The organism is Saccharopolyspora sp. NPDC045941 (genome assembly GCF_056431445.1).
Genome location: NZ_JBWKKU010000002.1, coordinates 56,355 through 169,089, shown reverse-complemented (window position 1 = coordinate 169,089; position 112,735 = coordinate 56,355). Strand labels below are relative to the sequence as shown.

The 112,735-nt window shown below is 71.0% G+C and carries 111 protein-coding genes (2 of these 111 only partly in view); 59 read left to right on the top strand and 52 right to left on the bottom strand.

What is annotated here, in order from left to right:
- A protein-coding gene (locus tag AC07FN_RS02600) for a magnesium transporter MgtE N-terminal domain-containing protein (protein ID WP_452614814.1) crosses the window boundary here: on the top strand, positions 1-379 show its 3' portion. The gene continues 920 nt to the left of window position 1, outside the view; 379 of the gene's 1,299 nt are visible here — the last part of the coding sequence; its start codon lies off the left edge, out of view; the stop codon is at positions 377-379.
- On the top strand, positions 379-906 hold the full coding sequence (locus AC07FN_RS02595) for a DUF1003 domain-containing protein (RefSeq protein ID WP_478394014.1): 528 nt from the start codon (positions 379-381) through the stop codon (positions 904-906). Before AC07FN_RS02600 ends, AC07FN_RS02595 begins: the two co-directional genes overlap by 1 nt.
- A gap of 344 nt (positions 907-1,250) precedes the next feature.
- Here AC07FN_RS02595 and AC07FN_RS02590 read toward each other — a convergent pair whose 3' ends face one another.
- Positions 1,251-1,685: an NUDIX hydrolase gene (locus AC07FN_RS02590; protein WP_478394013.1), complete on the bottom strand. Its 435-nt coding sequence runs from the start codon at positions 1,683-1,685 to the stop codon at positions 1,251-1,253.
- Complete coding sequence (locus AC07FN_RS02585) at positions 1,672-2,118, bottom strand: MarR family winged helix-turn-helix transcriptional regulator (protein WP_223839536.1); 447 nt, start codon at positions 2,116-2,118, stop codon at positions 1,672-1,674. Before AC07FN_RS02585 ends, AC07FN_RS02590 begins: the two co-directional genes overlap by 14 nt.
- 278 nt (positions 2,119-2,396) lie before the next feature.
- Between AC07FN_RS02585 and AC07FN_RS02580 the strand changes: the two genes are divergently transcribed.
- The gene (locus AC07FN_RS02580; protein WP_478394012.1) at positions 2,397-3,536 is read left to right on the top strand and encodes an Mrp/NBP35 family ATP-binding protein; all 1,140 of its coding nucleotides are present in this window, start codon (positions 2,397-2,399) and stop codon (positions 3,534-3,536) included.
- 182 nt (positions 3,537-3,718) lie between these two features.
- Here AC07FN_RS02580 and AC07FN_RS02575 read toward each other — a convergent pair whose 3' ends face one another.
- Positions 3,719-4,279, bottom strand: a complete 561-nt coding sequence (locus AC07FN_RS02575) for an O-methyltransferase (RefSeq protein WP_478394011.1) — start codon at positions 4,277-4,279, stop codon at positions 3,719-3,721.
- Between the two features lie 307 nt (positions 4,280-4,586).
- Between AC07FN_RS02575 and sigE the strand changes: the two genes are divergently transcribed.
- From sigE to tatB, 4 genes are all read left to right on the top strand, one after another.
- Positions 4,587-5,180 carry an RNA polymerase sigma factor SigE gene (sigE, locus tag AC07FN_RS02570; RefSeq protein ID WP_132483198.1) on the top strand — a complete coding sequence of 198 codons (594 nt, stop codon included), beginning with the start codon at positions 4,587-4,589 and terminating at the stop codon, positions 5,178-5,180.
- Between the two features lie 3 nt (positions 5,181-5,183).
- A complete protein-coding gene (locus tag AC07FN_RS02565; protein ID WP_478394010.1) occupies positions 5,184-5,888 on the top strand; it encodes a zf-HC2 domain-containing protein in 705 nt (234 codons plus the stop codon).
- A gap of 154 nt (positions 5,889-6,042) precedes the next feature.
- The gene (locus AC07FN_RS02560; protein ID WP_478394009.1) at positions 6,043-7,704 is read left to right on the top strand and encodes a S1C family serine protease; all 1,662 of its coding nucleotides are present in this window, start codon (positions 6,043-6,045) and stop codon (positions 7,702-7,704) included.
- A gap of 371 nt (positions 7,705-8,075) precedes the next feature.
- On the top strand, positions 8,076-8,471 hold the full coding sequence (gene tatB / locus AC07FN_RS02555; RefSeq protein WP_132483196.1) for a Sec-independent protein translocase protein TatB: 396 nt from the start codon (positions 8,076-8,078) through the stop codon (positions 8,469-8,471).
- Here the strand turns inward: tatB and AC07FN_RS02550 are convergent, their stop codons facing one another.
- Positions 8,472-9,668, bottom strand: a complete 1,197-nt coding sequence (locus AC07FN_RS02550) for an MFS transporter (RefSeq protein WP_478394008.1) — start codon at positions 9,666-9,668, stop codon at positions 8,472-8,474. It abuts the gene before it with no gap.
- Between the two features lie 63 nt (positions 9,669-9,731).
- On the opposite strand from AC07FN_RS02550, the gene AC07FN_RS02545 reads away from it, so the two are divergent.
- Positions 9,732-10,679, top strand: coding sequence for a LysR substrate-binding domain-containing protein (locus AC07FN_RS02545; RefSeq protein WP_478394007.1), 948 nt, complete (start codon positions 9,732-9,734; stop codon positions 10,677-10,679).
- A gap of 190 nt (positions 10,680-10,869) precedes the next feature.
- On the opposite strand, the gene AC07FN_RS02540 is transcribed toward AC07FN_RS02545, so the two are convergent.
- Both AC07FN_RS02540 and AC07FN_RS02535 read right to left on the bottom strand, forming a co-directional pair.
- The gene (locus tag AC07FN_RS02540; protein WP_478394006.1) at positions 10,870-12,450 is read right to left on the bottom strand and encodes a leucyl aminopeptidase; all 1,581 of its coding nucleotides are present in this window, start codon (positions 12,448-12,450) and stop codon (positions 10,870-10,872) included.
- A 317-nt stretch (positions 12,451-12,767) separates the two neighbouring features.
- Entirely contained in the window at positions 12,768-12,935 is a 168-nt protein-coding gene (locus tag AC07FN_RS02535; protein WP_009949794.1) for a DUF3117 domain-containing protein, read from the bottom strand.
- A gap of 382 nt (positions 12,936-13,317) precedes the next feature.
- Between AC07FN_RS02535 and AC07FN_RS02530 the strand changes: the two genes are divergently transcribed.
- Positions 13,318-14,106, top strand: coding sequence for an enoyl-CoA hydratase (locus AC07FN_RS02530; protein WP_452614804.1), 789 nt, complete (start codon positions 13,318-13,320; stop codon positions 14,104-14,106).
- A gap of 378 nt (positions 14,107-14,484) precedes the next feature.
- Here AC07FN_RS02530 and AC07FN_RS02525 read toward each other — a convergent pair whose 3' ends face one another.
- Genes AC07FN_RS02525 through AC07FN_RS02515 form a run of 3 tightly spaced genes read right to left on the bottom strand, consistent with a single transcriptional unit; the run spans position 14,485 to position 15,673 of the window.
- Entirely contained in the window at positions 14,485-14,943 is a 459-nt protein-coding gene (locus AC07FN_RS02525) for an SRPBCC family protein (RefSeq protein ID WP_478394005.1), read from the bottom strand.
- A gap of 3 nt (positions 14,944-14,946) precedes the next feature.
- Complete coding sequence (locus AC07FN_RS02520) at positions 14,947-15,297, bottom strand: DivIVA domain-containing protein (RefSeq protein WP_478394004.1); 351 nt, start codon at positions 15,295-15,297, stop codon at positions 14,947-14,949.
- Between the two features lie 43 nt (positions 15,298-15,340).
- On the bottom strand, positions 15,341-15,673 hold the full coding sequence (locus AC07FN_RS02515) for a PadR family transcriptional regulator (RefSeq protein WP_093273407.1): 333 nt from the start codon (positions 15,671-15,673) through the stop codon (positions 15,341-15,343).
- A 204-nt stretch (positions 15,674-15,877) separates the two neighbouring features.
- On the opposite strand from AC07FN_RS02515, the gene AC07FN_RS02510 reads away from it, so the two are divergent.
- Entirely contained in the window at positions 15,878-16,210 is a 333-nt protein-coding gene (locus AC07FN_RS02510; RefSeq protein WP_478394003.1) for a hypothetical protein, read from the top strand.
- A gap of 60 nt (positions 16,211-16,270) precedes the next feature.
- Here AC07FN_RS02510 and folP read toward each other — a convergent pair whose 3' ends face one another.
- The 3 genes from folP to AC07FN_RS02495 all read right to left on the bottom strand — a co-directional run bounded on the left by folP (position 16,271) and on the right by AC07FN_RS02495 (position 18,583).
- On the bottom strand, positions 16,271-17,110 hold the full coding sequence (gene folP, locus AC07FN_RS02505; protein WP_478394082.1) for a dihydropteroate synthase: 840 nt from the start codon (positions 17,108-17,110) through the stop codon (positions 16,271-16,273).
- 106 nt (positions 17,111-17,216) lie between these two features.
- Positions 17,217-17,801 (bottom strand): LOG family protein, encoded by a 585-nt coding sequence (locus AC07FN_RS02500; RefSeq protein WP_478394002.1) that lies wholly within the window; start codon positions 17,799-17,801, stop codon positions 17,217-17,219.
- Positions 17,798-18,583 carry an LOG family protein gene (locus tag AC07FN_RS02495; protein WP_358575061.1) on the bottom strand — a complete coding sequence of 262 codons (786 nt, stop codon included), beginning with the start codon at positions 18,581-18,583 and terminating at the stop codon, positions 17,798-17,800. Before AC07FN_RS02495 ends, AC07FN_RS02500 begins: the two co-directional genes overlap by 4 nt.
- Positions 18,584-18,818: 235 nt before the next feature.
- On the opposite strand from AC07FN_RS02495, the gene AC07FN_RS02490 reads away from it, so the two are divergent.
- Positions 18,819-19,796 carry a slipin family protein gene (locus AC07FN_RS02490; protein ID WP_478394001.1) on the top strand — a complete coding sequence of 326 codons (978 nt, stop codon included), beginning with the start codon at positions 18,819-18,821 and terminating at the stop codon, positions 19,794-19,796.
- A gap of 18 nt (positions 19,797-19,814) precedes the next feature.
- On the opposite strand, the gene dapE is transcribed toward AC07FN_RS02490, so the two are convergent.
- Complete coding sequence (gene dapE, locus AC07FN_RS02485) at positions 19,815-20,891, bottom strand: succinyl-diaminopimelate desuccinylase (protein ID WP_452614799.1); 1,077 nt, start codon at positions 20,889-20,891, stop codon at positions 19,815-19,817.
- 135 nt (positions 20,892-21,026) lie between these two features.
- Here dapE and AC07FN_RS02480 point away from each other — a divergent pair, with 135 nt between their 5' ends.
- The 7 genes from AC07FN_RS02480 (at position 21,027) to AC07FN_RS02450 (ending at position 27,251) form a co-directional block, all read left to right on the top strand.
- On the top strand, positions 21,027-21,332 hold the full coding sequence (locus AC07FN_RS02480; protein ID WP_478394000.1) for a hypothetical protein: 306 nt from the start codon (positions 21,027-21,029) through the stop codon (positions 21,330-21,332).
- An 8-nt stretch (positions 21,333-21,340) separates the two neighbouring features.
- Positions 21,341-23,116 (top strand): alpha/beta hydrolase, encoded by a 1,776-nt coding sequence (locus AC07FN_RS02475; protein ID WP_478393999.1) that lies wholly within the window; start codon positions 21,341-21,343, stop codon positions 23,114-23,116.
- Complete coding sequence (locus AC07FN_RS02470) at positions 23,113-23,643, top strand: LppA family lipoprotein (protein ID WP_478393998.1); 531 nt, start codon at positions 23,113-23,115, stop codon at positions 23,641-23,643. Before AC07FN_RS02475 ends, AC07FN_RS02470 begins: the two co-directional genes overlap by 4 nt.
- A gap of 94 nt (positions 23,644-23,737) precedes the next feature.
- Positions 23,738-24,637 (top strand): alpha/beta hydrolase, encoded by a 900-nt coding sequence (locus tag AC07FN_RS02465; protein ID WP_478393997.1) that lies wholly within the window; start codon positions 23,738-23,740, stop codon positions 24,635-24,637.
- Positions 24,638-24,674: 37 nt separating this feature from the next.
- Entirely contained in the window at positions 24,675-25,112 is a 438-nt protein-coding gene (locus tag AC07FN_RS02460; protein WP_478393996.1) for an LppA family lipoprotein, read from the top strand.
- 99 nt (positions 25,113-25,211) lie between these two features.
- Positions 25,212-26,198: a 2,3,4,5-tetrahydropyridine-2,6-dicarboxylate N-succinyltransferase gene (dapD, locus tag AC07FN_RS02455; RefSeq protein ID WP_478393995.1), complete on the top strand. Its 987-nt coding sequence runs from the start codon at positions 25,212-25,214 to the stop codon at positions 26,196-26,198.
- A 111-nt stretch (positions 26,199-26,309) separates the two neighbouring features.
- On the top strand, positions 26,310-27,251 hold the full coding sequence (locus tag AC07FN_RS02450; RefSeq protein ID WP_478393994.1) for a CHAD domain-containing protein: 942 nt from the start codon (positions 26,310-26,312) through the stop codon (positions 27,249-27,251).
- Between the two features lie 66 nt (positions 27,252-27,317).
- Here the strand turns inward: AC07FN_RS02450 and dapC are convergent, their stop codons facing one another.
- The 7 genes from dapC to typA all read right to left on the bottom strand — a co-directional run bounded on the left by dapC (position 27,318) and on the right by typA (position 35,234).
- On the bottom strand, positions 27,318-28,442 hold the full coding sequence (gene dapC, locus AC07FN_RS02445; protein ID WP_478393993.1) for a succinyldiaminopimelate transaminase: 1,125 nt from the start codon (positions 28,440-28,442) through the stop codon (positions 27,318-27,320).
- On the bottom strand, positions 28,439-28,759 hold the full coding sequence (fdxA, locus tag AC07FN_RS02440) for a ferredoxin (RefSeq protein ID WP_358490581.1): 321 nt from the start codon (positions 28,757-28,759) through the stop codon (positions 28,439-28,441). The genes dapC and fdxA overlap by 4 nt, the downstream gene beginning before the upstream one ends.
- 141 nt (positions 28,760-28,900) lie before the next feature.
- On the bottom strand, positions 28,901-29,659 hold the full coding sequence (locus AC07FN_RS02435; protein ID WP_478393992.1) for a hypothetical protein: 759 nt from the start codon (positions 29,657-29,659) through the stop codon (positions 28,901-28,903).
- Positions 29,652-30,020, bottom strand: coding sequence for a hypothetical protein (locus AC07FN_RS02430; protein ID WP_478393991.1), 369 nt, complete (start codon positions 30,018-30,020; stop codon positions 29,652-29,654). Before AC07FN_RS02430 ends, AC07FN_RS02435 begins: the two co-directional genes overlap by 8 nt.
- Positions 30,017-30,928 carry an N-acetyl-1-D-myo-inositol-2-amino-2-deoxy-alpha-D-glucopyranoside deacetylase gene (gene mshB / locus AC07FN_RS02425; protein ID WP_132483154.1) on the bottom strand — a complete coding sequence of 304 codons (912 nt, stop codon included), beginning with the start codon at positions 30,926-30,928 and terminating at the stop codon, positions 30,017-30,019. The genes AC07FN_RS02430 and mshB overlap by 4 nt, the downstream gene beginning before the upstream one ends.
- Positions 30,929-31,123: 195 nt before the next feature.
- Positions 31,124-32,878, bottom strand: a complete 1,755-nt coding sequence (locus tag AC07FN_RS02420) for an ABC transporter family substrate-binding protein (RefSeq protein ID WP_478393990.1) — start codon at positions 32,876-32,878, stop codon at positions 31,124-31,126.
- Between the two features lie 436 nt (positions 32,879-33,314).
- The gene (typA, locus tag AC07FN_RS02415) at positions 33,315-35,234 is read right to left on the bottom strand and encodes a translational GTPase TypA (protein WP_478393989.1); all 1,920 of its coding nucleotides are present in this window, start codon (positions 35,232-35,234) and stop codon (positions 33,315-33,317) included.
- Positions 35,235-35,512: 278 nt separating this feature from the next.
- Between typA and AC07FN_RS02410 the strand changes: the two genes are divergently transcribed.
- The gene (locus tag AC07FN_RS02410; protein WP_478393988.1) at positions 35,513-35,710 is read left to right on the top strand and encodes a hypothetical protein; all 198 of its coding nucleotides are present in this window, start codon (positions 35,513-35,515) and stop codon (positions 35,708-35,710) included.
- Positions 35,711-35,762: 52 nt separating this feature from the next.
- Here AC07FN_RS02410 and AC07FN_RS02405 read toward each other — a convergent pair whose 3' ends face one another.
- Positions 35,763-36,074, bottom strand: a complete 312-nt coding sequence (locus AC07FN_RS02405) for a YciI family protein (RefSeq protein WP_478393987.1) — start codon at positions 36,072-36,074, stop codon at positions 35,763-35,765.
- Between the two features lie 208 nt (positions 36,075-36,282).
- Between AC07FN_RS02405 and trpS the strand changes: the two genes are divergently transcribed.
- Entirely contained in the window at positions 36,283-37,248 is a 966-nt protein-coding gene (trpS, locus tag AC07FN_RS02400; protein WP_452614783.1) for a tryptophan--tRNA ligase, read from the top strand.
- Positions 37,249-37,369: 121 nt separating this feature from the next.
- A complete protein-coding gene (locus AC07FN_RS02395; protein WP_358303866.1) occupies positions 37,370-38,038 on the top strand; it encodes a Uma2 family endonuclease in 669 nt (222 codons plus the stop codon).
- Here the strand turns inward: AC07FN_RS02395 and AC07FN_RS02390 are convergent.
- From AC07FN_RS02390 to AC07FN_RS02380, 3 genes are all read right to left on the bottom strand, one after another.
- Entirely contained in the window at positions 38,035-38,883 is an 849-nt protein-coding gene (locus AC07FN_RS02390; RefSeq protein WP_478393986.1) for an NUDIX domain-containing protein, read from the bottom strand. The genes AC07FN_RS02395 and AC07FN_RS02390 overlap by 4 nt on opposite strands.
- Before the next feature lie 150 nt (positions 38,884-39,033).
- Positions 39,034-40,410, bottom strand: a complete 1,377-nt coding sequence (locus AC07FN_RS02385) for a sensor histidine kinase (protein WP_478393985.1) — start codon at positions 40,408-40,410, stop codon at positions 39,034-39,036.
- Positions 40,407-41,093 carry a response regulator transcription factor gene (locus AC07FN_RS02380; protein WP_478393984.1) on the bottom strand — a complete coding sequence of 229 codons (687 nt, stop codon included), beginning with the start codon at positions 41,091-41,093 and terminating at the stop codon, positions 40,407-40,409. The genes AC07FN_RS02385 and AC07FN_RS02380 overlap by 4 nt, the downstream gene beginning before the upstream one ends.
- A 686-nt stretch (positions 41,094-41,779) precedes the next feature.
- Here AC07FN_RS02380 and AC07FN_RS02375 point away from each other — a divergent pair.
- The 7 genes from AC07FN_RS02375 (at position 41,780) to AC07FN_RS02345 (ending at position 49,093) form a co-directional block, all read left to right on the top strand.
- On the top strand, positions 41,780-43,369 hold the full coding sequence (locus tag AC07FN_RS02375) for an ABC transporter substrate-binding protein (RefSeq protein ID WP_478393983.1): 1,590 nt from the start codon (positions 41,780-41,782) through the stop codon (positions 43,367-43,369).
- Between the two features lie 10 nt (positions 43,370-43,379).
- Positions 43,380-44,333: an ABC transporter permease gene (locus AC07FN_RS02370; protein ID WP_478393982.1), complete on the top strand. Its 954-nt coding sequence runs from the start codon at positions 43,380-43,382 to the stop codon at positions 44,331-44,333.
- Positions 44,330-45,232, top strand: coding sequence for an ABC transporter permease (locus tag AC07FN_RS02365; protein WP_478393981.1), 903 nt, complete (start codon positions 44,330-44,332; stop codon positions 45,230-45,232). Before AC07FN_RS02370 ends, AC07FN_RS02365 begins: the two co-directional genes overlap by 4 nt.
- Before the next feature lie 112 nt (positions 45,233-45,344).
- Positions 45,345-47,114: an ABC transporter ATP-binding protein gene (locus AC07FN_RS02360; RefSeq protein WP_478393980.1), complete on the top strand. Its 1,770-nt coding sequence runs from the start codon at positions 45,345-45,347 to the stop codon at positions 47,112-47,114.
- Positions 47,114-48,223 carry a serine hydrolase domain-containing protein gene (locus AC07FN_RS02355; protein ID WP_478393979.1) on the top strand — a complete coding sequence of 370 codons (1,110 nt, stop codon included), beginning with the start codon at positions 47,114-47,116 and terminating at the stop codon, positions 48,221-48,223. Before AC07FN_RS02360 ends, AC07FN_RS02355 begins: the two co-directional genes overlap by 1 nt.
- Positions 48,224-48,336: 113 nt before the next feature.
- Entirely contained in the window at positions 48,337-48,750 is a 414-nt protein-coding gene (locus AC07FN_RS02350; protein WP_478393978.1) for a GNAT family N-acetyltransferase, read from the top strand.
- Positions 48,751-48,796: 46 nt separating this feature from the next.
- The gene (locus AC07FN_RS02345) at positions 48,797-49,093 is read left to right on the top strand and encodes a 4a-hydroxytetrahydrobiopterin dehydratase (RefSeq protein WP_452614772.1); all 297 of its coding nucleotides are present in this window, start codon (positions 48,797-48,799) and stop codon (positions 49,091-49,093) included.
- A 5-nt stretch (positions 49,094-49,098) separates the two neighbouring features.
- Here the strand turns inward: AC07FN_RS02345 and AC07FN_RS02340 are convergent, their stop codons facing one another.
- Together AC07FN_RS02340 and AC07FN_RS02335 are read right to left on the bottom strand one after the other, a co-directional pair.
- Positions 49,099-50,058, bottom strand: coding sequence for an FAD-dependent oxidoreductase (locus tag AC07FN_RS02340; RefSeq protein ID WP_478393977.1), 960 nt, complete (start codon positions 50,056-50,058; stop codon positions 49,099-49,101).
- Positions 50,059-50,270: 212 nt separating this feature from the next.
- Positions 50,271-50,666 carry a winged helix-turn-helix transcriptional regulator gene (locus tag AC07FN_RS02335; protein WP_478393976.1) on the bottom strand — a complete coding sequence of 132 codons (396 nt, stop codon included), beginning with the start codon at positions 50,664-50,666 and terminating at the stop codon, positions 50,271-50,273.
- Positions 50,667-50,772: 106 nt separating this feature from the next.
- Here AC07FN_RS02335 and AC07FN_RS02330 point away from each other — a divergent pair, with 106 nt between their 5' ends.
- Positions 50,773-51,708 (top strand): NADP-dependent oxidoreductase, encoded by a 936-nt coding sequence (locus tag AC07FN_RS02330; RefSeq protein WP_478393975.1) that lies wholly within the window; start codon positions 50,773-50,775, stop codon positions 51,706-51,708.
- 259 nt (positions 51,709-51,967) lie between these two features.
- Here the strand turns inward: AC07FN_RS02330 and AC07FN_RS02325 are convergent, their stop codons facing one another.
- Both AC07FN_RS02325 and AC07FN_RS02320 read right to left on the bottom strand, forming a co-directional pair.
- Positions 51,968-52,717, bottom strand: coding sequence for an alpha/beta fold hydrolase (locus tag AC07FN_RS02325; protein WP_478393974.1), 750 nt, complete (start codon positions 52,715-52,717; stop codon positions 51,968-51,970).
- Positions 52,701-53,882, bottom strand: a complete 1,182-nt coding sequence (locus AC07FN_RS02320) for an MFS transporter (protein WP_478393973.1) — start codon at positions 53,880-53,882, stop codon at positions 52,701-52,703. The genes AC07FN_RS02325 and AC07FN_RS02320 overlap by 17 nt, the downstream gene beginning before the upstream one ends.
- A 59-nt stretch (positions 53,883-53,941) precedes the next feature.
- Between AC07FN_RS02320 and AC07FN_RS02315 the strand changes: the two genes are divergently transcribed.
- Both AC07FN_RS02315 and AC07FN_RS02310 read left to right on the top strand, forming a co-directional pair.
- Positions 53,942-54,292: a MerR family transcriptional regulator gene (locus AC07FN_RS02315; protein ID WP_478394081.1), complete on the top strand. Its 351-nt coding sequence runs from the start codon at positions 53,942-53,944 to the stop codon at positions 54,290-54,292.
- Between the two features lie 56 nt (positions 54,293-54,348).
- Complete coding sequence (locus AC07FN_RS02310) at positions 54,349-54,930, top strand: Uma2 family endonuclease (protein ID WP_478393972.1); 582 nt, start codon at positions 54,349-54,351, stop codon at positions 54,928-54,930.
- Positions 54,931-54,956: 26 nt separating this feature from the next.
- Here the strand turns inward: AC07FN_RS02310 and AC07FN_RS02305 are convergent, their stop codons facing one another.
- From AC07FN_RS02305 to AC07FN_RS02295, 3 genes are all read right to left on the bottom strand, one after another.
- Positions 54,957-55,169 (bottom strand): hypothetical protein, encoded by a 213-nt coding sequence (locus tag AC07FN_RS02305; RefSeq protein WP_478393971.1) that lies wholly within the window; start codon positions 55,167-55,169, stop codon positions 54,957-54,959.
- A gap of 16 nt (positions 55,170-55,185) precedes the next feature.
- Positions 55,186-56,265, bottom strand: a complete 1,080-nt coding sequence (ychF, locus tag AC07FN_RS02300; protein WP_478393970.1) for a redox-regulated ATPase YchF — start codon at positions 56,263-56,265, stop codon at positions 55,186-55,188.
- Between the two features lie 95 nt (positions 56,266-56,360).
- Positions 56,361-56,573 (bottom strand): hypothetical protein, encoded by a 213-nt coding sequence (locus AC07FN_RS02295; protein WP_478393969.1) that lies wholly within the window; start codon positions 56,571-56,573, stop codon positions 56,361-56,363.
- 151 nt (positions 56,574-56,724) lie between these two features.
- On the opposite strand from AC07FN_RS02295, the gene AC07FN_RS02290 reads away from it, so the two are divergent.
- From AC07FN_RS02290 to AC07FN_RS02270, 5 genes are read left to right on the top strand one after another with little or no spacing between them, the layout of a single operon-like run.
- Positions 56,725-57,651 (top strand): hypothetical protein, encoded by a 927-nt coding sequence (locus AC07FN_RS02290; protein WP_478393968.1) that lies wholly within the window; start codon positions 56,725-56,727, stop codon positions 57,649-57,651.
- Between the two features lie 7 nt (positions 57,652-57,658).
- A complete protein-coding gene (locus tag AC07FN_RS02285; RefSeq protein WP_478393967.1) occupies positions 57,659-58,858 on the top strand; it encodes a sensor histidine kinase in 1,200 nt (399 codons plus the stop codon).
- Positions 58,859-58,916: 58 nt separating this feature from the next.
- Positions 58,917-59,567, top strand: coding sequence for a response regulator (locus AC07FN_RS02280; protein WP_478393966.1), 651 nt, complete (start codon positions 58,917-58,919; stop codon positions 59,565-59,567).
- Between the two features lie 33 nt (positions 59,568-59,600).
- The gene (locus AC07FN_RS02275; protein WP_478393965.1) at positions 59,601-61,079 is read left to right on the top strand and encodes an AlkA N-terminal domain-containing protein; all 1,479 of its coding nucleotides are present in this window, start codon (positions 59,601-59,603) and stop codon (positions 61,077-61,079) included.
- 31 nt (positions 61,080-61,110) lie between these two features.
- Positions 61,111-61,608, top strand: a complete 498-nt coding sequence (locus tag AC07FN_RS02270; protein ID WP_478393964.1) for a methylated-DNA--[protein]-cysteine S-methyltransferase — start codon at positions 61,111-61,113, stop codon at positions 61,606-61,608.
- Between the two features lie 290 nt (positions 61,609-61,898).
- On the opposite strand, the gene AC07FN_RS02265 is transcribed toward AC07FN_RS02270, so the two are convergent.
- Together AC07FN_RS02265 and AC07FN_RS02260 are read right to left on the bottom strand one after the other, a co-directional pair.
- The gene (locus AC07FN_RS02265) at positions 61,899-64,850 is read right to left on the bottom strand and encodes an AAA family ATPase (RefSeq protein ID WP_478393963.1); all 2,952 of its coding nucleotides are present in this window, start codon (positions 64,848-64,850) and stop codon (positions 61,899-61,901) included.
- The gene (locus AC07FN_RS02260) at positions 64,847-66,031 is read right to left on the bottom strand and encodes an exonuclease SbcCD subunit D (protein ID WP_478393962.1); all 1,185 of its coding nucleotides are present in this window, start codon (positions 66,029-66,031) and stop codon (positions 64,847-64,849) included. Before AC07FN_RS02260 ends, AC07FN_RS02265 begins: the two co-directional genes overlap by 4 nt.
- Before the next feature lie 263 nt (positions 66,032-66,294).
- Here AC07FN_RS02260 and AC07FN_RS02255 point away from each other — a divergent pair, with 263 nt between their 5' ends.
- Complete coding sequence (locus AC07FN_RS02255) at positions 66,295-67,278, top strand: DNA recombination protein RmuC (protein ID WP_478393961.1); 984 nt, start codon at positions 66,295-66,297, stop codon at positions 67,276-67,278.
- A 289-nt stretch (positions 67,279-67,567) separates the two neighbouring features.
- Here the strand turns inward: AC07FN_RS02255 and AC07FN_RS02250 are convergent, their stop codons facing one another.
- The 3 genes from AC07FN_RS02250 to AC07FN_RS02240 all read right to left on the bottom strand — a co-directional run bounded on the left by AC07FN_RS02250 (position 67,568) and on the right by AC07FN_RS02240 (position 71,725).
- On the bottom strand, positions 67,568-68,506 hold the full coding sequence (locus AC07FN_RS02250; protein ID WP_478393960.1) for an alpha/beta hydrolase fold domain-containing protein: 939 nt from the start codon (positions 68,504-68,506) through the stop codon (positions 67,568-67,570).
- Between the two features lie 80 nt (positions 68,507-68,586).
- On the bottom strand, positions 68,587-70,086 hold the full coding sequence (locus tag AC07FN_RS02245; RefSeq protein ID WP_478393959.1) for an FGGY-family carbohydrate kinase: 1,500 nt from the start codon (positions 70,084-70,086) through the stop codon (positions 68,587-68,589).
- A gap of 223 nt (positions 70,087-70,309) precedes the next feature.
- Complete coding sequence (locus tag AC07FN_RS02240; protein ID WP_478393958.1) at positions 70,310-71,725, bottom strand: L-fucose/L-arabinose isomerase family protein; 1,416 nt, start codon at positions 71,723-71,725, stop codon at positions 70,310-70,312.
- A 237-nt stretch (positions 71,726-71,962) separates the two neighbouring features.
- Here AC07FN_RS02240 and AC07FN_RS02235 point away from each other — a divergent pair, with 237 nt between their 5' ends.
- Positions 71,963-72,958 carry a LacI family DNA-binding transcriptional regulator gene (locus tag AC07FN_RS02235; protein WP_478393957.1) on the top strand — a complete coding sequence of 332 codons (996 nt, stop codon included), beginning with the start codon at positions 71,963-71,965 and terminating at the stop codon, positions 72,956-72,958.
- Between the two features lie 64 nt (positions 72,959-73,022).
- On the opposite strand, the gene AC07FN_RS02230 is transcribed toward AC07FN_RS02235, so the two are convergent.
- From AC07FN_RS02230 to AC07FN_RS02215, 4 genes are all read right to left on the bottom strand, one after another.
- Positions 73,023-75,371, bottom strand: a complete 2,349-nt coding sequence (locus AC07FN_RS02230; protein WP_478393956.1) for a glycoside hydrolase family 172 protein — start codon at positions 75,369-75,371, stop codon at positions 73,023-73,025.
- A gap of 653 nt (positions 75,372-76,024) precedes the next feature.
- Positions 76,025-77,029, bottom strand: coding sequence for a substrate-binding domain-containing protein (locus AC07FN_RS02225; RefSeq protein ID WP_478393955.1), 1,005 nt, complete (start codon positions 77,027-77,029; stop codon positions 76,025-76,027).
- A gap of 24 nt (positions 77,030-77,053) precedes the next feature.
- Entirely contained in the window at positions 77,054-78,082 is a 1,029-nt protein-coding gene (locus AC07FN_RS02220; RefSeq protein WP_478393954.1) for an ABC transporter permease, read from the bottom strand.
- Entirely contained in the window at positions 78,079-79,671 is a 1,593-nt protein-coding gene (locus AC07FN_RS02215; RefSeq protein ID WP_478393953.1) for a sugar ABC transporter ATP-binding protein, read from the bottom strand. The genes AC07FN_RS02220 and AC07FN_RS02215 overlap by 4 nt, the downstream gene beginning before the upstream one ends.
- A 238-nt stretch (positions 79,672-79,909) precedes the next feature.
- Between AC07FN_RS02215 and AC07FN_RS02210 the strand changes: the two genes are divergently transcribed.
- Complete coding sequence (locus AC07FN_RS02210) at positions 79,910-80,785, top strand: DUF6542 domain-containing protein (RefSeq protein WP_478393952.1); 876 nt, start codon at positions 79,910-79,912, stop codon at positions 80,783-80,785.
- Positions 80,786-80,844: 59 nt separating this feature from the next.
- On the opposite strand, the gene AC07FN_RS02205 is transcribed toward AC07FN_RS02210, so the two are convergent.
- Positions 80,845-81,864 carry a 4-hydroxy-3-methylbut-2-enyl diphosphate reductase gene (locus tag AC07FN_RS02205; protein ID WP_358575133.1) on the bottom strand — a complete coding sequence of 340 codons (1,020 nt, stop codon included), beginning with the start codon at positions 81,862-81,864 and terminating at the stop codon, positions 80,845-80,847.
- Positions 81,865-82,147: 283 nt separating this feature from the next.
- On the opposite strand from AC07FN_RS02205, the gene AC07FN_RS02200 reads away from it, so the two are divergent.
- The 4 genes from AC07FN_RS02200 (at position 82,148) to AC07FN_RS02185 (ending at position 84,580) form a co-directional block, all read left to right on the top strand.
- Positions 82,148-82,594 (top strand): lipid droplet-associated protein, encoded by a 447-nt coding sequence (locus AC07FN_RS02200; RefSeq protein ID WP_478393951.1) that lies wholly within the window; start codon positions 82,148-82,150, stop codon positions 82,592-82,594.
- 74 nt (positions 82,595-82,668) lie between these two features.
- Positions 82,669-83,895, top strand: coding sequence for an exodeoxyribonuclease VII large subunit (gene xseA / locus AC07FN_RS02195; RefSeq protein WP_478394080.1), 1,227 nt, complete (start codon positions 82,669-82,671; stop codon positions 83,893-83,895).
- 14 nt (positions 83,896-83,909) lie between these two features.
- Positions 83,910-84,329 carry a hypothetical protein gene (locus tag AC07FN_RS02190; RefSeq protein WP_452614747.1) on the top strand — a complete coding sequence of 140 codons (420 nt, stop codon included), beginning with the start codon at positions 83,910-83,912 and terminating at the stop codon, positions 84,327-84,329.
- A 35-nt stretch (positions 84,330-84,364) separates the two neighbouring features.
- Positions 84,365-84,580 (top strand): exodeoxyribonuclease VII small subunit, encoded by a 216-nt coding sequence (locus AC07FN_RS02185; RefSeq protein ID WP_452614840.1) that lies wholly within the window; start codon positions 84,365-84,367, stop codon positions 84,578-84,580.
- Positions 84,581-84,901: 321 nt separating this feature from the next.
- Here AC07FN_RS02185 and AC07FN_RS02180 read toward each other — a convergent pair whose 3' ends face one another.
- Positions 84,902-85,495 carry a DUF4245 domain-containing protein gene (locus AC07FN_RS02180; protein WP_478393950.1) on the bottom strand — a complete coding sequence of 198 codons (594 nt, stop codon included), beginning with the start codon at positions 85,493-85,495 and terminating at the stop codon, positions 84,902-84,904.
- A gap of 179 nt (positions 85,496-85,674) precedes the next feature.
- Here AC07FN_RS02180 and glpX point away from each other — a divergent pair, with 179 nt between their 5' ends.
- On the top strand, positions 85,675-86,709 hold the full coding sequence (gene glpX, locus AC07FN_RS02175) for a class II fructose-bisphosphatase (RefSeq protein WP_478393949.1): 1,035 nt from the start codon (positions 85,675-85,677) through the stop codon (positions 86,707-86,709).
- A gap of 211 nt (positions 86,710-86,920) precedes the next feature.
- Positions 86,921-87,667: a S1 family peptidase gene (locus AC07FN_RS02170; RefSeq protein WP_478393948.1), complete on the top strand. Its 747-nt coding sequence runs from the start codon at positions 86,921-86,923 to the stop codon at positions 87,665-87,667.
- Between the two features lie 77 nt (positions 87,668-87,744).
- On the opposite strand, the gene AC07FN_RS02165 is transcribed toward AC07FN_RS02170, so the two are convergent.
- Positions 87,745-88,728 (bottom strand): NAD(P)/FAD-dependent oxidoreductase, encoded by a 984-nt coding sequence (locus AC07FN_RS02165; protein ID WP_478393947.1) that lies wholly within the window; start codon positions 88,726-88,728, stop codon positions 87,745-87,747.
- 197 nt (positions 88,729-88,925) lie between these two features.
- Between AC07FN_RS02165 and AC07FN_RS02160 the strand changes: the two genes are divergently transcribed.
- Both AC07FN_RS02160 and AC07FN_RS02155 read left to right on the top strand, forming a co-directional pair.
- Entirely contained in the window at positions 88,926-89,687 is a 762-nt protein-coding gene (locus tag AC07FN_RS02160) for a S1 family peptidase (RefSeq protein WP_478394079.1), read from the top strand.
- A 178-nt stretch (positions 89,688-89,865) separates the two neighbouring features.
- The gene (locus AC07FN_RS02155) at positions 89,866-91,260 is read left to right on the top strand and encodes a class II fumarate hydratase (protein ID WP_478393946.1); all 1,395 of its coding nucleotides are present in this window, start codon (positions 89,866-89,868) and stop codon (positions 91,258-91,260) included.
- A gap of 78 nt (positions 91,261-91,338) precedes the next feature.
- On the opposite strand, the gene AC07FN_RS02150 is transcribed toward AC07FN_RS02155, so the two are convergent.
- Entirely contained in the window at positions 91,339-91,509 is a 171-nt protein-coding gene (locus tag AC07FN_RS02150) for a DUF397 domain-containing protein (RefSeq protein ID WP_478394078.1), read from the bottom strand.
- A 71-nt stretch (positions 91,510-91,580) separates the two neighbouring features.
- Here AC07FN_RS02150 and AC07FN_RS02145 point away from each other — a divergent pair, with 71 nt between their 5' ends.
- From AC07FN_RS02145 to AC07FN_RS02130, 4 genes are all read left to right on the top strand, one after another.
- A complete protein-coding gene (locus AC07FN_RS02145; protein WP_478393945.1) occupies positions 91,581-93,095 on the top strand; it encodes an ATP-dependent DNA ligase in 1,515 nt (504 codons plus the stop codon).
- A gap of 12 nt (positions 93,096-93,107) precedes the next feature.
- The gene (locus tag AC07FN_RS02140) at positions 93,108-93,521 is read left to right on the top strand and encodes a DUF4288 domain-containing protein (RefSeq protein WP_132483071.1); all 414 of its coding nucleotides are present in this window, start codon (positions 93,108-93,110) and stop codon (positions 93,519-93,521) included.
- 159 nt (positions 93,522-93,680) lie between these two features.
- Positions 93,681-94,238, top strand: coding sequence for a hypothetical protein (locus AC07FN_RS02135; protein WP_478393944.1), 558 nt, complete (start codon positions 93,681-93,683; stop codon positions 94,236-94,238).
- A 298-nt stretch (positions 94,239-94,536) separates the two neighbouring features.
- Positions 94,537-95,976: a GuaB1 family IMP dehydrogenase-related protein gene (locus AC07FN_RS02130; protein ID WP_478393943.1), complete on the top strand. Its 1,440-nt coding sequence runs from the start codon at positions 94,537-94,539 to the stop codon at positions 95,974-95,976.
- A gap of 42 nt (positions 95,977-96,018) precedes the next feature.
- On the opposite strand, the gene AC07FN_RS02125 is transcribed toward AC07FN_RS02130, so the two are convergent.
- A complete protein-coding gene (locus AC07FN_RS02125) occupies positions 96,019-97,362 on the bottom strand; it encodes a PhoH family protein (protein ID WP_478394077.1) in 1,344 nt (447 codons plus the stop codon).
- 493 nt (positions 97,363-97,855) lie between these two features.
- Positions 97,856-99,070, bottom strand: a complete 1,215-nt coding sequence (locus AC07FN_RS02120) for a DUF885 domain-containing protein (RefSeq protein ID WP_478393942.1) — start codon at positions 99,068-99,070, stop codon at positions 97,856-97,858.
- Positions 99,071-99,329: 259 nt separating this feature from the next.
- Here AC07FN_RS02120 and AC07FN_RS02115 point away from each other — a divergent pair, with 259 nt between their 5' ends.
- Positions 99,330-99,575 carry a hypothetical protein gene (locus AC07FN_RS02115; protein WP_478393941.1) on the top strand — a complete coding sequence of 82 codons (246 nt, stop codon included), beginning with the start codon at positions 99,330-99,332 and terminating at the stop codon, positions 99,573-99,575.
- Positions 99,576-99,886: 311 nt separating this feature from the next.
- Positions 99,887-100,132 (top strand): hypothetical protein, encoded by a 246-nt coding sequence (locus AC07FN_RS02110; protein WP_478393940.1) that lies wholly within the window; start codon positions 99,887-99,889, stop codon positions 100,130-100,132.
- A gap of 64 nt (positions 100,133-100,196) precedes the next feature.
- Here the strand turns inward: AC07FN_RS02110 and AC07FN_RS02105 are convergent, their stop codons facing one another.
- Positions 100,197-100,973 carry an isoprenyl transferase gene (locus AC07FN_RS02105; RefSeq protein WP_478393939.1) on the bottom strand — a complete coding sequence of 259 codons (777 nt, stop codon included), beginning with the start codon at positions 100,971-100,973 and terminating at the stop codon, positions 100,197-100,199.
- Between the two features lie 176 nt (positions 100,974-101,149).
- On the opposite strand from AC07FN_RS02105, the gene trhA reads away from it, so the two are divergent.
- A complete protein-coding gene (gene trhA, locus AC07FN_RS02100) occupies positions 101,150-101,827 on the top strand; it encodes a PAQR family membrane homeostasis protein TrhA (RefSeq protein ID WP_452614734.1) in 678 nt (225 codons plus the stop codon).
- Positions 101,828-101,887: 60 nt separating this feature from the next.
- Here trhA and AC07FN_RS02095 read toward each other — a convergent pair whose 3' ends face one another.
- On the bottom strand, positions 101,888-102,481 hold the full coding sequence (locus tag AC07FN_RS02095) for a hypothetical protein (RefSeq protein ID WP_478392945.1): 594 nt from the start codon (positions 102,479-102,481) through the stop codon (positions 101,888-101,890).
- Positions 102,482-102,702: 221 nt separating this feature from the next.
- Positions 102,703-104,727 carry a thioredoxin domain-containing protein gene (locus AC07FN_RS02090; protein WP_478393938.1) on the bottom strand — a complete coding sequence of 675 codons (2,025 nt, stop codon included), beginning with the start codon at positions 104,725-104,727 and terminating at the stop codon, positions 102,703-102,705.
- Positions 104,728-105,004: 277 nt separating this feature from the next.
- On the opposite strand from AC07FN_RS02090, the gene AC07FN_RS02085 reads away from it, so the two are divergent.
- The 3 genes from AC07FN_RS02085 (at position 105,005) to eccCb (ending at position 109,454) form a co-directional block, all read left to right on the top strand.
- A complete protein-coding gene (locus AC07FN_RS02085; RefSeq protein WP_478393937.1) occupies positions 105,005-105,130 on the top strand; it encodes a hypothetical protein in 126 nt (41 codons plus the stop codon).
- 67 nt (positions 105,131-105,197) lie between these two features.
- Positions 105,198-106,583, top strand: a complete 1,386-nt coding sequence (gene xylB, locus AC07FN_RS02080) for a xylulokinase (RefSeq protein WP_478393936.1) — start codon at positions 105,198-105,200, stop codon at positions 106,581-106,583.
- Between the two features lie 303 nt (positions 106,584-106,886).
- Complete coding sequence (gene eccCb / locus AC07FN_RS02075) at positions 106,887-109,454, top strand: type VII secretion protein EccCb (RefSeq protein WP_478393935.1); 2,568 nt, start codon at positions 106,887-106,889, stop codon at positions 109,452-109,454.
- A 59-nt stretch (positions 109,455-109,513) separates the two neighbouring features.
- Here the strand turns inward: eccCb and AC07FN_RS02070 are convergent, their stop codons facing one another.
- A complete protein-coding gene (locus tag AC07FN_RS02070; RefSeq protein ID WP_478393934.1) occupies positions 109,514-109,849 on the bottom strand; it encodes a hypothetical protein in 336 nt (111 codons plus the stop codon).
- Entirely contained in the window at positions 109,846-110,727 is an 882-nt protein-coding gene (gene mca, locus AC07FN_RS02065; protein ID WP_452614729.1) for a mycothiol conjugate amidase Mca, read from the bottom strand. The genes AC07FN_RS02070 and mca overlap by 4 nt, the downstream gene beginning before the upstream one ends.
- 200 nt (positions 110,728-110,927) lie before the next feature.
- Here mca and AC07FN_RS02060 point away from each other — a divergent pair, with 200 nt between their 5' ends.
- Complete coding sequence (locus tag AC07FN_RS02060; RefSeq protein ID WP_478393933.1) at positions 110,928-111,365, top strand: DUF4307 domain-containing protein; 438 nt, start codon at positions 110,928-110,930, stop codon at positions 111,363-111,365.
- Between the two features lie 194 nt (positions 111,366-111,559).
- On the top strand, positions 111,560-112,048 hold the full coding sequence (gene greA, locus AC07FN_RS02055) for a transcription elongation factor GreA (RefSeq protein ID WP_207954845.1): 489 nt from the start codon (positions 111,560-111,562) through the stop codon (positions 112,046-112,048).
- Between the two features lie 248 nt (positions 112,049-112,296).
- Here the strand turns inward: greA and AC07FN_RS02050 are convergent, their stop codons facing one another.
- On the bottom strand, positions 112,297-112,735 hold the 3' portion of the coding sequence (locus AC07FN_RS02050) for an Lrp/AsnC family transcriptional regulator (RefSeq protein ID WP_478393932.1). Its footprint extends 62 nt past the window's final position; 439 of the gene's 501 nt are visible here — the last part of the coding sequence; its start codon lies off the right edge, out of view; it ends in the stop codon at positions 112,297-112,299.

Genomic DNA, 112,735 nt, shown 5'->3' with positions numbered 1-112,735 from the left:
CAACCCCGACCTGCCGGTGGCGCTGGCCAGCCTGGTGTTCGTCTGCCGCCCGCCGTCGGCCACGCCGACCGGCCGCTACCTGGGCTGCGTGCACATCCAGCGGCTGCTCCGCGAACCACCGTCGACCCTGGTCGCCGGCGCATTGGACACCGACCTGGCGAGCCTCCCGGCCAGCGCGTCGCTGACCGACGTCACCCGCTACTTCGCCGCCTACAACCTGGTGTGCGGGCCGGTGCTGGACGACGAGGAACACCTCATCGGCGCGGTCACCGTCGACGACGTGCTCGACCACCTGCTGCCGGAGAACTGGCGGGAGAGCGGGCTTCCCGGACCGGAGCCCGGCCCCACCGACCGGCCGACGAACCGGGAGGCGCACTGATGCCCGAGCTGCTGACCCGCCGCCGACTCGACCAACCCCGCCCGCCGCACCGGTTCGCGGTCTCCTTCGACCCGGAGGTGTTCGGGCAGATCTCGGAGCGGATCGCCCGGTTCCTCGGCACCGGCAAGTTCCTGTTCTGGATGACCGTGTTCGTGATCGCCTGGATCGCGGCGAACCTGTTCGCGGTCGGGCTGCAGTGGGACCCGTACCCGTTCATCCTGCTCAACCTGGCCTTCTCCACCCAGGCCTCGTACGCCGCTCCGCTGATCCTGCTCGCGCAGAACCGCCAGGACGACCGGGACCGGGTCTCGCTGGAGGAAGACCGGGCGCGAGCGGCCCAGACCAAGGCGGACACGGACTACCTGGCCCGCGAGCTCGCCGCGCTGCGCCTGGCGATCGGCGAGGTCGCCACCCGCGACTACCTGCGCAGCGAACTGGACCGGCTCCGCGAAGAACTCCCGGGCCTGCAGAGCGAGGCGGAGAAACGCCGAGCCCGCACCGGCTCCCGAGACCCCGACGACGCCTGATCCGCAGTTTCCATTGAGGTTTTTCCAGCCTCGGTTTGCGTGGCGGTGCGGGTGGCGGCCCCCCTGCGGGAGTTACAGAGGCTCCCTGGACTGTGGGTGCCCTGACTTATGTATGTCCAATACACGGCGTCAGGGCCGTCCTCGCCGAGGGAACCCCGAAGGGGTGGGCACCGTGAACCCGCGGCGGTGCCAGTGTCGTAGGTGGGCTATGCGCCTGCGGCGCATGCGACAGCCCATCGACATGCAGCTTTACGGACCCGCGGCTGCGGGCCGACCAGGATGAAAAACGCTCATTGAAACTGCGGAACACCGCGGGGAACCCGCGGATTCAGTTGAAACCGGGATCAGGCCGGGTCGAGGTCGGCGAAGAGGGCGACGATCGCCGGGGCCGTGACCTCGTGGGCCGCGTACTCCTCGCGGGTGCACCAGGCGAGCTCCGCGATCTCGGCCGCCGGCTCCGGGGCACCGTCCAGCTCACCCGTGTAGCAGATGAGCTCGACCTGCACCCCGTCTCCCTGCCCAACCGCGTCGGTGACGTAGCGGCCCAGGAAGTCCGCCCCCACCAGGCCGACGCCGAGCTCCTCCCGCACCTCCCGGTGCAGCGCCTGCACCTCGGTCTCGCCCGGGTCGATCTTGCCGCCGGGCAGGTAGAACGCGTCCTGGTAGTCGGCGCGGACCAGCAGCAACCGCCGGTCCGCGAACCGCACCAGGCCGACCGCGCGGATCAGCCGTTCGGGAGCCGTGGAGTTCGCATCGTGCACGCCCTCATGCTTGCGCACGCTGCCCCGGTGGCGACGGCACACCCCCGTCGGCCAGCCGCTCGCAGGTGCGCATCAGCGCCTCCAGCTCCCCCGCGGTGGCGGACAGGAAGTACCGCGCCACGCCGGTGCGATGCGTCGACGCCGCCAGCTGCAACCGTGCTTCGCCACGTTCGGTGATCACGGCCTGGACCCCGCGCCCGTCCGAATCGACCCGGACGCGACGCACCAGCCCGAGCCGTTCGAGGCGGTCCACGAGCCTGGTCACGCCGGAGCGCGACAGCAGCACGACATCCGCTAGTTCGGTCATCCGGAGCCGCTGCTCCGGGGCTTCTGCCAGCGCTTCGAGGACGTCGTAGGCGGCGAGCGTGAGCCGTTGCTCGGCGATCAGGTCGCCCTCCAGGCAGCGCGTGACCCTGGCGTGCGCGCGGAGGAAACTGCGGTACGCCAACAATTCACTTCGAGTCGGTAATCGATCAAGAGCCGTCTCGGCCACGAAGATTGATATTACGGAACGCGTTCGCCTGACTGCGCAGCGCCCCCGAACAAGAATCACATTCTGTCCCGCTCGCCCCACTGACCAGCGCGATGCCACGGCCCGCAGCCCTGTCCGCGCCGGACTACCGGTCCGTAGCATGGGATTGCCAGCAACGGGGTGTGAGACTCTTCGAGGCTGGCGCCCAGCGAAGCGACCACCGACCACGTCCGCAACTCCAGCTTGCCGAGGTAACCGTGACCAGTACGCAGTCCGCGCCCACCGAGGACGCCGTTCGGAAGGCCCTCAGCCAGGTCGAGGACCCGGAGATCCGTCGGCCGATCACCGACCTGGGCATGGTCAAGAGCGTGTCCATCGGCCCCGACGGCGATGTTGCGGTCGAGGTGTACCTGACGGTCCAGGGCTGCCCGATGCGGGAGACGATCACGCAGCGGGTGACCGATGCCGTGTCCGCCGTCGAAGGCGTCGCCTCGGTGCAGGTCGAGCTCGACGTGATGAGCGACGAGCAGCGCACCGAGCTGCGCAAGATGCTCCGAGGCAGCGCCGAGGAACCGCGCATCCCGTTCGCCGAGCCCGGCTCGATGACGCGCGTCTACTGCGTGGCATCCGGCAAGGGCGGGGTCGGCAAGTCCAGCGTGACGGTCAACCTCGCGGTCGCGATGGCCAAGCGCGGCCTGTCGGTCGGCGTAGTCGACGCCGACATCTACGGCCACTCGGTGCCGCGGATGCTGGGCGCGGGCGGCAAGCCCACCCAGGTGGAGAAGATGATCATGCCGCCGCAGGCGCACGGCGTGAAGGTCATCTCCATCGGCATGTTCACCCCCGGCAACACCCCGGTGGTCTGGCGCGGGCCGATGCTGCACCGCGCGCTGCAGCAGTTCCTGTCCGACGTCTTCTGGGGCGACCTGGACGTCCTGCTGCTCGACCTGCCGCCCGGCACCGGTGACGTGGCGCTGTCCACCGCCCAGCTGATCCCGAACGCGGAGATCCTGGTCGTCACCACCCCGCAGCAGGCGGCAGCCGAGGTCGCGGAGCGGGCCGGGGCGATCGCCATGCAGACGCGGCAGCGGCTGGCCGGCGTGGTGGAGAACATGTCCTGGATGGAGCTGCCGGACGGCCAGCGGATGGAGGTCTTCGGCTCCGGTGGCGGCCAGCTGGTCGCGGAGTCGCTGAGCCGCTCGATCGGCTCGGACGTGCCGCTGCTCGGCCAGGTGCCGCTGGACCCGCGCCTGCGCGAAGCCGGCGACAACGGCACCCCGCTGGTTCTGGAAGCCCCCGACTCGCCCGCGGCGGTGGTCCTCAACGACATCGCCAAGCGCCTGTCCACCCGGGCCCGCGGCCTCGCGGGCAAGCTCCTCTCCGTCTCCCCCGCCTGACGCTCCGGCCGACGTTGATCCGCAATTTCAATGGAAATCGAAGGTCCGATTTCCATTGAAATTGCGGATCATCACCCCATCGGGGGTACTCCGGTCGGGAGAGGGTCGACATCTCGAGAGGCGGGTGCCTGGGACCAGGCGGAAGCGGGTGCCGGGGACCAGGTCGAGGCGGGTGTCCGGGGTCACGCGCGTTTGGCGACCGCGAGCAGGCCCGGACCAGTCGGGAGCGTGACCGGGACCAGGTTCTCGTCGGTCTGGATGGCCCGGACCAGGTCGCGCAGCGCCAGGGCCAGCGCGCTCCGGGCGTCCGGGCTGGCCAGCTGCACACCCGCGAACACGATCACGCCGCCCGGGCGCAGCAGGCGGACGCCGAGCTCGAGGTACCTGGGGTAGTCCGTGGTCGCGATGCCCACCGACACCAGGTCGTAGCCGCCCTCCGTGAGCCGCGGCATCAGCTCGATCGCGCGGCCGGCGATCAGCCGCGTCCGGCCGGTCGGCACGCCCGCCTCCCGCAGCGTCGCGCGCGCCGTCCGCTGCGCGGACGCATCCGCGTCGATCGACGTCAGCACGCCGTCCGGCATCATGCCCTGGAGCAACCACAGCGCGCTCTCGCCCGAGCCGGTGCCGACCTCCACGGCGGCCTTGGCCCGCAACGCCGCCGCCAGGAAGCGCAGCACGTGCAGCGACGACGCCCCGACCGAGGTGTCCGTCGGCGCGCCGGATCGCACCTGGTTCCGGCCCACGGGCCCGGCACCCACCGGCGTCTCGGGTATCACAACGCGAAAGGTTATCGACGTTGCCCGCCGCCGTGACCCGGGCGGCCGACATCGTTAGGGGGCCGTTTCCGGCGGGCCGGCGGTGCGACCCGCATCACGTCAGGTTCTCAGCCTGTTCTCAGGCGTCTTTAATCGCTACCTCACCAGCGCATACGAGAGTAGACACGTCATAACCGACACCCATCGGCGTCTCCTTGACGACACCGCCGGGAACAACGGAGGCGACATGTTCGTTCTTGGAGATGCAACCGCACAGGAGGTGGCTTCTCGCCCAATGGCAACACAGCCGATGAGTGTGGCCCCCAGTGTCCAACAGAGCACCGTCTCGCCCGCCGCGGAAGAGGTCAACTGGACCCCTCCGACGTGGGACGAGGTGGTCCGGCAGCACGCAGACCGGGTCTACCGGTTGGCGTACCGCCTGACCGGCAACCAGCACGACGCCGAGGACCTGACCCAGGAGACCTTCATCCGGGTGTTCCGGTCGCTGGCGTCGTACAAGCCGGGAACGTTCGAAGGCTGGCTGCACCGGATCACCACGAACCTGTTCCTCGACATGGCCCGCCGCAGGTCCCGCCTGCGCATGGAGGGCCTGCCCGAGGACACCGACCGGTTGCCCGGCGGTGGCCCGAGCCCTGAACAGGTCTTCAACGACACCCACCTCGACCCCGACCTGCAGGCGGCGCTGGACGAACTGCCGCCGGAGTTCCGGGCGGCGGTGGTGCTCTGCGACGTCGAGGGGCTCTCCTACGAGGAGATCGGTGCCACCTTGGGCGTGAAGCTGGGTACTGTGCGCAGCAGGATTCACCGCGGGCGCCAGATGTTGAAGGCCACCTTGGAAGCTCGCCGCGAGCATGCCCGGGAGGTTTGACGAATGACGGTTTTGCGTGGGTGGGGGCTGCCGGAGCAGCACCTCGCGCTGGACGCGATCGTCGCGTTGGTGGACGGCGAGCTGAGCCCGAGCGCCCATGATCGCGCCGTCTCCCACCTGGCCCACTGCCCAGCGTGCACCTCGGACGCCGCCGCCCAGCGGCAGGCCCGCGCCGCGGTTCGGGCGGCCGGCACGCCGTCGATCTCGCCGAAGTTCCTGCAAGCACTGCAGGCCATCCCGGCGCACGCAGAACTGCCCAGCCAGCCGGACGGCCTCGCGCTGACCGAGGACGGCCAGCTGGTCGCCGTGACCCGCCCGGCCCGCGCGAAGCGGTTCGGCGACGGGGCGGCGCTCGGATCCTCGCGGCCGCTCGGCGGCAGCCAGCAACCCCTCGGCAGCGTGCCCCCTTTTGCCGGTGATGCCGCGGTGGCACCGGCGCGGCGGGTCGGCCGCCGAACCCGGCAGGGGGCCGGCGTGGTGTTCTCCGGCTTGGTGCTGGGCGCGCTCGCGCTGATGAACCTGCCGACGGACGACGACGGCCAGCCGGTGCCGGGCGTACCGAGCCCGCTGCCCGGCGGCGCGTTCACCAACGCCGTCATCCCGGCGTCGGCGCGCGAAGACCTGCCCCGCGACCCGTCCCCCAGCCGGCAGCCCTCGTCCGAGGCCCCGGTTCCGAGCACCTCGGCGAGCGCGCCGCCGGGGAACTGATCCTGCCGGACCACTTAGCCCGCTCCCACACGAACTTCACCGGTCGCCCGGCAAAATGGGCAAGCCGGCGATGCGTCCACATGCCGGTGGCACGGGCTCCTCGCCCGTGTGATCCACTCGAACGGACGAGTTCCGACCGCATGCCCGGGGAGCGATGAGCGACCAGCCAGGAACGCCCGCACAGGGCCCCGACGCCGACCAGCAGCGCCGGGATCAGCCCGAAGCAGGCCAGCAGGGTCCCAACGGACGGCCAGCCGAACCCGTGCATCCGTGGCAGGGCGCGGCCAGCCCCGCCCGCGGAGTGCCGGCCGCGGCGGACCGCCCCATGCGAAACGGCAAGGCATCCCCGCCCCGCCTCGCACCGCGCCCGCTGCAGCGCCCCGCCGTCGACCCGTCGCAGAGCTCGACGTTCGGCCGCCCGAAGGGCGTGACCGGCAGCTTCGACCCGAATCGGCGCGACGTCCCGACGCGCGGCATCGAGCAGGGTCCGCCCCCGCCGGAAGCGCTGTCCAAGGCGTTCGGCCGCCCGCAGGCCAGCAGCGAGAAGCTCCAGCGCGCGCCCGGCGAGCAGCCGATGGCGCCCGAGCCGGCCGAGGAGCCGGCGCTGTGGAACTCCGGCGAGAGCGACCCGTGGCGCAACCCCGCCGCAGGCGCGATGATCGGTCCACCTGCACTCGGTGAGGAGCAGGAGGAGAAGCCCGAGAGCACCGAAACCGGCCCGCTGCTCAGCGCCCGCGAAGTCCTGTTCGGCCGACGGGTGCACCCGCGTGCGCTCGTGATCCTCGCCGTGGTGGCCCTGCTCATCGGGCTGGCCGGCGGGCTGCTCGGCCGGATCACCGCCGAGGAGGGCAATCCGCTCACCAATCCCGACGTCACCCTGGCCGAGGTGGAGCAGGGCAAGGACCGGCCGAAGGGCACCGTCGCCGCGGTTGCGCAGCGCGTGGTCCCCGCCGTCGTGTCGATCGAGGTGCGCGTCGGCGCGCAGGGCGGCAGCGGCTCCGGGGTCGTCATCGACGGCAACGGCTACGTGGTCACCAACAACCACGTCATCTCGATGGCCGCCGACACGCCGGGCGCGCTGGTCTCCACGGTCTTCCACGACGGCACCCGGGTGCCCGCCCGGATCGTCGGCCGCGACGTCAAGACCGACCTGGCGGTGATCAAGGTCGAGGTGTCCAACCCGACGGTCGCCCAGCTCGGCCGCTCCGATGAGCTGGCGGTCGGCGACGAGGTGATCGCCATCGGCTCGCCGCTGGGCCTGGCGGGCACCGTGACCACTGGCATCGTCAGCTCGGTGCACCGCCCGATGCGGCTGGCCGGCGAGGGCACCGACACCAACGCGGTCATCGACGCGATCCAGACCGACGCCGCGATCAACCCCGGCAACTCCGGCGGCGCCCTGGTCGACGGCAACGGCGCGGTGGTCGGCATCAACAGCGCGATCCGGACGCTCGGGGCCGGCGGCGAAGGCGGCTCGATCGGGCTGGGCTTCGCGATCCCGATCGACGACGTCCGGCGCATCGCCGAGGAGCTGATCCGCACCGGCAACGTGCAGCACGCCGATCTCGGCGTCAACGCCAAGTCGGTCAGCGATGGGCTCGCCGACGGCGCCCAGGTGCAGAACGTGCAGGACGGCAGCGCCGCGGCGGCGGCCGGGATCGCCGAGGGCGACGTGATCATCCGGGTCGGCGAGCGCAAGGTGGCCGGCGCCGACGAGCTGATCGTGGCCGTCGACCGGCACCAGGTCGGCGAGCGGGTGCCGGTCACCGTGGTGCGGCAGGGCCGCGAGTTGGTGCTCGACGTGACCCTGCGGTGAACGGCGGGTTCCGCCTGGTCCGGCCGGGCGGGAAGTTTCGCGGTTTTGCCAGCGGCACGACGGCCCCCGGGGACAGGCTTCGCCAGGCATCGTGGTCGTGAGCACTTTGGGCTGCTATGGCGAACCAAAGCACTCACGACCTCGGTGACCAGTGGAAACCGCGAGCCGCGCAACCCCGGGAATGCCATCCCGCCGCAAGGGCCGCACCGCTTGCGGTGCGGCGAGCCGAACGAGCAGCTAACAGTTCGTGAAGGCGGCGTGCTGGGCCAGTTCGCCCTCCTGCCCGGATCAGCCGGTCGGTACCCTGGGGATGCGTTGGCAGCGCGCGGTGCTGGTCCGCGAGCCGTGGAGGACCCGGAGGTAGTCGAGAGGTGTTCGAAAGCGTCGGCTGGCTCGAGATCCTGGTCCTCGTCGTGGCCGGGCTGTTCATCCTTGGCCCGGAGCGGCTGCCGCAAGGCGCGGCGTGGCTGGGCCGGACCGTCCGCCAGGTCAAGGAGTACGCGACCGGAGCCCGCGAGCAGATCAAGTCCGAGCTGGGCCCGGAGTTCGACGAGCTGCGCAAACCGCTGGAAGACCTGCGCGGCATCCGCAACTTCAACCCGCGCACGGCCGTGACCAAGCACCTCTTCGACGGGGAGAACCCGCTCGACGGCCTCAACGGCAACGGCAGCAACGGGCACCAGGCGAAGCCGGCCGACCCGCCCAAGCCCGAGCAGCGCCCGCTCGCGCCGGGTGAGCGCCCGCCGTACGACTCCGACGCGACCTGATCAGACCTCGACCGCGACGCGCTTGGGCGCCGTGCGGATGAGCCACGCCCCGGCCGCCGCCACCGCCAGCCAGCAGCACAGCAGGACCGTCATCCCGGACCAGCCCCACGAGCCGTAGGCCGCGCCGCCCAGCACGCCGCCCACGCTGCTGCCGCCGTAGTAGGCGAACTGGTACAGCGCGGACGCCTGACCGCGGGCCGATGCCGAGGCCCGCGCCCCGACCCATCCGCTCGCCACCGAGTGCGCGGCGAAGAATCCGCCGGTGAACACGACCAGGCCCACCACGATCACGGGCAGGCTGTCGGCGAGCATCAGCAGCAGACCCAGCGCCGTCACCGCCAGGCCGGCGAGCAGCACCTCTATGCGCCCCCAGCGATCGGCGGCGCGCCCGGCCAGCGTGGAGGTGACCGTTCCCGCGGCGTAGGCGAGGAACGCGAGCGCTGCTAGCGCCGGCGGCACCAGCAGCGGCGGTGCGGCGAGGCGGAACCCGAGCACGTTGTAGACGGTGACGAAGGCGCCCATGCCGAGCGCGGCGACCAGGTACGGCGCGTAGAGCACCGGGTCGCTGAGCGCGGCGCGCAAGCCGCCGAGCAGCGGGCTCCAGCGCAGCGGTTGCCGCTGGTGATTGCGTTCGGCCGGCAGCAGCACCACGAACAGCACCGTGCACACCCCGGCGAGCACGGCCACGGCCAGCAGTCCGCCGTGCCAGCCGGCGAAGTCGCCGACCACGCCGCCCAGGAGCCGGCCACCCATGCCGCCGATGGTGGTGCCCGCGACGTAGAGCCCCATCGTCGTGCCCAGCTGCTCGCCGCCGGTCTCGTCGGCCAGGTATGCGGCCGCGACCGCGGCCAGGCCGGCGATCGCCGCACCCTGCACCAGGCGAACGGCCACGAGCACCGGGAAGAACGGCACCCACGGCAGCAGCAAGCCCAGGACCTCGGCGGTCAGCAAGGCCGCGATCATCGTGCGGCGACGGCCGACCGCTTCCGACAGCGTGCCGAGCGGGATCGCCGCGACGGCCAGCCCGAGCGTGCTCGCCGAGATGAGCAGCGCCGCCGTGCCTGGGTTCAGCGCGAAGACCTCGGCAAGTTGCGGCAGCACCGGCTGCGGCGCGTAGAGCAGCGCGAACATCGCCAGCGCGCCGAGCAGCAGGGCGATGCGGATCTTGCGGATGCGGGCCGGGTCGACTGCGGTCACGTGCTCGAACGTAAGTAGCTCCGACTAATGCGTCCAATGCCAGAATGCCGCATGATTGATGCTGTGGTGAATGAATCAGCCGAGCCGGACGACTCGTCGCAGCTAGCGGCCCACCTCGCCCCGTCGCTCGCCCTGCTGCGCGCGGTCGCGGCCGAGGGCCATCTCACACGAGCAGCGGAGTCCCTGGGCGTCCCGCAGCCGACGGTCAGCCGCGCGCTGGCCAAGCTGGGCGATCGACTCGGCACGCCGGTGATCGTGCGGCAGGGTCGCGGCATCCACCTGACCCGCGCCGGAGCCCTGCTCGCGGCGGCCGCCGAAGACGCGATGCGCGGGCTGGAGGCCGGCTGCCGGGCCGTGATCGAGGAGATCGACCCCGACCGGGGCCAGGTGACGTTCGGGTTCCAGCACACGATGGGCAGCACGCTGGTGCCGCCGCTGCTGCGCGAGTTCCGCGACGTGCACCCGCACGTGCGGTTCGGGCTCGTGCAGGGGCCGCGCAACAGCATGCTCGCGCGCGCCTGGTCCGGCGAGATCGACCTCTGCGTCGTCTCGCCGCTGCCGGAGCACGATCCGCACTGGGAAACCGCATCGCTCCGGGAAGAGCCGCTGGTCGCGGTGCTGTTCGCGCGGCACCGGCTGGCCCGGCGCCGCAGGCTGCGGCTGGCCGAGCTCGCCGGGGACGACTTCGTGGCGACCCGCCCCGGCTACGGACTCCGGCAGATCTTCGCGGGCCTGGCCGAACGCGCGGGTTTCGAACCGCGGCTGGCCTTCGAGAGCGAGGAGGTCGACACAGTGCGCGGACTGGTCGCCGCCGGGCTCGGCGTGGCGCTGCTGCCGCCGGGCGACAACGGCCCGGCGCCGGGCACGGTCGAGGTGCCGCTGGATCCACCGGCGCACCGCACGATCGGCCTGGCCTGGCCGGCGGGCCGGGCGCTTCCGCCGGCGGTCCGCACCTTCCGCGACTTCACCCTGCGCAATTTCAATGGAAATCGAAGGTCCGATTTCCATTGAAATTGCGGAAGTAGTCCACAGCCGTCGGTGTGTCGTGGCCCGACACGCCGTGGTTCCGCAGTTTCAATGGAAACTGCGGAACCACTCACCGCACCGAGCGATCACCCTGAAGAGATCACTCCGAAGAGGTCACTCTGAGGAGATCCTCTGTGGAGATCTTCTGGGGAGATCGGTTCGAGGGCGTTGTTCGTCAGTTCGAGAAGCTTGCGGCGAGGGCGACGAGGCTTCGGGCCGCGAAGCCCGTGCCTCCCGACACCACCTCCGCGTAGTCCTTGTCCGCCCGGGCCGGGCCCGCGATGTCCAGGTGCGCCCACGGCAGGCCGCCCGTGAACTCGCGCAGGAACAGCGCCGCCGTGATGCCGCCGGGCCCCGGCGGCGTCTGCTTCACGTCCGCGAGCCGGCCCTTCACGTCTTCCGCGTGGTCCTCCAGCAGCGGCATCCGCCACCATGCCTCGCCGACCCGCTGCCCGGCCTCCCGGACGCGATCGGCCAGCTCGCCGTCGGTGGCGAACAGCCCGCCGGTGCGCAGGCCCAGGGCGACCTTCATCGCGCCGGTCAGCGTCGCGACGTCCACCAGCAGGTCCGGCTCCAGCCGGTCCACCGCGTAGGCGAGGGCGTCGGCGAGCACCATGCGGCCCTCGGCGTCGGTGTTGCCGACCTCCGTCGTGGTGCCGCCGTAGTGCCGGACGATGTCGCCGGGCCGGTACGCACTGCCGGACACGTGGTTCTCCGCCGACGGCACCAGGCCGGTCACCCGGACCGGCAACTCCAGCCGGGCGATGGTCAGCAGCGCGCCGATCACCGCCGCGCCGCCGGACATGTCGGTGCGCATCAGGTGCATGCCCTCGGCGGGCTTGATCGAGATGCCGCCGGTGTCGAAGGTGATGCCCTTGCCGACCAGCACCAGGTGCGGGCCCTCGACGTCCTTCGGCCGGTAGGTCAGCTCCAGCAGCCGGGGCGGCCGCGACGAACCGCCGCCGACCGCGAGGATCCCGCCGAAACCGTTGTCGGCCAGCCACTTCTCGTCCCGCACCACGGCGGTCAGGTCCGGCACGTCGGCGGCCAGCTCGGCGGCGACGCCGGTGAACCAGGCCGGGTCCTTGATGTTCGAGGGAGCGTTGGCGAGATCGCGGGCCAGCGCGGTGGCCGCCGCCAGCTCGCGGGTGCGCCGGACCTGTTCGTCCAGCGCCGCCACGTCGGCGCCTTCCGGCGCCACCAGCAAGACCTTCCGCAGGCGCGGCGGGGTCGGCTTGGCGGTCACCCGGAACCGGTAGCCGCCCAGCGCCAAGCCCAGCGTCAGCGCCGAAACCGCTTCGCCGTCGACGTCGTCGGGCAGCCGGATCTGGAGGTAGTCCGCGTCGGAGGCGTCCCCGAGGTCGCCGACCTCGTCGTCGGACTCCGCCGCCTGGTCCAGCCTCGCGCGCAGCGCGCGTGCGAGCGCGGCGCCGGCGCTGCGCCACTTCACCGGCTCGCCCGAGCCGACACCCACGACCCAACCGACGCCACCCGACGGCAGGGGCAGCGCGCGGACGTCACCGGCCGACGAGGAAGCGCCTACGGCCTGCAGCACCGCGATGTCCACATCGAACGGTTCGGCTGCCGTCGCCAGGTCCGGGCCCGACTCGCCGTCGAAGACCGCGACCGCGCCCGGCACGCCGTCCCGCCACTGCCGCACGACGTCCACTTCGACCAGTGACGTCGGGATGGCGGGCAGCGCCGGGTCCGCGTCGCGGACCGGCTGGGCGGAGCGGAACACTGAAGAACCGGACACGAGAAGACCTTCCTGCACGGCTGGCCGCGCGCATTCGACTGCCTGTCCTCGAAACGGCTGAACCGGAACGAGTTCAACGACAGCTGTAGAAGTTACCGTCCTCGCACGTCCGGTCACGATGCGCGCCCGAACGAAGGACCCCGGACGATCACGGGGGCGGGGCGAGGACTTGCCTGCCATCGACGACGGCCCCGGTGCCACCCATGACACCGGGGCCCGACCGCGGCGAAGAAGCTCGCCACTCGTCGTCGACTCGATTGCGTTGTCGCCTCGGGCGTTGGGGGCAGCGCCGCTACCCCGACCGCCGGCCGGCGGCCTCAGCCGGTGGCCGACTCCAGGGCGTCGCCCAGGTTCTTGGCCTCCTCGACCGACATCTCGACGACGAGCCGCCCACCACCCTCAAGCGGGACGCGCATCACGATGCCGCGTCCCTCCTTAGTCACCTCGAGGGGACCGTCACCGGTCCGGGGCTTCATGGCCGCCATAGCGTGCTCCCTCCGTGAACTCTTCCCCCGCTGGTCGCCACAACCAGCTCGGGTCCTCCCCCATTCTCCCCCATCGCGAGGCGGGGACGAAACCGAACCGATCAACTCGTGTCGCCCGTGCGCTGGTCGAATGCCCGCGGGGGCTGGCAGACTCACGTCCCGTGCGGGCTGTTCCGGTGCATTCCGGCGCGACCGTCGGCGCTTCCGGGCCGACGGTCCGCGCCCGGCGCCGGACCGGCCCCCGCGGCGCTCGACCACTACCCGGGCGACCAGCCACAACACTGTCTACTCGGGACTTCGCGCGACCCCCGGAGTCCACTTTGGAAAGTCGAGCGGCGATCTCGCGACCCGACACAACGGACCGCAGGAAGAGGAGTGCGAAGTGACCGACGTGCTGCTGACCGAGGACACCGCAGGTGTGCGCCTGCTCACGCTGAACCGCCCCGAGTCGTTCAACTCGCTCGACGTCGAGCTCAAGCAGGCCCTGATCACCGCGCTGCGGGAGGCCGCCGCCGACGACTCGGTGCGCGCGCTGGTGATCACCGGCGCGGGGAAGGCGTTCTGCGCGGGCCAGGACCTCAAGGAGCACGTCGCGCTGCTGAACTCCGGCGACCCGGCGCCGCTGAACACGGTCGAGGAGCACTACAACCCGATCATCCGGGCCGTGACGAGCATGCCGAAGCCGGTGATCGCCGCGGTCAACGGCACCGCCGCCGGGGCGGGCGCGTCGCTGGCCTACGCGTGCGATCTGCGGGTGGCCGCGGCGAACGCGAAGTTCCTGATGGCCTTCGCCAACGTCGGGCTGTCGACGGACTCCGGCGCGTCGTGGACGCTGCCGAGGCTGATCGGCTACGGCCGGGCGATGGAACTGCTGCTGCTGGCCGAGCCGGTGGCCGCCGAGGAGGCGCTGCGGATCGGCATGGTGAACCGGGTCGTCGACGCCGGTGAAGCCGTCGCGGCGGCCACCGAGCTGGCCAAGCGGATGGCGGCCGGACCGACCAGCGCCTACGCCCGGATCAAGGAGGCGATGCTGGCGGCGGCCGCCGAAGGTCTGGCCGAGGCGCTCGCCGTGGAGGCGGGAGCGCAGGCGGAGGCCGGGGCGACGGCCGACCACCGGGAGGCCGTCGCGGCGTTCGTCGAGAAGCGAACCCCCCACTTCACCGGTCACTGAGGCACCCCCGGGTCATGAGTGGTTTGGGCTGCTGTAGAGGCTGTTTCCAAACTCGGCCTGCGTGGCGGTGCGGGTAGCGGAACCTCAGGCGCCTTCTCGCTGTGGGATCCCCGACTCATGAATGCCAATTCACCACGTCGGGGCTGTCCTCGCGAGAAGACACCTGAGAACCCGCGGCGGTGCCGGTTGCGTAGATGGGCCAAGCGGCTGCGCCGCTTCAAGACAACAACCCGCCCTACCTCAGCTCAACACCACGACATCCAAAGCAGCCTCCAAAACGCTCACGACCCGTGACCAGCGGAAACGTCGGCCTGCGCGCCGACAGGTGGTGCCCAGCGCGTCGTGGGGCCGAGATATGCGACGGCCGCGGCACCGGGATCAGCCGGTTTCCCCGCCGCGTGAATAGCCGCGGCAGAACGCCGCGAAAGCAGTCAGCGACCGGCGCATGCCCCAGACGAAGGCCGGCCGCACCACCGGCCAGACCAGCGCGCCGCCGGGCGGCAGCACCAGCCGTTCCCACCACAGGAACGTCGACGCCGCATTGCCGCACCGGACCACGTCGAACCCGCCGTCGCCGACGATCAGCCGTCCGTGGTGGCGCACCCGGCAGGTCTGCGGCGGCCGCCATTCGACGATCTCCATCCGGTCCACGACGCCGAACCCGCGGAAGCCGGTGACCGCCACCAGCTGCGCGCCGGGCCCGTCGGGGCCGCCGAGCGCGTGCACCTCGGTGCCCAGCATCCACTCGCCCTGCCGCGCCCAGTCCGTCGCCGCCGCCCACACCACCTCGGGCGGCGCCTCGACCGGCACGCTCAGCCGCAGCTCGACCGGGCCCACCGATCAGCCCTCCGGCTCGTCGGGACGCCCGGCCCGGGCCTCCTGCAGCTGCTCGCCTGCGGCGTCGAGCTGCCGCTCCAGGACCGCGATCCGGCCGTGCAGTTCGTCGAGTTCCCCGGCGAGGCGCTCCAGCGCCCAGTCCACCTCCGACGCCTTGTAGCCGCGGAGGACCTGCTGGAACCGCAACGCGCGCACGTCGGCACCCTCGATGCCGGCCGGGGGCAGGCGGGTCGGGGTCGAGCCCGGCGGCAGCGGCGCGAGCTGCTCGCCGCGGCCGAAGACCAGCGAAGCCAGCAGGTAGGCCACCGCAGCGACCGCGAGCACCACGAACAGGTAGATGAGCGCACTAGCCACGGTCGTCAATCGTGGCACGAACGGCGAACCGCCGCGGCCACGGTCAGGTCTTGGCGGGTGCGGCCTCGAGCACGCCCTCGATGGCGGAGGTGAACTCGCGCCAGGCGCGGCGCTCGTTCTGCAGCGTCTGCACGCCGGTCTGGGTCAGGCGGTAGGTGCGGCGCTGCCGCCCGCCGACGGTGCTCCAGGTGCTCTGCACGTAGCCGGCGCGCTCCAGTCTGCGCAGCGCCGGATATACCGTCCCGGTGGGCAGATCAAGGGCGCCGCCGCTGCGTTCCTGCAGCGCCTCGATGATCGCGTAACCATGCAAGGCCCTGCCGTCGAGCGTGGCCAGCAGCAGGGCGTCCAGGTGGCCGCGGAGCGCATCAGCCTTCACAAGTAGCGACTCTACGGTCATTTGCGACCACTGTCACCGGCCTTCCGCAAGAGGACCTAGGTCCTTTCGCGATACGGACTCCGAATGACGTCCATCACAGTGCGCCGTTCGGGTGGCGCAAACCCGAAAATCCGTTGACAGCACTCGATTCCCGCCACACTGCGATGTCGGATGTACCGGGCGAGCGATCAGGAGCCGATTGCCGTGTCCAACGACAGCGCCCAGGAAACCACCGGTGCTTCGCGACTCGACGCCGAGACGACCTTCGCCCCGCGACAGCAGGCCCTCGACCAACTCCGCTCGTACCTCGCGATGCTCGTCGACGTGATCGACCAGCACCCGGAGGCGAGCATGGAGCGGGACGAGGCGCAGTGGCGGCTGGAGGAGCTCGTCGACGAGCTGACCAGGACGCCGCCGAGCCCGCCGCGCGTCCAGTCCCGGTGGCTGCGGCTGGCCCCGGTGCTCCGGGAGGTCCGCCCGGACGTGCCGATCACGATCCTCACCCAGCTGCTCAATCGGGCCGTCGGCGACCTCTGAACCGCTCACCGCCTCGTGAGCGCCGACGCCGGTTCTACCGGATCGAGCGGTCACGAAGCCTTAGGCGAGGGCGCGGAGGACCTGGTCCGGCGGATGGGTGCCCGCGATGGCCGCGACCATCTCGACCGTCCGGCGGGTCTCCAGCACGTGGTGCGCGCGGAAGATCCGGGCGCCGCCCCAGGCCGCGATCGCGGTGGCCGCCAGCGTGCCCTCCAGGCGCTCCGTCACCTCCGCGCCCAGCGTCTCCCCGATGAAGTCCTTGTTGGACAACGCCATCAGCACCGGCCAGCCGGTGGCCACCAGCTCGCCGACCCGCCGCAGCAGCGCCAGGCCGTGCCAGGTGTTCTTGCCGAAGTCGTGGGTCGGGTCGATCAGCACGCCGTGCGCGGGCACCCCGAGCCGCACCATCCGCTCCGCCCGCTCGACGAGTTCGGCCGTCACCTCGGCGACCACGTCGGCGTAGCGGGGCCGGTACGGGTCGGTGCGCGGCGGCAGGCCACCGGTGTGCGAGCACACCACGCCGACGCCGAACTCGGCCGCCACCTCGGCGAGCAGCGGATCGGCGCCCGCCCAGGTGTCGTTGAGCAGGTCCGCCCCGGCCTCGCACACCTGCCGGGCCACGTCGTGCCGCCAGGTGTCGACGCTGATCACCAGGTCCGGGTGGCGTTCCCGGACCGCGGCGACGAACGGCACCACCCGCTCGATCTCCTCGGTGGCGTCCACCGTCTCGCCCTGCGCCCCGGCGCGGACCCCGCCGATGTCGATGATGTCCGCGCCGTCGGCGACGGCCCGGTCCACGGCGGCGGTGGCCGCATCGGCGGCGAAGGTCCGCCCCCGGTCGAAGAACGAGTCGCGGGTGCGGTTGACGATCGCCATCACCAGCGGTCGGTCTTGGGGCATGTCCTTGTCGCGGAACCGGAGAGCCTGCACAACCCCAGATCCTGGCACGCCATCGGCCGTTGGAGGTACACGGATCGACTTGCGTCGTGGTGCGGGTGGCGGAACCTCAGGCACCCGGTTCCCGGCTTGCGGCGCAGGCGTCGAGCGCCTCGTCGACGTCGGTGGCCACCGTGAGCGCGTCCAGCGAGTGCTGGGTGGCGAATCCGGTGTCCACCAGGCCGTGCAGCCAGTCCAGCAGGCCGCGATAGTGGCCGTCCGGGTCGAGCAGCACGACCGGCTTGGCGTGCATGCCGATGTAGCGGGCGGTCCAGATCTCGAACAGCTCCTCGCAGGTGCCGATGCCGCCGGGCAGCGCGAGGAACGCCGTCGCGTGCGCGTCCATCAGGCCCTTGCGCTCCCGCATCGTGTCCACGACCAGCAGCTCGTCGGCATCGGTGTCGGCGACCTCGAGGTCCACCAGGGCGCGCGGGATGACGCCGATGGTCCGGCCGCCGCCGGCCCGCGTCGCCCGGGCGACCTCGCCCATCATCGACACGCGCCCGCCACCGGAGACCAGCGACCAGCCGCGCTTGGCGATCTTGGTGCCCACCTCCGCCGCCAGGTCCAGATGTTGCTGCGGCACCGGGCGCGACGCGCAGTAGACGCAGACAGCGATGTCCACAGTGGTCTCCTCGGGCTCAACGCTGCTCAATGAGTGGCCTCCCACGCCTCGTACGCCTCCTGCACGATGCTGACCGCGTCGTCGATGTCGTCGGTGAGGTGCAGCAGCGCGAGGTCCTTGTCGCCGATCTTGCCCGCGGCGTGCATGCTGTCGCGGATCCAGTCGTACAGGCCCTGCCAGTAGGACTTGCCGAACAGCACCACCGGGAACTTGGTGACCTTCTTGGTCTGCACCAGGGTCAGCGACTCGAACAGCTCGTCCATGGTGCCGAAGCCACCGGGCAGGCAGACGAACGCCTGCGCGTACTTGATGAACATCGTCTTGCGGACGAAGAAGTAGCGGAAGTTGACGCCGAGGTCCACCCACGGGTTGAGGCCCTGCTCGAACGGCAGCTCGATGCCGAGCCCGATGGACAGCCCGCCGGCCTCCGACGCGCCGCGGTTGACGGCCTCCATCGCGCCCGGGCCGCCGCCGGTGATCACCGCGCAACCGATCTTGGCCAGCGCCGCGCCGAGCTCGACGCCGGTGGCGTACTCCGGGTGCTCCCGCGGCGTCCGCGCCGAACCGAACACGGTCACCGCGCGCGGCACCTCGGCTAGCGCGCCGAAGCCCTCCACGAACTCGGACTGGATGCGCATCACCCGCCACGGATCGGTGTGCACCCAGTCCGACGGGCCGCGCGAGTCCAGCAGCCGCTGGTCGGTGGTGGTGGGTTCGCGCAACCTCGACCGGCGCAGCACCACGGGTCCGCGTTGCTTCTCCTGGGGGCGCTCCGAGCCGTTCGGCTCGCCCCACGGGCCTTCGATCGTCATGTGGTCGAGAGTACGCACGGGCCCTCGGCCGCCGACGCCTGCCCGGCCACCGCGCCGAGCGGGGAAATGCCTGTTCACGAGGGATTCACACGAGCGTGCGGCGGCGTACGATACGAAGAAAAGATCTAGTGGTGCCGGCGATGCCGGCCGTGCACACCACGCAGATCACCCGATCTACGCAGGCGCCGGGGACGGGTCGCCGGGCAAGGCCAGAAGTCGAGCCCGGGAGCCAGCCATGCTCATCGAACTGCTGATCCTCATCATCGCCTTGGGTGTTGTCTACGTCGCCGCGAGCGTCAAGGTCATCAAGCAGTACGAGCGCGGCGTGGTGTTCCGCTTCGGCCGCCTGCAGGAGCTGACCCGCGGGCCCGGGCTGACCACGATCGTCCCGGTGATGGACCGGATGCGGAAGGTCAACCTGCAGATCGTCACCATGCCGGTGCCCGCCCAGGAGGGCATCACCCGCGACAACGTGACCGTCCGGGTCGACGCGGTCGTGTACTTCAAGGTCGAGGACCCGGCGCGCGCGATCGTCAACGTCGAGGACTACCTCTTCGCCATGGGACAGGTCGCGCAGACTTCGCTGCGTTCGATCATCGGCAAGAGCGACCTGGACGACCTGCTGTCCAACCGCGAACGGCTCAACCAGGGCCTGGAGCTGATGATCGACAGCCCCGCGCTGGGCTGGGGCGTGCACATCGACCGGGTGGAGATCAAGGACGTCTCGCTGCCGGAATCCATGAAGCGCTCGATCGCCCGCCAGGCCGAAGCGGAACGCGAGCGGCGTTCGCGAGTCATCTCGGCGGACGGCGAGTTCCAGGCGTCCCGCAAGCTCGCCGACGCGGCCCACGTCATGGCCGACACCCCGGCCGCGCTCCAGCTCCGCCTGCTGGAAACGGTCGTCGAGGTGGCGGCGGAGAAGAACTCGACCCTGGTGCTGCCGTTCCCGGTCGAGCTCCTCCAGTTCGTCGACACCGCGAAGCGCATCGGTGCGACGGGCGAAGCACCTAGCGAAAAGCCGGCGGAGCTCCCCGACGCGGAGCGCGGACCAGCGCAACTCGCCGACGCGGAGCGCGAAGCAGCGAAGCTCCCCGCATCGGAGCCGGCGGCGGAGCTGCCGCGACAACGCGAGCGCACGGCCGCCGACGGCAGGAGGCCGCGCGACGCGGAGAGCGCGGACAGCGACGAGGAGTCGATGCTGGGCATCGCCTGAGCGCGCGCAGCGCGGACGTCAGGCGAAGAAGCGGCGGAGGACGTCAGCGCAGTGGCGGATCTCCGCGGTCGCCACGTGCTCCTGCTTCGTGTGCGCGAGGGTCGGCGAGCCCGGGCCGAAGTTCACCGCCGGGAGTCCCCGGGCCGCGAACCGCGCCACGTCTGTCCAGCCGAGCTTTGCGACCGGCTCCGACCCCGACGCCTCGACCAGCTGCGCCGCCGCCGGCGAGGTCAGGCCGGGCAGGGCGCCTTGGGCGCCGTCGGTCACCGCGACCTCGAAGCCGTCGAAGACCTCGCGCAGGTGCGCTTCGGCCTCCGCCAGCGACTTGTCCGGGGCGAACCGGTGGTTCACCGTCACCACGCACGAGTCCGGCACCACGTTGCCCGCGACGCCGCCCTCGATCCGCACCGCCTGCAGACCCTCGCGGAACTGCAGGCCGTCGATCACCGGGTTGCGCGGCGTGTACTCGACCAGCCGCTGCAGCACCGGCTGCGCGGCGTGGATCGCGTTGACGCCCATCCACGCGCGGGCCGTGTGCGCGCGGGCGCCGGTGGTGCGTACCTCCACCCGCATCGTGCCCTGGCAGCCCGCCTCGATCGCGGCGTTCGACGGCTCGCACACCACCGCCAGATCGCCGGCCAGCCACTCCGGCAGCTCCCGCTCGATCCGGTTCAGGCCGTTGCGCTCGGCTTCCACCTCTTCGCAGTCGTAGAACACGAACGTCAGGTCGTGCCGCGGTTCCGGGAGCGTCGCGGCGAGGTGCAGCATGACCGCGTCGCCGCCCTTCATGTCGACCGTGCCGCAGCCGTGCAGGACCTCCTCGGCGCCCGAACCGGTGCGCCGCACCGGGAGGTTGTCGTTGATCGGCACGGTGTCCAGGTGCCCGGCGAGCACCACTCGCGAATCCCGGCCGAGGTTCGTGCGCGCCAGCACGGCGTCGCCGTTGCGCACCACTTCGAGGTGCGGCGCCTGGTCGCGCAGCGCCTGCTCCACCGCATCGGCGATGGCCTTCTCCCCGCCGGAGACGCTGGGGATGTCCACCAGCGCGGCGGTGAGTTCGACGGGGTCAGCGGTGAGATCCAACGACGCAGTCACGCCCCGGAGGTTACCCGGACGCCCGGATAGCGTCGGGACCAGCGGTTCGGGCTTGTGAACAGGTGGGAACCGGATCCGCGCAACCACCATCCAAGCCGTGATCACCACGCTAGGCTTCCGCCGCTGGAGGTGGGCATGGACTACACGGTCAATCCCGATGCGCTCAGGAAGGCCGGCGCGAGCGCGAAGTCGGCGGGCGAGCAGGCGGGTCAGGTGAAGCTGGGGCCGCCGGCCGAGGACATCGCCGAGGCGATGCCCGGGGGCAAGTCCGAGGGGGCGTCGAAGCAGGTCGCGCAGAGCTGGGACAAGGCGATCAAGTCCTGGAGCCAGGCCACCGCGCAGCACGGCGAATCGCTGACCGCGAGCGCCGACGGGTACCAGCAGTCCGACGAGTCGAGCGCGGCGGACATCGACCGCGCCGGCACGCAGGCCGGGAGGTAGGCAGCTACATGGTGTCCTTCGCCGACGTGCGCCGCTGGAAGCCGGAGGGCCTCGACTCCGTCCACAACGACCTCGGAAAGCGCCGCGACGACCTCGTCGACCTGCAGGACGAGCTGGACGGCGCGAAGAATCCGGAGGGCTGGAGCGGCGAAGCCGCCGACGGCTCCGCGAAGCAGCACGAGAAGTTGGTGTCGGACATGCGCTCGCTGGTGGCCGAGGTCGCCACCGTGCGGGTCGCGGTGGCCGCGGCGGCCGACGACGTCGCCAGGATCAAGCAGCAGATCCAGCAGGCCGACCACGAGGCGCAGGCCAACGGCTTCGAGATCACCGAGGAAGGCGGCGTCCGCGACGTCAAGCCGCCCCAGGACGTGCCGGAAGACCAGCTGGAGCAGGTCAAGCAGCATCGCATCCAGGTCCGCGACAAGCTCGTCGAGACGATCGAGAAGATCCTCGACGACGCCGAGCAGGCCGACGCCGAGCTCGCCAAGGCGCTGACCTCCGCGGAGCAGGACAAGATCGAGCCCGGCAAGGGCGACTCCCTGGCCGACGCCGCGAACACCGACGACATCCAGGCCCTCGCCGCCTCCGCCGGGAAGCCGGAGGACGATTCGCCGAAGGCGGCGGCGGAATGGTGGAAGTCGCTGTCCGACGAGCAGCGCGCGGCGCTGCGGGAGAACCCGCCCGAATGGCTGGGCAACCGCGACGGCATCCCCGCCGAGGTCCGCGACGAGGCCAACCGCGGCCGCATCGACGACGTGCGCAACGACCTCGAACAGCAGGAGCGGCAGCTGGAGCAGGGCGGCGTTTCCGAGGACGAGAAGGAAAAGCTCCAGCAGGTCAACGACAAGATCAAATCGCTGGACGAGGTCGAGAAGACCATCGCCAAGGAGGACCCGCCGCGCCAGCTGCTGGTCCTCGACAGCAGCGGCGAGCGGATGAAGGCCGCCGTCGGGGTGGGCAACGTCGACACCGCCGACCACGTCTCGGTGTACACGCCCGGCTACGGGACCACCGTCCAGGGCAGCCTCGGCAACTACGACTCGAAGATGCAGGAACTGGTCAAGGAGTCGAAGGCCGAGCTCCTCCGCAACGGCAAGGACGACAGCGTCGCCGCGGTCGCCTGGCTCGGCTACGAAGCCCCGCAGAAGTCCGAGGACACGGACGTGTTCGGAGACTCGGTGATCAGCTCCAACTCCGCCCAGGAAGGCGGCGAGAAGCTGAACAACTTCTACAAGGGCATCAACGAGTCCCGGGACACCGACCCGCACCTGACCGCGATCGGCCACTCCTACGGCTCCACCACCACCGGCTACGCCCTGCAGGGCGGCGGCCACGGCGTCGACGACGCGATCATCTTCGGCTCCCCCGGCGCCGGCACCAACGACATCGAGGACCTGCACGTCCCCGAGGGCCACGCCTACCGGCTGGAGGCCAAGAACGACCAGGTCGCGGACTTCGCCCGGTTCGGCGGCGACCCGTCCCACGTGGACGGCTTCAAGGACCTGTCCACCGAGAAGTCGAACGAGGGCAAGGGCGTCGAGGGCCACAGCGACTACCTGGACACCGAGACCACCAGCCAGCACAACATGGCCTCGGTGGTCGCGGGCCTCCCGGGCAACACCGTGGAGGGCAAGACCAACGGCGTCGGGGATGTGATCTCCTACGTCCCGCACCAGGCCCAGGAAGCCGGCTCCGCGATCTACGACTTCGGCGAGAAGACGGTGTCCGGCGCCGAGGACCTGGGCGAGAAAACGGTGTCCGGCATCAAGGACTTCTTCTCATGAGAAAGCTCGTCCTGTTCGTCCTCTGCGGTCTGCTCGCCGCCGGTTGCGCGAGCGGACCCGAACCGTCCGACGGGGGAAACGTGGCAGACCCACTCAGCATGTTGCGGCAGCGACCGTCCATGGAGGAGATCACCGCCCGCTACGAGGAGATGCAGCAGAAGCTGCGGGACCGGCTGTCCACCGACCTCGGCCTGGCGACGCCGTGGATCAACAAGGGCGACCCCGGCCAGGCCGCCTGCCAGGGCAAGGAGCTCTCGCACGTCGACGGCGCCGAGGAGCACAGCCTGGACACCTGGGCCTACGAGGGCAACATCCCGGACGCCCAGTGGGAGCGGGCGCAGCAGATCGGGATCGACGTGACCAAGGAGTACGGCTTCAAGGAGCTGGAGATCGTGGTCAACCGGCCCGGCGACCACAAGGTCGAGATGCGCGACGAGTTCGGCGCGCAGCTGCAGTTCGGCACCAAGGTGAACACAATCCTGAGCCTGCGTACCGGCTGCCACCTCCTCCAGTCCGCCAAGGGCTGATCCCGCCCGCGGCCGCCGACCGCGTGATCTCCCGCTCCGAAAGGCAAAAACCGCTCCATGGTGTCGTTCGCCGACGTGCGTCGCTGGAAACCCGATGCGCTGGAGGAGTTTTCCGCACCCTCGGCAAGCGCCGCGACGAGCTGGTCGGGCTCGACGACGACCTCCACGCCGCACGCAACCCGGAGGGCTGGACGGGCGAGGCGGCGGAGAACTCCGCCAAGCGGCACGCCGAGCTCGGCAAGGACCTGCACCGGCTGGTCGCCGAGGTCGACGGCGTCCGCGACGCCGTCGGCAAGGCCGCCGAAGAGGTGGAGCAGATCAAGAAGCGGCTCGACACGACGGAGCACCAGGCGCGCGCCAACGGCTTCGAGATCACCGAGGACGGCGGCATCCGCGACGCGGCGACCGGCACGGCGAGGGCGGCAAGGTCGCCGCGGTCACCTGGGTGGGCACCGAGTTCCCGCAGCGGAGCGAGGCCACCGACCCGGACCGGTCGGTGGCCACCGCCAAGCTCGCGGAGGACGGCGGCAAGAAGCTCGCCTCCTTCTGCGAAGGCATCAACGCCTCGCGGGACGACGATCCGCACCTGACCGCGATCGGCCACTCCTACGGCTCCACGATCACCGGCTACGCGATGCAGGAGCAGGGCCACGGCGTCGACGACGCGGTGTTCTCCGGCTCGCCGGGCGTGGGCACCGACGACGTCGAGGACCTCAACGTGCCGGCCGGGCACTCGTACCGGATCGAGGCGAAGAACGACTGGGTGGCCGACCTGGGTCGCTTCGGCGGCGACCCCAGTCACCTGGACGGGATGACCGGCCTGTCCGCAGAGGAATCCGGGCACGGCAAGGGTGTCGAGGGCCACAGCAGCTACTTCGCGCCGGACAGCACGAGCCAGTACAACATGAGCACGGTGGTCGCCGGATTGCCGGATCGGGCGGTCAAGGACGACGGTCGCGGGATCGGCGACGTGATCTCCGGCATGATCTCCTGAGGCGACCGCCGCCAGCACCCGACCGTACGGGGGAATCGTGGACGACCCGCGCAACCTGCTCCGCCAGCGCCCCAGCATCGAGGAGATCAGCGAGCGCTACGAACAGATGCAGCAGCGGCTGCTGGACCGGCTCAACATCGAGGTCGGGCCGCTGAAGTGGGCGGTGTCGGACCCGGTCAGCCGGGCCGGCTGCACCGAATTCCCGGACGTCCACGAGGCGGAGAGCCGGGTGCTGGAGTCGTGGCGGGCGCCGGGCAACCTGCCCGACTCGGAGTGGTCGCTCGCGGTGGAGATCGTCCAGGAGATCACCGCCGAGTACGGCTTCGGCGAGCCCGAGATCATCGTGAACCGCAGCGGCGACCACGAGATCATCGGCAACGACCAGTACGGCGCGGTCTACCAGTTCGGCACCGCCGCCAACACGGTCCTGATGGTCACCACCGGCTGCCACCTGCTGGCCGCCGCCAAGGGCTGACGCCGCTTTCGCGCGAAGACGGCGCGGCACCCGGTCGGCGCCACCCGTGGCGGCCACCCCTGCGGGCCGCCGCCACCTGCGCCGATTACCGTTTCGGGTATGAGTGCACAGTCTCCCGACCCGCAGACCACGGGCGCCCACGGCGTCGGCCTGGCCACCGTGACCGACGACGGCACGGTGCTGGACACCTGGTTCCCGACCGTCAAGCTCGGCGAGCCGGGGCGGTCCGGCAGCACGCGGCTGTCCGCCGAGGAGGCGGCCGAGTCCCTCGGCGAGGCCGGGGCCGCCCTGCTCGGGCGGGACGAGGCCCGTGGCGTCGAGGTCATCGCGGTGCGCACCGAGATCGGCCGCCTCTCCGACGAAGCGGTCGACGCGCACGACATCTACCTGCGCCTGCACCTGCTGTCGCACCGCCTGGTCCGCCCGCACGGCCAGAACCTGGACGGCATGTTCGGCCTGCTCGCCAACGTCGTGTGGACCAACCACGGTCCGTGCCCGGTGGAGGGCTTCGAGGCGACCCGGCTGCGGCTGCGGGCGCGCGGCCCGGTCACCGTCTACAGCGTCGACAAGTTCCCGCGCATGGTCGACTACGTCGTGCCGTCCGGGGTCCGCATCGGCGACGCCGACCGGGTCCGGCTGGGCGCGCACCTCGCCAGCGGCACCACCGTGATGCACGAGGGCTTCGTCAACTTCAACGCCGGCACGCTGGGCGCGTCGATGGTGGAGGGCCGGATCTCGGCGGGCGTCGTCGTCGGCGACGGCTCGGACGTCGGGGGCGGCGGCTCGATCATGGGCACCCTCTCCGGCGGCGGCAAGGAGGTCATCTCCATCGGCGAGCGCTGCCTGATCGGCGCCAACGGCGGGGTGGGCATCTCGCTGGGCGACGACTGCGTCGTGGAGGCGGGCCTGTACATCACGGCGGGCACGAAGGTGACGCTGCCGGACGGCACCATCACCAAGGCGCTGGAGCTGTCCGGCTCGGACGGCCTGCTGTACCGCCGCAACTCCACCACCGGCACGATCGAGGTCACCGCCCGGACCGGCGGCAAGATCGAGCTGAACGCGGCGCTGCACGCCAACGACTGACCCGAGGCAAGGCGAAGGGACCACCGGCCGGGGTGCCCTTCGCGCTTCCTGCGGGCGGGATCCGCTGGATGGACGAGGCGGCGGCCGGGGCGGCCGGTTTTATCATGGGCAATGGCCATCAGCTGGCAACGACGAGACCTCACGGGCGTCGTCGACCTGCCCGCCGAGCCCCGCACAGCAGACCGGCGGGCGCCGCTCGCCGAGCACATCAGGGCCGGGCTGGACGCCCGGCTGCGCGCCCTGATCTCGCACGACCCCGGCACCCGGCAGGGCGAAGATCCCGAGGAACTGCACCAGATGCGGGTCTCGGTGCGCCGGATGCGGGCGATGCTGCGGTCGGGTCGGCGGTTCCTGGACCGGGACTGGTCGGAGCCGTTGCGCGCGGAGCTGGGCTGGCTGGGCAGGGCCCTCGGCCCCGTTCGCGATCTCGACGTGCTGCTGGAGCGGCTGCGCGCGGAGAGCGCCGATCTCCCGGCCGACGAACACGCCGCGGCGGCCCGGCTGATCTCCGGTCTGGAGGCCGCGCACGGCCTGGCCCGGGTGGAGATGCTCGCGGCGCTGGACAGCGACCGCTACCTCGCCCTGCTCCGCTCGATCTCGGACTCGCTCCGCGCCGGACTGCCGACGTCGGAGTCCGATGTGGACACCGAACGCGAGTTGCGCAGGCTGGTCCTCGGCCAGTTCCGCAAGGTCCGGAAATCCGTTGCGCGGCTGCCAGAAGCGCCCGCCGACGACGAGCTCCACGCGCTGCGCATCCGGGGCAAGCGAGTGCGCTACACGGCGGAACTGGCGCAACCGGCGTTCGGCAAGCCGATGCAGCAGCTGATCAAGGCGGCGAAGCAGTTCCAGGACGTGCTCGGAGAGCACCAGGACGCCTGCGTGGCTGAAGACCGCGTTCGCGGCCTCCTCCGCGACTTCGGCGAGAACGTCGACGCCGCGGTCGCATTCGTGGCGGGCCGCTTGGTGGAGCGGGAGCAGGCGCGCAAAGCGGAGCGCCGCACCCAGTGGTGGCCGGTGTGGGAAGCGCTCGACGCCGCAGCCGCTGAGATCTGACGCCTGAGGATTCGTGAGTACTTTGGACCGCTAGAGCGATCCAAAGTACTCACGATGACCAGCGGATCACTCGCTCAGGCGCTTGGCGGCCGCGGCGATGCGCTCGTCCGACGCGGTCAGGGCGATGCGGACGTGGCGCTCCCCAGCCGGACCGTAGAAGGTGCCGGGCGCCACGAGAATTCCCCGCTGCGCCAACCAAGCCACCGTCTGCCAAGCATCGTCGCCGCGGGTCGCCCACAGGTACAGGCCCGCCTGCGAGTGCTCGATGCGGAACCCCGCCGCCTCCAGCGCGGGCCGCAACACCGCCCGCCGCGCCGCGTAGAGCTCGCGCTGCACACCCACGTGCGCGTCGTCGCTCAGCGCTGCGGTGATCGCCTCCTGCACCGGCCGCGGGACGATCATCCCCGCGTGCTTGCGCAGCTCCAGCAGGCCCCGCACCAGGTCCGGATCACCGGTGAAGAACCCGGCGCGATACCCCGCCAGGTTCGAGGACTTCGAAAGCGAGTGCACGGCGAGCACGCCGCGGAAGTCGGAACTGACCGAGGGGTGCAGCACCGAAACCGGCTCGGCGTCCCACCCGAGCGCGAGGTAGCACTCGTCCGAGGCGACGACCGCGCCGAGCTCCCGCGCCGCCCGCACCGAGTCGGCGAGCTGCTGGGCGTCCAGCACCCGGCCGGTCGGATTGGACGGGGAGTTCAGCCACAGCAGCCGGGTACCGGCCGGCGGCAGCTCGCCGGGCGCGAGCCGGACCACCTCGGCGCCGGCGATCTTCGCGCCGACCTCGTAGGTCGGGTACGCCAGCTCCGGGATCGCGACGAGGTCGCCGGGCCGGACGCCGAGCAGCGTCGGCAACCAGGCCACGAGTTCCTTCGAACCGATGGTCGGCACCACCGCGTCCGGCTCCAGGCCGGAAACGCCGTAGCGCCGCTCCATCGAGGCGACGGCGGCCTCCCGGAGCTCCGGGGTGCCGTGCGTGGCCGGGTAGCCCGGCTGATCGGCCACCGCCGACAGGGCCCGCCGCAGGTTCTCCGGCACCGGGTCGACCGGCGTGCCGACCGACAGGTTGACGATGCCGTCCGGGTGCGACCGGGCCGTCTCGGTCTGGGACGCCAGCGAATCCCACGGGAAGTCCGGCAGCTGCGGGCCCCGAAGCCCGGGCGCCGCAGCACCCGGGCCGGTCGCGGAACTCATTCGCCCTGCGGGGGCAGGCTGGTGATGGGCTCGACGTCCTTGTTGACCTTGCCCACCTTCGCCGCACCACCCGGCGAGCCGAGCTCGTCGAAGAAGTCCACGTTCGCCTTGGTGTAAGCGGCCCACTCCTCCGGCACGTCGTCCTCGTAGTAGATGGCCTCCACCGGGCAGACCGGTTCGCAGGCACCGCAGTCGACGCACTCATCGGGGTGGATGTAGAGCATCCGCCCGCCCTCGTAGATGCAATCGACAGGGCATTCCTCGATGCATGCCTTGTCGAGCACGTCGACGCAGGGCTCGGCGATCACGTAGGTCACGGTTGCTCTCCTGCTCGAAGCGTTGTCCTACTCGCGCTCAGGAACCTCCTGAGGCGACTGCTGACAGTATCTCTCGTACCCACCTCGGACACGTAACTGGTCCCACAGCGCGAGAGCCGGACCGACTCTACGACGCCGGGGTTAACGCCGTAAACCATTGCGCCGCAGCCATTGCGCACCGAGCCGCCCCACCTTGCGCAGGGCGGATCTTTCTCCCAGGTAACCGCCCACGACGCCGACGACCGGGATGCTGCCGAGCAACTCGTGGTGCAAGCGGCCCTGCGGCCGCTTGTCGAGCTCCGAATCGATCTCCCACAGCGCACGTGCCATTCGCCACACCGTGCGCACGACGGCCTTCGGCGTCGCCCGGCCGTGCTCGCGCCGCGCGGCGTCGAGGTCCTCGGTGAGCTCCGAGACCCGCTCGTCGTCCTCGGCGCGCCCGGCAGCCAGCTCGTCCGACAACTCGCGCCCCAGCAGCACCTCCGCGATCAGCTGCACCTTAACGGCCCGATCGGTCACGCCGTGCTCGGCGGCGATGGCGCACAGGACCAGGCCCTGGCCGGTGATGCCCAGCGCGTTGCGGATCGGCAGCCGCGACGTGATGACGCCGCCGAACCGGGGCAGCCCGGCGACCAGCGCGAGGAACCGCCCGACCCGGGAGGCCCACCAGTCGCAGCGCTGCTCGACGGACATCGCGTCCCACGCGGAACTTCCCGGCACCTGCATCCCGTCCAGCTGCCGCAGGACCTTACGCAACGCCCCGTCTGCGTCGAGATCGCCGGACCGGCCGCGCAGCCGCAGCGGATCGGACTCCCGCAGCGCGTCCAGCACCGGCGCGGTCGCCCGCACGAACGGCCGCAGCACCGCCGCGATCCGCTCGTCGGTCAGCACCTCAGCCATGTCGCTTCGCGTTCTTGCCCAGCACGATTCCAAGCATCATCGCACTGGGCAGGGCGCCGCCACCGATCAGCAGCAGGGCGCGCCAGTCGTTGAGCAGCACGATGTCGCCGCCCGGCCCGAACAGGCCGAACACGAAAACCGTCGCGAACCACACCAGCAACGGGGCCCCGGCGATCCGGCGCCGCGGCGAGATCCGCGCGGCCTCGGCCACCAGCAGCGGCGTGGTCACCACCGCCAGCGCGGCGGTGACCGGGAACTGCACGGAGCCGATGTAGGACGGGAGGAACAACAGCTCGATCAACGCCAGCAGAAGGGCATTGAGCAGCAGAGAACCGAGCAGCACGCGGTCACGCGCGGTCAACGGTCGCCCACCGGCTCGGTTCCGCTCACCCCGAGCCCGCCGAAGAGATCGGCCTGGCAGCCCTGCGGATCACCCGTCGCCAGCACGTAGTGCTCGGTCGTCACGATCGGCTGAGCGACGCCGTTGGACAGCGCGTACGCCGCCACGCCCTCGCCGTTGTGCCACTGATCCAGCCACACCTTCACCTGCGTGCCGTGCGCGCGCAGGGCGCTGATCTTCGCTGGCAGGTGCTCGGAGACGTCGACGACCGTGGTGATCGATTCGTCCTCGACGCTGGCCAGCTCGTGCGGCTCGGGCAGCTCGAAGGGCATATCCGCGGCCTCCGCCAGACCGGCGAGCCCCTTCGCGAGCTCGTCACGGGACGGGACCGCGTAGAACACCCGCTGGACGTCGGGAACCTTCGCGGCCGCCGCGACGGTCACCTCGTGGGCGCGGACGTGGTCCGGATGGCCGTAGCCACCGTCGGCCGCGTAGCTCACGACGACCTGCGGCTTCACCTCCCGCAGCACGGCTTCCAGCGCATCGGTCTGCTCCTGCAGGTCACCGACGGCGAAGGCGCGCGGGTGCGCGTCGGGCAGCGCGCCCGCCTGACCGGGCTGCTCCCAGAGCATTCCCGAGTCGCGCCAGCGGCCGATGCCGCCGAGGAACCGGTGATCGGCAACCCGCAGCGCGGCGCAGGCCGAGCGCAGCTCGCCGACGCGGTAGCCGCCGAGCTGGTCGGCCTGGTCCGAAGCCAGGCCGCGCAGGCTCTCGGGGATGACCTCGCCCTCCTCGCCGAGGGTGCAGGTCACCACCACCACCTGCACGCCGCGGGCGGCGTAGCGGGCGATCGTCCCGCCGGTCCAGAGGGTTTCGTCGTCTGGGTGCGCGTGTACCAGCAGCAACCTCGGTGGGGCCGTCAGCGTCACCGGTCCAGCCTAATCTGCGGCGCACACCACACTGCGCACGGTAGCCGCATTACCCCGAACGCCCGAATCGGCGCGCCGCGAACGGCGCACCCCGATCGAGGCAACCACCCGGATCCGATCCGCCCGCGAGCCGAATGGGTCGACGTTCTCGCAGCTCAGCGACAGCATGTCCGCTGGGTGGCCGGACCGCGGTCATTAATAGCCGTCGTTATCGGCAGGCGTTCCGATCCACTTGGCAGCGGTCGAGAACGGCCCGGCCAGGCCGTTGCCCGCCTCGACCCCGGTGGCCTCCCGGCGCAGCGCCATCACCTGGGCCTGCTGGTACAGCGGGAGCGCGACCGCGTCGCGCCACAGCACCGGCTCGACGACCGCCGAGGCCTCCGGGAACGGCACCTGACCGGTCAGCGCCGCGTCGATCGTCGGCTGCAGCAGCTCGTCGCAGAAGCCGGCGTCGTTGTACGGGAACGGCTTCTCGCTGTCCGCGGCCACGCCCGGGCAGCCGTACGAGGAGGCCATCATCGCCGCCGGATCACCGCCGGCCGGCCGAGGCGCGATCGCCATGTCCACCGAACCCGCACCGCCGGATTCCCCGGACCGCGGATTCGCCGACAGCATCTCGCCGAACAGCTGATCACCAGTCGGCGTCACCACGGTCGCCTGGATCCCCTGCTCCCGCAGCTGCTGCGCGGTCGCCTCGGCGATCCGGATGTAGGACTCGTGCTCGAACGGCGCCGCGATGACGAGGTTCAGCGGTCGGCCGTCTCGCAACCACGCCCCGCCGGTGCGGTGGTAACCGGCCTCGCCGAGCAGCCGCTCGACCTGCGCGGGATCGGGCCGGTTCGGCAACCCCTGTTCGGTCGGCGTGTAACCGCGCTCGGACGGCGCGAGCACCTGGGCGTGCGCCTGCAGCTGATCCGCCGGCCCGCCACCGGTGCCCGCCTCGACCAGCGCGGGCCGGTCGAGGGCCGCGAGAACCGCCCGGCGCACCTTGACGTCCGCCAGCTCGCGGCTGTCGTGCCGCAGCAGCACCTCCATGGTGGCCGGGCGAGGCACGGTGATCAGCTGCACCGCGTCGCCGAGGTCCCGCAGCGACTGCATGGTGCCCCGGTCCGCGCCGAACACGGCGAGGTGGCTGTCTCCGCTGCGCAACGCCTCGACCTGGCGCGCCCTGTCGAGCGCGCGCAGCACGATCCGGTCCGACTGCGCGGGCGGGCCCCAGTAGCGGTCGTTGCGCTCCAGGATGATCTCGCCGCGGTCCAGGTCGATCTGCCGGATCGCGAACGGGCCGCCGGAGGCCGGGTAGCCGTCGTCGAGCACCGTCGCCCAGCCGCGCGGCGCGTCCCTGAGCAGGTGCGCGGGCAGCAGGTTGTTGAACAGCGTCTGCCAGCCGGGGAACGGCCTGGCGAAGGTCACGTCGACCGTCTTGCCGCCCTGCCGCGACGCGACGTCGTCGATCAGCTGGTAGCCGGCCGGATCGGACACGCCGGGCTGGGAACGCAGCTGCTCCCACAGGTAGACGAAGTCCTCGGCGGCGATCGGCGCGCCGTCGGACCAGTTGGCCTCCCGCCGGATCCGGTAGCGGACGGTGAACTTCTCCGCGTCCGGCACCAGCTCGGCCGATTCCATCAGCGTGCCGTCCAGCTGCAGGTTGCCGTCGGCCCCCGGGCGGAACACCGACGGCAGCATCAGGCTGGCCAGCGCCGAACTCGTCGGCGACAGGTCGGCGAGGGTGTGCGGGTTGAACCCGCCCTCGAGCTCGTCGACACCGACGACGACCTCCACCGGCATCGGCTGCGTCGGCGGCGCGCTCGTCGTCGGCGCGCTGGTCGTCGGGGTTTGCGGTTGCGGGACCAGCGGCGGCGGGGGCGCATTCGTGCAGGCAGCCACCACGCTGACGGTGGTCAGCAGCAGGGAGACCACTGCCAGTGGGCGGCGTCGACCCTGGGACACGCCGGACCTCCCCTCACGTCTGCTCCCCCGAACACCCCGGCCCACCCGGGGCGGCTCGCACGTGCGGAAGACGCGCGAGAGCCCTCCATGGTTCCTGCCGTCGCCGAAATGATCGACACCGGGGTCATGGCCCAGTGTGCTAGCCGACGGCCCGCGCTGCGCGCGATTCGGCGAAATCCCGGGTCACGGCGAGGACGAGCACGAGCGGACTCGGCGGCGGCCGACGTTCGAGCCACCACCGAGACGCACGTGTCGGAAATCCCACAACGAGCCCAGACCGGGCGCTCAGCTGTCTTCGAAGCGGCGCACGCGTCGCCCACCCTCGCAACCGGCGCCGCCGCGGGTTCTCAGACGCCTTCTCACGAGGACAGCCCCGACATTGTGAATTTGCCAATCACGATGTCTGGGATCCCACAGCGAGAAGGCGTCTTTGAACTCAGTTGACGCCGTTGTCGCGGGCCTTGGCGCGGGAGCGCTCGCGGGCGCGGGTCGTGCTGTCCAGGACCACCTTGCGCACCCGGATCGCCGACGGGCCGACCTCGACGCACTCGTCGCCGGAGCAGAACTCCAGCGCCTCCTCCAGCGCGAGCGTCCGCGGCTTGGCCAGCCGCTCCAGCTCGTCCGCGGTGGAGGACCGCATGTTGGTGAGCTTCTTCTCCTTGGTGATGTTCACGTCGAGGTCCTCGGCGCGCGGGTTCTCCCCGACCACCATGCCCTCGTAGACCTCGTTGCCCGGCTCCACGAAGAAGCTGCCGCGGTCGGCCAGCTGGATCAGCGCGTAGGTCGTCGCCGAGCCCGCCCGGTCGGCCACCAGCGAGCCGGTGTGCCGGGTGCGCAGCTCGCCCACCCACGGGAAGTAGCCCTCGAAGACGTGGTTGGCGATGCCGGTGCCGCGGGTCTCGGTGAGGAACTCGGTGCGGAACCCGATCAGGCCGCGGGCCGGGATCACGTACTCCAGCTTGATGCGGCCGGTGCCGTGCCCGTCCATGGTCTCCATCCGGCCCTTGCGCCCGGCCAGCAGCTGGGTGACCGCGCCGAGGTGCTCCTCGGGGGAGTCGATGGTCAGCCGCTCGAACGGCTCGCACAGCTGGCCGTCGATGGTCCGGGTGACCACCTGCGGCTTGCCGACGGTGAGCTCGAAGCCCTCCCGGCGCATGGTCTCCACCAGGATGGCCAGCGCCAGCTCGCCGCGGCCCTGCACCTCCCAGGCGTCCGGCCGCTCGGTGGGCAGCACCTTCATGCTGACGTTGCCGATCAGCTCGGCGTCCAGCCGGTTCTTGACCTGCCGCGCGGTGACCTTGGTGCCGCCGTTGCGGCCGGTCAGCGGCGAGGTGTTGACGCCGATGGTCATCGAGATCGCCGGGTCGTCGACGGTGATCCGGGCCAGCGGCTCAGGGGCGTCGGGGTCGGCGAGGGTGTCGCCGATGGTGATGTCCGGGATACCGGCGATGGCGACCAGGTCGCCCGCGGACGCCTCGTTGCACGGCACCCGGTCGAGGTTCTCGGTGATCAGCAGCTCGGTCAGCCGGACCTTCTCGACGGTGCCGTCGGCGCGGCACCAGCCGACGGTCTGGCCCTTGCGCAAGGTGCCGGAGTGGATCCGGCACAGCGCGATCCGGCCGAGGAAGGAGGACGCGTCGAGGTTCGTCACCAGCGCGCGCAGCGGAGCCTCGGTGTCCGCGGTCGGCGCGGGTACGTGCTTCAACAGCACGTCGAACAGCGCGGTGAGGTCTTCCTCGTCGGGCAGCCCGCCGTCAACCGGCTGGGCCAGCGACGCCCGGCCGGCGCGCGCGGAGGCGTAGACGACCGGCAGGTCCAGGATCGCCTCCATGTCGAGCTCGACCTCGCCGTCGAGCTCGCTGGCCAGTTCCAGCAGCAGGTCGTGGGCCTCCTCGACGACCTCGGCGCAGCGGGCGTCCGGGCGGTCGACCTTGTTCACGACCAGGATCACCGGCAGCCCGGCGGCCAGCGTCTTGCGCAGCACGAACCGGGTCTGCGGCAGCGGGCCCTCGCTGGCGTCCACCAGCAGCAGCACCCCGTCCACCATCGACAGGGCGCGCTCGACCTCGCCGCCGAAGTCGGCGTGGCCGGGGGTGTCCACCACGTTGATGGTCACCGGGCCGGCGTCGGTCTCCCGACGGACCGCGGTGTTCTTCGCGAGGATCGTGATGCCCTTCTCGCGCTCCAGGTCGTTGGAGTCCATCACGCGGTCGACGAGCTCGGCGCGCTCGGAGAAGGCTCCGGACTGCCGCAGCATGGCATCCACCAGGGTGGTCTTGCCGTGGTCGACGTGGGCAACGATGGCGACGTTGCGCAGATCACTGCGAATGGGGGCGGCGACGCTGGTGGCGGACACGCGGGTACTCCTGGATCGGCGCAGATGGGCGCGGCGGGGTTCGTCGACTTGGTCCGGGTGCGGGACGATCCGCAAGGCACCGTGCCGCGGCTCCACTGCGCCGCAGCTGCGGAGCTGATCGGGCGCCACCACCCCGGGGCGGAGGCGCGCACGTCGACGCGCGGCTCCTCCCAGGGTAGTGCAACCTCGTGCGGGACCGGCCGCCGCGTGCTCAGCGCAACACCCGGGGCCGGCGCCCAACATCAAGTTCGCCATTTCAGGTTAGGTTCGCCTAGCCTGTGCCCAACCCCGTCTCGGCACCGAAAGAACAAACCGTGGGCAAAGGCACCATCAAGGTCAAGAAGAAATGCTGTCGGTCGCAGCCGCCCTGCAAGAGCTGCCCCATCGTGGTACTGCGCGACCTGCTGCGCGAGGCCAAGGCGGAAGAGGTCAAGAAAGCGCAAAAGAAGGTCAAGAAATCGGCAAAGAAGAAATAGCGCGAATTGATCTGACCGCGGCACCCGCCGCGGTTGCGAGGCGTCCTCCGGGCTACTTCCGGGCGGCCGTGGACAACGGGTCGGCGTACTTCGCCAACTCTGGGATCGTCCGCAGCGCGGCGAACTCGATGACCTCGTAACGAGCCAGCTTGTGCAGCGCGAACGGGTCCGTCGCGAGGATCGCGTCGAGCCTGCCGCGGGACATCGCCCTGGCGATGATCACTCCGCCGCTGCGCGGGTGGCGGTGGCCGGCGGCGATGAAGTCACCGGCATCGTAATGCTGGGTTACCCATTCGTAGTGATCTACCAGTTGGCCGTCGATATCCGATTCTGGCGCGGTGTATTGCAGCAGCACTACAAACATTCTTTCACGGTAGCCCTTCCACTTGACCGCTGCCGATCACCAAGCGGTAACATTGCCGCGTGCGCGTGATGTCGAACATGTGGTGGGCCGTCCGAGGGCGGCCCAGCATCGTCGTGCACTGACACGCAGACCATCGGCCGCCCCTCCGGGCGGCCGAGCGGTGCGAGGTCGATCCCGGGGCAGCGGCCCAGGACCCCAGGAGAGACCAATGACCCGCCTGTCCGGGATCACCCCGTCCGGCCACGTCCAGCTGGGCAACTACCTCGGCGCCGTGCGGCGGTGGGCCGCCGAGCGCGAACCTGCGGACCTGTTCTTCGTCTCCGACCTGCACGCCATGACCACGTCGCACCGGCCGCAGCGGCTGCGCGCGCTCACCCGCGAGCAGTTCGCGGTGCTGCTCGCGGCGGGCATCGACCCGGATTCGCTGTTCGTGCAGTCGGATCTGGCGGGCGAGCTGGGGACGCTGAACTGGATCTTGGAATGCACCTGCTCCTACGGCGAAGCCGCCCGGATGGTCCAGTTCAAGGAGCGGGGCGCCGGGCAGGAGTCGGTGCGGGTGGGCCTGCTGACCTACCCGGTGCTGATGGCCGCCGACATCCTGCTGCAGGGCGCCACCCAGGTGCCGGTCGGCAGCGACCAGGACCAGCACGTCGAACTGGCGCGCACGCTCGCCCGCCGGTTCAACGCCAACTACGGCGACGTGTTCGCCGTCCCGGAGGCCGTGGTGCCCAAGACGGCGGCGCGGATCCGGGACCTCGCCGACCCGGCGCGCAAGATGGAGAAGTCCAACCAGCAGTCCCCCGGCGTGGTCTTCGTGCTCGACGAGCCCGACGTCATCCGCCGCAAGTTCCGCCGCGCGGTCACCGACGGCCTCGACGAGGTGCGGTACGACCCGGACGGCCGGCCGGGGGTGGCGAACCTCCTGGAGATCCTCGCCGCCTGCAACGACACAAGCCCTTACGCCGCAACGGAATCGGCGAGCACCTACGCGGAGCTCAAGGAGGCGGTGGCCGACGCCGTGATCGAGGAGCTGCGACCGGTGCGCGAACGCGCCCGGGAGCTGCTGGAGGACGCGGCGGAGCTGGACCGCATCCGGGCGCACGGGGCGAAGCGGGCGAGCGAGCGGGCGCAGCCGCGGCTGCAGGCCGCGTTGCGCGTGACCGGCCTGCGCTGATCCGCCGGAGCACGGGGTGCCCGCGACCTGACCGCGGGCACCCTGTGCCACCTGTGCATTCGTTCACCAGTTCGAGTGGATCACCTGGCGAACAGCTGATCAGTATCGGCAGCCTGGACCCATGGGTACTGTGATGGAAGGCAACACCGCGTTCTTGGTCGAGAGGAGTGCCGCCGTGGCTGCACCATCGTTCGACCCGCACGCCCCGTTCGATCCGCTCGTCGACCTGGACGGCCTGTGGACGCCTGAGCTTGCCGAAAGGTACCTACCGATTCCGGGGATGCCCCCGGCTAAGTACGAGTGCCTGGACGGGAAGCTGATAGTGAGCCCCTACGAAGGTTCGGCGAATGTCTACGCAGCGGATGAGCTCTACCTCCGGATGCGTACGCCTGCACGTCGCCTCGGTGGCAATGCCTACACCACGCTGAACGTCGAGATGCCAAAGATTTCGTCGATGCGGTGGGCACAACCCGACTTCGCCGTGCTTCGTGAACCAGCACGTGGACGCGTCTGGATCTCACCCGAAGCCGTCCTGCTCATCGGTGAGTGCGTGTCGAGGTCGAGCCGCCGGAACGACTACGTGGACAAACCTGCTGAATACGCCAAGGCCGGCATTCCATACTTCATGCGAGTTGACATCGCCAGGGAACGCGAGCGCGTTTCGGTAGAGCTGCTGCGCTTGGAAGACGGCATTTACCGCGATCATGCCAAAGCGCTGGACGGCCAGACCTTTGAGACCGAGCTGCCGTTCCCGCTGTCGTTCGATCCCATCGAGCTCTTGGAGCTTTAGGTTCCGGCCAGCAGGTTTCGGAGGGAGTGGACGAGGACCCGGTCGGCGTCGAGCCAGTCGAGCCCGGCCAGTTCGTCCGCCTCCACCCAGCGGACTTCGCTGTGTTCCACGGCTTTCGGGGTCGCCATCGGGTCGGCGAGTTCGGCCGCGTGGATGCGCAGGAGCATGCCGTTGCTGAGCGGGACGTCCGTGCCGACGCGACCGGTCGGGCGGACTTCGACGGCGAGCTCTTCCTGGCATTCCCGGACGACCGCGGCGGATTCGTCCTCGCCCGGCTCGACCCGGCCGCCGGGCAGCTCCCAGCGGCCCGCGTCCGGGGCGGGGTAGCTGCGCTGCTGCGCCAGCAATCGTCCCTTGTGGACGATTGCGGTGCCGACGACGATTGGCCGAGTCGCCCAGGATTCGGCGAGTTCCCGCGCGCCGGCGATGCGCGCGGCCAGCACGTCCAGCGCGAACCTGCGGACGACGGCGACGTCGACGAGCCTCCCCAGCGGACCGAACGGCGTCGTCCAGTGCAGCGAGTCGGTGAGGAGCGTCCGGGGGCCGACCTCGGCGAGCACCGACTCGTGGCGCAACTCCGGCAGCGGGCCGGAGATCAGCACGGAACTCATCGCGTCGGCATCGGCGCGCACGACTCGAGTGGTCAGATCGACGGGAAGGCGGGCGATCTTGGTGCGGAAGACGATCTCATCGCCGGGCACGAGCAACGCGGCCGGACGGGTGGCGGCGCGGCCGCTGACGCCCAGGGCCGCGAGTCCGACCTCGGCGGTCCGGGTGTGCCGCAGGGCGGCGCCCACCGTGGCCACCGGCGCCTCGATCAGTCCCGTGCTCCGCAAAACCGACACGTGCAGACATCTTGCCCCACCCGGTCGGGTCAACCACCACCGCCTGGCCGGAGGCGGTGCCGACGGGGAGCGCGACGAGCACGACCGCGTCGCGGCGGCATCCGAGCGCAGACGGTTCCCGCAATCGGCACCGCCGCGGGGTGCGTCCGCTCAGCCGTCGGCCGCGTACCGCGGCCAGCGCGCCACGACGCGAGCGCCGCCGTCCGGCGACTCCGCGGCGCGGACCGTTCCGCCGCGACGGCGCACCGCCTCGGCCGCGAGGGCGAGTCCGAGCCCGGCTCCGCCGGTGCTGCGCGCCCGGTCCGATTCGACCCGGTGGAACCGGTCGAACACCCGCTCGCGGTGCTCGACCGGAATCCCGGGGCCGTCGTCGTCCACCACCAACCGCACCCAACCGACCCCGGAGGAGCCCATGCCATCAGCGAAAACGGAGACCCGCACCAGGGTGCGCGTGTAGCGCAGCGCGTTGCCGACGATGTTGTCCAGCACCGTCGACAGCTCCGCCGGATCGGCGAGGACCAGCACCGGCCGGGCCGGGATCTCGACCTCGATCCGCGGTCCGAGGCCGGGTGAGCCCGGCAGCTCAAGCCGGTTGGCGGCGGCCCGCACCGCCGTGCCGATGTCGACCGGCTGCCCCGGGGCGACCGTGCCGCGCTCGGCCCTCGCCAACGCGAGCAGGCTCTCCACCAGCACCGACAGGCGCTGCGCCTCGTGCGCGATGTCCTGCAGGGTCTCGTGGGCGAGCTCCGGGTCCGGGTGCATCACGGCGACCTCGGCCTGAGCGCGGATCGACGCGACCGGGTTGCGCAGCTCGTGCGCGGCGTCGCCGGTGAACCGCCGCAGCCGTTCCGTGTCCGCGTCGCGGCGGGCGAGCATCGTGTTGAGCTCCTCGGCGAGGGCTCGGATCTCGTCGACGGCCGCGGGCACCGGGAGCCGCTCGCCCTCGGGCAGCCCGGCGGCGGCGATCCGCATCCGTTCGACCGGGCGCAGCGAGCGGCGCACCACGAGCCAGGTGGCGAGCCCGACGAGCGCGGCGGCGAGGATCGAGCCGAAGCCGAGCAGCCGGCCGGTCTTGCCCGCGGTGTCGGTGAACCCGACCAGTCGCGCCCCGGTCGCGACGAGCAGCGGGCGGCCGGTCGGATCGGGCACGACGACGCCGCGCCACCGGTGCAGTTCGGCGGGCGGCTCGAAGTCGATCACGCCGTCGCCGGCGCGCAGCTCGTCGATCTGCCAGCCGTGCAGGCTCGACTCGGGCAGCCCGTCCAGCGGAGCGCCCAAGGTGTCCAGCACCCGGATGTCGGGGGCGGCGACGGCGGCGGGCGAGGCGCCGGCGGCGAGCCGGTTCGCGGTCGCGGTGGCGGTGCGTTGCAGGTCCGCATCGACGGAGTCGATCAGCAGCCAGCTGACGACGCCGGTGCTCACGTGCGCGACCACGCCGAGTCCGATCAACGCCACGACGGCGGCCACCACGCTGGTGCGGAACTGGATGGTGCGGCGGTGCCACCACCTGCGCAGGCGCGTCATCATGCCGGTTCGGCGCAGACCCGGTAGCCCTGACCGCGCACGGTCTGCACCAGTTCCCCGGCGCCGGCCGCGGCGAGCTTGCGGCGCAGGTAACCGACGTAGACCTCGACGACGTTGCGGGTGACGAACTGCTCTTCGCCCCAGACCATGCGCAGCAGGTCGTCCTTGGGCACCACGGCCTCCGGGTGGCTGGCCAGCGCGACCAGCAGTCCGTACTCCCTCGGCGAGAGGGCGATCGACTCGCCCGCCCAGCGCACCTCGCGAACGGCGCGGTCGATCTCCAGATCGCCGACCCGCAGGCTCACCTGCCGCCCGGCGGTTTCGCGCCGCCGCAGCAACGCGCGCACCTGCGCGACCAGCACCAGGAAGGAGAAGGGTTTGACCAGGTAACCGTCCGCACCGAGATCCAGCCCGTCGGCCTGGTCGACCTCGCCGTTCTTCGCCGAGATCAACAACACCGGGGTGGTCACGTCGTCGGCGCGCATCCGCTCCAGCACCCGGTAACCGGACAGGCCGGGCAGCATCACGTCCAGCACCACGACGTCGAAGGCACCGGTCAGGGCCAGGCGCAGGGCATCGATGCCGTCGGCCGCGATGGTCACGTCCATGCCCTCGGCGGACAGCCCGCGGCGCAGCGCGGCACGAACTCCCGGCTCATCGTCCACCACCAACACCCGCGGCACCATGGCCCAAGCATGCCGATCCGCCGACCGCGGTGGCAGGGAAATCTCAGTCGGTTCTCAGCTGAGAGCTTCTTTCTCAGGTGGATCTCAGCCTCGGGCCGGCTCGGGGCGCCGCTGCCGGTCGTCCGCGCGGTCGGCGGCGCGCCGAAGCCGACGAAACGAACCGATCGCGGAAGCCGAATCGACGGGAATGGACGGAAAGACCGATTGCCGCGATCACCGCCCGGATCCGGTCGGCCACACCGGGCGATGGACCGGACCCGGCGAATTGTGATGCTGGTCGCCATCCGATCGGACGGCTAACGCCGGGAGAACCACCTGCGAAAAACGTCGCCCCCGGCGTCTCCGAGGCGCTCTCCGGGGCCGCCCGGCACCGGCGAAACCCATGGCCAAACGCGGTTCGACGACATGATCAATCGTTGCGAAAGTAGCAAGAGCCGGCAACGTTTGGACCGTCACCGACGACCCTGGTCTTGACATATTGACCCAGTACATGGCGGCTTGACAGCCTCCACCGCGTCGGCAAAGGTCGATGCGATCGATTGACTGATCAATCAGTCATAGGTCAAAACGCAACGCCAGCGGGGCGCTGTCGAGAGGCTCCAGCGCCGCCCCAGCGGCCGCATCACCGGCGCCAGTCCGCGCCGACGGGTGCCGCGCGCCCCGCGAGACACAGGAGGTTCCGCCGGATGCCGAGCAGAGGACAGTCGAACGCCGGCCCCAGTCGTCGCGACTTCCTCCGGTACGTCGCAGTGGGCGCCGGCGCAGTGGGCGCGGGCGCCGTCGTCAGCGGGTGCGCGGGCGGCGCGGTGCGAAAGGCGCCGATCCCCTCCGGTCCGCCGCAGTACGGCGGCCGGCTGCGGGTCGGCATCGTCGGCGGGTCCAGCAAGGACACCCTGGACGCGCACGCCACCGTGACCCACCCGGACCAGGCACGCATCTTCCAGCTCTACGACACGCTGCTCCGGTTCGACTCCGACTACCAGATCCAGCCCGCGCTGGCCGAATCCGTCGAGTCCGATCCGCAGGCGATGACCTGGACCATCCGGCTGCGCGAGGGCGTCGAGTTCCACAACGGCAAGACCCTCGCCGCCGAGGACGTGATCCACACCCTCCGCCGGATCGCCGACCCGGCGGACCCGAAGAACGGCGCAGTGGGGCTGAGCTCGCTTGACCTCAACGCCATGCAGGCGCTGGACCAGCGCACCGTCCGGCTGACGCTGTCCCGCCCGGACGTCACGCTGCCCGACCAGTTCGCCGAGTACGCCAACGGAATCGTCCCGGTCGGCTACGACCCGAACCGGCCGGTGGGCTGCGGCCCGTTCGCCTACGACTCCTTCGAACCCGGCCAGCAGAGCCTGTTCACCAAGAACCGCAACTACTGGCGCGACGGCGAGCCGTACGTGGACGAGGTCGTGATCATCGACTTCCCGGACGACACGGCACGGATCAACGCGCTGCTCGGCGGCCAGGTCGACGCCATCGACCAGGTGCCGCTGGGGCTGCTGCGGGTGCTGGACGCCGACCCGAACCTCCGGCTGCTGGAATCCCAGACCGGCTCGTGGGTGCCGTTCACCATGCGGGTGGACCGGCCGCCGTTCGACGACGTCCGGGTGCGGCAGGCGTTCCGGCTCGTCGTGGACCGCGAGCAGATGATCAAGCAGGTGCTCGGCGGCCACGGCACGATCGGCAACGACATCTACTCGCCGGCGGATCCGCTGTACAACTCGTCGCTGCCGCAACGCGGCCGCGACGTGGCCAAGGCCCGCCAGCTGCTGCGCGAGGCGGGCCGGGAGAACCTGACCGTGGAGCTGGTGACGTCGCCGGTCGCGGCCGGTGTGGTGGAGGCGGCGCAGGTGTTCGCCCAGCAGGCCGCCGACGCCGGGATCACGGTCAACATCCGCCGGGTCGATTCCGGCGAGTTCTTCGGCGACATGTACCTGTCCTGGGACTTCGCGCAGGACTACTGGTTCACCCGGAACTTCCTGGCGCAGGCGGGTTCCGGCAGCCTGCCCGACTCGCCGTACAACGAGACCCACTGGAACCACCCGGAATTCAACGATCTGGTGTACCAGGCGCGGGCCACCACCGATCCGGCGCGCCGCAAGGAGCTCGTCGCGCGCGCCCAGCAGATCGAGTGGGAGAGCGGCGGATACATCATCTGGGGATTCCCGAACCAGCTGGACGCGCACAGCGTCCGGGTCGTCGGGCTCGAACCGGACAAGAGCGGCGCACCGTTGAGCTCCTACGGTTTCCGCCACGCGTGGCTGGCGAAGTGAGGGCGGACCGATGAATCGAATGCTGGTCAAGCGAATCCTGCTCGGCGTGGTCATCCTGTGGGCCGTGTCGGTGGTGGTCTTCCTCGCCACCCAGGCGCTGCCCGGGGACGCCGCCCGCGCCATCCTGGGCCGCGAGGCGACTCCGGAGCGGCTGGCCGCGCTGCGCGCGCAGCTGCACCTCGACGAGCCGATGTGGGTGCAGTACTTCTCGTGGCTGGGCAACATCTTCCGGCTCGACCTCGGCACGTCCTACGCCAACGGCATGCCGGTGGCCGAGCTGCTGGGCTCCCGGCTGAACAACTCGCTGGCGCTGATGCTGTGCGCCACGGCGATCAGCGTGCCGCTGTCCATCCTGGTCGGCACCTACAGCGCGCTGCGCCGCGACAAGGCCTTCGACCACGCGACCTCGGTGGTCAGCCTGGTGCTGGCCTCGCTGCCGGAGTTCGTGGTCGGCATCGTGCTGGTGCTGGTCTTCTCCACCGGGATGCTCAACCTGCTGCCCGCCGTGTACGTCATGACCGGCACGGGTTCGGCCTGGAGCGATCCGGTGCAGCTGGTGCTGCCGACGCTGACGATGGTGCTCGCGGTTTCGCCGTACATCGTGCGCATCATGCGGGCGACCATGATCGAGGTGCTGGAGAGCGAGTTCGTGCAGCAGGCCCGGTTGAAGGGGCTGCCGGAGCGCACGGTGATCCTGCGGCACGCGCTGCCGAACTCGATCGGCCCGGTGGCCCAGGTGATCGCGCTGCAGCTGGCGTGGCTGGCCGGTGGCGTGGTCATCGTCGAGTTCCTGTTCCGCTTCCCCGGTATCGGGTTCGCGCTGGTGGACGCGGTGAACAACCGCGACCTGCCGGTGGTGCAGACGCTGACCCTGGCCATCGCCGCCGTGTACATCGTCGTGAACCTGCTGGCCGATGTGGTGAGTCTGGCCGCCAATCCGAAGGTGAGGTCCGCCGCGCGATGACCACGACTGCGCAGACCGAGGAAACCCTAGCGACTCCCGCCCCGCCCGTGCCGCGCGCGGTCGGCGCGTGGCGGGCGGCGCTGCGCCTGCCGCGCACCAAGATCGGCCTGGCGCTGTCGCTCCTGGTGGTGCTGACCGCGATCGTCGGGCCGCTGCTCGCGCCGCACGGTGCCACCGAGTTCGTGGACACCCCGTTCTCCGATCCGACGGCGACCTCGTGGTTCGGCACCGACAACCTGGGCCGCGACGTGCTCACCCGGTTCCTCCACGGTGGACAGACGCTGCTGGTGCTGGCGGTGCTGGCCACGCTGCTCGGCGTCGGGCTCGGCTCGCTGCTGGGCATGTACGCCGGCTACCGGCGCGGCTGGCTGGACGAGGTGCTGATGCGCTTCGGCGACATCGCGCTGGCCTTCCCGCAGGTGGTGCTGGCGCTGCTGTTCGTCAGCGTCGTCGGCCCGGAGCTGTGGCTGCTGGTGCTGGTCGTCGGCGGCAGCCACCTGCCGCGGGTGATGCGCGTGGTGCGGGCGGCGACGCTCTCGGTCGCCGAGCGCGACTTCGTCAAGTCGGCGGAGGCGATCGGGCTGTCCCGGGTCCGCATCCTGCTCGGCGAGATCCTGCCGAACGTCACCGGCACCGTGCTGGTGGAGCTCGGGCTGCGGCTGAACTACTCGATCGGCCTGGTCGCCGGGCTGAGCTTCCTCGGCCTGGGCCTGCAGCCGCCGACGGCGGACTGGGGCCTGATGATCAACGAGAACCGGATCGCGCTGACGGTGCAGCCGTGGGCGGTGGCGCTGCCGGTGATCGCCATCGCGGTGCTGACGATCGGCACCAACCTGGTGGCGGACGGCCTGGCGCGCTCGGTCGCGGGCGTCGACCGGGGAATCGAGAAGACCCGCTGATGCCACCGCCGACCTGTGATCCGCAATTTCCATTGAAATCGAAGGTCCGATTTCCATTGAAATTGCGGGAGATCCCGGACCACGACCTGTCGCCGACCCGTTGGGGGTGCCGATGACCGCCGCTGCTCTGGACGCCACCGGACTGGAGATCCGGGGCGTGCCCTCGGAAGCCGCCATCGTCGCCGACGTGAGCTTCACCTTGGCGCCGGGTGAGATCCTCGGCCTGATCGGTGAATCCGGCTCCGGCAAGACCACGCTCGGCCTGGCGATGCTGCGCTACTGCAAGCGCGGCACCCGGATCGCCGACGGCCGCATCCTCGTCGGCGACACCGACCTCACCGCGCTGCCGCCGAAGCGGGCCGCCGCGCTGCGCGGCCGCCGGGTCGCGTACATCCCGCAGTCGCCGGGCTCGGCGCTGAACCCGGCGCTGCGCCTGCACACGCAGCTCGCGGAGGGCGTGCACGACGTCTCCGGTGAAGCGGCGAAGCGGCGGATCAAGCAGGTCCTGACCGAGGTCGCGCTGCCCGATGACGACGAGTTCCTGAGCCGGTACCCGCACCAGCTCTCCGGCGGTCAGCAGCAGCGCATCGCGATCGCGATGGCCTTCGTCGGCCGCCCGGAGGTCGTGGTGCTGGACGAGCCGACCACGGGCCTGGACGTGACCACCCAGAAGCGGGTGCTGACCACGATCCGCGAGATGTGCGAGCGGCACGGGACGGCGGGCGTGTACATCTCGCACGACATGGCGGTGGTCGCGGAGCTGGCCGACCGCATCGCGGTGATGTACTCGGGCCGGATCGTGGAGACCGGCCCGACCGCCGAGGTGCTGAACGAGCCGCGCCACCACTACACGGCGGGCCTGGTGCTCGCGGTGCCGGACCTGGACGGCGAGCGGGCGATGCAGGCCATCGACGGCCAAGCGCCGTCGCCGCTGAGCCGCCCGGACGGCTGCGCGTTCGCGCCGCGCTGCGCTGCCGCGACCGACGAGTGCCGCACCGAGGTTCCGCCGGTGCAGGAGGTCTCCCCCGGCCACGAAATCCGCTGCCTGCAGCCGCGTTCCGGGCGTCTCGTGGCACCGGCTCGCACGTCGGATTCCGCTCCGGCCGAGGCGGAACCGGTTCTCGAGATCCGCAACATCCGGGCCTGGTACACCGATTCCCCGGTGCTGCAAGACGTTTCGCTGAGCGTGTCGCCGGGTTCCTGCCTCGCGCTGCTGGGCGAGTCGGGCAGCGGCAAGACCACGCTCTCGCGCTGCCTGGCCGGTCTGCACCCGAAGCACGAGGGCTCGGTGCTGCTGCACGGCGAGGAGCTGGCGGCCGGCAGCGGCAAGCGCACCCGCGAGCAGCGACGACAGGTGCAGTACGTGTTCCAGAACCCGTACGAGTCGCTGAACCCGCGACGCCGGGTCCGCGACCTGGTGGCGCAGCCGATCTCGGTGCTCGGCGGGGATTCCGGCGGCAAGAGCACGTCGGAGCGGGTCATCGAGGCGCTGGAGCTCGCCGCGCTGCGGCCGGACATCGCCGAGCGCTACCCCGACCAGCTCAGCGGCGGCGAGCGGCAGCGGGTGGCGATCGCGCGCGCCCTGGTCACTCGGCCCGAGGTGCTGATCTGCGACGAGATCACCTCCGCGCTGGACGTCTCGGTGCAGTCGGCGATCGTCGACCTGCTCCGGGACCTGCGGGAGAAGATGGGGTTGGCGCTGGTGTTCGTCACGCACAACATCGCGCTGGTGCGCAACATCGCGCAGCGGGTCGCGATCCTGCAGAACGGGCGCATCGTGGAGCAGGCGCCGGCCGAGGAGCTGTTCACCGCGCCGCAGCACGACTACACCCGGTCGCTGTTGAGCGACGCGCCCAACTTCCAGCTGGAGGCGAAGAACTGATGTCGGTCGCAGCGGGTTTCGAGCGGGTTGCCGAGGAGTTCGCCGAGGTGGTGGCGGCCGATGCGGCGGGTGCGGCGTTCGCCGTCTTCCGCGACGGCGAGCAGATCCTCGACCTGCAGGCCGGGCACCGCGACCAGGCCGCCACCGAGCCGATGACGACCGACACCCTGATGCCGGTGTTCTCCGGCACCAAGGGCATCGTCGCCACCGGCGTCGCCCTGCTGGTCGACGGCGGCGCGCTCGACCCGGACGCGCCGGTGGTCCGGTACTGGCCGGAGTTCGGCGCGGCGGGCAAGCAGGACGTCCTGGTCAGGCAGCTGCTCTCGCACTCGGCGGGGTTGCCGTACCCGGCGAAGCCGGTCACCCGCGAGGCGGCGATGGACAACCGGGCGATGGCCGAGCTGCTGGCCGCGCAGGCTCCACTGTGGCCGGTCGGGACGACCACCGCCTACCACGCGCTGACCTTCGGCTGGCTGGCGGCGGAGCTGATCCGGCGGGTCGACGGGCGGGAGGTCGGCGAGTACCTGCGCGCCGAGGTCGCGGAGCGGGTTCCGGCCGACTTCTGGCTGGGGCTGCCCGAGTCCGAGTGGCCGTGCACCGGGCGGCGCTGGCGGGCGGCCGACTACCAGGTGGCGAACCGGCTGAACACGCCGGAGGCCCTGGCCTACCGCGACAAGGTCTACGGGAATCCGCCCACGCTGCTGGGCGATGACGCGCCCTGGAACACCCCGGCGTGGTGGGTCGGCGGCAGCCCGGGCGGCGGTGCGATGGCGTCCGCTCGCGGCATGGCCGCGGTGTACTCGGCGCTGGTGACCGGCGAGCTCGTCGGCGGCCGGACGCTCGACCGGATCCGCCGCGAGGAGAGCCGGGGCACCGATCCGGGCACCGGCCGGCCGCTGGCCTTCGGCCTGGGCTACGAGCTGCAGGACTCGATCGAGACCTACGGCCCGGAAGCCACGGGGTTCGGCCACAGCGGGGCGGGCGGTTCGCTGTTCGGCTGCTGGCCGCGCCTGGGCGTGGCGTTCGCCTTCAGCCCGTGCCTGATGCGAACGGAGGGTTTCGACAACCGTTCGCACCGCCTCCTGACCGCGCTGCACGCCTGCTTGTAGGGCTCGGTCGTGCGCCGTTTCGCGCGAAAACGCCACCTCATGGGGCCACCAAGCGGCTCGGCCCGCACACCTCGTCCGGCTAAACCGGTTGGCCGGGCCGATACGCTCGGGGCATGGAGTTCGAGGTGGACGATGCGCGGGCCAGGGTCGATCGCGACGCGGTGTGGGATTTCCTTTCCACGCAGGCGTATTGGGGCAAGTGGCGCAAGCGGGAGGATCTCGACAAGCAGATCGACCTGGCCTGGCGCGTCGTCGGCGCCTACCGGAAGACGGACGGCGGGCTGATCGGTTTCGCACGGGCGTTCTCCGACGGGGTGGGCATGGCGTACCTGGCCGACGTGTTCGTCCTCCCGGAGGCGCGCGGCCACGGCATCGGCAAGGCCCTGGTGCAGGGCATGATCGAGGACGGCCCCGGCCGTGATTTCCGCTGGATGCTGCACACCGACGACGCGCACGGCCTCTACCGCGGCTACGGCTTCACCGATCCGGACAGCACCTACTTGGAGCGTCCGCGACGCGTCCCGTGAGCGGCGCCGGGTGGAGGTCGGCGCGCCGAACCTCCACCATGTCGGTATGACGGAACTGCTCACCGATAACCAGGTCACCGAAGCGCTCCAGCACCTGCCGGAGTGGACCCAGTCCGGCGTCAAGCTGACCCGCACCGTCGAGTTCGGCAACTTCCCGCAGGCGATCCAGGCGGTGAACCGGATCGCCGAGATCGCCGAGAGCGAGAACCACCACCCGGACATGGACATCCGCTGGCGCACCGTGACGTTCTACTGCACCACGCACTCGAAGGGCGGCATCACGGCCAACGACACGTCGCTCGCCCAGGAGATCGACAACGTCGTGGAGCAGCTCAGGTCCTGAGCGGCTCAGCCGATCTCTTCGGCGAGGTCGGCGGCCTCGAAGGCGCATCCCCAGGACAGCGCGACGCCGCAACCGCCGTGGCCGTAGTTGTGGATGATCCGCGCGCCTTCGTAGTGCTCGACCTCCACCCGCACCGATTCCCGGCCGGGCCGCAGCCCGACCAGTTCCGCGAGCACTTCGGCGTCGGCCAGCCGCGGCTCCACCGCGGCGCACCGGCGCCGGATGCCCTCGCTGTCCTCGCGGCGGGGCGTGCAGTTCCAGTCCTGTTCGCCTGCGACGCCGCCGAGCACGACGCGGTCGCCGTGCGGCATGTACGAGGTGAACTCGCCGGAGTCGCTGAGCTCGATGAAGTACTCGTCGATCCCCGGGTTGCGCACCACGACGTGCTGGCCGCGCACCGGGTGAACGCCGGGGTCGCCGACGAGTTCCCGCGCTCCGACGCCGGTGCAGTTGACCACCGTCGAGGATTCGGCGACCGCCTCGGCCAGCGTCGGGACGGGACTGAGCTGGAGGTCACCGCCGGCGTCGCGGAACCGGGTGACCAGGTGGTCGAGGTAGCGCGGCATGTCGATCAGCGGCACGGTCGCGCGGTAGCCGCTGACGAACCCGTCCGGCAGTTCCTCGGGTGTGCAGGGGCGCAGGTCGGGGATCAGCCTCGCCTCGGGCGGGACCGAGTCGCCGAGGTCGAACCGCGCCGCCATCCGCCCCGCGGCCAGGTGCACGCCGGAGCCCTCGTCGCGGGCGAGCGCGGTGAACTCGGCGTGGGACCTGGTCACCCAGTACAACACCCGGTCGGCGGGCCGCAGCATCGCCGGGCCCCACATCGCGCCCGCGACCGCGGAAGTGGTGTCCTGCGGCCGGTCGGCGGTGCGGATGCGCACGCGCCGGCCCGCCTCGGCGAGGACGACCCCGGTCGTCAGGCCCTGCACGCCCGCGCCGATCACCAGCACCGGATCTGCGGTCATCTTCGACACGCTAGCAGTCAACCGGCCAATTCGACGGGCTCGAACGCGCCGCCCGGCTCAGGCGTCAGCGGCCGGAACTCGACCGAACCGCATCGCGAGCCGGAAGAAGGGCTCGCCGATCGAACCGGCACGGCGCCGACTCGTTCCACAGAGGACTTCCTGGGACCGGAGGGCACGTCGAGCCCCCGGTTCGCGCTGGTCAACGGGGTTGTTCAGCGGCTGTCGTAGGCGGTGCGGGCCGCGTGGATCTCGTCGATGTGGGATTCCGCCCAGGCCTTGGCCGCCTGCACCACCGGCAGCAGGCTCTCCCCCAGCCCCGTGAGCGCGTAGTCGACGCGCACCGGCACCGAAGGAGTCACCGCGCGGGACACGAGTCCGTCCCGTTCGAGGTTCCGCAGGGTCTGGGTGAGCATCTTCTGGCTGACGCCGGCGATCGTGCGCGACAGGTCGCTGTAGCGCTGCGGGCCGCCCGCGAGCGCGTTGAGCACGAGGCTCACCCACTTGTCGCTGATCCGGTCGAGCAGCTGCCGGGCCGGGCACTCGGCGAGGTACGCGTCGTACGCGGTTCGGGCTTCTGCGCGCCTCTGCGCGGCGGTCTGCGTGGCCACAGCACTCCCGTCTGCGTGCGATACGCACCTTGAAGTGCGTACTTCCTGACGGAGAGTAGCTCTCCCTAGGTTTGTCATCAAGACGCTAAGGAACCAGGAGAACCCCATGCGAGCAGTCGTCATCCGTGCGTTCGGCGGAGCCGGAGTGCTGGAGATCGCGGATGTGGCCGTGCCCGAGGTCGGGCCGCGGCAGGTCCTGATCCGGGTGGCGGCGGCCACGGTCAACCCGGTCGACCTGGCCACCCGAAACGGTGCGCTCACCGATGCGGGCCTGCTCCCGGCGCGCGAGGTCATCGGGATCGGCTGGGATGCCGCCGGAGTCGTCGAGGCCACCGGCGACGAGGTCACCCGATTCCGGCCAGGAGACCGCGTGATCGGCATGTCGGACCGGCTGGACGTGCCGCTGGGCACCCAGGCCGACCACGTCGCGCTCGATGCGGACGCGCTCGCACACGCGCCCGCGGGCATCGACCTGGTGGAAGCCGCAACACTGCCGCTCAGCGGGCTCACCGCCGCCCAAGCCCTCGACGCGCTCGCCCTGGATCCGGGCCAGACCCTGCTGGTCACCGGGGCTGCCGGAGCGGTCGGCGGCTTCGCCGTGGAGCTCGCGGCGGCCCGCGGCCTGCGAGTGGTCGCAACGGCCTCGGCACAGGACGAGACGCTGGTCCGGAAGCTGGGTGCGGAGGTGTTCGTGCCGCGTGGCGTCCGCCTGGGCGAGGCCGTTCGCCGCCTGGTGCCCGGCGGCGCGGACGCGGCGATCGACGCCGCAGCCCTCGGCGCAGAAGCACTGGACGCCGTCCGCTCGGGCGGAGCGTTCGCGGCGCTCGTCGGTGGCGCGGAGCCGCGCCCGCTGCGCGGCACTCACGTCTTCAACCACTGGATCCGGGCCGATGGGAAGGGTCTCGCCGAGCTGGTCGCGCTGGCGGAGTCCGGCACGATCACCTTGCGGGTCGCCGAGGCCATGCCGTTGGACCAGGTCGCCGAAGCCCACGAGCGGCTCGCGCGCGGCGGTCTCCGCGGCCGCCTCGTGCTGGTGCCGTGAGCAGTCCGGAGCGAGTGCGTTTCTGCTCACTACTGTGAAGACTCTGATCATCCCCGGCGAACAGGAGTTCCTCGATCAGTTCGGCGAAGCGCCCGAGGCCTTGGAAGAGCCGTGGATCCAGGGGATCGAGTTCGAGACTGCGCTCTTGCCGGCCTGCGCTGCACGGTCGAAGACCTGCGCCGAATCCCGCTGCTGGCCACACCGTTCGGCTGACCCCGCGCAAGTGGCCGGGGTCGCCGAACTGCGGTCAGAGCGAGGCTCAGCCCAGGAAGTCCTGGATCGCCGCGAGCCACGGTTTCGGGTTCTCCGCACCGATGAGGTGCCCGGAGTCGACCTCGACCAGCCGCGCGCCGGGAATCTTCGCGACGAGCTCGCCGGAGTTGTGCGGCGACACCAAGGTGTCCTGGGTGGTCGCGACGACCAGCGTCGGCACGGAGATCTTCGGCAGGTCGGCGCGGACGTCGACGGTGCGCAGCAGGTCGAGGTGGTCGCCGGTGCCGACCGGCACGCCGTCGGCGGTGCCCCGGAACACTTCGTCCCAGTCGTCGATGGAGTTCAGCGCCGCCGGGCTGAAGCAGTTCAGCAGCACGAATCGCGCGAGCGCTTCCCGGTCCGGGCCGTCGAGCAGCTGCTGCCAGAGGTCCAGGTTGAGCCGGAAGTGCCGGTCGGCGGCGGCGAATCCGGCAGTGAGCACCAGCGACGTGACGCGCTCCGGGTATCGCACGGCCGCCCGGACGGCGACCGTCGTGCCCATCGAATAGCCCAGCACGCCAAAGGTTTCCACGCCCGCGTCGACCGCCGACGCGACGACCTCGTCGACGAGCCGGTCCAGTTCGAGCGGCTGGTCGGCCTTCGGCGTGCCGCCCGAGCCGGGGTAGTCCGGCGCGACGACCGTGCGCTTCCCGGCGAGCTCGTCGATGAACGGGAAGTTCGCCGCAGCCGACCCACCCGCGCCGTGGGCCAGCAACAGCCCGGGCCCGGAACCACGCACCTCAACGGACAGAGACATCGATTTTTCCTTTCACATCAACCGTTCGCCGAGCGCCGGTGACCGCCAACGCGGCCAGCGCGGCGAAAATTCCGATCCCGATGAGCCAGTACGGCCCGGCACCGCCGTCGAGCACCCGGCCACCGATCCACGCACCGCCGGCGTTGCCGAGGTTGAACGCCGAGGTGTTCACGGCGACCGTCAGGGTCGGCGCGCCCGCTGCCGCAGCGAACGCCCGGGCCTGCAACGCCGGGATCAGCGCGCAGCTCACCGCCCCGAGCACGAACACTCCCGCCGCCGCGGCCACCGGATCCCGCACGACCAGGCCGAAAACCCCGAGCACGACGGCCATTCCGGCGAGCAGCCCGCGAACCGAACCCCACGGCCGCAGGTCTGCCAACCGGCCGCCCACCAGGTTCCCCAGCAGCCCGCCCACGCCGAACACCATCAGCAGCCAGGCCACCGCCCCGGCCCCGAAACCGGAGACGCCGGTGAGGATCGTGGCGATGTAGGTGTACGGCGTGAAGAGGGCGATCTGCGTGAGCACGGTGACCACGACGATCACGAGCACCTCGCGACTGCCCAGCGCCCTGATCTCCGCCCGCGCCGAAGAGGCCCCGGCCGCCCGCGACGACGGCACGGCGACCGCGACGACCACCGTGGCGACCAGGCTCAACGCGGCGATCGCCCAGAACGTGGCGCGCCAACCGAGCTCGTGGCCGATGAACGTGCCCAGCGGCGCGCCGAGCACGGTCGCCAGGTTGAGCCCGGCGCTCACCACCGCAATCGCCCAACCGCGGCGCTCCTCGCCCACCACCGACACGGCCTGCACCAGACCGACGGCGAAGAAGGTCGAGTGCACGAGCGCCGCGAGCACCCGAGCGATCATCACCAGCCCGAAGGCGTCGGCGACCGCAGCCAGCACGTTGCCCGCGGTGAACACGACGATCAGGCCGACGAGCAGCGCTTTCCGCGGCAGCCGCGTGGTCGCGGCGGTGACCACCGGCCCGGCCAGCGCGACCGTCAGCGCGTAGCCGGTGACGAGCAGGCCCGTCGTACCGACCGACACGCGCAGGTCCGCCGCGATGTCCGGCAGGACGCCGATCACCGCGTACTCGGCGGATCCCACGGCGAACACGCAGGCCATCAGCGCCACCAGGGCCCACCCACTCCGCTGACTTCGCATGCCACCGACGCTAGAGTTTGACAGTGATGTCAGAGTCAACGACGCGTGAGCCGGATCTCATGAAGATCGGCGAGCTGTCCCGCCGGAGCGGCGTCAGCCAGCGCCGGCTGCGCTACTACGAACAACAGGGCCTGCTCACCTCGGAACGAGCGCCGAGCGGCTACCGCTACTACCGTGAGGAAGCGCTGACGGTCGTCGCGCAGATCCGGAACCTGCTGGCGGCGGGCCTGAACACGGAGATGATCCGCACGGTCCTGCCCTCCGCGAGGGGCGAGCTACCGGTCCTCGAACCGTGCCCGGACCTCGTGGCCACCCTCCGAACCCAACTGGCGGCGATAGACGACCGCCTGACGTGCCTCCAACAAACCAGAACGGCCCTCGCCACCTACCTCGTAGCCACCGAACGGTAGGCAAGCTCCTGGCGTAGCTCGTGGCCCCGACCGCGCCGACTCGCTACCGTTGACCCATGACCACGCTGCCCGACTGGATGCGCCCGCCGCGCGCTGAAGGCTGGTTCGCGGAGGATCTGGACCGCCTCCCCGAGGCGCCTCGACACACCGAGCTGATCGACGGAGCCCTCGTCTTCATGATGACCCCGCAGCGGTCCTGGCACGGCCGTCTCGTCACCGGCCTGACCGTAGAGCTCTCCCGCCAGGCCCCCGCCGGCATCGAGGTCGAGCGGGAGATGACGATCCGGCTCGACGCGCGCAACAGGCCCGAGCCCGACCTGCTGGTCACCACGGCACCGTTCGACCCGGACCGGACCTGGTACGAGCCGCAGGACGTGCTGCTGGTGGTGGAGGTCGTCTCGCCCGAGTCGGCACATCGCGACCGAACGGTCAAGCTGCGCAAGTACGCCGACGCGGGCATCCGGCACTACTGGTACGTCGAAGACGAGGACGCATCAGCGGCAGTGCACGTCTACGAACTCGACGAGCCGACCGGCATCTACGCCCCGGCAGGCATCTTCCGCGGCGCCCTCCAGCGGCCAGTGCCGTTCGAGATCAGCATCGACTTGGACCGGCTCACCCCACGCCGCCCTCGCTAGCAGCCAGGTCGGCGTCGGGCGTCAGGTCAGGCCTTCGGTCGGCGTTCGTTGCCGCGCTTGTAGTTGCCGGTCACCTTCGCGGGGGGCAGCTGGTCGGACTCCTCGCCGACGCCGAGCGACGCGATCAAGCGCTGCGCTCGGGCGCCGGAGACCGTCGCCACGACGCGGCCTCCCCGGCTCACCCGCACGCTTCCGGACTTCGTCACCGCGTACGCGAAGGGGTCGTCTTCCAGGCCCACTTCCCGCCCCCCGAAGTCAGACGTTGAAGCGGAACTCCACGACGTCGCCGTCGGTCATGACGTAGTCCTTGCCCTCCATGCGGACCTTGCCCGCCGACTTGGCCTCCGCCATCGTGCCCGCCGCGATCAGGTCGCCGAAGGAGACGATCTCCGCCTTGATGAAGCCGCGCTCGAAGTCGGTGTGGATCACCCCGGCCGCCTGCGGTGCCGTCCAGCCCTGGCGGATCGTCCAGGCCCGCGCCTCCTTCGGCCCGGCCGTCAGGTAGGTCTGCAGGCCCAGCGTGTGGAAGCCCGCGCGGGCCAGCGCGTTCAGGCCCGGCTCCGGCTGGCCGATCGATTCCAGCAGCTCGCGCTGGGACTCCTCGTCCAGCTCCTTGAGCTCCGCCTCGACCTTGGCGTCCAGGAACACCGCGTCGCCGGGCGCGACCAGGTCGCGCAGTTCCTTCTGCTTCGCCTCGTCGGCCAGCACGCCCTCGTCCGCGTTGAACACGTAGAGGAACGGCTTGGTGGTCAGCAGGTTGAGCTCGCGCAGGTCCGGCGTGTCCTTGCCCAGGCCCGCGGCGAACAGGGTCTGGCCGGAGTCGAGGATCTCCTTGGCCTGCTGCGCGATCTCCAGGGCCGGCCGCTTTTCCTTGTGGGTGCGGGCTTCCTTCTCCAGCCGCGGCAGCGCCTTCTCCAGGGTCTGCAGGTCGGCCAGGATCAGCTCGGTGTTGATCGTCTCGATGTCGCTGGACGGGTCCACCCGGCCGTCGACGTGCACCACGTCGGGGTCGTCGAAGACGCGGATGACCTGGCAGATCGCGTCGGCCTCGCGGATGTTGGCGAGGAACTTGTTGCCCAGCCCCTGCCCCTCGGAGGCGCCCTTGACCAGGCCCGCGATGTCGACGAACGACACCGTGGCGGGCACCGTCTTCGCCGAGCCGAAGACCTCGGCGAGCTTGTCCAGCCGCTCGTCCGGCAGCGGCACCACACCGACGTTCGGCTCGATGGTGGCGAACGGGTAGTTCGCCGCGAGGGCGTCGTTGCTGGTCAGCGCGTTGAACAGGGTGGACTTGCCGACGTTGGGCAGCCCGACGATTCCGAGGGTGAGACTCACACCCCGAAGTCTAGGTGCTCGCTCGCGGCGGCATCGGGGCCGGTCGCGCGGGGGTGCGCGGATGCACAGCCGGGGTGCACCCGCGCCCCGCGCCGTCAGTCGTCGTCCTGCTCGCCGCCCTGCTGGTCGCCGCCGTCCTGCTGGTCGCCCTGCTGCTGGTCGTCGCCGTCCTGCTGCTGCTCCTGCTGCTGCTCCGGGGCTGGCGCCGGGTCGTTGCACCCGGCCGTGACCACGAGGGCGAACGCGGCGCCCGCAGCGGCGCCGAGGATCTTGAAGCCACGCCTGGTGCTGATCTTCGATTGAGCCATGCCGCGACGATAGGGATGAAACGCGCAAAATGCACCCGTCTCGATCGAAATCCCCCGCGCGAGGGAGGCCGCCCCAGCCCGGGCGGGAGGTTCGCGGGCCGCGAGATCCCGAGCATTGCTGGTGAGTTCACCCGAGCCACCAGGAGCGCAGATGCTCAAATCGAGCCAGGCGGCGCTGATCGCGTCGACCTTGACCTTCCTCTCTTTCGAATCGCGGCACTTCCTGCCGCGCGGTTTCGTCATCGTCGATCTCCCGGACTGGGCGACGCCGCTGGCCGCAGCGGCCGGCGTGCTCGGCGCGGCGCTGCTGCTTTCGCCGCTGCGAGCCCGCCGCGCGCTCGTCGCGATCAACGGCGCTGCCGCGTTGCTGCTGCTCTGGGCGGCCGGCGGCATCCTGTTCGACCTGTTGAGGCTGTCCGGCCTGATGAGCCTGCCGCCGGACTGGCCGATGTTCGCCACTCGCGCCTTCGCGTTGACCAGCGCGATCCTGGTGTTCCGGGCGACGGTCCTGCGGGTCCGGGCACTCGCCGGGGTTTGTAGTCGCTGCGGCGGCCCGGCCGCGCCACCGCCGCCGTGGCTCGGATACCTCGGCGTCCTGTTCGCACTGCCCTATCCGGTGATCAAGACCAACTGGGCGCTGGGCGGCACGATCGGGCTGGACTACCCGGACCCCGCCAGGGACGGGTTCACCAGCGGCTGGTTGGTCGTGCCCGCCGCGCTGATCGGCATCGTGCTCTCGCTGGCCCTCGTGCACCGGTGGGGCCGGATCTGGCCGCGCTGGGTCCCCGGCCTGGCCGGACGCCCGACTCCGCGAGGCCTGCTGCTCGTCGGCGGCTGGTTCGGCACCGGGCTGCTCTTCACGATGGGGCCGGCCGGTTTCGCCACCGCCGTCGCCGACCTGATCTCCGGCTCATCGGCGAACGCGATTCCTGGGATGCACTACTGGCCCGGGGCGCTGTTCTACGTGAGCTGGATGTGCTGGGCGCTGGTGCTCGGGCCGTCCGTCTACCTGTACCAGCGAGCGACGCGCCGCAAGCCGTGCGGAACCTGCGCTCGCGTGCCGGTCGCGCGGGGATGATGTGGCCATGCCGTCCCGCCTGATCAGACCGTTCACCGCGCGAACCACTTACCGCCGGTGGGTGCACCTGATCCTCGGGGCCGTCCTGGCCGTCCCGTACCTGGCGGTGGCCTGGCTAGTGCTCGGGCCGCTGCTGGGCCCCGGCATCGGACCCGGCCTTCCACCTGTCGTGGTCGGGATCGCGCAGAGCGCGTTCGTCGTGCTCGCCGTGGTCGCCACCGGGTTGCTGCCGGCGACGCGGTCGCTGTCGGGAGCCGCCGCGAAGGCGCTGCTCGGGCTGCCGGAGACGAGCACCGCCGCCACCTGGCCGGACCGGTGGCGGACCGTCTGCTGGCTCGTCGTCCACCTGGTGCTCGGCTGCGGTGTCGGCCTGCTGACGCTGATCGTGCCGCCGTTCATCCTGATCTTGCTCGCCGATCCGTTGCTGCACCCGCCGCCCGAGCTCGCCGGCATCCCGCTGTACCGGGCGCTCGGCATCGGGCAGTGGTGGGCACCGCTGGTCGGCGCGGGCCTGATCGTCGCGGGCTTCCACCTGGTCGCGGCGGTCGGCGCGGCGCTGGCCCGGCTCGCTCCGGCATTGCTGGGCCCGTCCGAACACGAGCGGTTGCGACGGCAGGTCGAGGAGCTGTCCGAGCGGAACCGGATCGCGTCCGAGCTGCACGACTCGGTCGGACACGTGCTGAACGTCGTTGCGCTGCAAGCGAGTGCGGCGAACCGGGTGCTGGACAGCGACCCCGCCTTCGCCCGGGAGGCGCTCGCGGTGATCGCGGATTCGACGCGAACCGCCCTCGCCGACCTGGATCGCGCGCTGGGCAGCCTGCGATCCTCCACTTCGGACGACCCGGACCTGGCCGACCTCGACGACCTGGTCCGCTCCACCGAGCTCGCCGGTCTGGCGGTGCGCCTCGAAGTCCGGGGCGACCCGAGCTCGGTCCCGCCGCAGGTGGGCCGCGAGACCTACCGCTCGGCGCGCGAGGGCCTCTCCAACGCCTTGCGCCACGCGGGCCGGGCGGAGGCCGCAGTGCGGATCACCATCGACGCCGGCGCACTGGAGCTGGAGATCACCAATCCCCTGGGCTCGGCGTCGACTCCCGGCCACGGCTTGGGCCTGAGCGGCATCAAGCGCCGCGCGAAGGCCCTCGGCGGCCACGCGGAAGGCTCCGCGCACGGCGACGACTGGCGGCTCCGCGTTCGTCTCCCCTGGTAAACCACTGTCCGCGCTGGGACGCGCCCGTGGCGGGCTGCGGCGCAATACGCTCGGCGGCGTGAGCGAAGCCACGACCGTGCTGGTCGTCGACGACGAGCCGCTGATCCGTTCCGGGCTGCGGGCCCTCATCGATGCCGAGCCCGACCTGACCGTCGTCGGGGAGGCCGCCGACGGCGCCGAGGTCGTCCCGCTGGTGCGGCGGCTGCGGCCGGACGTCGTGCTGATGGACGTCCGGATGCCCGGGGTCGACGGGATCCAGGCCACCACCGCGATCCTGGATTCGGTGCCGGAGCCGCCGCGCATCGTCGTGATCACCACCTTCGAGCACGACGACCACGTCTACAGCGCGCTGCGCGCCGGCGCGACCGGATTCCTGCTCAAGCGCTGCCAGCCCGAGGACCTCGCGCAGGCCATCCGGATCGCGGCACGTGGCGAATCGCTGCTGTTCCCGGCCGCGATCCGCCGGCTTGCCGCGCCGCACCGCGCGAGCCGCCCGCAGGTCGAGCTCACCGAGCGGGAAGCCGAGGTCCTCCGCCTGGTGGCGCGCGGGATGTCCAACGGCGAGATCGCCGCCGAGCTGTTCATCGGCGTGCAGACCGTCAAGACCCACGTCGGCAACGTGCTGGCGAAACTCGGCGCCCGGGACCGCACGCAAGCGGTCGTGTTCGCCTACGAATCGGGCTTCATCAGCGTGTCCGATTTCCGCTAGTACCGGCTCCGGTCCGCTGGCACCATCGAAGACATGCTGGTGGGAACAGAGGACGCACTCCGGGCCGTCGCCTCGCGCGATGCGCGCTTCGACGGCTGCTTCATCCACGCCGTGCGCACCACGGGCATCTACTGCCGCCCGTCGTGCCCGGCACGCACGCCCAAGCCCGACAACAGCCTGTTCTTCCCGACGGCCGCCGCCGCGCAGGCCGCCGGCTTCCGGGCCTGCCGCCGATGCCTGCCGGACGCCGTGCCGGGGTCGCCGGAGTGGAACCTGCGCGCCGATCTCGCCGGCCGCGCCATGCGGCTGATCAGCGACGGCGTCGTGGACCGCTGCGGCGTGCGCGGGCTCGCCGACCAGCTCGGCTACTCGGAACGCCACCTGACCAGGGTGCTCACCGCCGAACTCGGCGCCGGACCGCTCGGGTTGGCGCGGGCGCACCGCGCGCACTCGGCGCGGATCCTGATCGAGACCACCACGATCCTGTTCGGCGACGTGGCGTTCGCGGCCGGTTTCTCCAGTCTGCGCCAGTTCAACGACACGCTGCGCGAGGTCTTCGGCGTGACTCCGACGGAGATGCGCGGCCGCGCGCAGCGGCGCAGCGAGGTCCGCGGCAGCGCCGGTGCCGTCCAGCTGCGCCTGCCGTTCCGGGCTCCCTGCGATGTGGCGGGCGTGCTGCGGTTCCTCGGCGAACGGGCGCTGTCCGGCCTGGAAAATGCCGGGCCGGACCACTACACGCGTGCGCTGCGCCTGCCGTACGGAACCGGGATCGCCACGCTCCGACCGCACGAGAAGTACGTCGCCTGCACGCTGCGGCTCACGGACCTGCGCGATCTCGGCAGCGCGGTGTCCCGGCTGCGGCGCCTGCTCGACCTCGACGCCGACCCGGCCGCGATCGGCGAAGCGCTCGGCGCCGACCCGGCGCTGCGGCTGGCCGTCGCGCAGACTCCCGGGGTTCGGGTGCCGGGCAGCGTCGACGGGCTGGAGGTCCTGGTCCGCGCCGTGATCGGCCAGCAGATCTCGGTGGCGGCGGCGCGCAAGACGACGGAGCGGCTCGTCACCGCGCTGGGCGAGCCGCTGGCCCACCCGGAAGGTGCGGTGACGACGCTCTTCCCGACGCCGGAGGTTCTGGCGGAGCGAGCGCTGGAGGTCCTGCCCGGGCCGCGGCGACGGGCGGAAACCGTCCGCGCCGTCGCGGCGGCCGTCGCCGACGGAGGTCTCGCGTTGCACACCGGACGCGACGAAGCCGAGCTGCGGGAAGACTTGGAGACCATCTGCGGCATCGGGCCCTGGACGTCGAGCTACGTCGCCATGCGCGTGCTGGGCTCGCCCGACGTGCTGCTGACCGGTGATCTCGCGCTGCGACGAGGCGCGGGGATCCTCGGGCTGTCCGAAGACCCCGCGGCGATCGAGGCGCATGCGCGGCGCTGGAGCCCGTGGCGCTCCTACGCCGGAGTGCTCCTGTGGGAGGCGGCGGCCAGCGGCACGCCGCAGTTGCAGCTCGCTTCGTGACCCGGCCGCCGCAGAAACATTGGAGAGAAGCATGATCGCATGGTCCACTGAGGACACTCCGGCCGGTCCGTTCACCGCCGTGGTCGACGCCGACGGTGCAGTCCTCGCCTCCGGCTGGACGGCCCGCCTGGACGAGCTCGTGCCGCTGGTGTCCGGCGAGCTCCTGCCCGAAGCACCGCGCGAAGCAGCGGATCTCGGCGCGGTCACCCGCGCGATCCGCGACTACCACGCCGGCGACCTGCGCGCGGTCGACGCGATTCCGGTGCGGCAGCGCTCCGGGGAGTTCCTCGAACACGCCTGGCAGGTGCTGCGGAAGGTCCCGGCCGGTGAACCCGTGAGCTACTCGGAACTAGCCGCGCTGGCGGGCCGCCCCCAAGCGTTCCGAGCGGCGGCAGCGGCCTGCGCCCGCAACGCGGCGGCGCTGTTCGTGCCGTGCCACCGGGTGCTGCGCAGCGACGGCTCCCTGGGCGGCTTCCGCTGGGGTCTTCCGGCCAAGCGTTGGCTCCTCGCCCACGAAACCATCGCCTGACCGGCCCGACGGGCTCCCGATCTCGCCTGAAATCGGGAACCCACTTCCGCAGGACACCGGGCGAAACGAGGCTCCAATTTCGCCTGAAATCGCAACCTCCCGCGGAACGCGGCGGGACACACGGCCCCAACCCTGCCTAGGGGCCGTTTCAGGATGGTGCGCGGGCAGGCGTGGGACGCAGAGCGGCGATTTCGCGCGAAATCGCCACCGTTCCAGGCACCGGGCACCTTCGGGAGGAGCCGTTCTGAAACGGCCTCTGAAACCGGGCGGAGGCGCGGTGCCCGGTACGGTCAGGTCTGGAGTTCCAGGGTGGAGCCGTCGCGGGACTTGCGGACGCGGAGGCGCACCGAGATCCGTTGGCGCATCTCCTCGACGTGGGACACGAGGCCGACGACCCGGCCGCCGGCCCGCAGGTCGTCGAGGGTGTCCATCACCAGGTCGAGGGTGTCGGCGTCGAGCGTTCCGAACCCCTCGTCGATGAACAACGTGTCCAGCAGCGCGCCGCCGGTCTCGGCGGCGACCACATCGGCCAGCCCGAGCGCCAGCGAAAGCGAGGCGAGGAACGACTCGCCGCCGGAGAGCGTCTTCGCGGGCCGGACCTTCCCGGAGTAGTCGTCGAGCACGTCCAGTCCGAGCCCGCCACGGGTGCCCCGCGCCCCGGCCGCGTCGGAATGCACGAACGAGTACCGGCCGCCGCTCATCCGCTGCAGCCGCCGGGTGGCCGCGATGGCCACCTCCTCCAACCGCGCGGCCAGCACGTACGCGCGCAGCGACATCTTCCGCGCGTTCTGCCCGCGTCCGTTGACCACGTCCGCCAACGCCTCCAGCTCGGCGTGCTCCGCCAACGCCGGCCCGAGCTCCGCCCACGCTCCGCGCAGCCGCTCCGCGAGCTGCGCGATGTCGCGCTGCCGCTGCTCGGCGCGATGCGCCAACGCGGCCGAGCGCTCCGCCGCTTCGCGGGCTACGACGGCGGCCTCGGTGGCCTCTTCGAGGCCGACCTCGGCGTCTGCGTCCACGCCGGACAGCTCCGCGCTGGCCAGCGCTGCGCGGGCGCCTGCGGCGCGTTCTTCGACCTCGGCGAGCGCCTCGGCGAGCTGGGCGATCCGGTCGTCGCCGCGTTCGGCGGCCAGCGCGGCTGCCGCGTTGTCGAAGCCCGCCGCGGTGGCGGCTTCGGCCAGGGCGGTTTCCTGTTCGGCGAGGCGCTGTTCGGCGTCGTCCCTGCTCGTCCGGGCCGCTGCGAGTTGTTCGAGGCGGCCGGCGATGTCCAGCAGGTGCGCTCGCCGGTCGGCGATGCTCGGGAAGTCGGCGCGCCCTTCGCGCAGCCTGGACTCGCGTTCGTCCACTGTGGTCGCAAGCGATGCCCGCTCGCTGCGGGCCGTCGCGACTCGGGTTCGCACCTTCGACAGCTGCTCGCTCAGGCGCTCGGTGGATTCTTCAAGCTCAGCCAGGTTCTTGGTGCGTTGCGGTAGTTCCGCGGCGGTTTTCTGGAGCGCGTCGCGCTCGGCTCTGAGCTCGGCGATTTCGGCGGCGAGGTCCGCCTCGGTGTGATCGCCGAGGCGTTCTGCCAGGTTGTCGAGGTGCTGGCGGGCTCGTTGCGCTTCTGCCGTGGCCTTTTCCCGCCGGGCTGCGGCGCGCTGCTCCTCGGTTTGGGCGTTGTCCTCGTCCTCGGCTCGCACCGGGGCGTCGACCGGTTCGCCGGGCGCGGGGTGTTCCGCCGATCCGCAGACCGGGCACGGCTCGCCGGGCGAGAGCCGGGCCGCGAGTTCGGCGGCCATCCCGGCGAGCCTGCGGGCCCGGAGATCTTGCAGCAGGTCGCGAGCCTGCTGGTGGGCATCGATGGCCTGCTGCGCGCGGGCCGTCGCCGACGCGAGTTCCTTTTGCGCGCCGGGCAGTTCCCGCGCGGTCCGCAGCAGCGCGGCGACCTCGGTGCCGCGCGCCTGCACGGTTTCCAGTCGCAGCTCCGCGTGCTTCGCGTCTTCGACCTGCTGCCGCGCGGTGCCGATGCGGTCGGGCAAGGTGGCCTGCTGCCCGACGAGCTCGGTCTCCAGGGTCTCGTCCGCTGCCAGCCGATCGGCCAGGGAGGCGAGCTTCTGCCGGTCGGTTTCCTGTTGCTGCGCCTCGGGGATCAGGTGCGCGAGACCACCCGCTTCCTCCCGCCTGGTGCCCGCGAGCGAACGCAGTTCGGCCAGCGGTGTTTCGGCTTCCTGCTCGCAGCTCGCGGCCGCAGCGGCTACCGCAGCCCGTGCTTTGTCGCGCTCCTGCACCGCCCGCAGCACGGCATTCCGGGCCGCGAGCACCGGGACGGCGCGTTGCGCCGCTTCCCGCTCCGCGCGCCAAGCGTCGTGCTGGTCCTGCTGTTCGCCGATCGCGGCGAGGGTCGTGTTGGCCTGCCGCACCCGGCGGACCTTCTCGGCCAGCTCGCGGCGCTCGGTCAGCTTCGCGTCGGCCACCTCCCGCTCGCGCCGCAGGCGGGAGTGCTCGGCCCGCGTGCCCTCCATCTCGCGGAGGGACCGCTTTTCGATGTCCTCCAACCAGTTCTGCTCGTCCGCATCGGCATCCGGTTCCGCGCCCGAGACCTGCGAGACGCGCGCGAGCAGCTCGCGAACCCGCTGCGTCTGCTCCTCGACGCCGCGCCCGCGCTCCCGGCGGCGTTCGACGAACCAGCGCTCGACCTCGCCGAACCGCTGGGTGCCGAACAGCTTCTCCAGCAGCTTCTCGCGCTCGGCGGTGTCCGAGCGCAGGAACTTGGCGAACTCGCCCTGCGGCAGCATCACGACCTGGAAGAACTGGTCGACCGTCATGCCCAGCAGGCGTTGCACCGTGCGCCCGACCTCGTCGATGCGCGTCAGTCCCTCCGGCGGCTGCTCGGTGGGCGCGCCGTCGACCCAGGTCAGCGAGGCCTTCGCCTGCTGCGTGGTGTAGCCGTCACCTCGCTTCTTCGGCCGCTGGTACTCCGGGCTGCGCTCCAGCCGCAGCCGCTGCCCCTGCACCGTCAGCTCCAGCACGACCTTGGTGATGGTGTCGGGTTTCGCGGTGTCGCAGCGCAGCCGCTTGACCTCGCCGCGCGCGCCCGGCACCGAACCGTAGAGGGCGAAGGCGACCGCATCCAGCAGTGTCGTCTTGCCCGCACCGGTATCGCCGTGCAGCAGGAACAGGCCATCGCCGCCGAGCCGGTCGAAGTCCACCTCCTGGTGGTCGCGGTACGGGCCGAACGCGGTGACTTCCAGGCTGTGCAGCCTCATTTCGCCCCCTCCGCCGCGGCGACCGCGCGCAGTGCCTCGTTGAGCAACACGCGTTCGGAATCGTTGGGGTCGCTGCCCCGGCAGTCGGCCACGAACCTGGCGGCGAGCTCGTGGTCGTCGCGGCCGCGCACGATCTCGGCGTAGTGCAACGGCGCTGTCGCGCGGCCGGTCGCCGGTTTCCACTCCAGGTGCACGGCGTGCGGAAAGCGCTGTTGCAGCCGCCGCATCGCCTCCAGCGGGCGCACTTCGTCGGTGAGCGTCGCCGAGAGGTAGCACTCCTCCAACTCGGCGTGCTCCGGCTCGGCGAGCAGGTCCTCCAGCAGTCCCTGGACCGTCGCCAGCCGCCGGGGCACCGGCAGTTCGCGCCGCTCCACGCCGGCCAGGCCGTCCGCGTCCAGATCGACCAGCCACACCGACTTGCGGTGCGCCGCTTCGGAGAACGAGTAGGCCAGCGGGCTGCCCGAATAGCGCAGGTGCTCGGCGAGCCGCTGCGGGCCGTGCAGGTGCCCTAGAGCGACGTAGTCGACGCCGTCGAACACCGAGCCCGGCACCTGCTCGACGCCGCCGACCGCGATGGTGCGCTCGGAATCGCTGCTGTCGCCGCCGGTGACGAAGGCGTGCGCCAGCACCACCGAACGAGTCCCCTGTGGACGTTCGGCCAGTTCGGCGCGCACCCGGTTCATCGCTTCGGTGAGCACCGCCGTGTGGCCGCGCGACTCGATCTCGGCGCTGGCCCCGGGCACGTCGGCGCAGGCCTGCAGGGCGTGGCGCGCCGGGTCCGGTTCGAGGTAGGGGATGCCGTAGAAGGCGACCGGGCCGTGCCGGTCGTCGATCACCACCGGCTCGTGCAGCCGGGCGATCTGGGTGCGCAGGTGCAGGCCGCCGGCGGCGGCGAACTCGGCGAACGCGCCGACCCGGGCCGCGGAGTCGTGGTTGCCCGAGGTGACCACCAGCTGCGCGCCCGCTTCGCGGATCCTGCCGAGCACCCGGACGCAGGTCTGCACCGCCTCCCCCGACGGCACCGCGCGGTCGTAGAGATCGCCTGCGACCACCACGACGTCGACCTGTTCCTCGACGACCAGGTCGGCCAGCCCGCCCAGGACGGCCTCCTGATCTCCGAGCAGGTCTCGGCCGTGGAACGTCCGTCCCACGTGCCAGTCGGAGGTGTGCAGCACTCGCATGAGCCCCAAGCTATCGACGCCCCCGCCTGACTTCGCAGACCCCCCACGCCGCTTCGGCGTGTCGTGCACCTCGTGGCCGCTTTCCGCAGGTCAGCACCCGTGCACGTGGAGTGCTGCCATGGCGGCACAACACGCTCACACCGCCTGACCAGCGGAAACGGATTTGACGGCCGGAAGCGCGTTCACAGCGTGGCTGTGCGTGATGTTGTCGGGCCGGTCCGCCATCATTTGAGCTGCCACTGCCACTACCGGACGGAGCTCATGTGGGTACCGGCGTCCTGATCACCATCGTCGTCGTGCTGACGCTGTTGGTCGCGGCAGCGCTGATGCTGATCTGGCGGCTGTACACGGACAGTGCACGCCGAGCCGACGAGGCGCTGCGCATGGTCGAGGCCGAGCGCGCCCGCACCGCCGAGCAGCAGGCCGCGCTGCGGCGCTACGAAGTCGCGTTCGCCTCCATCACCGGCCGCGGTGAGCTCGGCGAGCAGGTGCTCGTGGAGACCGCGCGGTCGCTGGGGCTGCGCGAAGGAGTCCACTTCACGCTGCAGACCGACCTCGCCGGCGGCGGCTCCGCGCGCCCCGACATGGTGCTGTCCGTGGGCGGCGGGCGCCAGGTCCCGGTGGACGCCAAGGCGAGCCTCGCGGTGTGGGCCGAGGCGATGGAGACCGACGACCCCGAAGAACGCACCGACGCCCTGCGGGTGCACGTCCGCAACATCCGCTCCCGCGCCACCGAACTCGCGGGCAAGGGCTACCAGAAGTGGGCCGACGCGATCTACGGCTCGATCATGTTCGTGCCGTCCGACGCCGCCGTGATCGCCGCCCTCGACACCGACCCGCAGCTGCTCACCTGGCTGCTGGGCAAGCGGGTCTTCCTCTGCGGGCCAACGGGTTTCGCGGTGCTGGCGTCGGCGTCGATGTTCGCCGCGACGGAGCGCACGATCGCCGAGGACATCGAGCAGGTGCGCGCCCACTCGGTCCGCGCCCAGCGCGCGGCGTCCAACGCGGTGGAGGCGGTGAACCTCTCCAGCACGCACCTGCAGCGCTTCGTCTCGGCCCGCCGCCGCGAGCTCGACGCGCTGGAGTCGTTCCGCAGCACGATCCAGCCGCTGGCCGAAGCCGCGGGCTCCGGCGACGTCGGAACCATCCGCCACGACGAAGACGGCCTGGTCACCGGCTCGCTCCCGACGCGGGAAGGGCTCGATGCGCAGCCGCTCGTCCGGGATCGGGAGACCGAGCGCTTCTGACCGCACCCGACCGGAGCTGGATCGAACTCCCGAAGCACCCATCTCCGCAGGTGCGGGCACAAGTCACCGCTCGGCCGCGATGGGCGGATTCCGATTTTGCCCAAGATCAGGCGCCCCACGAGCCCCGGGAGGAGCCGTCCGGTCGATCCCGTAGGTGGCCGGCGCCTGACCCGGTGGCGATTTCGCGCGAAATCGACGCCCTACGTCCCACGCGGGCCGCGCACCTGAAACGGCCCTTGGGCAGAACCGGGCTCGCTGGAACGGGCGCTCCGCGGCGCGGAAGGGCCGGTCAGACGTGGGTCTCGACGAAGGCCGCGACCGTGTCGACGATCAGCGTGTTGTGCGGGCCACGGCCGAAGCCGTGGTCCAGGCCCTCGTACGGGTGCATCTCCGCCGTGACGCCCAGCTTGCGCAGGTCCCGCGCGAAGTCGAGGCTCTGGTCGAGCGGGACCAGCGAATCCGCCGTGCCCTGCTGGATCAGGAACGGCGGCTCGTCCCCGGAGATGTTCTTGATCGGGCTCGCCGACTCGGCCCGCGCCGGGCACTCCACCGGCATGCAGCCGAGCAGCTGCTTGATCACCCGCCGCGCGTACTCCTGCATCTGCGGATGCGCCGCCTCGGCCTCGGCGCTCATGTCGGTCGGCCCGAACCAGTCCACCACCGCCCGGACGCCGGTCAGCCCGCCGCCCGGCTTGTCCGGGGCACCGGTCAGCGCGCCCAGCTGCGACACCAGGTGGCCGCCGGCCGACGCGCCCCACAGCCCGACGCGGTCGGCGTCCAGCTGCCACTCCCCGGCCCGCCCCTGCAGCCAGCGCACGGCATCCGCCACGTCGACCACCTGCGCCGGGTACTGCGCCGCTCCGGTCAACCGGTAGTCCACTGTGGCCACCGCGTAGCCGTGTTCCAGCAGGCGCTGCGCCGTCAGCGCCTCCGGCGCGGCGGGATCGGCGTCCAGCGCGCGAACCCCGGCGTCCCAGCCGCCGCCGTGCACGTACACGATCAGCGGGGTCGGCGTCTCGCGCTTCGCGGGCAGGAACAGGTCCAGCTTCAGCGCGCCGGTGTCGCGCTGCGCGTACACCTGGTCGCGCTGCACGCTGGCCGCGCCGAGGTCGCGGCCGGCGGCGTCGATCCGTGGCGCTTCGTCGGCGTCCGACTCCCGGGAGCAACCGGCTGCGACCAACGTCACCAAGACGAAACAGGCGGCCAGGACACGCCGAGTCACCGCCATCCGCCCCGCGCCTCCCCGATCTCGTGACAGCTCACCCGAATGCCTGAGCTTAACAAGATCAGTGGCGCGTCATTCGGTGATCAGTCGCGCTCGTCCGCGGCGCGCTGTTCACCTGCCAGGAAGTGCGCGATCCGCACCGTGGAGTCGTAGAGGTCCCGGTAGTGCCCGAAGAACGCGTCGTAGCGCTCGGTGTGCTCCGGGTTCGGCCGGACGGTGCGCGTCACCGGGTTCCAGTCGTCCGGGGCGACAGCGGTGCCGGTGCCGACGCCCGCGAGCAGCGCGTCGCCGTAAGCCGCGCCGACCGTCTCGGCCGGGATCTGCTGCTCCTGGCCGGTGATGTCGGAAACGATCTGCGTCCACAGCCCGCCCTGGGTGCCGCCGCCGACGGCGACCAGCCGCCGGGCCGTGCCGCCCGCCTCGCCCATCGCGGCCAGGTTGTGGCGGACCCCGAAACCGATGCCCTCCAGCGCGGCCCGGTACAGCTCGGCGCGGCCGTGGCTGGTGGTCAGCCCGGCCAGGATGCCGCGCGCGTCCGGGTCGAAGATCGGCGTCCGCTCACCGGCGAAGTACGGCAGCAGCAACAACCCGCGGCTGCCCGCGGGCACCTTGCTCGCTTCCTCCACGAGCTGGGCGAAATCGCCGTCGACGAGGCCGCGCAGCCATTGCGTCACCGCGCCCGACGTCGCCATCCCGGCGGCCAGCGTGTACGTGTCGGGGAACGCCCCGCAGGTGCCCCAAAGCGCCTGGTGCGGCTGCAGATCGGTGAGCACCTGGACGAAGAACATCGTGGTGCCGTACATCAGCATCACGTCGCCCGGCTCCCGCACGCCGACGCTGGTGGCCTCGGCCCAGGCGTCCACGGTGCCCGCGGTGACCGGCAGCCCTTCCGGCAGCCCGGTCTCGGCTGCCGCCTGCGCGGTGACCTGCCCGACGACCTCGGTCGGCCACGCCAGCTCCGGCAGCGGCAGCCCCGGCGCGACCCGCTGGGCCCAGTCCGCCGACCAGTCGCGGGCCCGCAGGTCGTAGAGCGGATCACACTGGCTGGCCGAGTGGTGGTCGAGCACGTACCGGCCGGTCAGCCGGTGGACCAGGTAGGAGCTGCACATCAGCAGCATCTCGGTGCGCTCGTAGACCTCCGGCTCGTGCTTGGCCAGCCAGCGGATCTTCGGCCCGACGGCCTGGCTGGACAGCGCCGAGCCGCCCCGGCGCAGGATCTCGTCCGCCCCGAACTCCTCGGTGAGCTCCGCGATCTCCTCGGTCGCACGGGTGTCCACGCCGTAGAGGATGGCCGGCCGCAGGGGTTTCCCGTCGCCGTCGGCGGGCAGCAGGACGGGGCCGATGCCGCTGACGCCGAGACCGGCGATCTCCCGGCCTTCAGCGGCGGGCACCAGCTCCCGGGCCAGTTCCAGGAAGTCCGCCCACCACACCGATTCCGCGTCGTGCTCCACCCAGCCCGGATGCGGGTGGGAGGTCTCGTGCGGCCGGCTGGCGCGGGCGATGATGCGCCCGTCGGTGGCGACCAGCACCCCCTTGGAACTCGCCGTGCCGATGTCGATCCCGAGCAACACCTTCTCGGCCACCTGCGCGATCCTCCTCGTCAACTCGCACGCCTGGAACACCGGAGACCCCCGACCGCACCACCCCCCGGGCTGCCCCACCCCGGTGCGGTACGCAATTTCAATGGAAATCGAACCTCCGATTTCCATTGAAATTGCGGGAGTTGTCCACAACCTCCGGCGTGTCGTGGTCCGACACCCCGGAGGCCCGCGGTTTCAATTGAAACTGCACCGGAAGGGGATGTTGTCAGCCCCGGGTCCACTCGTCGAGGCGGACGTCCAGCTGATCCGCCACGGCGCGCAGGGCCGCCCGGTGGTCGCCGGGCACCGCGTGGATGTGGTTCGCGCCGAACTTCGACAGGAACACCTCGCCCGGCGCGTCCAGCCGCGCGAACGCGTGCGGCCACTCCGGCGTCGACTGGTTCACCAGCGCCTGGTTGGTCTCGTCGTCGTACGCCTCGAACTCGCCGAGCATCAGCTGCAGGCGGTACTCGCCGTCCTCGCGGGTCAACCGGCCCAGCGTCATCTGCCCCGGGGCCGCGATGTGCTGCACCGACGCGCCACCCGCCGGGAAGAAGAACACCTCCGGGTAGAAGTTGACCTTCGCCAGGTTCTCCGCCGGGTCGTCGCTGCGGGCGGCGTACCAGGTGGCGTGCTGGCCGGAGTTGCACAGGTCCCAGATGTCCCGGTCGGCGTGGTAGTGCCGCACGTCGGCGAACAGCACCGGGGTGCCCGCCAAGGCCTTGAACAGCTGCATGGTCAGCGCGCCGTCCATGTCCGCCTCGGTGGCGCACACGTGCGGCTCCTTCGGCCCGTTCCAGTCGTACGGGTCGTTCAGGAACGCCTCGGTGACGTCCATGGTCGCGAAGTTCTCGGTCAGCTCCGGCTGCGCCTTGATGCCGGAGAAGTCCAGGTTGCGCTCCGCGATGATGTCCCGGATCGCCTGGTAGGAGCGGATCTGCCGCTCCAGCAGCTCCGGCGTCAGCTTCTTGCCGTCGTAGTGCACGCCCGCCGCGTGCTGCTCGATCCACTCGCGCGCCTTCTTCGCCTCGGCGGCGTCCGCCTTGTCCGCGCGCAGGACCAGCTCGTACTGGTCGATCTCCTCCACGTCGATGCCGAACTTGCGCATCCACTGGTCGGTGTTGGCCACCGCGGTGTTCATGCCCATCGGACGCCCGCCGAACCGGCCGAAGGTCGACCCGCGCAGCGACCGCACCGCCGCGGACGCCTTGGCGTGCACGCCGATCTTCTCGACCAGCTCGGCGTCGTCCGGCGCGCCCCAGGCGCGGGTGTGGCGGCGGCCGATCTGGTCCAGCGCGCCGCCCGCGGCGAGCATGCCGACGAGGCCCGGTTCAGTCGGATCGGTGCTGGCCACCAGCACCAGCGGGCTGCGGGTGGCGTCCGCGGCGAGCATGGTGAAGTGCGGGAACGTCCACACCGAGTAGTAGAAGACGGTGACGTCGACGTCGGCCGCGGCCACCTTGCGGGCCACCGAGGTGGCGAGCGCGTTGGTGGCGACCAGGTCGTCGCCCACCACCACGTCGTGCCCGGCGGCTTGCAGCGACCGGACCAGGGAATCCTGTTTGGACCGGATGAAATCCGCGATGCGGGCGTGGACGTGGTCACGACCGTCGGAAATGCTGACGACGCCGATGCGAGCCACAGTTCCTCCCAAGTTCACTGACAGGCGGCGTTGACTGCTGGAGAACCGGCGGCGAGGAGCACGTCGGTGGGCGCCACCGGTGAACTCCCTGCGGATCGCCTGACCGGGAAAGCCCGCCGCTGGAATTGCCGAGAAGACGGCGAGCAATCGTTTTCTCGGACGCTATTCTGGCATGACACGGGCTGTCAAGGCAGGTAGCCCGCCGTCACTCGGCTAGCGGGCACACGAGGAGGAGTCGTGGCGACGATCAGTGATGTGGCAACCCGCGCCGGGGTGTCCACTGCGACCGTTTCACGTGCGCTCAACGGCAAGAGCACCGTCGATCCGGCGCTGGCCGCGCGGGTGCTCGCGGCCGCCGCGGAGCTGGGCTACCGGCCCAACGGCCCGGCCCGCAACCTGCGCAAGCAGGAGACCGCGGTGCTGGCCCTGATCATCTCCGACGTGGAGAACCCGTTCTTCACCGCGATCGCCCGCGGCGCCGAGGACGTGGCGCACGCCGCCGGCTACTCGGTGGTGCTGTGCAACTCCGACGACGAACCGGAGAAGGAGCGCGAGTACGTCGACGTCGCCTTGCAGGAGCGGGTGGCCGGGGTGCTGCTGTCGCCGACCGGGCGCGGCGACAGCGCCGAGCTGCTCAGCCGCAACAACACGCCGGTGGTGGCGGTGGACCGGCCGCTGCCGAACTCGGCAGGCGACACGGTGCTGGTCGACACCAGGCTCGCCGCCAAGGAGGCGACTCTGCACCTGGCGGAGCAGGGCTACCGGCGGATCGCCTGCCTCACCGGCCCCAGCGGCGTGCTGACCGCGGACGACCGGCTCGCCGGCTACCGGGATGGGCTGCGCGCAGCGAAGCTGCCTGCCCCTGCGGCGCTGGTGCGACGCTCGGAGTTCAAGGCGCCCGGGGCGAAGCAGGCGGCGCGACCGCTGCTGACCCAGGACGATCCGCCGGACGCGGTCCTCGTGGCGAACAGCATGATGGCGGTCGGCGTGCTGGAGACGTGCGCCGAACTGGGCCTGCGCCCCGGCCAGGACATCGGTGTGGTCGCCTTCGACGACGCGCCGTGGGCGACGCTGATCGACCCGCCGCTGACGGTCGTCGCCCAGCCCGCCTACGACATGGGCGCGATCGCCGCCCAGCTGCTGCTGGACCGGATCAGCGGGGAACGCGCCGACATGACCACCACCACCTTGTCCGCGCACCTGGTCACCCGGGGCAGCAGCACCCGCCCGTGACAAGAGCGAACGGACCATTCGCCTCGCCAGGAGGCGTGAATGGTCCGTTCGCTCGGTCCGGGGCTCAGCCGTTGCGCTGGTGCTGGCGGATGGCCTCGTCGACCACCTGCTGGACGTCCGCCGGCCGTTCGCCGTCGTCCTGGCCGGTGGTCGCCGGGGTGCCCACCTCCGGAGTGCCCGGTTCCGGCGGGGCGGTCGACGACGGCGGGGTGCTGGTCTCCGGCGGCGACGACGGGGCAGCTGGCTGCGTCTCCGGCGGCCGGGCGGGCGCCGGCGGTGCGATCGGCAGCTGGCGACCCGGCACGCGGCCGCCGTACCAGTACGTCGTCGAGCTGTAGTCGCCCGGCTCGTCGTTGACCGGCCCGTGCTCGATCCCCGCCCGCAGGCCGGTTCGGAACGGCACCGCGTCGTTGATCATGATCCGGTAGGCCCCGGTGCAGTCGAATTGGCAGCCGTCGGCGCCGATCTCGTGCGACGGGTTGCCGACCTGCGGCATCGAGAACGTGGTGCCGTCCCGGAAGTACCAGCCGGACTCGTAGAAGTCCTCGGTACCGGTGCCGTGCCACGCCGGCTCGGCGGAGCCGTCGACGTAGAACCGCTCGTCGCCCTCCAGGTAGTTGCGCTGGTTCACGGCGGCGCTCGTGCCGAGGGAGTGCGGCTGGTTGCTGCGCACCGCCGCGCCCGGCGGGATCAGCCCGCGCATGGTGTGCGTGACGCCGTAGAAGGTGCCCGCCCCGCTGGTGTTCAGGAACGTCCAGTCCCTCCCGGGCACGGTGTTCCCCCGCAGGTGGGTGGCGTGGAAGTACCCGGTGTTGCCGCCCACCTCCGCCGGCGCGCTGATGACCTCGGCGGTCGCGCCGGTGATCGGGATCCCGCCGCCGTTGACCACCTCGACCACCGCGTTCTGCGCGAACGGCATCGGCCACCAGGACGTGTACCAGCCGTCCAGCCCCGGGTCGACCGAGGTCATCAGGCTGCGCACGTCGTACTCGCCGAGGCCGGTGCCGAAGAACTCGCCGATCGGCGCGTCCACAGTGGTCTGCCCGTCGAAGGTGATGCGGATCCGGGCGGTGGACAGCACCTCGTCGGAGGCCGCGACCTGGCCGGGATCGTTGGGGTAGCGGGCGATGAGCTTGGACCGGGCGAAGACCTCGTTGTCGATGCGGTAGCCGTGCGCGCTCTGCTCGCCGGGGTGGTCCGGCCCGAGGTCGAGCACGTCGGTGCGCACCCACTCGCCGCCCACCTTGCTGTGCACGTCGTAGCGGAACTCGTTGACGTCCAAGGAGGACGACACGAAGCGGCTGGAGACCTGCACCTCGGACTTGCCCGCGGTCAGCTCGGCGGGCACCTCGACGAACTCCACACCCCACTGGCCGGGCCGCGCCGGGCCGCCGCGCCACTGCCCGACCGGCCGGCCGTCCACGAAGACGTCCGCGACCTGGTCGGCGATCTGCGCGTCGTACCGCCGGATCAGCCGGATGCCCTGGTTGTTCGGGTCCACGCGCATGGTGAACCGGCTGCCGCCGGCCTGCCCGAAGGCGTAGCCGTCGTCGACCGCCTGCGGGCTGCCCACCACCTGCGGCAGCCGCACGCGGAGCTGGGAGATCTGCTGCGGCCCGGTCAGCCGGGCGATCGTGGTCGAGGAACCCGGCGTCAGGTCGAAGTCCTTGCGGGTCGGGGTGGCGCCGGAGGCGGCGGGCTTCGGGTCGGCGACGCCGAAGCGGCGCAACCGGTCGAGCACGTCCCCGGCGGGATCGTGCGGGTTGAAGGCCTGCACGCCGTCCGCGTTGGGGAACGCCCGGTAGGAGACGTGGTAGAAGTACGGGTTGTGCTGCACGGTCACCCGCATCGAATTGCGGTACGGCATCGGCACCTTGATGGAGACGCCACCCGCGGCGTCTCCGGCGCCGGCCACCAGCGGCCACGCGAACGGCGCGCCCACCCGCCCGTTGACCACGTCGACCAGCGGCGCGTTCAGGATCACCCGGCCGTCGAGTTCGATCACGATGTTGCCGGTCGCCGTGACGTCGCCCCAGGGTTCGCGGGTGGACCAGATCGAGGTGATCTCCCCCGCGCCGTCGTGCTCGGCGATCACGCATCCGCGGTCGGTGATCCGCAGGCAGGAGTAGGTACCCCGGAATCCGTCGTTGTTCCCACCGGTGCGGTCGAAGCTGGAGGCCTGGAACGACTTCTCGTCGCCGCGCAGCTGGGCCGTCGCACCGAGGTTCCGGTACGTGTCCCAGCCGACCGGGCCCCTGGCCGGCGCCGCCGGCTGCGCGTCCGCGCGGACCGGGCCGAATCCGGCGTCCGCGACCACGGCGGCCGCGGCCAGCGAAGCGATTCCGAGGTAGGCGCCGAGCCGGCGGGCGCGCCGACGACCATTTCCCGGCGGCGTTGCTGAGCGGTCTCTCATGGTGCTCGCCCCTCCCCGCGCGCCACTATCCACTTCGGACGGTGGCGGACGCTGTTTCCGATGGTGGTGCGCGACTGAATGGATTTTCGTCCGGCTCCGGGGGTTGAAAGATCACTCGCGCATTGAGCGCAGCGTAAGAAGGAGATCTCCGCGAAGCCAACCGATACGGGCGGTGTCGAAGAATCCGCGAAGCGAATTCACTCAATAAGATGGTTGCCGGATCCGAGGGCTCCGACAACCACCATCCAGGTGTATTGAGCGTTTTTCATCCTGGTCGGCCCGCAACCGCGGGTCGCAAAGGTGCACGTCGATGGGCTGTCGCATGCGCCGCAGGTGCATAGCCCACCTACGACACTGGCACCGCCGCGGGTTCTCAGAGGCTTCCTGGCGAGGACGGCCCTGACGCCGTGTAATTGGGCATACATAAGTCAGGGCACCCACAGTCCAGGGAGCCTCTGAGGTTCCGCTACCCGCACCGCCACGCAGAACGAGGTTGGAAAAGCCTCATTGGGATTTTCACGAGAAAAGTCTTACCGGCAATGGAATTATTCGGAAATCGCGATCATTCGCAATAGCGTCTGGCATTGCCTCGAGCGCGCAGTCGTGAGTGGTCGTGGCCGCCCCGGCGACCACGCCCACTCACGACGCGGGTGTCAGCTCTGGTTCAGCCGGGCGTAGACCTCGGCGGCGTTCTCCTTGGTGACCAGCTCGGTCTGCAGAGTCTGCGCCTTCTCCACCGGCTGGCAGTCGATCAGCAGCTTCTTGGCCGCTTCCACGGCTTCCGCGCCGCCGGTCGGGTACAGGTTGGTCGCCTGCAGCCGGCCGTCCTCGACGGCCTTGATGCCGCCGGACGGGATGGGCAGCCCGTCGATGCCGACGAACTTCAGGTCGTTGCGGCCCGCCGCCTGGGCCGCCAGGTACGCGCCCTCGGCCATCGGGTCGTTCTGCGCGTAGACCGCCTTGATGTCGGGGTTCGCCTTGAGCAGCGCGTCCATCTTCTGCTGCCCGACCGACCGCTCCCACTCACCGTCGGCGGTGGCCACGATCTCGATCTGCGAGCCCTGGATGCCTTCCTTGAAGCCCTTTTCCCGCTCCGCGGCCGGGGTCGACCCGGACAGCCCCTTGATCTGCACGATCTTGCCGCCCTCCGGCAGCAGCGTGCTCTTGAAGTACTCGCCCGCCTGCCGGCCGATCTGGACGTTGTCCGCGCCGATGTAGGTGGTGTAGGCGTCGCCGTCGACCTTCCGGTCCAGCACCAAGACCGGAATTCCCTTGTTGTAGGCCTTCTTCACCACGTCGGTCAGCGGCGCGGCCTCGTTCGGCGAGATCATCAGCAGGTCGACCTGCTTGGTGAGGAAGTTCTCGACGTCGCTGATCTGCTTGGAGTTGTCCTTGGCCGCGTCGGAGAACTGCACCTCGAACTGCGGCACCTTCTCGGCCGCCTTGCGGATGTCGTCGTCCATCCGGACCCGGTACGGCTCGGCGAGGTTGGCCTGGCTCATGCCGATGGTGTACTTCTCGTTCGGCCCCTTGCAGTGCTGGGTCGGGTCCTGTGCCTGCACCTTCCCGGTGTTCTCGCTGGTCGTCCCGCAACCGGCGGCGGCGAGCGCGGCCGCGGCGCACGTGACTGCGATCAAGGACTTCGTTGTCTTGCGCATCGTGCTTCCTCCCGGACGAGGGTTTCAGGACGTCGGTCGCAGGCGCTGCAACGCCGCCGCCGCGACGATCACCAGGCCCTTGATCAGCAGTTGCAGGTCGGTGTTGACGCTGTTGAGGCTGAGGATGTTGTTCAGGATGCCGAGCAGCAGCGCACCGGCGATGGTGCCGATCACCGAGCCCCGGCCACCGGCCAGGCTGGTGCCGCCGACCACCACGGCGGCGATTCCGTCGAGTTCGTAAGCGATTCCGTCGTTCGGGCTGCCCGCGTTCAACTGGCCTGCGTGCACGATCCCGGCCAGCGCGGCGCAGAACCCGGCGATACCGAAGGCGATGATCTTGACCCGGTTCACCGGCACGCCGGAAAGCCGGGCGGCCTTCTCGTTGCCGCCGATGGCGTAGAGGTGGCGGGAATAGGCGCTGCCGCGCAGGAACAGGATCGCGACGATGGCGACCACCGCGAAGATCAGCGCCGGGATCGGCACCACGCCGCCGAAGGTGCGCTCCCCGAGCAGGGAGAACAGCATCGGCGCCTGGCCCGGCCCGTCACCGTAGGAGATCTGCACCGTCTCGCCACCGGACCACATCCGCGCCAGGCCGCGCGCGATCTGCAGGCCGGCCAAGGTGACGATGAAGGCCTGCACGCCGAGCAACGCGACAGCGGTGCCCTGCAGCAGGCCGAAGACGATGCCCGCGAGCAGCACCAGCGCGACGGTGGCCCAGACGCCGTAGCCGTCCTCGACCATCAGCACGGCCGAACCCACCGCCGCCAACCCGAGCACCGAGCCGACCGACAGGTCGATGCCGCCGATCAGGATCACGAAGGTCAGCCCGATCGCGATGATCCCGATCTCGGACACCGCGCGCACGATGTTGAACAGGTTGTCGCTGGTCAGGAACAGGATCTGCCCGTCGTTGCGGGGCGAGAAGACCACCGCCGCCAGGAACACCGCGACCAGGCCGAAGAAGCTCTGGAACCGGAACAGCGTGGCCACGACGTTCGTCCGCCGCGGCGCGACGGATTCCGCGGGCCGTTCCTCCGTCTGGTTGCTCACCGCGCTCCTCCCCCAGTGCTCTGCCGCCCGGTGCCGACGACCGGTCCGGCCCCGCCGACCGCCACGCCCTCGCCCATGGCGGCCGCCAGCAATTCCGCTTCGCCGACGTCGGCGGTGTCGAACTCGGCCACGCTGCGGCCTGCGCGCAGCACCACCACCCGGTGGCACACGCCGACCAGCTCCGGCAGCTCCGAGGACGCCAGCAGCACCCCGATGCCGCGTCCGGCGATCTCGCCGAGCAGCTGGTAGATCTCCGACTTCGCGCCGATGTCCACGCCGCGGGTCGGATCGTCCAGCAGCAGCAACCGCGGCTCGGTCAGCAACATCCGGCCGAAGACGACCTTCTGCTGATTCCCGCCGGAAAGGGTGCCGACCGGGTCGAGGATCCGGCCGAGCTTGATCTTGAGCTGCTGCACGCTGCGCTCGGTGGCGGACACCTCGGCGCGGCGGCGCACCAGCCCGGCCACGCCGAGCCGGTCCAGCACCGAGAGGACCGTGTTGGCCAGCACCGAATGCTCCAGCACCAGCCCGGAGCTCCTGCGGTCCTCCGGCACGAAGGCGATGCCCTCGCGCAACGCGCGGTGCGGACCCCTCGGCCGCACCGGGCGCCCGTCGAGGGACACCTCCCCCTCCCACGTGCCGGAGGACCCCGCCCCGAACAGCGATTCCAGCAGTTCGGTGCGACCTGAGCCGAGCAACCCGCACAGCCCGACGATCTCCCCGCGACGCACGGTCAGATCGATGCCGTCGGGTTCCCGGCGACCCACCCGCGGCCGGCGCGGGCGGACGGCGAACCCGGACACCGACAGCAGCTCTTCGCCGATGGCGCCGCTCTCGGCGCGGAACATCGTCTGCACCGAACGGCCCACCATGGCCTCGGCGGCCTGCTCCGCGGTCAGCTTCCGGGCGTCGAACTCCGCGACTTTGCGGCCGTTGCGCAACACGGTGGCGCGGTCGGCGACGCGGCCGATTTCGTCCATCCGGTGCGAGATGTAGACGATGCCGGTGCCGCCGCGGCGCAGCTCGGCGATCACCGCGAACAGCCGCTCGACCTCCGTGCTGGACAGCGCCGACGTCGGCTCGTCCATGATCAGCACCTTCGCGTCCAGCGCCAGGGCGCGGGCGATGGTCACCAGCTGCTGCTCGCCGACGCGCAGCTCGCCGACCGGCCGCAGCGGGTCCAGGTCGATGCCGGTGCGGCGCAGCAGCTCGCGGGTGCGCACGGCCATCTTCCGGCGGTCCACCACGCCGAAGCGGTTGCGCAGCTCGCGGCCGAGGTAGAGGTTCTCGGCGACGCTCAGCCCGGGCACCAGGTCGAGCTCCTGGTGGATCATCGCGACCCCGGCGTGCTGCGCGTCGGCCGGCTTGCCGAACTGCACCGCCCGGCCTTCGATCGAGATCGACCCAGCGTGATCGACGACGTCGCCGGAGAGCACCTTCATCAGCGTGCTCTTGCCCGCGCCGTTCTCGCCCAGCAGCGCGTGCACCTCGCCGGCGCGGACTTCCAGGTCCACGCCGTCACAGGCGAGCACACCCCCATAGCGCTTGGTTATGCCGGTCATCTCGACCAGCGGTGGCGCCGTGCTCATAGCACCCCCGTCACGCCGCTCGCGAATCGTGAGAAAACGATTGCCCGGACGCTAAAATGGTCACGCTACCTGTGTCAAGGTTCACACACCCGCCCAAGTGACAGGGCATCCATTCGGCTGCACCGACATCACATGGCGGTCACGTCGGCGGGGTCGCAGGTAACCCAACGTGCATTAACTCGCAAGTTCCGGAAGAGGGCTCTCGGCCCGGGGTACTGGACCGTTACCGTTGGGACTCGTGACCGCGATCCGCGATAGCCAGAGCGCCCCACCCCCCAGCAGCGGCGCCTCCCAGTGGTCGACGCGCTCCGCATTCGGGGCGAAGGGCGTGCCGCTCTGGGGAGCCGTGCTGCTGGCTGCCGTCCCGACCGCGGTCGGCACAATCCTCGACATCCTGCTCTGGTCGCAGCCCGACATCCTGTTCAAGGCGTGCTTCTTCGTCGGCTGCGTGCTGGCCGTGCTGCTGGTCAAACGCCGCAGCGTGTTCGGACCGATGGTCCAACCGCCGCTCGTGCTCACCATCGTCATGCCGCTGCTGGTACTGATCACCGGCAGCGGGATCACCGCGGGCGCCGGCGTCACCGCCAAGGCGCTCGCCATCGCGCGACCGCTGATCAGCAGCTTCCCGATCATGGCGGGCGCCACCATCGTCTCCCTTGGCATCGGCCTCGTCCGCATGTTCGTTACCCAGCGGACCCGGCCCCGCCCCGAGATCGCGGACAGCGACGCGGCGACCAAGAAGCGCCGCCCTGTCGCGCCGACGCGCAAGAAGCCGGCCGAAGAGGTCAAGAAGCGGCGGCCCGAAGAGCGCGAACGCACCAGGAAACCGCGCGCCGACGACGCAGCGCGCCCGCAGCGAGCCCAAGCGGAGCGCGGGCGGGCCCAGGCCCCCGGGCGGCCGCGCAGCGGCGATGCGTCCGGCCGGGCACGAGGCGACGCGCCCGGCAGGGCACGCGGAGCCGAGCCGCGGCCGGAGCGCGACGGGCGCGCGGTGCCGCCGCGGCGGGGCGCAGCCCCGCGGCAGGCGCCCGGGCGGCCGCGGGCGGCGGAGCCGCCGCAGGGGGAGCCGCCCCGGCGACCCCGGCGGCCGCGACGGGACGAGCAGTTCGGGTGAGCCGGGACTGAAGAGGGGGCATCCGCGCAGCGCGGATGCCCCCTTTTTTCGCTACTCGGTCAGCGGACGCCCTTGGGCTTGTCCGGGTTCTCGTCGAGGTCCTTGCGGAGCTCCCGCGGCAGCGCGAAGCTGATCTTCTCGTTGGCCGTGGTGACCTCGTCCACCTGGTTCCAGCCGCGCTCGGCCAGGTGGTCCAGCACCTGCAGCACCAGCACGTCCGGCACCGACGCACCGCTGGTCACGCCGACGGTGGTGACGCCGTCCAGCCAGGCCTCGTCGATCTGGTTCGCGAAGTCCACGAGGTGCGCGTCGGACGCGCCCGCCTGCAGCGCCACCTCGACCAGGCGCTTGGAGTTCGAGGAGTTCTGCGAGCCGACGACGATCACCAGGTCGCACTCCGGCGCCATCGCCTTCACCGCGTACTGCCGGTTGGAGGTCGCGTAGCAGATGTCGTCGCTCGGCGGCGCCTGCAGGCCCGGGAACCGCTCCTTGAGCTGGTCGACCCGCTCCATCGTCTCGTCCACGCTGAGCGTGGTCTGCGACAGCCACACGACCTTGCTCGGGTCGCGGACCTCGACCTTGTCGACGTCCTCCGGCTTGTCGACCAGCTGCACGCGGTCCGGGGCCTCGCCCGCGGTGCCCTCGACCTCCTCGTGGCCCTCGTGGCCGATCAGCAGGATGTCGTAGTCCTCGCGGGCGAACCGGTTGACTTCCTTGTGCACCTTGGTGACCAGCGGGCAGGTCGCGTCGATGGTGCGCAGGTTGCGCTGCGCGGCTTCCGCGTGCACCGCCGGGGACACGCCGTGCGCGGAGAACACCACGAGCGCGCCTTCCGGCACCTCGTCGGTCTCGTCCACGAAGATCACGCCGCGCTCGGACAGCGTTTCCACCACGTGCCGGTTGTGCACGATCTCCTTGCGCACGTAGATCGGCGCGCCATAGGTCTCCAGTGCCTTCTCGACGGTGATCACCGCGCGGTCGACACCTGCGCAGTACCCGCGCGGCTTGGCCAGCAGGACCCGCTTGGCCGGCCGGGCGTCCTGGTCAACGAGGTCAGTGGCCTCGGGCGAGGTCGTCATACCGCCAAGGGTACGGACCGCGCCCAATGAGCTCAGCCCCGCAGTGGCCCGCCTGCTCCAGATCACAGTCGTGCGGCGGTCCCCGACTGGAGTTCCATCCGCCGCCTCACCACGGGCGTCCGCAACTTCAATGGAAATCAGAGGTTCGATTTCAATGGAAATTGCGGCGAGACCCGGTGCCGAGCCGAGTCCGCGGTCGAGCGGCGGTCCTGCAGCCTGCCCCAGATCACAGTCGTGCGACGAGGCGATGGCTTCGCGGGCCCGAGTGCGGCAGGCTGGGCGCATGTCATCGTTCCCCCTGCCGGTGCGGATCGCCGCCGGGCTCGCCGCCACCGCCGTCGAGCAGGCCCGCCAGCTGCCGGCCACCCTGATCGGCCTGCCGGTCACCGTGGCCAGCCAGGCGCTGCAGGCATCGATGCGGATCCAGCAGCAGATCACCGAGCTGGCGATCAAGGGCGATGAGGCCCTCGCCGGGCTGCGCCCCCCTGAGGAGCAGCCCGCCTGGGCGACCTTCGACGAGGACGAACCGACCGAGCCGGCCGTGCTGTCCGAAGACCTGTCGGTGCTGCCCGACTACGATCACCTGACGCTGCCGCAGCTGCGGGGCCGGCTCCGCTCGTTCTCCGAGGCGGAGCTGGCCGAACTGCTGGCCTACGAGCAGCGGCACGGTCAGCGGCCGGAGTTCGTCCGCATGCTCCATAACCGCCTCGACCGCCTGCGCAACCAGTGACCCGAGAAGACCCCGGCAGTCTCGCCTGAGACTGCGGCCCCGGCCACGCGGCCGGGAAGCACCGAGGAGTGACGCTGAGTTCCCCGACCAGTCCCGAGGAGCCGTGGCCGGTACGGACCGTGGCGCGCAAGATCGCCGACTGGATCAACCGGCTCGGCACGATCTGGGTGGAAGGGCAGATCACCCAGATCTCGCTGCGCCCCGGCGCGGCCACCGCGTTCCTGACGCTGCGCGACCCGTCCGCCGACGTCTCGCTGACGCTCACCTGCGCCGCCGCGATGCTGCGCAAGATGGAGCCGCCGCTGACCGACGGCAGCCGGGTCGTGGTGCACGGCAAGCCGACGTTCTTCGTCGGCCGGGGCACGCTGAGCCTGCGGGTCGACGAGATCCGCGCGGTCGGCATCGGCGAACTGCTGGCCCGCATCGAACGGCTCCGCCAGCTGCTGAAGGCCGAGGGCCTGTTCGACCCGGCGCGCAAGCGGCCGCTGCCGTTCCTGCCGAACCGGGTGGGGCTGATCACCGGCCGCGCCTCGGCCGCGGAGCACGACGTGCTGACCAACGCGCAGCTGCGCTGGCCCGCGGTGCAGTTCGAGGTGCGCAACGTCGCCGTGCAGGGTTCAACCGCGGTGCCGCAGATCCTGACGGCGCTGCAGGAGCTGGACCGGATGCCGGAGATCGACGTGATCGTGCTGGCGCGCGGCGGCGGCAGCGTCGAAGACCTGCTGCCGTTCTCCGACGAAGCGCTGTGCCGCGCGGTGTCCGCCTGCCGCACGCCGGTGGTCAGCGCCATCGGGCACGAGCCGGACTCGCCGCTGGTGGACCACGTCGCCGACGTGCGCTGCTCGACGCCGACCGGCGCGGGCAAGCGGGTGGTGCCGGACGTCGCCGAGGAGACGCAGCGGATCCACCAGCTGCGCGACCGCGCCCGCCGCGCACTGCACGGCTGGGTCGACCGGGAGCGCCGGCTGCTCGACGCGCTGCGCAGCCGCCCGGTGCTGGCCGACCCGATCGGGCCGCTGGAACGGCGCGCCGAACAGGTCGAGCTGATGCGCGACCGCACCCGCCGCGCGATGACCACCGCCCTGAACACCGAGCGACACGCGCTGACCGCGACTCGATCTCGCTTGACGACCTTGGGTCCGGCGGCCACGCTGGCTCGTGGATACGCAATCGTGCAGCGCGTCGAGGACGGCGTGGACGGCGTCCTCCGATCGGTCGAGGAGGCGCCACCGGGAACTCGACTGCGGGTGCGGGTCGTTGACGGAGCGATCCAGGCAGTCGTACCGGACCGAGCAGGCTGAACAGGACTGAGAACGTGCACCCGAAGCAGGAACCATCGTTCCTCCCCCTGACCATCGGCGTCGCGAGGTCGGCGACCGACGGCTCGGCGCTGCTGCGGAACGGGGCCGGCGAGGTGCGCCGCTGCGCCGAGGCGGCGGACGCCGCGGCCGTCGGCTGCTGGGCCGCGCTGCTGGGCGGCTGCCAGTCCGCCGAGCGCAAGGACCTGCCGTCGCGCCTGCGCGCGCTCGCCGAGGCCACCTCCGGGTACGTGGGGGCCGGGTGGTGGGCCGCTTCGGCGCACCGCCGTAGGGTCGCGGAGGCGCAGTTGCGCATCAACGACGCGGTGCGCGAGGGCGACGGTGCCGAGTTCGCGGAGGCGTTCGTCGGCTACGACCAGGCGATCGCCACCGCGGTGGTGTCCGTGCAGAACAACGTGGAGAGTCCGACCCCGTGACGGCGAACGATCAGCAGGACGAGCACTTCGACCCGGTGGCCGAGCACCCCGAGGTCGCCGAGCTCGGCTACGAGCAGGCCCGCGACCAGCTGGCCGAGGTGGTCAAGCAGCTGGAGGCCGGCGGCCTCTCGCTGGAGGACTCGCTGTCGCTGTGGGAGCGGGGCGAAGCCCTGGCCGCGGTCTGCGAACGCCACCTGGCGGGAGCCCGCGAGCGCGTGGAGCGAGCCCTGGCGGCCGTCGAACAGGACTGACCAAGGCCTTCGCCGCACCCTCCCAGCACGCAGTTTCAATTGAAACTGCGCACTTCAGGGCACTTTCCCCACTGGATACCACCACAGGGTGCAACAGTTTCAATTGAAACTGCGCTCGGGCCTGGGCACGTGCCCGACTGCAGTTTCAATGAGCGTTTTTCATCCTGGTCGGCCCGCAGCCGCGGATCGCAAAGCTGCACGTCGATGAGGTTGGGCATACATAAGTCAGGGCACCCACAGACCAGGGAGCCTCTGAGGTTCCGCTACCCACACCGCCACGCAAAACGAGGTTGGAAAAACCTCAATTGAAACTTCGGCCGGTCAGGCTCCGGGCGGGGCGTTGATGGCCGCTTCGGCGAGGGCTCGGAACTCCGCCTCGTCGGCATTGCCGGTGATCAGCAGCCGGACTCCGTCGCGCTCCGCCACCCAGGCCTGCTCGCCGCGCACGCTGTCGTAGACCACCCACTGCCGCTCCGCGGCGTCGACCGTGCCCCTGGCGTGCGGCGCCTGCCGCGTCTCGCTCTCGACCAGCTCGTCCTCGGCGGCCGTCGACTGCGCCAGGCGCAGGTACCGGCCGCCGCCGGTCAGCCACCCGACCCGCACGACCTGCGCGTGGGAGGCGAGCGTGGTCACGTTCGCCGCGTTGGCCCGCCAGTTCGCGGGCAGGTTCGGTTCGAGGACCGGGAAGTCCACCCGCCCCGCCGCGCGCCGCAGCTCGGCGGGCACGTCGACCGTCGGCACCGGGCCGCCCTGGATCGACGGGCCGCCCGGGTTGAACGAGCACTGCCCCGCCAGCCCGGCGATCCCGAAGGCCACCAGCACCATCGGCAGCAGGGCGAACACCATCGCCGACACGGTCCGGGGCGGACGGGATGCGGGCGGTTGCTGGTTGCGGGGTTCGGCCACGACTCTCATGCTCTCACCGGCCGACCAACGGCCCGCCAGGCGGCCGAGCAGTAGTGGGCTGCCCCACGAGGGAGCTCCGACGGGCCCGCCGATCTGCGAAGATCGGGGGCAACGAGCCTGAGCGCGGGCCTGGATCCCGCCGTCCTCGGGCAGTGGAACCTGAAAACCGCTCACCACCGGGAGGCGCGATGAGCACCGAACGACACCGCGAAGCACCGGACCGCAACCTGGCGATGGAACTGGTCCGCGTGACCGAGGCCGCGGCGATGGCCGCGGGGCGCTGGGTCGGCCGCGGCGACAAGAACGCCGGCGACGGCGCCGCGGTCGACGCGATGCGCAAGCTCATCGGGACCGTGTCCATGCGCGGCGTCGTGGTCATCGGCGAGGGCGAGAAGGACGAAGCCCCGATGCTCTACAACGGCGAGCAGGTCGGCAACGGCGAAGGCCCGGACTGCGACGTCGCGGTCGACCCGATCGACGGGACGACGCTGCTCAGCAAGGGCATGCCGAACGCGCTGGCGGTGCTCGCGGTGTCCGAGCGCGGCACCATGTTCGACCCGTCCGCCGTGTTCTACATGGAGAAGATGGCGGTCGGGCCGGAGGCCGCCGGGGTCGTGGACCTGACCGCCCCGATCGCGGAGAACATCCGCCGGGTCGCCAAGGCCAAGCACATCGACGTCTCCGACGTCACGGTGTGCATCCTGGACCGCCCGCGGCACGAGCAGATCGTCAAGGACGTCCGCGAGGCCGGCGCGCGCATCCAGTTCATCTCCGACGGCGACGTGGCGGGCGCGATCGCGGCCGCGCGGCCGGGCAGCGGCGTCGACATGCTGCTGGGCATCGGCGGCACCCCGGAGGGCATCATCGCCGCCTGCGCGCTGAAGTGCCTCGGCGGCGAGATCCAGACGCGGCTGTGGCCGCGGGACGACGCCGAGCGGGCGAAGCTCCGCGACTCCGGGCACGACGTGAACCAGGTGCTGACCACTTCGGACCTGGTGCGCGGCGACAACATGTTCTTCTGCGCCACCGGCATCACCGACGGCGCGCTGCTCAAGGGCGTGCACTACCGCGCCAACCGGTGCACGACGCAGTCGATCGTGATGCGCTCCAAGTCCGGCACGGTCCGGGTGATCGAGGGCCAGCACAAGCTGTCCAAGCTGCGCGAGTACGCCGACGTCGACCTCGGCGAGAGCGACACTCCGCTGCACGGGCTGCTGCCCTGAGCGGGTGACACCACCGGGAAATTGGCAAAAACTCGCCGATTGCCCGGAATGAAGCCGTTTTCCGAGCGGTGACCTGCGGTTTCGACCGCGGGTCACCGCTTTCGACGTTATCGACCTCATCCCTTCGTGGGTACGCCGATGGGATGGCTCCGCTTACCGTCTGTGCCCAGCCCGGCCAGTGGTGCCGGACACACGGGAGGATTCGACGGACATGCGGAAGCGTTCGGTTCTGATCGGAGCCATCGCCGCGGTCGGCGCGATCGGTGCACTCGGTCTGCCCGCGGTGGCGGCACCCAGCGACGTCAACCCGTACATCGTCGGCGGCCACGACGCCACCGAGGAGTACTCGTTCATGGTGTCGCTGCAGCAGCAGGGCCAGCACGGTTGTGGCGGCTCGCTGATCAAGCCCGACTGGGTGGTCACCGCCGCGCACTGCGTGCAGGGCGGCGGCCAGTTCAGCGTCCGGGTCGGCAGCAACGACCACACCAGCGGTGGCGAAGAGGCCAACGTGACCAACGTGCAGACGCACCCCTCCGGCGACATCGCCGTGCTGCAGCTCGACCGCCAGCTGCAGGCCACCCCGATCAAGATCGCCGCCGACTCGGGCGCGGCGGGCACCGCGACCCGGATCATCGGCTGGGGCCAGACCTGCGCCGAGCCCGGCTGCGGCCCGGCTCCGCAGACGCTGCAGGAGCTGGACACCCAGGTCGTCGACGACGGCACCTGCAGCGGCATCGACGGCCAGGGCGAGATCTGCACGGACAACCCGAACGGCAACTCGGGCGCCTGCTACGGCGACTCGGGCGGCCCGCAGATCAAGGGCACGCCGGGCAACTGGGAGCTGATCGGCGCGACCAGCCGGTCCGGCAACGGCGACTCGACCTGCGCCACCGGTCCGTCGATCTACACCGACGTCGTCGCCTACGCGGACTGGGTCAACCAGAACACCGGCGGCTGATGCCGCTTCGGGTGGCTCCGCTCCACCCGAGAACTCACCAGGGCACGGCGCGATTCCGCGCCGTGCCCTGGTGTTCGTCAGCCCATGTTCGAGGAGTGGCCGGGGAACAGGTGGGCGTCCGGGTTGAGCTCCACGGCGATGTTGTTGACCGCCGTGGCCGCCTCTCCGAAGCCGGTGGCGATCAGCTTGACCTTGCCCGGGTACGCCGCGACGTCGCCCGCCGCGTACACCCGCGACCGGCTGGTCCGCATCGCGCTGTCGACCAGGATCGCGCGCTTCTCCAGCGCCAGGCCCCACTCCTCGATCGGCCCCAGGTCGGCGGTGAAGCCCAGCGCGGCCACCACCGTCTGCGCCGGCAGCACCCGGCGCTGCCCGTCGCCGAGCTCGATCTCCACCTCGCGCACGCCGGTGTCGTCGCCGCGGACCTCCGCGACCTCCGCCGGGGTGATGAGCGGGACGCCCAGGTCCTCGACCTTGCCCACCAGGCCCGAATGCGCGCGGAACCGGGTGCGGCGGTGCACCAGGGTCACGCTGCGGGCCACCGGGTGCAGGGCCAGCGCCCAGTCGAACGCGGAATCGCCGCCGCCGACCACCACCACGTCGTGTCCACTGTGCACGGACAGCTCCGGGATGAAGTGCACGACGCCACGACCGACCCAGTCGCCGCCGGCGGGCAGCGGACGCGGGGTGAACTCGCCGATCCCGGCGGTGACCAGCACCGCGCCGGCGCGCACCGCCTCTCCCCCGCCGACCCCGACGAGCAGCCCACCATCCACATCGGACATATCGGTCGCGGGCCTGCCGAGCAGGTACTCCGGGGCGTACTGACCGGCCTGCTTCACCAGCGCGGCAACCAGATCGCGGCCGCGCACCTCGGGGAACCCGGCCACGTCGAAGATCATCTTCTCCGGGTACATCGCGGTCACCTGGCCGCCTGGCTCGGGCAGCGCGTCGACCACCGCCACCGACAACCCGCGGAATCCCGCGTAGTAGGCGGCGAACAAACCGGTCGGACCCGCGCCCACGATCAGCAGATCGACCTCATGCGACACCGCGGTCATGCCCACCACCTCGTCGTCGACCGTGTGGACACACCCAGGCTAGCCGGATCTCCGCCGTGATGTCCGCATCACGGCGAGCGCTGCACCAGAACGGCGAACTCGCTTCCGCAGTTGGCGGTACCCGTTCGGCGAACCCGCCCTTACGTTCACCGAAAAGGGGATCACGTCGGGGAGGACTGCCCGTGAAGAGGAAATCCATGCTGCTCGCCGGCCTCGCGGCCGTCGCGCTGGGCGCCGGGCTGCTGCCCGCCACCGCGAGCGCCGCGGACGATCCGGGTGCGCTGATCGTCGGCGGCCACGACGCGACCGAGCAGTACGACTGGATGGCGTCGCTGCAGCGCGCCGGGAACCACAGCTGCGGGGCTTCCCTGATCGACCAGCAGTGGGTGCTCACCGCCGCGCACTGCGTGCAGGACGTCACCCCCGCCGACCTCGGTCTGCGGATCGGCAGCCCGGACCACACCACCGGCGGCACCGAGGCCGGCGTCGCCGAGATCGTGGTGCACCCGGACTACGCCACCAAGAACCCCAACGGCGACATCGCGCTGCTGAAGCTGGACCGCGCCGTGTCGCAGACGCCGGTCGAGATCGCCGACGCCTCCGGCCCGGACGGAACCGCGTCGCGCATCATCGGCTGGGGCGTGACCTGCCCGGTCCGCGGCTGCGGCCAGCCGCCCGCGCAGCTGCAGGAGCTGGAGACCAAGGTCGTCCCCGACGGCCAGTGCTCGCTGAGCGGGGTCGACGGCGCGACCGAGATCTGCACCGGGAGCAACGAGCTGCTGGCCAACGCCTGCTTCGGCGACTCCGGCGGCCCGCAGCTCGAAGGCCAGCCCGGCGACTGGAAGCTGACCGGCGTCACCAGCCGCCTCGGCAGCCTGATCCCGGTGTGCGGCACGGCCCCGTCGATCTACACCGACGCGACGGCCTACAAGGACTGGATCGCCGCCACCATCGGCTGATCTTCTCCGACGCGAAGGGCGCCTTCCTCGAAGGTGCCCTTCGTGCTTTCCCGGCGCTGCGAGATGCGGCACCTTCATCGGTCCAGTGAGGACGTTGGGGTGCTCCGGGCCACAGATCGGCCGCCGAGTGGGGCGGGCCACGCTGACCGGGAGGCCCTTCCAGCGGGACACTTTCGGTATGGCTGAACAGGATTACCGGATCGAGCACGACACGATGGGCGAGGTGCGGGTTCCCGTCGACGCCCTGTACCGCGCGCAGACGCAGCGAGCCGTCGAGAACTTCCCGATCTCCGGCCGGGGCCTGGAACGGTCCCAGATCCGCGCGCTCGGCCTGCTGAAGGCCGCCGCGGCCCGCGTCAACGGCCGGCTCGGGGTGCTGGATGCCGACGTGGCCGAGGCGATCGCGGCCGCGGCCGACGAGGTCGCCGAGGGCGCCCACGACGCGCACTTCCCGATCGACGTGTTCCAGACCGGTTCCGGCACGTCGTCGAACATGAACGCCAACGAGGTCATCGCCACCCTGGCGTCCCGGCGGCTCGGCCGCGACGTGCACCCCAACGACCACGTCAACGCCTCGCAGTCGTCCAACGACACCTTCCCGACGACCATCCACGTCGCGGCCACCGAAGCGGTGCTCACCGACGTCATCCCGGCGCTGGACCACCTCGCCACGACCATCGAGGGTCGCGCCGCGGAGTGGACCGAGGTCGTCAAGTCCGGCCGCACCCACCTGATGGACGCGGTGCCGATCACGCTGGCCCAGGAGGCCGGCGCGTGGGCCTCGCAGGTGCGCTACGGGATCGAGCGGCTGCAGGGCGGCCTGCCGCGGCTCGGCGAGCTGGCGATCGGCGGCACCGCCGTCGGATCGGGCCTCAACGCCCCGGCCGGGTTCGGCGCAGCGGTCGCCGCGGAGCTTGCGGAGGTCACCGGGCTGCCGCTAGCCGAGGCCCGCGACCACTTCGAGGCGCAGGCCGCGCAGGACTCGGTGGTGGAGATCTCCGGCGACCTCCGCACCGTCGCGGTCAGCCTCACCAAGATCGCCAACGACCTGCGCTGGCTGGGCTCCGGCCCGCGCACCGGGCTGGCCGAGCTGGCGCTGCCGGACCTGCAGCCGGGCTCGTCGATCATGCCGGGCAAGGTCAACCCGGTGATCCCGGAGGCCACCCTGCAGGTGGTGGCGCAGGTGATCGGCAACGACGCGGCGGTGGCGTTCGCCGGTTCGCAGGGCAACTTCCAGCTCAACGTGATGCTGCCGGTGATCGCGCGCAACGTGCTGGAGTCGGCGCGACTGCTGGCCGCGGTGTCGCGGCTGCTGGCCGACAAGGTGTTCGCGGGCGTGCAGGTCAACGTCGAGCAGGCCCAGGCCTACGCCGAGGGTTCGCCGTCGATCGTCACGCCGCTGAACCGCTACATCGGTTACGAGGAGGCGGCCGCGGTCGCCAAGCAGGCGCTCAAGGAGCGCAAGACGATCCGCGAGGTGGTCCTGGAACGCGGCCACGTCGACGCGGGCAAGCTCACCCTGGAGCAGCTGGACGAGGCCCTCGACGTCCTCCGCATGGCCAACGGCGGCTGACGCGGCCGAGCGGACGGGGCCTTCGACCGAGCAAGAAGCCAGTCGAAGGCGCCCTTCGCGCATCACCGGACCAGGTAGTCACCCGCCGGGCCGATCGGCCTCGACGGCAGCTGAGCAGCTCGACCACGAGGCCGGTTCGACGACGAACACAGGTCCGCTCGGATCCTTCGAATCGCGGATCGCTGTCACGCCGGGGATGTTCAGCGCAACCTCGACGCATTCACCGCCGCTTTCAAGCGGTCCGGGCAGTCCCCCAGCTCGGCGAAAACGTCGGAACGCATCGATGCCGCTGTGTCAGCCGTCAGGCGCACCATGGGCGCATGGTGCTTCTCGCAGATGTGGTGACGACCTCGCGCGAGGTCTCGGCGACGCGTTCCCGCAAGGCGAAGACCTCCGCGATCGCCGGGCTGCTCGCGCGGCTCGACGCCGAGGAGGTCCGCCCGGCGACGGCGTTGCTGGCCGGTGAGCTGCCCGGCGGACGGGCCGGCGTCGGCTGGTCCACGCTGGCCGCGCTCGACGTCGAACCGGCTCCCGAGCCCACCCTGACGATCATCGATGTCGACTCGGCGATCGGCGCGGTGCGGCTGATCAGTGGTGCCGGCTCCGGACAGCGCCGGACCGAGGCGCTGTCCGGGCTGCTCGGCAAGGCACCCGCCGACGAGCAGGAGTTCCTGGTGCGGCTCCTCGGCGGCGAGCTCCGGCAGGGTGCGCTGGAGGGCGTGATGATCGAGGCCATCGCCGCTGCGGCCGGTGTCCCGACCGAGGCGGTGCGGCGGGCGTTCATGCTTTCCGGCCGGCTGCCCGCGACCGCCGAGGCCGCGCTGCGCGGGGGCGAACCGGCGCTCGCCGAGTTCCGCCTGGAGATGGGGCGGCCCGTCCGGCCGATGCTGGCCTCGCCCGCGGAAACCCTGGACGCCGCGCTCGACGAGCTCGGCGAGGTCAGCGTCGAGTACAAATTGGACGGTGCGCGTATCCAGGTGCACCGCGACGGCGACGACGTGCACGTCTACACCCGGACGCTGCGCGAGATCACCGGCAACGTGCCCGAACTCGTCGAGCTGGTGCGTGGCCTGAACTGCCGGGCGGTGGTGCTGGACGGCGAGACGCTCGCGCTCGACGACGCCGGGCGCCCCAGGCCGTTCCAGGAAACGATGGGCCGGTTCGGCGCCCAGAACTCGCGCGATCTCCTGCTGCATCCGTACTTCTTCGACTGCCTGCACCTCGACGGCGAAGACCTGCTCGACCTGCCGCTGCGGCAGCGCCTCGACGCGTTGGACCGGGTCGCGCCGCAGCACCGGATCCCCGCGACCCTGTCGCCGTCGGCGGATCGCGCGGCCGCGCTGTTCGACGAGGCACTGGACGCCGGGCACGAAGGCGTCATGGTCAAGGCGCTGGACTCGACGTACGCGGCGGGGCGGCGCGGCCGCTCGTGGCGGAAGGTCAAGCCCGAGCACACCCTGGACCTGATCGTGCTCGCGGCCGAATGGGGTCACGGCCGGCGGCGCGGCTTCCTGTCGAACCTGCACCTGGGCGCGCGGGATCCCGACGGCGGCCCGCCGATCATGGTCGGCAAGACGTTCAAGGGCCTCACCGACGAACTGCTGGCCTGGCAGACCGCGGAGTTCCAGCGCCGCGAGTCCCACCGCGACGACTGGACCGTCCACGTCGCGCCGGAACTCGTCGTGGAGATCGAGCTCGACGGTGTGCAGACCAGCACCCGCTACCCCGGCGGCGTCGCGCTGCGCTTCGCCCGCGTGCTGCGCTACCGGCCCGACAAGGACGCGGCGTCGGCCGACAGCATCGAGGCGGTTCGCGCCATGCTGCCGGGCGGGTGAGATCCTGACGGCATGAGCGGCAACGACTTCGACGAGATCGGCTCGATCAACATCGGACCGGGCACCATCAGCCCGCGCGACTTCCAGGCGGACGCGGTCGAGCTGGACTACTACGTCGCGGTCCTGGTCCTGGAGGCCACCTCGGACGCGGCCGACCACGAGCCGCTGTACGAGGAATCCTTCGTGCTGCTCAAGGCGGAATCCGAAGAAGAGGCGAAGGAAAAGGCCGTCGAGCACGGCAAGCAGCAGGAGACCAGCTACCAGAACGAGAACCACGAACTGATCACCTGGAAGCTGAAGCAGATCATCGAGGTGAAACCCCTCGAAGACGCCACCTTCGACGACGGCACGGAACTCTACGGCCGCTTCTTCCGCAATTACCAGGCATACAGCTCCTTCGAACCCCTAACGGAAGAAGAAGCCTGAAAACGCAGAGGCCGGGGTCCCACCATCCGGCGGGGAGTCCCGGCGTACTTCCACGTACCTCGGTACGTAGCCGAGCGGAATTTAGCAGGGTCGAGTCGGCAATCACCACCGGGTGTATCGATTTGATCTCGAACTGCAGTTCTCGCTTCACTACGGCACGTGTTCGTCCACGCCTACGTCGATGAGTCCTACGACCTGACCATCGGCGTCTACATCCTCACGGCCAGCATCGTCGACTACTCCGATGCCGAAGACATCCGATGCATGCTCCGCGAGCTTCGACGGGGCGGAGGAAAGCTCCACTGGAGCAAGGAACCTGCCAACCGACGCGACGAGATCGTCAAGACCGTGAGCACGCTCAGTCTGACAACCGTTTCGGTGATTGGAAGCTCCGCGGCCTTGCGCCCCGAACGCAGCCGACGCAAGTGCATGGAGGTCTTGCTGCCCGAGCTGGAGAGCGCTGGCGTCGACGCCGTGCACTTCGAGGCACGACAGGAACGAAACAACAAACAGGACAAGGAACTCATCGCCACGTGCCGCGTGAAGCGAATCTTGTCGAACCGGATCCAAATCGATTTCGTCCCCGGCGGAACCGAGCCGTTGCTGTGGCTCCCCGACATCACCTGCGGGATTCTCTTGGCCACCGAACGTGGCGATGACAGCTATATTGAGCAGCTCGGCCACGCAGCCAGGCAGTTGAAGATTGCAGCGAACTGATACAAAAGCCCCAGAAAACGCAGAGGCCGGGGTCCCGCCTCCGGCGGGGGGTCCCGGCGTACTTCCACGTACCTCGGTACGCGGCCGATGCAAGTGTAACAACAGCCATACCTCTTGCATCAACTCCAGGCCGTCAACCGATCCAGTGATCTTGATTCTACGCCCGAATGCAGCGGCCGAATTCCGCCCGGGAAAACGCGGCGCACCCCCGGAGCCGGAGAGCACGGCCGTGATCAGGCTAGGCCGTTCCGGCTTCGGGAGGCGACTGGGGGCGTCCGACCCCGTATGGTGGTGAAACGTGCAGTTCTTGAACGGGCAGCAGCCCTCCACCGACCTGACCTACGACGACGTCTTCCTGGCGCCCCGGCGCTCCGGCGTCGAGTCCCGCTTCGACGTGGACCTCGCCACCAGCGACGGGACCGGCGCCACCCTGCCGATCGTGGTCGCCAACATGACCGCCGTGGCCGGCCGCCGGATGGCGGAGACCGTCGCCCGGCGCGGCGGCCTGGTCGTTCTGCCGCAGGACGTCGACCCCAGTGCGGTCGCCGAGATCACCGCCTGGGTCAAGGCGCGGCACCCCGTGTGGGACACCCCGCTGGTGTTGCACGCCGATGACGCCGTCGCCGACGCCATCAACCTCCTGCCCAAGCGCGCCCACGGTGCCGTCGTGGTCGTCGACGACGACAACCGGCCGCTCGGGGTCGTGGGCGAGGCGGCCTGCACCGGCGTCGACCGGTTCGCGCGGGTCGGCGAGGTCGCCGACCGGCACCCGGTCGTCCTGCCGCTGGAGACCAAGCCCCGCGAGGTGTTCGAGCAGCTCGACCAGCACGCGCGCAACGTCGCGATCGCGGTCGACGCCGACGGTCAGCTGGCCGGGATCATGACCAGCCGCGGCGCGCTGCGCGCCGAGATCTACACCCCGGCGCTGGACGACGCCGGCCGGCTGCGCGTGGCGGCGGCGGTCGGGGTCAACGGCGATGTCGCAGCGAAGACGTCCGCGCTGCTGGAGGCCGGGGTCGACACGCTGGTCGTGGACACCGCGCACGGCCACCAGGAGAAGATGATCTCCGCGCTGCAGGCGGTCCGCTCGGCCGGCCCGCGGGTTCCGGTGGTGGCCGGGAACGTGGTGACCGCCGAGGGCGTGCGCGATCTCGTCGAGGCGGGCGCCGACGTGATCAAGGTCGGTGTCGGGCCGGGCGCGATGTGCACGACGCGGATGATGACCGGCGTCGGCCGGCCGCAGTTCTCCGCCGTCGCCGAATGCGCCGCCGAGGCTCGGCGGCTCGGCAAGCACGTCTGGGCCGACGGCGGCGTCCGGCACCCGCGCGACGTGGCGTTGGCGCTGGCCGCCGGCGCGGCGTCGGTGATGGTCGGCTCGTGGTTCGCGGGCACCTACGAATCGCCCGGTGACCTGCAGCGCGACGAGCACGGCCGGGCGTACAAGGAGTCCTTCGGCATGGCGTCGAAGCGCGCCGTGTCCGCCCGGACCCGCAGCGACAACGCGTTCGACCAGGCCCGCAAGGCGCTGTTCGAGGAGGGCATCTCCAGCTCGCGGATGCGGCTGGACCCGCAGCGGCCGAGCGTCGAGGACCTGCTGGACCAGATCACCTCCGGCCTGCGCTCGTCCTGCACCTACGCGGGCGCACGCAGCCTGGAGGACTTCTACGACCGCGCGCTGGTCGGCATCCAGTCCGCCGCCGGCTTCGCCGAGGGCAGGCCGCTGCCCGCCGGCTGGTGATCGAGCGGGGCGCCGCTCGACGAGCGGCGCCCCACCTCGTGATCAGGGCGTGAAGTCCCCTTCCAGGAGTTCGGTGACCAGGGCCGCGATCGGCGAACGCTCCGAGCGGGTCAGGGTCACGTGGGCGAACAAGGGGTGGCCCTTGAGCTTCTCGATCACCGCCGCGATGCCGTCGTGGCGACCCACCCGGAGGTTGTCGCGCTGGGCGACGTCGTGGGTCAGGACCACCCGGGAGTTCGCGCCCAGCCTGGACAGCACCGTGAGCAGCACGTTGCGTTCCAGGGACTGCGCCTCGTCGACGATGACGAACGCGTCGTGCAGCGACCGGCCGCGGATGTGGGTCAGCGGCAGGACCTCAAGCATGCCGCGATCCATCACCTCGTCCAGCACGTTTTCGCTGGCCAGCGCGCCGAGGGTGTCGAACACCGCCTGCGCCCACGGCGCCATCTTCTCGTTCTCGGTTCCCGGCAGGTAGCCGAGTTCCTGACCGCCGACCGCGTACACCGGCCGGAACACCACGACCTTGCGGTGCTGCTGCCGCTCCAGCACCGACTCCAGGCCCGCGCACAGCGCGAGCGCGGACTTGCCGGTCCCGGCCCGGCCGCCCAGCGACACGATCCCGACCTCCGGGTCGAGCAGCAGCTCCAGGGCGATCCGCTGCTCCGCGGAGCGGCCGTGCAGGCCGAACACCTCCCGGTCGCCGCGCACCAGCCGGACCTGCTTGTCCGCGGTCACCCGGCCCAGCGCGCTCTGCGAGCCGCAGAGCAGCCGCACCCCGGTGTTCGGTGGCAGGTCCCGGGCCTCGTCGAGATCGGCGATGCCTTCCTTGAACAGGACGTCCACCGATTCCGACGCAGCCTCGACGTCGGCCATCCCGGTCCAACCCGAGGACACCACGTCCTGCGCGCGGTACTCCTCGGCGTCCAGGGCGACCGCCGCCGCCTTGACCCGCAGCGGCATGTCCTTGGTCACCAGCGTGACCCGGTGTCCCTCGGCGGCCAGGTTCAGCGAACAGGCCAGGATCCGGGCGTCGTTGGAGTCCGTGCGGAACCCCGGCGGCAGCACCTGCGGGTCGGAGTGGTTCAACTCGACGTGCAGTCTGCCGCCGGACGTGCCGACCGGAACCGGCTCGTCGAGCCGACCGTGCTGGATTCGCAGGTCGTCGAGGCCGCGGAGGGCTTCTCTGGCGAACCAGCCGAGTTCGGGGTGGTGGCGTTTGCCTTCCAGTTCACCGATCACCACCACCGGGAGCACGACGTTGTGCTCGGCGAAGCGGGACATCGCCCACGGATCGGACAGCAGCACCGAGGTGTCCAGCACGTAGGTGCGGATTTCGGTGTCACCGGGTTGCGTGCTGCTCGCGGACTCGCCGCTACGGGCTGGGATCTCCGCTTGGGGCTGGGAACGTCGTGCGGTCACGGCTACTCCCTCGCGGGCGTGGCATGCACACCCGCTCGTCGGCGGGCCGGGCCTGCCCCCGTCGCGCCCCGGCCGGACCGGTAGTCCGCCGTGGCCGCAGGGGCCGGGCACCGGCCCTTCGCGACCAAGGTGGACGTGGTAACCGTCCGCTCCAGCCATCAGGCACGATCAGGGCCTCCCGGACGGGCCGCGTTCGGACTTGCACTGGGAACGGCCCGTCATCAGCGACGCTACCGGCGGGATTGCATCTCGGCAGGCAGCCACACAGGTGATTCGCCGATTGGTCAACTTTTCTTCACATGGCACGGGATTCGCCCAGGTCACGGATTCGCCGACGGATCAGGGCCAAGGCCGATCCGGGTCCGGCAGCAGGTCAGGACCCCTCCGCGGCCCGGCGCGGATCCGGCACGCCACGTGATCATGACTACGCCATTCGGGTGATCTTCACCGGGTGAACGGCTCAGACGCGGGCCGCCAGCTCGGCCCGGACGGCCTCGGGCACCAGCGGCTCGTCAAGCAACCGGCGATAACGATCGGCGCTCGATGTGCCCGCCGGGCGGTTCTCCAGCCAGCGCCGCAACAGCCGGTAGCCCTCGACGTAGGTGGTGGTGTAGGCGCGCCACAGCGGATCGCGCATGAACCGCATGAGGTGCCGCGCCCGCTGGTCCGACATCAGCAGCCAGCGCTGCAGGTACGCGGAGACCTCCGCCTCGTCCGCGCCGTCGGCGTGCAGCATCAGCAGGGCGTCCTGGCGGACCGTCAGCAGGCGGCTCATCGCGAGCTCCAGCCGCTCCGACAGCTCACCTTCCATCCGGATGCCCAGGTCCGCGAAGATCTCCGCCGCCCACGGGCCCCAGCCCGGCCCCACGACCGCCCGCAGGCCCAGATCGGCGAGGCCTTCGGCCATCAGGCACTGCGGGGTGTTGACCAGGAAGATCGTGTGCTCGGCCTGGGCGTCCCGGATCGCCAGGCCGGCCTCCTTGCGGCAGTGCTCGGTGTGGTGGCCCGGGTAGGACTCGTGCGCGACGAGCTGCGGCAGGTTCGCGGCCCGGTGCCCGACGTCGGCGTTCACGGCCACCCGCGACCGGTAGTCGCCGACGTAGTGGTTGAAGCCGCTCCAGGGCTTGTCGGTCACGATCTGGTACTCGACGACCTCCTGGACCGGCAGGCCGAAGCGGCGGCGCACGCGATCGCGCAGCGCGCTCGAAAGTGCCTGGACGCAGACCTTGAGCCGGTCGGCGGGCACCGCGTCCCGGCTGCGGACGGCGGCCAAGCGCGCGGGCAGCGAGCCCCGGCCGGGCAGCAGCTCGGACAGCAGGCGGTGCGCCTCGCAGTACTCGTCCTGATCGCCGAGCGCCGGCGTGACCTGGAAGTACGCCTCCACTTCCGCCGGGAACGGCACCTGCTCGCCGGCCAGCTTGCGCCCGGAGCACTCCAGCGCGGTGAGCTGCGCGGCGAGGAACCGGCGGCGCGGTTCGGCCAGGCCGGATTCCGGCAGCGCGGCGAGCAGCCGGCGCGCGTCGGCGGTCAGCCGCGCCGGGTCGGGGCTCGCCTCGTTCTGCACCCGCCGCCGCAGCGCCGGGTCGCCGGTGTAGGAGTCCACGAATCCCTGGACGAGCCGGTCGAATCTGAGCCCGAGGAGCACGTATTCGGCCACGAGTGCTTCGGAGTCCACATCCGGACACTACGCCGCGCACTCGCGGACGCGGAACGGTGGTCCCCGTTTCCGCCCCCGTCGAAACCACGCGCATTTGCCGACGCAACGAAAAGGACGGTCGCGACACCTGAAGATCACACAATGGTGTTAACAAGGTGTCGTTTTTCCACTTTGGCTGGATATCTTTCACGCCGAGCGCATCACCCCGGCTGAACATTGGGGTGCGCAGCCGGGAATTCGATCGCGCTCTTCATCCCATCCAACAAGGAGTTCCCAATTGCTTAAGAAGGCAGCGATCGTCGCTGGTGCCGCCGCCGGCCTGCTGGCCCTGGCCCCCGTCGCCTACGCCGACAGCGCGGACAACGACGGCATCAACGTCCTGAACGACAACAACGTCAGCGTCCTGCCGATCCAGGCCTGCGGCAACAACGTCGCTGTCCTCGGTGCCGTGGTGCCGATCCTGTCGCCGCAGCTGAACAACTGCGTCAACGCGCCGATCGTCGACCACCCCAAGGGCTACTGAACCCAGCGGGCGGATCACCTGGATCTGGTACGCGGAATTAGGTGACGAAAAGGGCGCCGGGCCTGCCCCGGCGCTCCTTTTTGCGTTCCGGAAAACGGGCCAGAAGTCCGCTCGCCACCGGAATTCCGGGCCGCGACGAGCGGAAACGAGATTGGCGTTCACACAATAGTGTTACTGAGTTTGGGAATCCGGCCCGCGACGGGTTAGCTTCTCTGCCGGAACGCGCCAGACTCGATGGCCACCTCGCGGGCTTTCCGAAGTCCCCGGTGTGAACTCCGAATACCGCGGTAATCAAAGGAGAGTGAACCCAAGTGCTGAAGAAGGTTGCGATCGTCGCCGGTGCCGCCGCCGGCCTGCTGGCCCTCGCCCCCGTCGCCTACGCCGACAGCGCGGACAACGACGGCATCAACGTCCTGAACGACAACAACGTCAGCGTCCTGCCGATCCAGGCCTGCGGCAACAACGTCGCCGTGGCCGGCGCCGTCGTGCCGATCCTGTCGCCGCAGCTGAACAACTGCGTCAACGCCCCGATCGTCGACCACCCCAAGGGCCACTGACCCAGGGCGAATCGCGTCGGGAGGGCCAGGTCCTGCGGGACCTGGCCCTCCCGCCGTTCCGGGGTCAGCGGCCCAAGCGGCGGTGCCGGACCGCGTAGTCGCGGAGCGCGCGGGTGAAGTCGACGCGGCGGAAGGCGGGCCAGTACGCCTCCGTGAACCAGAACTCGGAGTGCGCGGACTGCCACAGCATGAAGCCGGACAGCCGCTGCTCCCCCGACGTGCGGATCAGCAGGTCGGGGTCGGGTTGTCCGGACGTGTAGAGGTGCTCGGCGATGTGGTCGACGGTGAGCACCTCGGCGAGCTCTTCGATCGTGGTGCCCGCTTCGGCGTGCTGCTGCAGCAGCTTGCGCACGGCGTCGGCGATCTCCCGGCGCCCGCCGTAGCCGACCGCCACGTTGACCTGCATGCCCGTGCGGCCCTTGGTCCGCAGGGCGGCCGCGGACAGCCGGGCGGCGGTCTCGGTGGGCAGCACGTCGAGGGCGCCGACGATCCGCACCCGCCACGGGGTGGCCGGGTCGGTGAGCTCGTCCACCACTCCGGCGATGATCTCCATCAGCGCGTTCAGCTCTTCGGACGTGCGGTTGAGGTTGTCGGTGGACAGCAGCCACAGCGTGACGACCTCGACCTCGGCCTCGTCGCACCAGCCGAGCAGTTCGGCGATCTTACGGGCGCCGGCCCGGTGTCCGTGGGCGGCGTCCAGGCCGGCTTCCTTGGCCCATCTGCGGTTGCCGTCCAGGATGACGCCGACGTGCCTGGGGTGTTCCGCCCCGTCGAGCTTGCGGCGCAGCCGCCGCTCGTAGACGTCGTAGATGAGTTCTTTCAACCGAACCTTGAGCGCCACGCCCGATGAGCCTACGCGGATGGCGGCGGGCCGCGGCCCCCACCTCAGCTCAGCGTGCGGCGCAGGTCACGGACGGGATGCGCGACACCCCGCCTTCGAGTGCCGTTGGACACTTCCGATCACAGGGGCGGGTGCGAGGTCGCCGCACCGAACCTACGGTCCCGTAACCTCGACGTGTGACTAGCGCCCTCACCGCTCGCCGCCCGACGGCATTCGTCAAGCCGCGGATGCGCGGCTGGATCCACTTCTGGTCGCTGGTGGTGTCCGTCGCCGCCGGTGCCACGCTGATCGCCCTCGCCGCTTCGACCGTGTCGGCCGCCGCCGCGGTGGGCACTTCCATCTACGTCGCGACCGTGCTGGGGCTGTTCGGCGTCAGCGCCCTCTATCACCGCAAGACCTGGAAGACGATCGGCGCGCGCACCTGGATGCGGCGGCTCGACCACTCGATGATCTTCCTGTTCATCGCGGGGACCTACACCCCGTTCGCGATGGTGGCCATGCAGCCCACGACGGGCGCGGTGGTGCTCGCCGTCGTCTGGGGCGGAGCGCTGGGCGGCGTGATCTTGAAGCTCGCCTGGCCCAACGCGCCGCGCTGGGTCGGCGTGCCGGTCTACATCGCGCTCGGCTGGGTCGCCGTGTTCGTGTTCCCCGACCTGCTGCAGAACGCCGGGATGGCGGCCCTGGTGCTGCTGATCGCCGGCGGGCTGATGTACACGGCGGGCGCGATCTTCTACGCGACCCGGTGGCCCGACCCGTGGCCGAAGACCTTCGGCTACCACGAGTTCTTCCACTCGGCGGTGTCGCTGGCGGCGATCTGCCACCACATCGCGATCTGGCTCGCGCTCTACGCCTGACGCGCGTTCCACCAGGTCAGGGCCCGTGCTCACGTTGTGAGCACGGGCCCTTCCGCTTGCTCAGCCGCCCTCGGGGCCGCGGTTGCGCAGTTCGTCGACCTTGGACAGGGCCTCGCGCAATTCGCCCAGCCAGTCCTCGGTGTGCCTGCCGACCAGCCGCACCGCCCAGGCCAGCGCCTCGGACCGGGACCGGGCGACCCCGGCGTCCACCAGCGTGTCCAGCACCATGCGCTCGGGCTGGTGCAGCCTGGTCATCACCGGCACGGACAGCGTGGTGAACAGTTCCTCGGTGCCGCCGAGGCTGGCGCCCCAGGCGACCTTGCGCCCGTAGCGGTGCTCCGCCTGGCGGGCGATCTCGATCCGCTCTTCGCGGGTCTCCTCGCGGAACCGGGCGATCCGCCCGCTCTCCGCTGCGGCGCGCTCGGCGTCGTCGGCGAACTCGCCGTCCACCGGCGGCAATTCACCGACCACCAGGATCTCCTCGCGGTCGACGGTGACCGCCGGGCCGCCGGCGAACCAGCCCTCGGGCAGCCGCCCGGTGAACCAGGCCGTGGCGTCGGCGGCGGTCGGCGGCTCGCTGCGCCGGCCACCGCCAGCCCACGGCGGCCCGCCCCTGCCCCGGCCGCGAGCCGTTCGTCCGAATCTCGAATGCATGACTCCCACCTCCCGATTACAGGATTACACGCTTACATCCCAGGTGGGTAGGGCTGTCGTTCGGCCCGCGGCGAAACTTGGGCACGCTTCCGCAGGTAGGCGGACGGCGCGGACAGGCCGGCCAGCGCGCGGCGGCTTCGGGTGGCTTGAGCGAACGGCCCGTTCACCTCATCCATCGAGGTGAACGGGCCGTTCGCGGCCTTTCCGCCAGGCGTGGTGGCTCAGCGGGTGAGGGAATCGACGAGGTCCTCGGTCGTCGTCACCGGGCGGTCGCACACGTAGCCCCGGCACACGTACGCCGCCGCGGCTCCGCCGACCAGCGGGCGCTCCGCCAGTAGCGGCACCCGGGTCGCCTCCGGCTCCCCCGCCATTGCCACGGCTCCGCCTGGGGCGTGCCGCCGCGCCGCGGCGATCAGCGCCGCGCGGTCGGCGTCGTCGGCTTCGCCGACCACCGCGACCTGCAGCGGGCCGTGTGCGCGGGCCTCGGCGACGCTGAGCCAGTGACCCGCGAAGCGGGGAGCGCGCTGCGCGAGGAGCCCGGCTCGGCCGAGCGCCTGCTCCGCCGCCGCGCGGTAGTGCCCGACGGCGTCCGGGCCGGCGAGCGCGGCAGCGGCGAGCAGGGCCGAGGCGACCGCCGAGGCCCCGGAGGGGCTGGCGTTGTCGGTGGGATCGGAGGGGCGCCGGACGAGGGACTCGGCGTCGGCCGCCGTGTCGTGGAACATGCCCGGGTGGTCGGCGTCGGCGAACTGCTGCAGGGCCGTGTCCAGCAGTCCGCACGCCGCATCGAGCCATCGCGGCTCGGCGGTCGCCTGGTGCAGCGCGAGGAGCCCGTCGGCGAAGCAGCCGTAGTCCTCCAGCACCCCCGCAGCCGTTCCGACCACTCCGTCGCGGGACGTGCGCCGCAACCTGCCGTCGACGAAGTGCCGCTCCAGCAGCAGATCCGCCGCCTGCGCCGCCGCCTCGACCCAGCTCGGCTCGTCGAGCACCGCCGCGGCCTCGGCGAGCGCCGTGATCGCCATGCCGTTCCAGGCGGTGACGACCTTGTCGTCCTTGCCCGGCTGCGGGCGCCGGTCGCGGGCTTCGCGGAGGCTGTCGCGCACCCGGCGCCAGCGGGCGTGGTCGTCCGGGTCCCGCTTGAGCTGCAGCGTCGATGCGCCGTTCTCGAAGGTGCCCGTCTCGGTCACCTCGAACAGCTCCGCCGCCCAGTCGCCGTCCACCGGCCCGAGCACCTCGCGCAGCTGGTCCGGCGTCCACACGTAGGTGAGCCCTTCGACGCCTTCGGTGTCGGCGTCCAGCGATGCCGCGAAGCCGCCTTCCGGCGTTCGCAGGTCGTGCAGCAGGAACTCGGCCGTCTCGCGGGCAACCCGCTCGCCGAGCGGGCTGCCGATCCTGGCGAGGTGCGCGTACACGCGGAGCAGCAAGGCGTTGTCGTACAACATCTTCTCGAAGTGCGGCACCACCCAAGCGGCGTCGACGCTGTAGCGCGCGAAGCCGCCCGCCAGCTGGTCGTAGATGCCGCCGCGGGCCATCGCCGAGCAGGTCGCTTCGGCCAGTTCCAGCGCGGCGTTCTCGCCGTCCGGCACGCCGACCCGTTCGTGGTGGCGCAGCAGGAACTCCAGCACCATCGACGGCGGGAACTTCGGCGCGCCGCCGAATCCGCCGTGGGCCGCGTCGAATTCCGCGTGCAGCCGGGAGACCGAACCGGCCAGCACCTCCTCGTCCAAAATGGACTCCGGGAGCGGGGCGCGCTGCGCGGCCAGCTGCTCCACCACCCGGGCGGCGGCCTTCCGGACCTCTTCGCCGCGGCCTTCCCAGGCCTGCGCCACGGCGTGCAGCAGCTGGCCGAACGAGGGCATGCCGCCCATGGGCGCCGTCGGGTAGTAGGTGCCGCAGTGGAAGGGCTCGCCTTCCGGGGTGAGGAAGCAGGTCATCGGCCAGCCGCCCTGCCCGGTCATCGCCTGGGTGGCCTCCATGTAGACCGCGTCGATGTCCGGCCGTTCCTCGCGGTCCACCTTGATGTTCACGAAGTGCTCGTTCATCACCCGCGCGATCTCCGGGTCCTCGAACGACTCGTGCGCCATCACGTGGCACCAGTGGCAGGCGGCGTAGCCGACGGACAGCAGCACCGGCACGTCCCGCCGCCGCGCCTCGGCGAACGCCTCGGGCGACCACGGCCACCAGCCGACCGGGTTGTCGGCGTGCTGGAGCAAGTAGGGGCTGGTCGCGTTCGCAAGCCGGTTCGCCATGCGCCCAGCCTCCCACTTCGCCGAACCGGGCGCACCCAGTCCCGCCGCTCCGGACACCCGGCCGCGACCGCGCCGATTTCTCACAAAACGTGTTACAACCGACGGCATCTCTGCTAATACTTACGGCCACTCGCGGATCTTGAGGAGCGGCGGATGACGACCATGCGCCTCGGCGCTGTGCGAACGCACGACGAGACCGCGATGGATGCCGTCGCGCGCCCGCAGGAGTAGCGATGAGAAAAGGGCGGCCGTCGGATGCCGGGTCGCGCCGTGCTCGATGACGTGTACGTCCTGTGCACCGCGACACCTCGTCGTCACCGACGACGCCACGCCCGAGCACGAACTCGCCACGATCCGCGCCTCCGGCACCGAGGTGCGGCTCGTGCCGATGCCCCCGCCGTGACGGCAGAACCATCCGAGGAAACGATGCGAGCAAGGAATTCCACTGTGGACAAAATAGGAGCGGCGCGATGAACCTGGTCGCCGGAATCGACTCCTCCACCCAGTCCACCAAGGTCGTGGTCTGCGACGCCGACACCGGAACCGTGCTGCGGGAGGGCCGTGCGCCGCACCCGGACGGCACGGTCGCCGACCCGGAGGACTGGTGGCGGGCGCTGACCACGGCTTCCGACGGCCTCCTCGACGACGTCGCGGCCATCGGCATCGCCGCCCAGCAGCACGGCATGGTGGCGCTGGACGAGCAGGGCGTGCCGGTGCGGCCCGCGCTGCTGTGGAACGACAACCGCTCCGCGCAGGCCGCGATCGACCTGACCGAGGAGCTCGGCGGGCCGCAGGCGTGCGCGGAGGCGATCGGCTCGGTGCCGGTCGCCAGCTTCACCGCCAGCAAGCTGCGGTGGCTGGCCGAGCACGAGCCGCACCTGGCCGACCGGGTGACCGACGTGCTGCTGCCGCACGACTGGCTGACCTGGCGGCTGACCGGCGAGTTCGTCACCGACCGCGGCGACGCGTCCGGCACCGGCTACTGGTCACCCCACGAAGGCCGGTACCGGGAGGACGTGCTGACCACCGCGTTCGGCGGCCGGACGCCCCGAACGCCACGGGTCCTCGGCCCGGCGGAAGTAGCCGGGCACACCCGGGACGGCAAGTTGGTGTCGGCCGGAACGGGCGACAACATGGGCGCCGCGCTGGGCCTGAACGTCCGGCCCGGCGACGTCGTGGTGTCGCTGGGCACGAGCGGCACGGTGTTCGCCCGGGCGGATCGGCCGAGCGCGGACCCGAGCGGCCAGATCGCCGGATTCGCCGACGCGACGGGCGGTTTCCTGCCGCTGGTGTGCACCCTCAACGCGGCCAGGGTGCTCACCGCGACGGCGGCGATGCTCGGTGTCGAGATGGCCGAGTTCGACGAGCTGGCGCGCCGGGCCGAGCCCGGTGCGGGCGGGCTTGCGCTGCTGCCGTACCTGGACGGCGAGCGCACGCCGTTCCTGCCGGACGCCGCGGGAACCCTCACCGGGCTCCGGCGGGACAACATGACGCCGGAGAACCTCGCGCGGGCCGCAGTGGAGGGAATGCTGTGCGGGCTCGCGGCCGGCGTCGACGCGCTGCGCGCGGAAGGCGTCGAGGTGGGCAGGGTGCTGCTCATCGGCGGCGCGGCGCAGTCGCGGGCGGTGCAGGTGGCGGCGCCGCTGATCTTCGGCGTGCCGGTCACGGTGCCCGCACCGGCGGAGTACGTCGCCCGAGGCGCGGCCCGCCAGGCGGCATGGGCGCTGGCGGGAACGCCGAACCCGCCTGAGTGGCTGCTACCAGGAGCTGCGGAATTGGACGTCACCGCCCCGGAAGCGGGAGCCCGCATCCGAGACCAGCACACCGGCGCATTCACCCAGGTCCACGGCGCCTGACCGGGGGAATGCTCGTGAGCGTTCATTCCGGTTCTTACCGGAATGAACGCTCACGACGTCGTGGCGAACCCGCTCGTCCGGCCGAGGGCGGTCGCCCAGTCGGATACGGTGCCTTTGCGCAGGTGATCGATCAGGGGGGAGTTTCCTTTGCAGCCAGGGCATCCGCCGTTCCAGCCACCCCACCGCCCCATGCCGCCGCACCCCGGCATGCCGCCCGGCCCTCCCGCCGGTCGGCCTCCCATGCCGCCTCCGCCGTCCGCTCCGCGACCGGTCGCGCCGCCTCCGAACGCCGAAGCGACGCAGGTGCTTCGCACCCAGGCGAAGCCGGAGGAACCGATCAACCTGTTCGACCTCGTCGGATTCGGCGATCCGGCCCATGTCGAGCTCGACCGGGCCTGGCAGCCTCGCGGCTCCGAGGAGCGGTACCGGATCGCCATCGGCGTTGACGACCACGGCAGGCCAGTGCACCTCGACTTCAAGGAAACCGGCAGCGCCGTTGGCATTTTCGGTTCCGCGGGGTCCGGGAAGTCCGAGCTGTTGCGCACGATCCTGTACGGGCTGGCCGCGACGCACTCCTCCGCCGCGGTCAACTTCGCCTGCATCAGCCGCGAGCACAACGACCAGGTCTGGCGCTCGCTCTACTCGATCCCGCACACTGCGCTCGCCGAGCCGATGCGCTCGAACGACCTCACCGGCCGACGGTTCGACGAGGCGCTGACCGGCCTGCTCGCCTGGCAGGTCGAGCAGTTCAACCGGTTGGGCGTCGGGAACTTCGCCGATTACCAACGCCTCCAGCCGGAGGCCGATGCCGAGCCGGTGCCGATGCTGCTGGTCGCGGTCGACGACCTGCCCGGGGTCCTGCGCGACCGGCCCGGATTCGCCGCGACCATCGACCGGCTGGTCCGGCACGGGCACTCGGGGATCAAGCTGGTCTACACCGCGACCTCGGCGGAGCAACTCCCGCAGCTCGCGGGCGCGACCGCGACCCGCATCGTGCTGCGGACCAGCGAAGCGGATTCGGTCAGGCTCATCGGCCGCGCCCACGACCTGCCCGATGCCCCGGGCAACGGACACCTGGTTCGCCCGCGCCAGGAACCGCTCCGCTTCCGCGCCGCTTACACCGACCTGCCGCACGGGACGCCCCAGAGCGACTATTTCCAGACGATTCCCCAGATCTTCGCCGAGCGGGTTCGGGGTCAAGGCCCGCCGGCCCGGCAGCTCATCCTGCCGCCGCCGGGCGAACCACCGGCCGGAATCGACCTGCCGCTGAAGGCCACCGAGGAACGGGGCTTCAACGCCAAGCCGGAGACCCCGCTGATCGTTCCGATCGGCGTGCTCGACAACCCCTTCCACCACCGGCACGAGCCACTGCTGCTGGACCTCTCCGGCTCGGATGGCAACGTCGCGATCGTCGGTCGACCGCGCAGCGGGAAGTCGACCGCCGTGCGCACGACCCTGCTGACCTTGGCGCTCACCCACACCCCGGCCGAAGTCCGCTTCCACTGCCTTGACTTCGGCGGCGGCGGGCTGGCCTCGCTGCGCGACCTGCCGCACACCAGGGTGGTGACCGCCAGCCACGACTCGGACTTCGTGGCGCTTGCCGTCGAGGAACTCGAAACGCTGCTCGCCAAGCGGGAGAAGTCCTTCGCGCAGCACGGCATCGACTCGGCCGACGAGTTCCGCCGACGCCGCCGCGAAGAGCCGCTCGGCGAGGCCGCGACCGACCACTTCCTCGTCGTCGACGGCTGGCCCGAAGTGCACCAGCACCCCGGCCTAGCCGATCGGATCCTGCGCCTCGCCCGGCGCGGCTTGTCCTACGCCATCCACGTGGTCGTCACCGCCAACCGCTGGGACGACCTGCCCCGCGAGCTGCGCGACCTCGCGGGCGGCCGCATCGAGCTGCGGCTGGCGGACCCGCGGGATTCGTTGATCTACCCCGAGCACGCCGACTCCGTCCCGCCGGACAAGCCCGGCAGCGGACTCCACAGGGGACTCCGCTGCGCGATCAACGTCCCGGTGCTGGGCGATGAACTACCGGCCTACGCCGACGAGCCCCTTCCGGAGGACCTCGACACGAAGACCCGCGAGCTCGTCCAGCTCATCGGCAAGTCCTGGCCCGGCGACCGACCTGCCCAACTGCGCCGCCCACCGGAGTTCGTCGGCTACGACGAACTCCCCGCGGCCGAGCCGGACGCCTTCCCCATCGGCATCGACGGCCACGGCAAGCCAGTCATCCTGACGCTGAACGGAGACCGCCATCGCCACGTGCTGATCGCGGGTGGACACGAAGCCGGCAAGAGCACCGTGATCCGCAACGTGCTGCGCGGGATCGCGGCGTACCCGGCGAAGGAAGCGATGGCGCTGGTGGTCGACTACCGGCGCGAGCACCACCACGCCCTGCTGCCCGACAGCCACACCTTGTCGTACGCCCGGGCGGCAGGCCAGGCGAGGAGCGACCTGGAGGACTTCACCGCAGCTCTGCGCAAACGACTTCCGGATGCGGGCGGCGAACCCAAGTCGTGGGTCGGGCCGAAGGCGTTCCTCGTGGTGGACGACTTCGACCTGGTCCGCCGCGAGGAGGGCTTGAACACGCTTTGCGGTCTGGACGAGTTGCTGCCGCACGCCGAGAAGATCGGCCTCCACGTGGTCCTCGCCTACAACGCGGACCTCGAACGAAGCCGAGACCAGATCGTCTCAAGGCTCAGCTACGACGCGTACCGGTTGATCTTGAAGGACGCGCCCGGGATCACTTGGGGCGCCAGCAGTCTGGGCGAGCGCCCGCGGGACGCAGGTGAAGCACGCCTGGACCGGAGGATCGGAACCGACACCAGCCTCCGGGTGGCCTGGCTCCCGCATCCGCTGGAAACCTGACCCGGAAAGCGAGCGGGGCCATCCGGCACTCCGGATGGCCCCGCTCCTGCTTCGTCTCGCTAGGAGGCTTCGCCCTTGCCCGGCTTCGCCTCGCCCTTGCCCGGCTTCGCCTCGCCCTGCTCGGCTTCGGGTTCTTCCGCCGGCTCCGCTTCGGCTCGCTTCACCCTCGCCGGGGCCGCCGCCGCTGCCTTCTGCTCGTCGAAGACCACCGGCACCTTCTTCAGGTGCTTGGTCATCGAGCGGATCAGGAACACCACCGCGATGGCGAACACCACCAGCAGCACCAGCCCCACCGGGGAGGACTTGCCGAAGTCCTCGCCCTGGCCGCCCGGGTCCGGCGTCACGGGGACGGGCGTCTGCGCGAGCACGTAGGTGACCGCTTCCGTGGCACTCATGCGCATACCTTCTCCTGCACACCGGAGAACAGGTCGTCCTCCGGCAACGTGGTGTCGACCAGCGAACGCACCAGTTCGTAGTCCTCGGTCGGCCACAGCTCGCGCTGGATGTCGAGCGGGACCGCGAACCAGCGGCTGGTCGGGTCGATCTGGGTCGCGTGGGCGCGCAGCGCGTCGTCGCGCTGCTCGAAGTACTCCCCGCACTCGACCCGCGTGGTGACCCGCTCGTCCGGATCGGGGCGGGTCGAGTCCCACTTGGCCAGCCACTCGCCGTACGGGGACTCCATGCCCCTGGCCAGCAGCGCCTCGTGAAACAGCTGCATGCGCTTGCGGGAGAAGCCGTGCGAGTAGTACAGCTTCAGCGGCTGCCACGGCTCGCCCGCGTCCTGGTACAGGTCGGGGTCACCGGCCGCGTCGAACGCCGCCACCGAGATCTCGTGGCACCGGATGTGGTCCGGGTGCGGGTAGCCGCCGTTCTCGTCGTAGGTGATCACGACGTGCGGGCGGAACTCCCGCACCACCTTGACCAGCTCGCGGGTCGAGACCTCCATCGGCACGGTCGCGAAGACGCCGTCCGGCAGCGGAGGCAGCGGGTCGCCCTCCGGCAGCCCGGAGTCGACGAAGCCGAGCCACCGGTGCTGCACGCCGAGGATCTTGGCCGCCTCGGCCATCTCCGCGCGGCGGACCTCCGTCAGGTTCTCGACGACCTCCGGCCGGTCCATGGCCGGGTTGAGGATGCTGCCCGCCTCACCGCCGGTGCAGGTGACAACCATCACTTCGTGCCCATCGGCCACGTAACGCGCGGTCGTCGCGGCACCCTTGCTGGACTCGTCATCCGGGTGCGCGTGCACCGTCATCAGCCGCAGCTTGTCCGCCATCGCCGGGTAGTCCCCTCCTGCTTTGCAAGCATCTCTCATGAACACGGCCCCGCCGACAGGCCGCGGGACACCCCAGGGATACTTAACGTGGATGTCGGGTCCCATTGTTCCCGGTGGGTCCGACTTGCTCGGCGCCAGCCCCCGCATCACCCGTCCGCGGGCGGTGGCGAAGCCCGAAGTCGAAAGGCCGTCCAGCCCCGGTGACGAACCAGCAGATCCCGCAGGACCGGTACGGATCGCGTGCTCGCACGCGCCCGCGCCCGGCCCTCCGCTGGGCGCTGATCGCGGTCGTGCTGGTCGCCCTGGTGGGCGCGGCGATCGTGGGCTATCGCAACCTCGGCAGCGCGCCGATCAAGGGCGAGCAGATCGCCTTCGAAGCGATCGACGACCACTCCGTGCGCATCGTGTTCGAAGTGCAGCGCGACGAGCCGCAACGGCCCGCCGACTGCGTGGTGCGCGCCCGTGCCAAATCCGGTGTGGAAGTCGGTCGCAAAGAAGTTCTGATCCAACCTGCGGACGGCACCACCAGACAGGAGACTGTGCTGCGGACCTCCGCCCTAGCGGGCACAGGGGAGGTGTACGGCTGCACTTACAACGTTCCTGAATATTTGTCCACCCACCTACGGCCAACTGGGTGAACACCGGCGTACCACGCCGGGTGCAGGGAAAACCCCGCCCCGGGGTGTGTCGCTTCGTGCTATTGTCGACTTCAGCACGGTCCCGCGCGGGCCGTGTTTTTCCGTTACTTGGCCAATGGCCGAGAAATCAAAGGTGCGGAAATGCAATTCGCCCGTGGGGAAACGCGGGCCGCAGTCGACGAGGAGTGGTGACCGTGAGCGAGACCCAGGTGACCTGGCTGACCCAGGATGCTTACGACCGGCTCAAGGGAGAGCTGGACGAGCTCGTGGCCAACCGCCCGGCGATCGCCGCGAAGATCAACGAGGCCCGCGAGGAAGGCGACCTGCGGGAGAACGGCGGCTACCACGCGGCCCGCGAGGAGCAGGGGCAGATCGAGGCCCGCATCCGCCAGCTGCAGGAACTGCTGCGCACCGCCAAGGTCGGCGACGTGCCCACCGAGTCCGGCATCGCCCGGCCCGGCTCGGTGCTGACGGTCCGCTACGACGGCGAGGACGAGACCGAGAAGTTCCTGCTGGCCACCCGCGAGGAGGGCGCGCACGGCGAGCTGGAGGTCTACTCCCCGAACTCGCCGCTGGGCCGCGCGCTGCTGGACGCCAAGGAGGGCGAGACCCGGGAGTACGAGCTCCCCAACGGCGGCACCATGTCGGTGACCCTGGTCAAGGCCGAGCCCTTCGCCGGCTGAGCTCAAGAGTCTGCCCGGGTCGGCTTGCGTAGCGGCCCCCTGCGGGAGTTGCAGACGCCGCCTGGACTGTGGGAGCCCGACTTACGCATGACCAGGCTGTCCTCGCCAGACGACGTCTGAGAACCCGCGGCGGTGCGAGCTGCGTAGGTGGGCTAAGCGGCTGCGCCGCTTCAACGAAAGAACGTGTTCAAGGAAGACCGCGGGCGTCCCCGATCCAGGGGCGCCCGCGGTCTTTCGCCTGCCGGGCGTCAGTCCTCCGGCCGGTCGTCCTCGGCCGCCAGCCGCTCCAGCAGCGGGCGGACGCGCGGCGCGACCGGCGTGGAAAGGGCGATCGATGTCGAGGTGCGCCGCACCCCGGCCACCCCGACGATCTCGTCGATGACCCGCTGCAGGTCGGCGTTGGAGCGCGCGACCATCCGCACGAACAAGTCCCCCTGCCCCGTCGTCGCGTGCACCTCGCACACCTCGTCGATCGCCCCCAGCTGATCCGCCACCAGGCCCCGGTGCCCCTGGGCGATCTCCAGCACCGCGAAGGCCGTCAGTCCGTAGCCCATAGCCGCCAGGTCGAGCTCCGGCGGGAAACCCAGCAGGACGCCGCGCTGCACCAGCCGATCCATCCGCGCCTGCACGGTGCCGCGCGCCACGCCGAGCCGCCGCGAGCACTCCAGCACCCCGAGGCGGGGTTCG

Coding starts and splice junctions, on each gene's coding strand:
- AC07FN_RS02310 (WP_478393972.1), top strand. CDS start 54,349: ATGACCACGCTGCCCGACTGGATGCGCCCGCCGCGCGCTGAAGGCTGG.
- AC07FN_RS02435 (WP_478393992.1), bottom strand. CDS start 29,659: ATGGCTGAGGTGCTGACCGACGAGCGGATCGCGGCGGTGCTGCGGCCG.
- glpX (WP_478393949.1), top strand. CDS start 85,675: ATGAGCACCGAACGACACCGCGAAGCACCGGACCGCAACCTGGCGATG.
- AC07FN_RS02475 (WP_478393999.1), top strand. CDS start 21,341: ATGGTGTCCTTCGCCGACGTGCGCCGCTGGAAGCCGGAGGGCCTCGAC.
- AC07FN_RS02315 (WP_478394081.1), top strand. CDS start 53,942: ATGAAGATCGGCGAGCTGTCCCGCCGGAGCGGCGTCAGCCAGCGCCGG.
- AC07FN_RS02470 (WP_478393998.1), top strand. CDS start 23,113: ATGAGAAAGCTCGTCCTGTTCGTCCTCTGCGGTCTGCTCGCCGCCGGT.
- AC07FN_RS02345 (WP_452614772.1), top strand. CDS start 48,797: ATGACGGAACTGCTCACCGATAACCAGGTCACCGAAGCGCTCCAGCAC.
- AC07FN_RS02350 (WP_478393978.1), top strand. CDS start 48,337: ATGGAGTTCGAGGTGGACGATGCGCGGGCCAGGGTCGATCGCGACGCG.
- sigE (WP_132483198.1), top strand. CDS start 4,587: ATGGCAACACAGCCGATGAGTGTGGCCCCCAGTGTCCAACAGAGCACC.
- AC07FN_RS02325 (WP_478393974.1), bottom strand. CDS start 52,717: ATGTCTCTGTCCGTTGAGGTGCGTGGTTCCGGGCCCGGGCTGTTGCTG.
- AC07FN_RS02275 (WP_478393965.1), top strand. CDS start 59,601: ATGCTGGTGGGAACAGAGGACGCACTCCGGGCCGTCGCCTCGCGCGAT.
- AC07FN_RS02295 (WP_478393969.1), bottom strand. CDS start 56,573: ATGGCTCAATCGAAGATCAGCACCAGGCGTGGCTTCAAGATCCTCGGC.
- AC07FN_RS02250 (WP_478393960.1), bottom strand. CDS start 68,506: ATGGCGGTGACTCGGCGTGTCCTGGCCGCCTGTTTCGTCTTGGTGACG.
- AC07FN_RS02560 (WP_478394009.1), top strand. CDS start 6,043: ATGAGCGACCAGCCAGGAACGCCCGCACAGGGCCCCGACGCCGACCAG.
- mca (WP_452614729.1), bottom strand. CDS start 110,727: ATGGCGGACAAGCTGCGGCTGATGACGGTGCACGCGCACCCGGATGAC.
- xylB (WP_478393936.1), top strand. CDS start 105,198: ATGAACCTGGTCGCCGGAATCGACTCCTCCACCCAGTCCACCAAGGTC.
- AC07FN_RS02070 (WP_478393934.1), bottom strand. CDS start 109,849: ATGAGTGCCACGGAAGCGGTCACCTACGTGCTCGCGCAGACGCCCGTC.
- AC07FN_RS02260 (WP_478393962.1), bottom strand. CDS start 66,031: ATGCGAGTGCTGCACACCTCCGACTGGCACGTGGGACGGACGTTCCAC.
- AC07FN_RS02290 (WP_478393968.1), top strand. CDS start 56,725: ATGCTCAAATCGAGCCAGGCGGCGCTGATCGCGTCGACCTTGACCTTC.
- AC07FN_RS02205 (WP_358575133.1), bottom strand. CDS start 81,864: ATGACGACCTCGCCCGAGGCCACTGACCTCGTTGACCAGGACGCCCGG.
- AC07FN_RS02165 (WP_478393947.1), bottom strand. CDS start 88,728: ATGACCGCGGTGTCGCATGAGGTCGATCTGCTGATCGTGGGCGCGGGT.
- AC07FN_RS02180 (WP_478393950.1), bottom strand. CDS start 85,495: ATGAGAGTCGTGGCCGAACCCCGCAACCAGCAACCGCCCGCATCCCGT.
- AC07FN_RS02230 (WP_478393956.1), bottom strand. CDS start 75,371: ATGAGAGACCGCTCAGCAACGCCGCCGGGAAATGGTCGTCGGCGCGCC.
- AC07FN_RS02155 (WP_478393946.1), top strand. CDS start 89,866: ATGGCTGAACAGGATTACCGGATCGAGCACGACACGATGGGCGAGGTG.
- AC07FN_RS02170 (WP_478393948.1), top strand. CDS start 86,921: ATGCGGAAGCGTTCGGTTCTGATCGGAGCCATCGCCGCGGTCGGCGCG.
- AC07FN_RS02465 (WP_478393997.1), top strand. CDS start 23,738: ATGCGCTGGAGGAGTTTTCCGCACCCTCGGCAAGCGCCGCGACGAGCT.
- AC07FN_RS02360 (WP_478393980.1), top strand. CDS start 45,345: ATGACCGCCGCTGCTCTGGACGCCACCGGACTGGAGATCCGGGGCGTG.
- AC07FN_RS02140 (WP_132483071.1), top strand. CDS start 93,108: ATGAGCGGCAACGACTTCGACGAGATCGGCTCGATCAACATCGGACCG.
- dapD (WP_478393995.1), top strand. CDS start 25,212: ATGAGTGCACAGTCTCCCGACCCGCAGACCACGGGCGCCCACGGCGTC.
- AC07FN_RS02225 (WP_478393955.1), bottom strand. CDS start 77,029: ATGCGCAAGACAACGAAGTCCTTGATCGCAGTCACGTGCGCCGCGGCC.
- AC07FN_RS02380 (WP_478393984.1), bottom strand. CDS start 41,093: ATGGTGCCGCGGGTGTTGGTGGTGGACGATGAGCCGGGAGTTCGTGCC.
- AC07FN_RS02535 (WP_009949794.1), bottom strand. CDS start 12,935: ATGGCGGCCATGAAGCCCCGGACCGGTGACGGTCCCCTCGAGGTGACT.
- AC07FN_RS02085 (WP_478393937.1), top strand. CDS start 105,005: ATGACGTGTACGTCCTGTGCACCGCGACACCTCGTCGTCACCGACGAC.
- AC07FN_RS02320 (WP_478393973.1), bottom strand. CDS start 53,882: ATGCGAAGTCAGCGGAGTGGGTGGGCCCTGGTGGCGCTGATGGCCTGC.
- AC07FN_RS02270 (WP_478393964.1), top strand. CDS start 61,111: ATGATCGCATGGTCCACTGAGGACACTCCGGCCGGTCCGTTCACCGCC.
- AC07FN_RS02285 (WP_478393967.1), top strand. CDS start 57,659: ATGCCGTCCCGCCTGATCAGACCGTTCACCGCGCGAACCACTTACCGC.
- AC07FN_RS02330 (WP_478393975.1), top strand. CDS start 50,773: ATGCGAGCAGTCGTCATCCGTGCGTTCGGCGGAGCCGGAGTGCTGGAG.
- AC07FN_RS02265 (WP_478393963.1), bottom strand. CDS start 64,850: ATGAGGCTGCACAGCCTGGAAGTCACCGCGTTCGGCCCGTACCGCGAC.
- AC07FN_RS02395 (WP_358303866.1), top strand. CDS start 37,370: ATGGGTACTGTGATGGAAGGCAACACCGCGTTCTTGGTCGAGAGGAGT.
- AC07FN_RS02385 (WP_478393985.1), bottom strand. CDS start 40,410: ATGATGACGCGCCTGCGCAGGTGGTGGCACCGCCGCACCATCCAGTTC.
- AC07FN_RS02450 (WP_478393994.1), top strand. CDS start 26,310: ATGGCCATCAGCTGGCAACGACGAGACCTCACGGGCGTCGTCGACCTG.
- trpS (WP_452614783.1), top strand. CDS start 36,283: ATGACCCGCCTGTCCGGGATCACCCCGTCCGGCCACGTCCAGCTGGGC.
- AC07FN_RS02355 (WP_478393979.1), top strand. CDS start 47,114: ATGTCGGTCGCAGCGGGTTTCGAGCGGGTTGCCGAGGAGTTCGCCGAG.
- AC07FN_RS02495 (WP_358575061.1), bottom strand. CDS start 18,583: ATGACGATCGAAGGCCCGTGGGGCGAGCCGAACGGCTCGGAGCGCCCC.
- AC07FN_RS02405 (WP_478393987.1), bottom strand. CDS start 36,074: ATGTTTGTAGTGCTGCTGCAATACACCGCGCCAGAATCGGATATCGAC.
- AC07FN_RS02145 (WP_478393945.1), top strand. CDS start 91,581: ATGGTGCTTCTCGCAGATGTGGTGACGACCTCGCGCGAGGTCTCGGCG.
- AC07FN_RS02375 (WP_478393983.1), top strand. CDS start 41,780: ATGCCGAGCAGAGGACAGTCGAACGCCGGCCCCAGTCGTCGCGACTTC.
- AC07FN_RS02340 (WP_478393977.1), bottom strand. CDS start 50,058: ATGACCGCAGATCCGGTGCTGGTGATCGGCGCGGGCGTGCAGGGCCTG.
- AC07FN_RS02095 (WP_478392945.1), bottom strand. CDS start 102,481: ATGCATTCGAGATTCGGACGAACGGCTCGCGGCCGGGGCAGGGGCGGG.
- dapC (WP_478393993.1), bottom strand. CDS start 28,442: ATGAGTTCCGCGACCGGCCCGGGTGCTGCGGCGCCCGGGCTTCGGGGC.
- AC07FN_RS02090 (WP_478393938.1), bottom strand. CDS start 104,727: ATGGCGAACCGGCTTGCGAACGCGACCAGCCCCTACTTGCTCCAGCAC.
- AC07FN_RS02215 (WP_478393953.1), bottom strand. CDS start 79,671: ATGAGCACGGCGCCACCGCTGGTCGAGATGACCGGCATAACCAAGCGC.
- AC07FN_RS02490 (WP_478394001.1), top strand. CDS start 18,819: ATGCTCATCGAACTGCTGATCCTCATCATCGCCTTGGGTGTTGTCTAC.
- AC07FN_RS02370 (WP_478393982.1), top strand. CDS start 43,380: ATGAATCGAATGCTGGTCAAGCGAATCCTGCTCGGCGTGGTCATCCTG.
- AC07FN_RS02365 (WP_478393981.1), top strand. CDS start 44,330: ATGACCACGACTGCGCAGACCGAGGAAACCCTAGCGACTCCCGCCCCG.
- AC07FN_RS02160 (WP_478394079.1), top strand. CDS start 88,926: ATGCTGCTCGCCGGCCTCGCGGCCGTCGCGCTGGGCGCCGGGCTGCTG.
- AC07FN_RS02480 (WP_478394000.1), top strand. CDS start 21,027: ATGGACTACACGGTCAATCCCGATGCGCTCAGGAAGGCCGGCGCGAGC.
- AC07FN_RS02595 (WP_478394014.1), top strand. CDS start 379: ATGCCCGAGCTGCTGACCCGCCGCCGACTCGACCAACCCCGCCCGCCG.
- AC07FN_RS02565 (WP_478394010.1), top strand. CDS start 5,184: ATGACGGTTTTGCGTGGGTGGGGGCTGCCGGAGCAGCACCTCGCGCTG.
- folP (WP_478394082.1), bottom strand. CDS start 17,110: ATGCCCCAAGACCGACCGCTGGTGATGGCGATCGTCAACCGCACCCGC.
- AC07FN_RS02200 (WP_478393951.1), top strand. CDS start 82,148: ATGTCATCGTTCCCCCTGCCGGTGCGGATCGCCGCCGGGCTCGCCGCC.